This is a genomic window from Bartonella krasnovii, assembly GCF_003606345.3.
In the GTDB taxonomy this organism is placed as follows: domain Bacteria; phylum Pseudomonadota; class Alphaproteobacteria; order Rhizobiales; family Rhizobiaceae; genus Bartonella; species Bartonella krasnovii.
On sequence record NZ_CP031844.2, the window covers coordinates 1435001 to 1550343 of the forward strand.

General features: G+C 37.8%; 78 protein-coding genes, 2 tRNA genes, 2 pseudogenes and 2 riboswitches. Of the genes and pseudogenes, 38 read left to right on the forward strand and 44 right to left on the reverse strand.

All coding sequences use genetic code 11. The features are described from left to right. The first annotated feature begins 457 nt into the window (after positions 1-457). The 3 genes from D1092_RS06175 (at position 458) to D1092_RS06185 (ending at position 3698) form a co-directional block, all read left to right on the forward strand. Positions 458-850 carry a Fur family transcriptional regulator gene (locus tag D1092_RS06175; protein WP_120122629.1) on the forward strand — a complete coding sequence of 131 codons (393 nt, stop codon included), beginning with the start codon at positions 458-460 and terminating at the stop codon, positions 848-850. A 157-nt stretch (positions 851-1007) separates the two neighbouring features. Then, on the forward strand, positions 1008-2084 hold the full coding sequence (locus tag D1092_RS06180) for an HlyD family secretion protein (protein WP_120122630.1): 1077 nt from the start codon (positions 1008-1010) through the stop codon (positions 2082-2084). A 42-nt stretch (positions 2085-2126) separates the two neighbouring features. Next, entirely contained in the window at positions 2127-3698 is a 1572-nt protein-coding gene (locus D1092_RS06185; protein WP_120122631.1) for a DHA2 family efflux MFS transporter permease subunit, read from the forward strand. A 1222-nt stretch (positions 3699-4920) separates the two neighbouring features. Here D1092_RS06185 and D1092_RS06190 read toward each other — a convergent pair. The 3 genes from D1092_RS06190 to trhO form a co-directional block, all read right to left on the reverse strand. Continuing rightward, positions 4921-5505 (reverse strand): GNAT family N-acetyltransferase, encoded by a 585-nt coding sequence (locus tag D1092_RS06190; RefSeq protein WP_120122634.1) that lies wholly within the window; start codon positions 5503-5505, stop codon positions 4921-4923. Between the two features lie 77 nt (positions 5506-5582). Further along, on the reverse strand, positions 5583-6716 hold the full coding sequence (locus D1092_RS06195) for a type III PLP-dependent enzyme (protein WP_120122635.1): 1134 nt from the start codon (positions 6714-6716) through the stop codon (positions 5583-5585). Between the two features lie 992 nt (positions 6717-7708). Further along, positions 7709-8626, reverse strand: a complete 918-nt coding sequence (gene trhO, locus D1092_RS06200) for an oxygen-dependent tRNA uridine(34) hydroxylase TrhO (RefSeq protein ID WP_120122806.1) — start codon at positions 8624-8626, stop codon at positions 7709-7711. 117 nt (positions 8627-8743) lie between these two features. On the opposite strand from trhO, the gene eda reads away from it, so the two are divergent. Further along, entirely contained in the window at positions 8744-9409 is a 666-nt protein-coding gene (gene eda, locus D1092_RS06205; protein WP_120122636.1) for a bifunctional 4-hydroxy-2-oxoglutarate aldolase/2-dehydro-3-deoxy-phosphogluconate aldolase, read from the forward strand. Between the two features lie 107 nt (positions 9410-9516). Here the strand turns inward: eda and D1092_RS09630 are convergent, their stop codons facing one another. After that, complete coding sequence (locus D1092_RS09630; protein ID WP_174767366.1) at positions 9517-9735, reverse strand: ferredoxin reductase domain-containing protein; 219 nt, start codon at positions 9733-9735, stop codon at positions 9517-9519. A gap of 13 nt (positions 9736-9748) precedes the next feature. Then, the gene (locus D1092_RS06215; RefSeq protein WP_120122637.1) at positions 9749-10579 is read right to left on the reverse strand and encodes a ferredoxin--NADP reductase; all 831 of its coding nucleotides are present in this window, start codon (positions 10577-10579) and stop codon (positions 9749-9751) included. A 1076-nt stretch (positions 10580-11655) separates the two neighbouring features. Here D1092_RS06215 and alr point away from each other — a divergent pair. Further along, a complete protein-coding gene (alr, locus tag D1092_RS06220; protein ID WP_120122639.1) occupies positions 11656-12771 on the forward strand; it encodes an alanine racemase in 1116 nt (371 codons plus the stop codon). Positions 12772-14425: 1654 nt separating this feature from the next. On the opposite strand, the gene gcvP is transcribed toward alr, so the two are convergent. The 3 genes from gcvP to gcvT are packed head-to-tail and all read right to left on the reverse strand — an operon-like array spanning position 14426 to position 18715. Beyond that, positions 14426-17221: an aminomethyl-transferring glycine dehydrogenase gene (gene gcvP, locus D1092_RS06225; protein WP_120122807.1), complete on the reverse strand. Its 2796-nt coding sequence runs from the start codon at positions 17219-17221 to the stop codon at positions 14426-14428. 5 nt (positions 17222-17226) lie between these two features. Next, positions 17227-17595, reverse strand: coding sequence for a glycine cleavage system protein GcvH (gene gcvH / locus D1092_RS06230; RefSeq protein WP_120122641.1), 369 nt, complete (start codon positions 17593-17595; stop codon positions 17227-17229). Positions 17596-17602: 7 nt separating this feature from the next. Further along, positions 17603-18715 carry a glycine cleavage system aminomethyltransferase GcvT gene (gcvT, locus tag D1092_RS06235; protein ID WP_120122642.1) on the reverse strand — a complete coding sequence of 371 codons (1113 nt, stop codon included), beginning with the start codon at positions 18713-18715 and terminating at the stop codon, positions 17603-17605. Between the two features lie 44 nt (positions 18716-18759). Then, positions 18760-18850: riboswitch (glycine riboswitch) on the reverse strand. A gap of 1 nt (position 18851) precedes the next feature. After that, a riboswitch (glycine riboswitch) is annotated at positions 18852-18949 on the reverse strand. Positions 18950-19414: 465 nt separating this feature from the next. On the opposite strand from gcvT, the gene D1092_RS06240 reads away from it, so the two are divergent. The 4 genes from D1092_RS06240 (at position 19415) to D1092_RS06255 (ending at position 23005) form a co-directional block, all read left to right on the forward strand. Beyond that, a complete protein-coding gene (locus tag D1092_RS06240; protein WP_120122643.1) occupies positions 19415-20077 on the forward strand; it encodes an LON peptidase substrate-binding domain-containing protein in 663 nt (220 codons plus the stop codon). Between the two features lie 13 nt (positions 20078-20090). Beyond that, positions 20091-20297 (forward strand): Trm112 family protein, encoded by a 207-nt coding sequence (locus tag D1092_RS06245; protein ID WP_120122644.1) that lies wholly within the window; start codon positions 20091-20093, stop codon positions 20295-20297. Between the two features lie 797 nt (positions 20298-21094). Further along, positions 21095-21475, forward strand: coding sequence for a helix-turn-helix domain-containing protein (locus D1092_RS06250; protein WP_120122646.1), 381 nt, complete (start codon positions 21095-21097; stop codon positions 21473-21475). 498 nt (positions 21476-21973) lie between these two features. Then, positions 21974-23005 (forward strand): aspartate-semialdehyde dehydrogenase, encoded by a 1032-nt coding sequence (locus D1092_RS06255; RefSeq protein WP_120122647.1) that lies wholly within the window; start codon positions 21974-21976, stop codon positions 23003-23005. Positions 23006-23544: 539 nt separating this feature from the next. Here the strand turns inward: D1092_RS06255 and D1092_RS06260 are convergent. Continuing rightward, positions 23545-24192 (reverse strand): SH3 domain-containing protein, encoded by a 648-nt coding sequence (locus tag D1092_RS06260; protein WP_120122648.1) that lies wholly within the window; start codon positions 24190-24192, stop codon positions 23545-23547. Between the two features lie 460 nt (positions 24193-24652). On the opposite strand from D1092_RS06260, the gene D1092_RS06265 reads away from it, so the two are divergent. From D1092_RS06265 to D1092_RS06275, 3 genes are read left to right on the forward strand one after another with little or no spacing between them, the layout of a single operon-like run. Then, entirely contained in the window at positions 24653-25477 is an 825-nt protein-coding gene (locus D1092_RS06265; RefSeq protein ID WP_120122649.1) for a MetQ/NlpA family ABC transporter substrate-binding protein, read from the forward strand. Positions 25478-25525: 48 nt separating this feature from the next. Beyond that, positions 25526-26560 (forward strand): methionine ABC transporter ATP-binding protein, encoded by a 1035-nt coding sequence (locus D1092_RS06270; RefSeq protein ID WP_120122650.1) that lies wholly within the window; start codon positions 25526-25528, stop codon positions 26558-26560. Then, entirely contained in the window at positions 26553-27212 is a 660-nt protein-coding gene (locus D1092_RS06275; protein ID WP_120122651.1) for a methionine ABC transporter permease, read from the forward strand. The genes D1092_RS06270 and D1092_RS06275 overlap by 8 nt, the downstream gene beginning before the upstream one ends. A gap of 553 nt (positions 27213-27765) precedes the next feature. On the opposite strand, the gene D1092_RS09485 is transcribed toward D1092_RS06275, so the two are convergent. Continuing rightward, complete coding sequence (locus tag D1092_RS09485) at positions 27766-27930, reverse strand: hypothetical protein (protein ID WP_167309302.1); 165 nt, start codon at positions 27928-27930, stop codon at positions 27766-27768. Between the two features lie 524 nt (positions 27931-28454). After that, positions 28455-28934, reverse strand: a complete 480-nt coding sequence (locus D1092_RS06285; protein WP_120122653.1) for a MaoC family dehydratase — start codon at positions 28932-28934, stop codon at positions 28455-28457. 162 nt (positions 28935-29096) lie between these two features. Here D1092_RS06285 and D1092_RS06290 point away from each other — a divergent pair, with 162 nt between their 5' ends. Then, positions 29097-30428 (forward strand): NAD(P)H-dependent oxidoreductase, encoded by a 1332-nt coding sequence (locus tag D1092_RS06290; RefSeq protein WP_120122654.1) that lies wholly within the window; start codon positions 29097-29099, stop codon positions 30426-30428. Positions 30429-30661: 233 nt separating this feature from the next. On the opposite strand, the gene D1092_RS09635 is transcribed toward D1092_RS06290, so the two are convergent. Further along, positions 30662-31147, reverse strand: a complete 486-nt coding sequence (locus D1092_RS09635) for a hypothetical protein (protein WP_174767367.1) — start codon at positions 31145-31147, stop codon at positions 30662-30664. Positions 31148-31718: 571 nt separating this feature from the next. Beyond that, complete coding sequence (locus tag D1092_RS06300) at positions 31719-32063, reverse strand: hypothetical protein (protein ID WP_120122655.1); 345 nt, start codon at positions 32061-32063, stop codon at positions 31719-31721. Between the two features lie 3780 nt (positions 32064-35843). Here D1092_RS06300 and D1092_RS06315 point away from each other — a divergent pair. From D1092_RS06315 to D1092_RS06325, 3 genes are read left to right on the forward strand one after another with little or no spacing between them, the layout of a single operon-like run. Continuing rightward, complete coding sequence (locus D1092_RS06315; RefSeq protein WP_120122657.1) at positions 35844-36587, forward strand: creatininase family protein; 744 nt, start codon at positions 35844-35846, stop codon at positions 36585-36587. Between the two features lie 21 nt (positions 36588-36608). Beyond that, complete coding sequence (locus tag D1092_RS06320; protein ID WP_120122658.1) at positions 36609-37640, forward strand: CobW family GTP-binding protein; 1032 nt, start codon at positions 36609-36611, stop codon at positions 37638-37640. Positions 37641-37651: 11 nt separating this feature from the next. Beyond that, complete coding sequence (locus tag D1092_RS06325) at positions 37652-38623, forward strand: WD40 repeat domain-containing protein (RefSeq protein ID WP_120122808.1); 972 nt, start codon at positions 37652-37654, stop codon at positions 38621-38623. Positions 38624-39969: 1346 nt separating this feature from the next. On the opposite strand, the gene D1092_RS06330 is transcribed toward D1092_RS06325, so the two are convergent. The 8 genes from D1092_RS06330 to D1092_RS06355 form a co-directional block, all read right to left on the reverse strand. Beyond that, positions 39970-43293, reverse strand: a complete 3324-nt coding sequence (locus tag D1092_RS06330; RefSeq protein ID WP_120122660.1) for an autotransporter outer membrane beta-barrel domain-containing protein — start codon at positions 43291-43293, stop codon at positions 39970-39972. A 342-nt stretch (positions 43294-43635) separates the two neighbouring features. Continuing rightward, positions 43636-43965 (reverse strand): autotransporter outer membrane beta-barrel domain-containing protein, encoded by a 330-nt coding sequence (locus D1092_RS09845; RefSeq protein WP_241440138.1) that lies wholly within the window; start codon positions 43963-43965, stop codon positions 43636-43638. A gap of 124 nt (positions 43966-44089) precedes the next feature. After that, the gene (locus D1092_RS09850; protein ID WP_241435944.1) at positions 44090-44272 is read right to left on the reverse strand and encodes a hypothetical protein; all 183 of its coding nucleotides are present in this window, start codon (positions 44270-44272) and stop codon (positions 44090-44092) included. 310 nt (positions 44273-44582) lie between these two features. After that, positions 44583-44786 carry a hypothetical protein gene (locus D1092_RS09855; RefSeq protein WP_241436566.1) on the reverse strand — a complete coding sequence of 68 codons (204 nt, stop codon included), beginning with the start codon at positions 44784-44786 and terminating at the stop codon, positions 44583-44585. A gap of 204 nt (positions 44787-44990) precedes the next feature. Then, positions 44991-48407, reverse strand: coding sequence for an autotransporter outer membrane beta-barrel domain-containing protein (locus D1092_RS06340; protein ID WP_120122661.1), 3417 nt, complete (start codon positions 48405-48407; stop codon positions 44991-44993). A 930-nt stretch (positions 48408-49337) separates the two neighbouring features. Further along, the gene (locus D1092_RS06345) at positions 49338-52214 is read right to left on the reverse strand and encodes an autotransporter outer membrane beta-barrel domain-containing protein (protein ID WP_120122662.1); all 2877 of its coding nucleotides are present in this window, start codon (positions 52212-52214) and stop codon (positions 49338-49340) included. Positions 52215-53390: 1176 nt separating this feature from the next. Continuing rightward, on the reverse strand, positions 53391-56669 hold the full coding sequence (locus D1092_RS06350) for an autotransporter outer membrane beta-barrel domain-containing protein (RefSeq protein ID WP_120122663.1): 3279 nt from the start codon (positions 56667-56669) through the stop codon (positions 53391-53393). Positions 56670-57347: 678 nt separating this feature from the next. After that, complete coding sequence (locus D1092_RS06355) at positions 57348-63947, reverse strand: autotransporter family protein (protein ID WP_241864375.1); 6600 nt, start codon at positions 63945-63947, stop codon at positions 57348-57350. 198 nt (positions 63948-64145) lie between these two features. On the opposite strand from D1092_RS06355, the gene D1092_RS06365 reads away from it, so the two are divergent. The 5 genes from D1092_RS06365 (at position 64146) to D1092_RS06385 (ending at position 67986) form a co-directional block, all read left to right on the forward strand. Beyond that, a complete protein-coding gene (locus D1092_RS06365; RefSeq protein ID WP_120122666.1) occupies positions 64146-65096 on the forward strand; it encodes a siderophore ABC transporter substrate-binding protein in 951 nt (316 codons plus the stop codon). Between the two features lie 94 nt (positions 65097-65190). Continuing rightward, positions 65191-66147 carry an ABC transporter permease gene (locus tag D1092_RS06370; protein ID WP_120122667.1) on the forward strand — a complete coding sequence of 319 codons (957 nt, stop codon included), beginning with the start codon at positions 65191-65193 and terminating at the stop codon, positions 66145-66147. Then, positions 66140-67090 carry an iron chelate uptake ABC transporter family permease subunit gene (locus tag D1092_RS06375; RefSeq protein WP_120122668.1) on the forward strand — a complete coding sequence of 317 codons (951 nt, stop codon included), beginning with the start codon at positions 66140-66142 and terminating at the stop codon, positions 67088-67090. The genes D1092_RS06370 and D1092_RS06375 overlap by 8 nt, the downstream gene beginning before the upstream one ends. Further along, a complete protein-coding gene (locus tag D1092_RS06380; RefSeq protein WP_120122669.1) occupies positions 67087-67845 on the forward strand; it encodes an iron ABC transporter ATP-binding protein in 759 nt (252 codons plus the stop codon). The genes D1092_RS06375 and D1092_RS06380 overlap by 4 nt, the downstream gene beginning before the upstream one ends. Positions 67846-67912: 67 nt before the next feature. Beyond that, positions 67913-67986: transfer RNA gene (locus D1092_RS06385), tRNA-Gln, on the forward strand. A 497-nt stretch (positions 67987-68483) separates the two neighbouring features. Here D1092_RS06385 and D1092_RS06390 read toward each other — a convergent pair. The 3 genes and pseudogenes from D1092_RS06390 to D1092_RS06400 all read right to left on the reverse strand — a co-directional run bounded on the left by D1092_RS06390 (position 68484) and on the right by D1092_RS06400 (position 70174). Then, positions 68484-69463, reverse strand: a pseudogene (locus D1092_RS06390) (phage late control D family protein). Then, positions 69463-69717: a tail protein X gene (locus D1092_RS06395; protein ID WP_120122580.1), complete on the reverse strand. Its 255-nt coding sequence runs from the start codon at positions 69715-69717 to the stop codon at positions 69463-69465. The pseudogene D1092_RS06390 and the gene D1092_RS06395 overlap by 1 nt, the downstream one beginning before the upstream one ends. After that, positions 69714-70174 (reverse strand): annotated as a pseudogene (locus D1092_RS06400) (phage tail protein). The gene D1092_RS06395 and the pseudogene D1092_RS06400 overlap by 4 nt, the downstream one beginning before the upstream one ends. Positions 70175-70539: 365 nt before the next feature. On the opposite strand from D1092_RS06400, the gene D1092_RS06405 reads away from it, so the two are divergent. Further along, positions 70540-74166, forward strand: a complete 3627-nt coding sequence (locus D1092_RS06405; RefSeq protein WP_120122670.1) for an autotransporter outer membrane beta-barrel domain-containing protein — start codon at positions 70540-70542, stop codon at positions 74164-74166. Positions 74167-74758: 592 nt separating this feature from the next. Here the strand turns inward: D1092_RS06405 and D1092_RS06410 are convergent. The 12 genes from D1092_RS06410 to D1092_RS06465 form a co-directional block, all read right to left on the reverse strand. Further along, positions 74759-75541, reverse strand: a complete 783-nt coding sequence (locus D1092_RS06410) for an ABC transporter ATP-binding protein (RefSeq protein ID WP_120122671.1) — start codon at positions 75539-75541, stop codon at positions 74759-74761. Continuing rightward, complete coding sequence (locus D1092_RS06415) at positions 75528-76412, reverse strand: ABC transporter ATP-binding protein (RefSeq protein ID WP_120122672.1); 885 nt, start codon at positions 76410-76412, stop codon at positions 75528-75530. The genes D1092_RS06410 and D1092_RS06415 overlap by 14 nt, the downstream gene beginning before the upstream one ends. Beyond that, positions 76405-77334 carry an ABC transporter permease gene (locus D1092_RS06420; protein WP_120122673.1) on the reverse strand — a complete coding sequence of 310 codons (930 nt, stop codon included), beginning with the start codon at positions 77332-77334 and terminating at the stop codon, positions 76405-76407. Before D1092_RS06420 ends, D1092_RS06415 begins: the two co-directional genes overlap by 8 nt. Before the next feature lie 2 nt (positions 77335-77336). After that, positions 77337-78410: an ABC transporter permease gene (locus tag D1092_RS06425; protein WP_120122674.1), complete on the reverse strand. Its 1074-nt coding sequence runs from the start codon at positions 78408-78410 to the stop codon at positions 77337-77339. A 112-nt stretch (positions 78411-78522) separates the two neighbouring features. Beyond that, a complete protein-coding gene (locus D1092_RS06430; RefSeq protein ID WP_120122675.1) occupies positions 78523-80091 on the reverse strand; it encodes an ABC transporter substrate-binding protein in 1569 nt (522 codons plus the stop codon). Between the two features lie 401 nt (positions 80092-80492). Then, positions 80493-82118 (reverse strand): ABC transporter substrate-binding protein, encoded by a 1626-nt coding sequence (locus D1092_RS06435; protein WP_120122676.1) that lies wholly within the window; start codon positions 82116-82118, stop codon positions 80493-80495. Positions 82119-83365: 1247 nt separating this feature from the next. After that, positions 83366-83992 carry a DNA-3-methyladenine glycosylase I gene (locus D1092_RS06440; protein WP_120122677.1) on the reverse strand — a complete coding sequence of 209 codons (627 nt, stop codon included), beginning with the start codon at positions 83990-83992 and terminating at the stop codon, positions 83366-83368. After that, positions 83970-85400, reverse strand: a complete 1431-nt coding sequence (xseA, locus tag D1092_RS06445; protein ID WP_120122678.1) for an exodeoxyribonuclease VII large subunit — start codon at positions 85398-85400, stop codon at positions 83970-83972. Before xseA ends, D1092_RS06440 begins: the two co-directional genes overlap by 23 nt. Before the next feature lie 399 nt (positions 85401-85799). After that, positions 85800-87431: an ABC transporter substrate-binding protein gene (locus D1092_RS06450; RefSeq protein ID WP_120122679.1), complete on the reverse strand. Its 1632-nt coding sequence runs from the start codon at positions 87429-87431 to the stop codon at positions 85800-85802. A 912-nt stretch (positions 87432-88343) separates the two neighbouring features. Further along, a complete protein-coding gene (locus D1092_RS06455) occupies positions 88344-89975 on the reverse strand; it encodes an ABC transporter substrate-binding protein (protein WP_120122680.1) in 1632 nt (543 codons plus the stop codon). Beyond that, the gene (locus D1092_RS06460) at positions 89972-90190 is read right to left on the reverse strand and encodes a hypothetical protein (RefSeq protein WP_120122681.1); all 219 of its coding nucleotides are present in this window, start codon (positions 90188-90190) and stop codon (positions 89972-89974) included. Before D1092_RS06460 ends, D1092_RS06455 begins: the two co-directional genes overlap by 4 nt. A gap of 670 nt (positions 90191-90860) precedes the next feature. Continuing rightward, entirely contained in the window at positions 90861-92486 is a 1626-nt protein-coding gene (locus D1092_RS06465; RefSeq protein WP_120122682.1) for an ABC transporter substrate-binding protein, read from the reverse strand. 1072 nt (positions 92487-93558) lie between these two features. Between D1092_RS06465 and D1092_RS09860 the strand changes: the two genes are divergently transcribed. Continuing rightward, positions 93559-93840: a DUF6460 domain-containing protein gene (locus D1092_RS09860; protein WP_120122683.1), complete on the forward strand. Its 282-nt coding sequence runs from the start codon at positions 93559-93561 to the stop codon at positions 93838-93840. Positions 93841-93863: 23 nt separating this feature from the next. Here the strand turns inward: D1092_RS09860 and D1092_RS06475 are convergent, their stop codons facing one another. The 3 genes from D1092_RS06475 to D1092_RS06485 form a co-directional block, all read right to left on the reverse strand. After that, positions 93864-94676: a TIGR02186 family protein gene (locus D1092_RS06475; RefSeq protein WP_120122684.1), complete on the reverse strand. Its 813-nt coding sequence runs from the start codon at positions 94674-94676 to the stop codon at positions 93864-93866. A 2-nt stretch (positions 94677-94678) separates the two neighbouring features. Further along, positions 94679-95605, reverse strand: coding sequence for a sulfite exporter TauE/SafE family protein (locus D1092_RS06480; protein WP_120122685.1), 927 nt, complete (start codon positions 95603-95605; stop codon positions 94679-94681). A gap of 179 nt (positions 95606-95784) precedes the next feature. Next, positions 95785-96639, reverse strand: a complete 855-nt coding sequence (locus D1092_RS06485; protein WP_120122686.1) for a hypothetical protein — start codon at positions 96637-96639, stop codon at positions 95785-95787. A gap of 536 nt (positions 96640-97175) precedes the next feature. Between D1092_RS06485 and D1092_RS06490 the strand changes: the two genes are divergently transcribed. From D1092_RS06490 to D1092_RS06520, 7 genes are all read left to right on the forward strand, one after another. Then, positions 97176-97922 carry an electron transfer flavoprotein subunit beta/FixA family protein gene (locus D1092_RS06490; protein ID WP_120122687.1) on the forward strand — a complete coding sequence of 249 codons (747 nt, stop codon included), beginning with the start codon at positions 97176-97178 and terminating at the stop codon, positions 97920-97922. A gap of 45 nt (positions 97923-97967) precedes the next feature. Then, positions 97968-98888 carry an electron transfer flavoprotein subunit alpha/FixB family protein gene (locus D1092_RS06495; protein ID WP_120122688.1) on the forward strand — a complete coding sequence of 307 codons (921 nt, stop codon included), beginning with the start codon at positions 97968-97970 and terminating at the stop codon, positions 98886-98888. A gap of 169 nt (positions 98889-99057) precedes the next feature. Further along, on the forward strand, positions 99058-100719 hold the full coding sequence (locus D1092_RS06500) for an electron transfer flavoprotein-ubiquinone oxidoreductase (RefSeq protein ID WP_120122689.1): 1662 nt from the start codon (positions 99058-99060) through the stop codon (positions 100717-100719). A 295-nt stretch (positions 100720-101014) separates the two neighbouring features. Beyond that, complete coding sequence (gene rsmI / locus D1092_RS06505) at positions 101015-101905, forward strand: 16S rRNA (cytidine(1402)-2'-O)-methyltransferase (protein WP_120122690.1); 891 nt, start codon at positions 101015-101017, stop codon at positions 101903-101905. A gap of 16 nt (positions 101906-101921) precedes the next feature. After that, the gene (locus D1092_RS06510) at positions 101922-102287 is read left to right on the forward strand and encodes a YraN family protein (RefSeq protein WP_174767386.1); all 366 of its coding nucleotides are present in this window, start codon (positions 101922-101924) and stop codon (positions 102285-102287) included. A gap of 108 nt (positions 102288-102395) precedes the next feature. Then, positions 102396-102641: a hypothetical protein gene (locus tag D1092_RS06515; RefSeq protein WP_120122692.1), complete on the forward strand. Its 246-nt coding sequence runs from the start codon at positions 102396-102398 to the stop codon at positions 102639-102641. 55 nt (positions 102642-102696) lie between these two features. Then, entirely contained in the window at positions 102697-103488 is a 792-nt protein-coding gene (locus D1092_RS06520) for a pyrroline-5-carboxylate reductase (RefSeq protein WP_120122693.1), read from the forward strand. Between the two features lie 687 nt (positions 103489-104175). On the opposite strand, the gene D1092_RS06525 is transcribed toward D1092_RS06520, so the two are convergent. Next, the gene (locus tag D1092_RS06525) at positions 104176-105237 is read right to left on the reverse strand and encodes an Mrp/NBP35 family ATP-binding protein (RefSeq protein ID WP_120122694.1); all 1062 of its coding nucleotides are present in this window, start codon (positions 105235-105237) and stop codon (positions 104176-104178) included. Positions 105238-105712: 475 nt separating this feature from the next. Here D1092_RS06525 and rpmH point away from each other — a divergent pair, with 475 nt between their 5' ends. The 5 genes from rpmH (at position 105713) to D1092_RS06550 (ending at position 109667) form a co-directional block, all read left to right on the forward strand. Next, the gene (gene rpmH, locus D1092_RS06530) at positions 105713-105847 is read left to right on the forward strand and encodes a 50S ribosomal protein L34 (protein ID WP_005864709.1); all 135 of its coding nucleotides are present in this window, start codon (positions 105713-105715) and stop codon (positions 105845-105847) included. A gap of 119 nt (positions 105848-105966) precedes the next feature. Continuing rightward, the gene (gene rnpA / locus D1092_RS06535; protein ID WP_120122809.1) at positions 105967-106359 is read left to right on the forward strand and encodes a ribonuclease P protein component; all 393 of its coding nucleotides are present in this window, start codon (positions 105967-105969) and stop codon (positions 106357-106359) included. Beyond that, positions 106349-108193, forward strand: coding sequence for a membrane protein insertase YidC (gene yidC / locus D1092_RS06540; RefSeq protein WP_120122695.1), 1845 nt, complete (start codon positions 106349-106351; stop codon positions 108191-108193). The genes rnpA and yidC overlap by 11 nt, the downstream gene beginning before the upstream one ends. Further along, on the forward strand, positions 108190-108834 hold the full coding sequence (gene yihA / locus D1092_RS06545) for a ribosome biogenesis GTP-binding protein YihA/YsxC (protein WP_120122696.1): 645 nt from the start codon (positions 108190-108192) through the stop codon (positions 108832-108834). Before yidC ends, yihA begins: the two co-directional genes overlap by 4 nt. Before the next feature lie 140 nt (positions 108835-108974). Beyond that, positions 108975-109667: a glutathione S-transferase family protein gene (locus D1092_RS06550; RefSeq protein WP_120122697.1), complete on the forward strand. Its 693-nt coding sequence runs from the start codon at positions 108975-108977 to the stop codon at positions 109665-109667. A gap of 304 nt (positions 109668-109971) precedes the next feature. Here the strand turns inward: D1092_RS06550 and D1092_RS06555 are convergent, their stop codons facing one another. Further along, positions 109972-110154 (reverse strand): hypothetical protein, encoded by a 183-nt coding sequence (locus D1092_RS06555; RefSeq protein WP_120122698.1) that lies wholly within the window; start codon positions 110152-110154, stop codon positions 109972-109974. A 639-nt stretch (positions 110155-110793) separates the two neighbouring features. On the opposite strand from D1092_RS06555, the gene dapB reads away from it, so the two are divergent. From dapB to D1092_RS06570, 3 genes are all read left to right on the forward strand, one after another. Continuing rightward, positions 110794-111606: a 4-hydroxy-tetrahydrodipicolinate reductase gene (gene dapB / locus D1092_RS06560; protein WP_120122699.1), complete on the forward strand. Its 813-nt coding sequence runs from the start codon at positions 110794-110796 to the stop codon at positions 111604-111606. Positions 111607-111634: 28 nt separating this feature from the next. Continuing rightward, positions 111635-112255 carry a 2,3-bisphosphoglycerate-dependent phosphoglycerate mutase gene (locus D1092_RS06565; protein WP_120122700.1) on the forward strand — a complete coding sequence of 207 codons (621 nt, stop codon included), beginning with the start codon at positions 111635-111637 and terminating at the stop codon, positions 112253-112255. A 114-nt stretch (positions 112256-112369) separates the two neighbouring features. Further along, positions 112370-112454: transfer RNA gene (locus D1092_RS06570), tRNA-Leu, on the forward strand. 703 nt (positions 112455-113157) lie between these two features. Here D1092_RS06570 and D1092_RS06575 read toward each other — a convergent pair. From D1092_RS06575 to D1092_RS06585, 3 genes are all read right to left on the reverse strand, one after another. Beyond that, positions 113158-113349: a hypothetical protein gene (locus tag D1092_RS06575; RefSeq protein WP_148255621.1), complete on the reverse strand. Its 192-nt coding sequence runs from the start codon at positions 113347-113349 to the stop codon at positions 113158-113160. A 30-nt stretch (positions 113350-113379) separates the two neighbouring features. Then, entirely contained in the window at positions 113380-113730 is a 351-nt protein-coding gene (locus D1092_RS06580) for a hypothetical protein (RefSeq protein ID WP_148255622.1), read from the reverse strand. Positions 113731-114014: 284 nt separating this feature from the next. Beyond that, positions 114015-114512, reverse strand: a complete 498-nt coding sequence (locus tag D1092_RS06585) for a hypothetical protein (protein WP_241435956.1) — start codon at positions 114510-114512, stop codon at positions 114015-114017. Between the last annotated feature and the right edge of the window lie 831 nt (positions 114513-115343).

Consider the following 115343-nt stretch of genomic DNA (forward strand, 5'->3'; position numbering starts at 1 on the left):
CAAGAGCAAAACCAACCATCGCAAGCAGAAACTGCCCTCGTTAACGAACGCTATATAGAACCCTTTCCCCAAAAGAGTCAATATCATTTTTTACTTTTTTGCAAAAATATAACATTATAGCAACAACCATCTATTTCAAGGCATCTTATACAAAAACTAAAAATTATAAAAATCAATAACTAAAATAATAAATTAATCATGCACGCTTCTAAAAAAACATAAACAACCAGGACTAATCAATTATAAAGGCGAATTGCATGAAAATTTCTTGCGGGATAATGACTTCTTTTAGGTCATAATACCCTTATCTCCTCTCACAACGGTTATAACTCTCCTTAAATATCATGACGCGCACATCATGTAAAAGAAAGATAGGCGACATATTCTATAATCACCATTGCATAAACACCTTACACGTTTTATGATTTTCCATGAAAGCAAAAGGAAGAAGATATCAATGTCCTCTAAACTAACGCGTAACCAAACATTGGTTTTGAACACTTTAAAGAATGCAAAAGGACCTTTAAGTGCTTATGCGATTCTTGACCAATTACGCGAAGAAGGTTTTCGCGCCCCTCTCCAAGTTTATCGCGCGTTAGAAAAACTCGTACAATTAAAATGTATTCATCGTCTCGAAAGTGTAAACGCTTTTATGGTCTGTTTACATCCCGAAAAATGTCAACACGAACTTACAACTTTCATCATTTGCGAAAACTGTGGCACAGTTAATGAAATACAAAATCAAACGATTGTATCAAGTTTAAAACAAATGGTTCAAGCTGTTAACTTCCAAGCCCACAAAAGTACTCTAGAAGTACGAGGGCTTTGTAAAAAATGCGTAATAAAATAAGTTCTTGAACTTGTAAGTTCATATATTTATCATTATGCTTCAAACATTACCTTATTGTTTGAAAAGCTCTTATTTGTCCTTGTATGTACAATAGCCCACGCCTATAGTATCAGGCTTATTATACTCATTGGGATGTAAATATTGAAAGTATAAAATCATGTCTATAGCTGAGACAATTTTTTCAACCAAAAAATTTGATAAAACAAAACAAAAGAAGGTAATTAAGGCTTTTCTTATCATCTTTGCACTTTTTATGCTTTGGTTTGGCTATAAGTGGATAACACATTGGCGTTATATGCTCTCTACTGAAGATGCCTATGTGCAAGGAGATATAGCTGCAATTGCGCCTAAATTAAATGGATATATTGAAAAAATTGCGATTAAAGCCAACCAAGTTGTAAAAAAGAACGATGTTTTATTTTACTTAGACAACGGTGATTATCAAATAGCCTTGGATCAAACAAAAGCGCATCTTAACACACAACAAAAAACGCTTCAACGTATTGATGCACAAATTACCGCTGCTCACAGTGCACTAGATGATGCACAAGCACAAAAAGCAGCCGCTTCAGCCATAGCAACCAATGCACAACTCACCTTAAAACGCATTACAGAACTGAAAGCCAATCGTTATGCCCCTCAATCAGATGTTGATGATGCAAAATCAGCCTATGAACAAGCCATTGCCAATGTTAACCGTGCGGATGCACAAATCGCTGCTGCACGTGCCAATATCCAAGTGCTAGAGGCACAACGAAGTGAAACAGAAAGTCAAACAAAGAGCTTAGAACTTTCACGTGAAAAAGCACAACGTGATCTTGCTTCAACCATTATACGCGCGCCATTTGACGGAATTATAGGAAACTTAACAGCAAAAACGGGAGATTTTGTCGTAAATGGCCAACGTCTTGCAGCGTTAGTCCCTATCCATGCGCTTTATATTGAAGCAAACTATAAAGAAACACAGTTGCAAAATATTCATGCGGGACAAAAAGCTTATATTGCTGTTGATGCCTTCAAAAAGGAAGTCTTTACAGGAACAGTGCTTTCTATTTCACCTGCAACAGGTGCTGTTTTTTCTCTTCTTCCTCCACAAAATGCTACCGGGAACTTTACAAAAATCGTTCAACGTATTCCCGTACGGATCTCTATTCCAGAAGAAGTCTTAAAGACCGGTCATATCCGAGCAGGAATGAGCGTTTCAGTAGAAGTTGATACACGCACACAACCATAAGATAAAAGTCTCTTATAACAACAAGTAAATGACCTTATTAGTATGACACCTTCCATACCAAAGCCTATACAGTCTCAAGAGCGCATAGAAATCCGTAACATTGTAATTTTCATCGTTATGGCCTTTGGCATGTTTATGGCTATTTTGGATATCCAAATCGTTGCCTCTTCTTTAGCTGAAGTTCAAGCGGGTCTTGCTGCAAGCTCTGAAGAAATTTCATGGGTTCAAACCTCCTATCTCATCGCTGAAGTCATCATGTTACCTCTTTCTGGCTTCTTAGGAAGATTGCTTTCAACACGCGTTTTCTTTACGATCTCGGCGATTGGATTTACGGTTACCTCTATTCTTTGTGCAACAGCAGCATCCATTGGAGAGATGATTATCTACCGTGCATTGCAAGGTTTTATTGGTGGCGGAATTATCCCAAGCGTTTTTGTCGCCTCTTATGTTCTTTTTCCTCCTTCCAAACGTCCAGTTGTCGTCCCTATTGTTGGACTCGTCGCAACACTCGCCCCCACGATTGGTCCAACGGTCGGCGGTTACCTCTGTCATCTCTTATCATGGCACTGGCTTTTTCTCATCAATGTGCCTTTTGGAATTATTATTTCAATTCTCGCGTGGAAATTGATTAATTTTGATAAAGCAAACCCAACTCTCATGGCTAAATTTGATTGGTTGGGACTCATTTCTATGGCTGTTTTTCTAGGAACTTTAGAGTATGTACTAGAAGAAGGGGCACGACATGATTGGTTAAATGATAGGCTGATTCGGAACTTATTCATTATCATGATCTTGTCTGCCATCCTCTTCTTCTGGCGCGCTTTTACGGCAAAAGAGCCTATTGTTGATCTTACGGCTTTTTCTAATTTTAATTTTTCTGCTGCATCCATTTTTTCCTTTTCTTTGGGAATAGGTCTTTATGGACTCACATATCTTTATCCTGTCTATTTGAGCCAAATCCGCCAGTATGATGCTCTCATGATTGGAGAAACATTGTTTCTTTCAGGATTCGTCATGCTATTAACCGCTCCCCTTGCAGGATATCTTTCTGCACGAATAGATGCACGTTTGATGATGGCGATAGGACTTTTTGGCTTTGCAATAGGAACTTGGATGGCTAGTTCTATCACAGACAACTGGGATTTTTGGCAACTCTTTTGGCCACAAGTTTTCCGTGGTGCTTCTGTAATGTTATGTATGGTTCCTGTTAATAACATTGCCTTGGGAACACTTCCGCCAGAACGCATGCAAAATGCTTCTGGACTTTTTAATCTCACACGGAATCTGGGGGGAGCTGTAGGGCTTGCCATTATCAGCACTCTCATGACAAAACGTACAGACTTCCATTACGGACGAATAGCCGAAACACTCAATTACGCAAATAGACAAGCAACTGAAATGCTTTCAAAACTTTCTTTATTCTTCAAAACAGAAACCTTTGATTCGTATACACTCGCTCTTTCTCAACTATCTGGTATAGCGCGCATCCAAGCAATGATTATGGCTTTGAGTGATATTTTCTTTATCATAACCATCATCTTTGGTTTTTTGACATTGATGACCATTTTTCTCAAAAAAATACCACCCCTCACTGATTCTCCACCAAGCCACTAAACTTAACCTAAATTGAGAAATATTTTATTGCTTTCCTTTATTCTCTATAACTTTAGAGCCTTTTAAGAGATGAGATAAATCCACATATGATTCTAAACGATTTTTTTGATAAATTTTTTTCAATACATAGTTCTTTAGGTATTAAAAAATAACTTCTCATATAAAAAATTGTTTTAGAAGAAAGAAGTATAAACAAAAACCTTATCTAAAGTTCTATATACCATAAAAATAAAGCAGCTCTTTCTATAAGATTCTTGATTTCTCATCTTTCGCCCAATCCTATTTTACGCTACTGGCCTCATAAAAAATGATCCTATAAAATTCTGTCGCTTCACTTTTTTAGGATTACGAGAATAGAACAGCATTCTCTTTTCCTGCTCTCCATGATGCCCTCTTCTTGAACTGTTCCATAAAAGATTTATGATCTTTTTAATTTTTATTAACAAGCGCATTTTCTTTACAATATGTAGAGCAATGATTTTTTGATTTTGCATGCGAAACTTAAAATGAGAGTTCTGTATTCGACACCCTCATACCAATTGAAAACATTATCTTTAGAATAAAAAAAGTAAGAGCATGTTTTTTAAAAAGTTTTCAAAATGGCTCTTTTTTGAAAGAACATTGATATTGAATCCACTCAGTAATAATTTAGCAATGCTTCCAATATCCTTTTCCTGATAGGAAAATCATTATCTCTGATATAAAAAAATCAAGAATATAAACGAGAAGTTCTCATTATAAGAATATATTGATTTATAAATATAATTTATCATTTTACATATTATAATGAGCAATCTAAATATCGTAAATATCTTCCTATTTGAAAACTATTCATGATGAAGCAATTAAAACCATTCCCTCCCCCCCACAAGCAGGGAAATAAAAACCATTAAAAAGAGAATAAAAACTGTCTCGATATAAGATCGACAAATTAATATTAAGCGCTAAAAAATTTTATGCTGATACCAGACAAAGCATCCAAAATCACCTAAAAGTTTAGTTTCTTTCAAGGTTATGAAAAAAACACTCCCTGAAAAAATGAGCTTTAAATATACTTTTACGACCCTCATTAAAACAATCAAAAATAAGAAACCAGCTCCATAAAAAAGCCATAGAAACCAATCGCAAAACAACACCCAAAAACTTTTTACCCCCCCTTTACCCCCGCCAACACGCTCTCTTCCACTGCTCGCAGTATTGAAAAATGAAATAAATACAACCTTCAAGCCACTTTATGATGCTGAAAACGCCTAGAAACGGTACATTCTCCGCTAGCAACCAAAGTGCCATAACAACCAGAAAGATAGCGCGGTATCAGTTCCAAGGCTTGAAAACGGTGCTTTTCGTAAGGACCAGGCATTGCCAAATTTTCTGTTAAGCAATTTGAAAAACCAAAACGTTGATAAAATTCAAAATCTCCCACCAATAAAATAGCGCCATATCCTAATTTTTTGGCTGTTTCAATTGCATGGCGAACTAAAATTGATCCTATTCCCATACCAGCACATTCAGCAGCAACAGCCAAAGGTCCCAAAAGTAAAGCATGTTGTGTTTCATTTTTTTCTTTTAAAAAAGATACATGCCAAAGGCGGACACTCCCCACAAGCTCACCGAGTGCGTTTTTAACCACAAAAGAAAGCCCCTGAGCGGCTAACCGGCCACGACGTAAAGCCTCTGATGACTTACGTTTACGTCCACGCCCCATCGTCGCATCAAGCAAAATTTCTCGATAAGGCTTATCTGCTTCTTGCTCCAATAAAAGTTTAAAACATGCCCCATTTTTTGTTTGAAAATTAATCATATTCATCTCGATGATCTACCCTCTTATAGCGCAATAACGAGCACAGCCAAAAATCCAAAAATACCTATCGTTAAAAGGAAATTTTAGATCACATACGATCGTAAAGGCTCAAACCCATTAAAGGCAACAGACGCGTAAGTTGCTGTGTAAGCACCCGTTCCATGAATCAATATCTTATCTCCTATTGTTAGAGATAAAGGAAGCGGATAGGGTGTTTTTTCATAGAGAACATCTACTGAATCACATGTTGGTCCAGCCAAAATACAAGGCTCCATAACCTTATCATCATGAGGGGTTTCAATAGGATAGCGAATTGCTTCATCCATAGTTTCAGTAAGACCGTTAAATTTTCCAACATCAAGATAAACCCATCGGACATTATCATTGTCAGCTTTTTTGGATATCAAAACAACTTCTGTGCGAATAACACCAGCATTACCAACCATAGCACGCCCTGGTTCAATGATCGTTTCAGGAATACGATTGCCAAAATATTTTTTTAACGAATCAAAAACAGCCATACCATAAGTTTGCTCGCTAGGAACATCTTTTAAATAACGTGTTGGAAAACCACCACCCATATTCACCAATTTCAACGAAATTCCTTCTTGCTCCAAATGCTTAAAAACTGTAGCCGCATCCGATAAAGCACGATCCCACGCATCAAGATCTGTTTGTTGAGATCCCACATGAAAAGAAACACCATATGCCTTTAAACCCAATTGATGTGCTCGACGTAATACATCAACAGCCATAGCAGGAGCACAACCAAACTTACGTGACAAAGGCCAATCTGCACCTTTTCCATCGGTAAGAACACGGCAAAACACGCAAACTCCTGGAGCAGCGCGCGCAACTTTTTCAACTTCTTCAACACAATCAACAGCATAAAGTGAAATGCCAAGCGCATATGCACGGGCAATATCGCACTCTTTTTTTATCGTGTTCCCAAAAGAAATACGATCAGGAGTTGCTCCTGCTTCTAAAGCCATTTCAATTTCTGCAACAGAAGCCGCATCAAAAGATGATCCTAAGGAGGTAAGCAAATGCAAAATCTCAGGAGCTGGATTTGCCTTTATTGCATAAAAAATACGAGACTGTGGAAGAGCTTTTTCAAAATTTAAATAGTTTTCGCGAACAACATCCAAGTCAACAATTAAGCATGGACCTTCAGAACGATGTGTTGCAAGAAAATCACGAATACGTTGCGTTACCATCACCAATTCTCCTAAGGGAATAAAATCCCTCCTCTATGCTTGGGCAGCACAGAGCTGCCAATAGCCAAAGGACAAAATACGCGTAGCTTCTATCAGCACTCTGATTATTTTCATAATCAGGAAGAAACCAATATTGCATACAATGAAAGACAGCGCAGAAACTGCGTTATCCTACTTTATCTGCCTTTTTGATTGGAGTTGAAAAAACCACTTCCGCACTGAAGGCAATGAGGTGTGCCTCTATAGTTATCCCAGCATTTGTACAGCTGGAAGACACCAGAAAGGCCCGCACCGTCGTTGCTTCAAGATGTCCTCATTCTTGCAATTGGCTGTAAGAATGACTGGAGCGGTTAGTTCCAGGTACCGTACCGGTTGACCTCACCATTTGAGAACCAGCGGACACCCACAGGCACGTGCGACTTTGGGCAAGGAGTTCTATAAAACGAATCCTTTCTCATTTCAATCATTTTTTTAATTTTAAACATTTTTTAATTCTTAAAGAGAACATGATGCTAAAAAGCAACACTCTCTGTCACCCAATAAAGCCATCCCCCCACTTTTATGAGATCACTCCTCTACGCAATCCCTACAACAAAAATCATAATCTTTCTTTAAAAGCACCTCTTATTTAGCTTCCCCATTCCATTTTTCCAACATCATTCATAGAAATAGATTGGGAATGAGAAAACCCTCACGACACTCAAATTTCTTATTCAAGATAAAAACAATAAATTATTATAAATCAATGTACTAAACTATTTGTCAACGGATTCTTGCTTTTTAAATGATAAAGTATTTGAACACTCAACCCTATAAAATCCGAGAAAACAAACGATCTATAATGATTATTTATAAATCAATAGATTAATGTAAAGAAAAAGACCGAACAAGATCCGGTCTTATGAAATATCTTTCTACTAAGATTAAAGACGCTTTTCTCTTAAACTGTAAGAAAAAAACACTAAATTTTAAATCCCTACACGATGATATCCTTATATCCCTTGATGAGCATCAATTGCACGCAACTTCAACAATTGGAATTGCCTATGGCGTTCACGAAAACGCTCTCTATCCGCTTCACTACGCGTATTATAACAAGCCTCACAAGAAACACCTTCCTCATAATGAGGCGATAATTTGCTTTCAGCATTCAAAGGAGAACGACACGCGCGACAGAGTTCGCGTCCGCATTCTTCAAGACCATGTTGAACAGAAACCCGCTCATCAAAAACAAAGCATTCTCCCCACCATAAACTTTCCTCTTTGGGGACTTTTTCCAAATATTTCAGAATTCCTCCCTTTAAATGGTACACTTGCTCATAACCAAGTTCACGAACATACGCTGTTGATTTTTCACAACGAATACCGCCTGTACAAAACATAGCAATTTTCTTTTTTTTCTTCAAATCAGCTTCATGTTGACGCACCCATTCAGGAAATTCGCGAAATGTTTTAATCTGTGGATCAATCGCTCCTTGAAAACTCCCAATTGCATATTCATAATCATTACGGGTATCGATCAAAATTGTCTCTTCATCTTGAATAAGAGCATTCCAATCTTCAGGCTCCACATAAGTCCCAACAACTTTTAGCGGGTCAACCCCTTCAACCCCCATTGTCACAATTTCTTTTTTCAACCGCACTTTCATGCGATGAAAAGGCATTTTCGATGCCCATGAATATTTAATCTCCGGCGTTTGAAACGCTGGCTCAGCCGTAATAAAACCGACCAATGCCTCAATCGCTTCACAAGAACCTGCAACAGTGCCATTAATTCCCTCTTGTGCTAAAAGGAGAGTTCCTTTGATATCCTTTGCTTGACATAAATCCTGCAAAGGCTTTTGTAATTGACGATAATGCTTCAAATCTGCAAAGCAATAAAGTGCAGCAACTTTAAAATTCTTTTCCATGTGTTTTGCCATAACGTGCGTTTCATTCAATTTCAAGATCTATTCATATATTCTTTAACATATTGGTACTTAATCAAACGATATAAACAATACCATATCCAAAAAGAAAAAAATATCATGTGTCAAAAAAGAGAAACCCTTTTATTATATCTTCAAGGACAAATCGTTATACCTGTTTTGACCATCGACAATTTACAAAGTGCTGTACCTTTAGCACGTGCTCTTGTCAAAGGCGGATTAAAAACAATTGAGATCACTTTGCGAACACTAGACGCTCTCCAAGCAATTAAGACAATTACACAAGAAGTTCCTGAAGCAATTGTTGGAGCCGGAACAGTCCTTAACACAACGCACTACGAACAAGCCGAACGAGCTGGAGCAAAATTTATCGTAAGCCCTGGATTATCCAACGAATTAATCAATTGTGCAAAAAATAGTGAAATTCCCCTTCTTCCTGGTGCAATGACCCCAAGTGAACTCATGCAAGCATTAGACAAAGGCTATTCATATCTTAAATTTTTTCCTGCCAAAGCTGCTGGAGGTCTTACCTTCATCCAAGCGTTAGCCTCTCCTTTCGCTGAAATCTTCTTTTGTCCTACAGGCGGTATAACACAAACAAGTGCAACACAATGGCTTCAACTTCCTAACGTCTTCTGCGTTGGCGGTTCTTGGATAGCGCCTCAAAAACTCATCGCTATAAAAGATTGGGATTCGATCAGTGCATTAGCGCATACTGCATCACAACTTTCCTCTCACCCTACAAAAGCGCGCTCTACAACATGAAGATGCGGGAGCATTATTTGCCCCTTCAACAAGACCAAAATCTTCACACATCCTTGCGCAATCTTTTAACACCTGCCATAGAGCCACAAATCATCACAGGGTCTTCATCAGGAGAAATTTTCGGTAAACCAGTCGTTTTTTAAAAAAGCACCGCTCTCCATAACAGTCGTAATACGTCCCATATGCTCAGAAGGTTCACGCGTAGTCATAGGATAAAATTTCAACTGTTGTGCATATGCCCCAATTAGCGGATCTTGTTGCAAAGAGCAAACAAGTTCTTTTGCATAAGTCAACGCGTTCCTTTCACGTGTTGTTTGAAGGAGCATCAGACTCCAACCATTACCCTACAAAAGCGCGCTCTACAACATAAGTCGCGGGAGCATTATTTGCCCCTTCAACAAGACCAAAACCTTCACACATCCTTGCGCAATCTTTTAACATTGCCATAGAGCCACAAATCATCACCCGATCTTCATCAGGAGAAATTTTCGGTAAACCAGTCGTTTCAAAAAAAGCACCGCTCTCCATAACAGTCGTAATACGTCCCATATGCTCAGAAGGTTCACGCGTAGTCATAGGATAAAATTTCAACTGTTGCGCATATGCCCCAATTAGCGGATCTTGTTGCAAAGAGCAAACAAGCTCTTTTGCATAAGTTAACTCATTCTTTTCACGTGTTGTTTGAATAAGAATAACTTCTGAAAATTTTTCATAAGTATCAGGATCACGAATAAGGCTTGCAAAAGGAGCAACCCCCGTACCAGTTGAAAAAAGATAAAGACGTTTTCCAGGAATAAGAGCATCAAGAACCAACGTTCCTGTAGGTTTTTTACGCATAAGCACTGTATCACCAATTTTAATTTTTTGCAGATGCTCGGTTAATGGCCCTCCTGGAACTTTTATCGAAAAAAACTCAAGCTGTTCATCCCAAAAGGGACTTGCAATCGAATAAGCGCGATAAATCGGCTTTTTTGCATTTGGCAAACCAATCATAACAAATTCACCCGAACGAAAACGAAAACTCTCCGGACGATTTAAGCGGAATTTAAACAAACGATCCGTATAATGATAAACTTCTTGAACAGTCAGAGCGAATACATTCTCAGGAATCGGAAAATCTGAAGCAACGCTGCCGCTGTTTGATGGAACACTGGTAGCAGACGTATTCATACTCTTCCCCATATCTTTATTGAACGTTAAATTTCGAATCCTTGACGTGATATAGTACTTGCATACCCATCTGCCAACAATTTTCTTAAAACAAAAGGCTTAGGATTAACACTTTTTTGTCAAAATTAATCGAATGAAAAAATACAATATAAATCACATTTAAAAAAATTGAAGCTTAAACAATCACAGCGCCCTTTAACACATCATGCTATTTGTGCATTATAACGCTATAATATTCTTTCACTTTACAAAATTTATGACCCAACACCTTAAAGTAAAAGAATGAAAACTTTTGTTAATTGAATGATAAACGCACGACTCCCTCAAAAAATCAAACATTACATCCATTGTTTTTGACCTTTTTTACACTTCTTTTTCCATAAATAAGTGAAACTAATGTGCTCTATAACCACTAAAATGATTTAACTCAAAACCAGCACAAAAAAAGCAATACGGATCCATCTTGCAAACCTTGCAAACAAAGAATATCCAAATCAACGGCTTTTAATGTATCAGCGATATGTTTACACGCTCTTCACCATTTGACAAAAGTAATTTTAAGTGCATAAAATAACCCCTAAAGCTGCCTAGATGAATAACCGTCCCCCCCTCATCGTGGTACAAAACTTACAGGTCATTGCTTGTAAATTACTGCTTGAGAGTGAATAATTTATCATTTTACATTCTCTGAATAAGCAAACCATGCTTGTTTTAAGAGAAACAACTTCACCTGCAATAATAGCATAACATTGCACTCTTCAAAATGATACAATACAATAAGTTATGCTTTATTTTTTTAATATGCTTCAACAAGAGAAAATAAGTAAAAAAACAAAAACTTATGTTTTGCAAATTATCAGAAAGCACCGTGTTGCTCATAACACAACTAAAACTAAAATATCTCTTATATTCAGAGTACCATTTTACATAAAAAAACAACTTTCATGGTGCATAATTCAGTATGGAAGACTTATGATTTTAACTGTCACAGACAATATCTTTTCCTTTTATCTAAGGAGCTTCTGTAAAATAACCAAAGAAAAAGCCGTACGTACAAACAAAGATAAGATTTTAAAATGAACAAATCCGTTAATGATGAAATAAACACACACCTCTATGCAGCTGTCGCAACCATTGATGTCAGTGCCATTGTGGCCAATTATATCGCTTTAGCCAAACGTGTGGCGCCAACACAATGTTCAGCCGTTGTGAAAGCAAATGCCTATGGGCTCGGTGCTCACAAAATTGCTCCGGCTCTTTATCAAGCGGGTTGTCGTACTTTTTTTGTCGCTCAAATCAGAGAAGCATTGCTCTTAAAAAGCATTTTACCATCAGATGTCACGCTTGCTCTTCTGAATGGACTACCACATTTAGCAGAAGAGTTTGTTGCACAATCTGGTATTGTTCCGGTTCTAAACTCTTGGAATGCCATTGAAGTTTGGCAAAATATTTGTAAAAAAAAGGATAAAAAATTTCCAGCAATTGTTCAAATCGATACCCATATGAACCGATTAGGACTTGATCAAAAAGAATTACAAAAACTCATCAAACATCCTACAATTTTTGAAAATGCAGACATAAAATATATTCTCAGTCACCTTGCTAATGGAGAAGATGATACTCACCCATCAAATTATACCCAATTAACTTCTTTCAAAACTGCTCTCGCACAACTGCCCCCTTGTAAAGTTTCTTTTGCAAATTCTGGAGGGATTTTTTTAGGCTCAGATTTTTATTTTGACCTCGTTCGCCCCGGTATTGCACTTTATGGAATCGACCCTTCAGGAAAACACCCATCTCTTCTAAAACCTGTTTTAAAACTTGAAGCCCAAGTTATTCAAAACCGTGTTGTTGGTGCAAAAGCACCTGTTGGTTATGGAGAAAGCTTTATAACCAACAGACCAAGCACTCTTGCAACCATTTCTATTGGCTATGCAGACGGCTGGCTCCGTACTCTTTCGAATAAAGGAGCTGTTTATTTCAATGGACACAAACTGCCCATGGTTGGGCGCGTTTCTATGGATTCCATTATTGTAGATACAACCGATCTTGATCAAAAACCTCAAACAGGTGACTGGGTAGAACTGATTGGTCCTCATCAAACACTTGAAAAAGTATCTCTCGATGCCAACACCCTTCCCAATGAAATTCTAACATCTCTTGGATCACGCTATAAGTACATTTACACCTAAAGACTCTTTAAATAAATAAACCGATACAAATCATCATTTAAAAAAATGAGAAGGCTTCTAAGAAAGATTTTACAACCATCAATCGCATAGCATGGTCATGAGACACCGTTTATTCACAGAAGTCTTAAAATAGACAAGTTGATGAGCTGTTTTATAAAAGTAAACGTCACCCCAAAACACAAAAATTGAACTTTTTTCTCACATAAATGAACGAGAGAGAATCTATCGCTAACTTTTTAAAATTAATGTCAAATTAGTCATTCTCTCCATATCGAACAAGACAAGCAGTCTCGTAAGTTTCTTTTATTTCTATCTTTATTCATCGTAAAGCAATCAAATTTATTCCTTTGCATACCACAAGCAAGGCTAGGGTATAGATAAAAATAATTTAAAATTAAGAAATAAGACCTTATGACCTCTCTAAAGTCCAAGGGCTGTATAAGGTGCAAGCAAAGTATGTGATAATAAAGTGTATGATAGTGCCAACTTACTCCTTAATGAAAGGTAAAAATAGGAGTGCTCAATAGATTTATCATTACCCCATCTACAGGCACCGTCGTGAAATAGGATTGGGAGAGAAATGTCTCTTTAAAACAAACAGGTGAATTAACACCCCAAGTATATTCTGTTTAGGTTAGAGCATTTTGTTTTACATAAAGGTCATCCCCCTATTAAGAACACAATAAACCCAAAATATGGGGAAATGTCTAATCTCCATTCTTAAAAATATGACTTTAGATGCTTTTGAAAGCCATACAGTTGAAGGGATGACAAACTGAGGATTGACTTTTACCTTTACAGCTTTCGCAAATGAGATTGTTTTTCAATTTTAAAGATTACCCTAACACAGATACACAACTCCCTTACGCCCTCATATGACATACAGGCATGAAAAAGCTGAAACTACCTACAAAGCTCTTTTTCGTTTTAATCTCTAGCTCAAATATGCTACTGTGTTAGGTCTGGATTTGATTGATAGGCAACAGCTAAAGCACATGCGCTCTTAAAAAAAATAATGCCATAAAGTCGAAAACTGATCTGCAATAAATTGGAAAAATGTACCGGCTTTTTATAAAAGACTCTGAAACAAGCAACCATAATAGCATTTGATTTTTCGTTTACACACTCAGACTGGTATTTATCTATATTTTTTGCATCATCTTCATAAAGAGCCGATAGAAGAGAAATATTGAGACAATTCTTGGCTCGAAAATCTGAAAAGTTGACGAGATACGGCAACAAAGTTTCGCGTACCTTTTATGATTAGAAGCATTAAAAGTAAATTTATTCCTTCTACAACTGCTCATAGTCACCTTAGTGAGAGTAACTGTCATACCCCATGTAACAGACTGTAAACCCTATCCCATAGATTTTACTCTCGTTTATGTAGATTTTCTGACTTAAAAATAACCAATACGCCTAATCAACTTAAACCAAGCCATACGATAGAGAAAAAAGGGGAGCATGCCTATCACCGACAAACTATAGTTTTTTGTCGACTTTTCGATTTTACTCATGTTGTAAAAATATGGGAAAAATTCTAAAAAATAGACAAATGACACCATAGGAACATGATCAATAAGCAAAAAGCCCACACAAAATGTGTGGGCTTTTTATTTATGCAAATAAACAAATTAAATACATGTTTTTTTATTTAGTAAGTATTTCTCAAGGGTGGACACGAACAAATAAGCATTCTATCTCCTGCAACATTATCAATCCGCGATACAGGAGCCCAATATTTGCTGGCTGGATCGAGTGAACTATTGGGAAAAGCAGCTTCTTGTCGCGAATAGGGTCTCGCCCAAGCATCATCTAGAGTATCTGCAACTGTATGAGGGGCATTCACCAATGGATTATTGTCTTTTGGCCAGACCCCATCCCCAACTTTCTTCGCTTCTTCAGCAATCGAGAGTAATGCATCACAAAAACGATCAATTTCTGCTTTTGGTTCTGACTCCGTTGGCTCAATCATCAAAGTTCCTGGAACAGGAAACGACATTGTGGGCGCGTGGAATCCATAATCAATGAGACGCTTTGCAATATCATCAACACTCACCCCATACTGATCTTTCAACAGGCGTGTATCCACAATACATTCATGAGCAACACGTCCGTGTTTTCCTCGATAAAGAATAGAATAAACGGATGAAAGACGTGCAGCAATATAATTAGCATTTAAAATAGCGATTTGTGTTGCATATTTTAAGCCATCAGCACCCATCATTCGAATATACATCCACGTAATGGCAAGAATAGATGCGCTTCCATAAGGCGCTGCTGAAACCGCATGGGTTGTACCATCTTGTTCATGTCCTGGTAAAAATGGTTTGAGATGCGCTGCAACCCCAATTGGCCCCATCCCAGGCCCCCCCCCCCCATGAGGAATGGCAAATGTTTTATGCAGATTCATATGACACACATCAGCACCGATATCTGCAGGGCGCGCAAGCCCCACAAGTGCATTGAGATTAGCACCATCAAAATAAACTTGTCCGCCATTTTTATGAATAATAGAACAAATTTCCTTAATGTTTTCCTCATAAACCCCATGGGTTGAAGGATAAGTAATCATGAGAGCGGCCAATTTATCCTTATGCAATTGCGCTTTCATTTTGAGATCATCCACATCAACATCGCCATCGCTTAAACATTTTACGACAACAACTTCCATGCCCGCCATATGCGCCGAAGCTGGATTGGTCCCGTGTGCAGAGGCCGGAATAAGACAAACTGTCCGTTGATATTCTCCCCGTGAGTGGTAATAGCGGCGGATTGCTAAAAGCCCCGCATATTCACCTTGAGCACCAGAATTTGGCTGAAAAGAAACTTGCGCAAATCCTGTAATTTCACACAACCACGCATTTAACTGATTGATCATCTCCAAATAACCCACCGCATCCTCTTGTGAAACAAAAGGGTGTATATTGGCCATGCTCGCCCAACTCACCGGCATTAATTCAGCTGCCGCATTCAGCTTCATTGTACAAGACCCAAGAGAGATCATCGCCCGATCCAACGCCAAATCCTTATCCGCTAAACGACGCAATAAGCGCATCATATCTGTCTCTGAATGAACCGCATGAAAAAAGGGTTGAGAAAGAAAAGTAGCATCCCGCCTTTGACCAAAGAGTCTTGGAGAAACTTGATCAACGAGTTGCGCACCCCAAAGCTGTGCTAGAGCAGCGGCATCTTCTTCTGTCGACAATTCATCAAAATTGATTGCAATGGTATCATCATCGAGAACACGAACAAGACGTCCACCCATCTTAGCTTGATGCGCAATTTCTCTCGCTTTTCCCGTTACAACAATGCTGACACAATCAAAAAAAGACTCACCTTCACAAGAAACACCAACAGCCTCTAAACCAGCAACAAAACGACATGTTAAATGATGAATCCGCTGCGCAATTTCTTGTAAACCTTTTGGCCCATGCCAAACAGCATAAGCGGTTGCCATATTAGCCAACAAAGCCTGAGCCGTACAAATATTTGACGTCGCTTTATCACGCCGAATATGTTGTTCACGTGTTTGCAAAGCTAAACGGAAACCAACGCGCCCTTCTGTATCCACGGATTGCCCCACTATACGCCCTGGAATAAGGCGTGTGAGTGCATCACTCACCGCAAGGTAGCCTGCATGGGGACCACCAAACCCCATTGGAACCCCATAACGCTGCATCGAACCGACAACAATATCAGCGCCCCATTTTGCTGGTGCTTCCATAAGTGTAAGCGCTAAAGGATCAGCCACAACGATAACCAGCGCTCCTTTTTCCTTTGCCTCTTTTATGACCTCACTATAATCATGAAAAGAACCTTTTGTATCAGGCCAAGAGAGAACAATTGCCGCTGTATCAGAACAAATTTCTTTCTCAGAGCTGATCCGAATGCCTTGTGTTTCAGCACGCGTTTGCACAACACTCAAAGTCTGAGGATGCAAAAGACTCTGAAGAGAAATTTTTGTTTTTTTCTCCCGCGCAAAACGAAAAGCAAGAGCATTGGCTTCCGCTAAAGCGGTTGCTTCATCAAGAAGAGAAGCAGCAGCAACAGGCAAACCTGTCAGTTCACTAATCAATGTCTGAAAATAAAACAGAAGTTCTAAACGACCTTGGCTAATTTCTGCTTGATACGGCGTATAAGCGGTATACCAAGCGGGATTTTCAAACAGATTTCGTAAAATAACCGGAGGCACAAATGTTCCATGATATCCTTGCCCAATAAAGCTTTTGTGCACACAATTACGCCCCATCATTTTGGAGAGTTCTTCCAAGGCTTGGCTCTCACTCGCTGCCTTGGGAAGGTTCAGTGAACGTCCCAAATGAATAGAATTAGGAACCGCTTGAGAAATGAGTGCATCAACACTATCGAGCTCTAAAACATCAAGCATTTTTTGTGTTTCATCAGGACGCAGCCCAATATGTCGAGAAGAAAAAGAACGCTCGATCATGACACTCATCCAATCAGAACCTTATAAGCATCTTCATCCAACAACCCTTCCAGTTGTGTTTCATCCTGCAATGTCATTTTCCATAACCAGCCTTCTGTTTCAGCTTTCTGATTGACCAGTTCAGGATTATCAGCCAGTGCTTCATTGACTTCGACCACTTCACCATCAAGAGGAGAATAAACATCTGAAGCTGCTTTAACGGATTCCACAACAGCCGCCGCTTCTCCTTTGGAAAGTTTTGTTCCACTTTGTGGTAAATCAACAAAAACCAAGTCGCCTAATTGTTCTTGCGCATAATGTGTAACCCCAACAGTCACCGTTTTTCCTTCAACACTAAGCCATTCGTGGTCTTGTGTAAAATAAGTTTTAGACATAAAAAAATTATCCTTTTAAATAACGTTGTTCAACAAAGGGAAGAGAATGCACTGAGAGTACAATCTTTTTGCCTCGCAGTTCTGTGAAGACTTCTGTTCCTTCAACTTTACACGCGACAGGAACGTACCCCATCGCGACAGGACCATCAAACGAAGGACCAAAACCGCCTGATGTTACCACGCCAATCTCGTTGCCCTGCTCATCGAGAAGTACTGCACCGGCACGAATAGGTTGGCGCGTTTGCGGTTTTAATCCAACACGACAGCGATCAGGTCCTTTTTGCAACGCTTCAAGAAAAGCCTTTGCGCCGTAAAATTGTGCTTTTTCTCGAACACTTTTAGGAACAGCCCATGTTAGAGCCGCATCAATAGGTGTCGTCTCAGGGGTAATATCATTTCCATGCAAACATAACCCTGCTTCCAAGCGCAAGCTATCGCGTGCGGCAAGCCCAATCCACTCAACACGCGAATCACTCAGCAATTTTTCAGCCAACATATGCGCATGCCCTATGGGCAAAGCAATTTCAAAACCATCCTCTCCCGTATAGCCAGAACGGGCTATAAACCAATCTTGTTGTGGTTCGAATCCCTGCATAAAAAACAATTCATTCCCTGGTAAATCGGCATCAGCCAGAACAGCTGCAGCTTCAGGGCCTTGAAGAGCAAGCAACACCCTTTCAAGGGCAATCACTTGACATTCAAAATCAACAACACGCCTTTTCAGTTCTTCAAAATCAGCCTCTGCATTCCCAGCATTGGCAACTAACATAAAACGATGCTCTTCCAAACGAGTAATAATCAGATCATCAAGAATACCAGCCTGCTCATTGAGCAAATAATTATATCGTGAGTGCCCAATTTTTAAAGCTGCTGCATCAATGGGAAAAGCATAGGATAAAAATTCTACGGCTTGTGCCCCTTCAACGGCAATCAATTTCATATGAGAAATATCAAAAAGTCCTGCATGTGCACGGGTATGAAGATGCTCTTTCAAAACGCCAAGAGGGTAAGTCAAAGGCATATTCCACCCCGCAAAAGCACCAAATTTTGCTCCTGCTTTTTCATGCAGATCATATAAAGGAAGTGTTTTTAAAAAAGATGTTTCTTGTTGTGTGCCCATAATAACTCCAAAGCTGCGCTAACGCCCACACAATATGGTCGTCTCTGCACCCCTCTGTCATCAACCTGAGAGACTCGCGAAAAGACTTTCGCTTACACCTTCGGCGCGGGCTCTCCCGACTTTCCAGATCTGCCTTCCTCCTTTTACGGTCCTTAAAGCCTGAGAGATTATGGGCTATTTCCCCTTCGGCGGCACTGCGAAAACTTGCAATTTGCACTCTCCCGCAAAAGAATGAAAGAAACGATAACGCTCTTTCCAGCATGTTTTAATCTATAACCTATCTTTATCGTACTGTCATTAGTAAAGTGAACCACAAGCTTTCATTTTAAAACTTGCATAAGCTCCTTTAAAAGATTTATAATAGCCTCCTTTTGAAGCTTACAAAAATTGTAAGCAACACATTTTAGGAAATTTAAGACAAAAATCAAAAGTTATAGACAAAAATACCCCTTGAAAATTATGCAAAAGGTCACACACTAAAAAGATCACAAAGCAATATTCTTTTAAGCAATATTCTTTCTTGTGCAATTAGCCTTAAGGGTAAGGTTTCATACTCTTTTAAGAATCAAGAATAAGGATTTTAAGTTTTTATAAGGTTGATTTTAATGCACAAGGAGTAGATTTTATGCTTTCTTAGTAGTGTCATAAAATGCAACGATTGACAGGCTAAAATTACCGAATAAAGGTCACAACATACTCATGAAAGCTGGTAATATCTTCTACAATTGCGAAAATGATCTTCCAAAGCAAATTGCTCTTTTTCCTTTAGAAGGTGCACTCTTACTGCCTGGTGGTTTTTTATCGCTCAACATTTTTGAACCAGAATCGCTTGAAATGATTGAAAATGTTATGGTATCCGATCGTCTCTTGGGCATTATTCAACCCCTTTCATCCGGTACGGACCGCTTTTCTACACAACTTTATAAAACAGGTTGTATAGGACGCATTACAAACTATAGTGAAACAGGCAACGGACAACTATTTATTATCTTACAAGGTATCTGCCGCTTTACCTTAAAACAAGAATTGACAAATACAAAGTCCTATCGAACAGCTCTTATCCAATCAAATATAAAAGATTTACAAGAACTCGATATTGAAGAAAGCATTCATCGAGAAAGCTTACTTGACGTTGTTGAAAAATATCTGACCATCCATGAAATGGAATACAACTGGAGCAGCATCATAGAAGCCCCTACACCGATATTGGTGAATGCTTTTTCAGCGCTTATTCCCTTTACACCAGCAGAAAAACAAGCTCTGCTTGAAGCGCCAGATATCAAAAGCCGTGCCCAAACGCTTCTCGCATTAACAGAACGCTCACTCATGAAACAAACAGGAACAGATTACCGTTTGAACTAATGAACGTAAAAACATGACAAAAATGACCACAGATCCCAAAATGCTTGAATTACTTGTCTGTCCGATGACAAAAGGCACACTTTCTTTCAACCGAAAAACACAAGAGCTTATTTCTCTCAAAGCCAAACTTGCCTATCCTATTCGTGATGGCGTTCCCATTATGCTGACTTCAGAAGCCCGTCCTTTGCAAAACGATGAAAAAACAACCCATAAAAAATAAACACTCTTCAGACAATTTTCTTCTCAAAAGCCCACTGTTATCAAGCTTCTATCAAGATGATATCTTAGTGTCTTGAGAAAAAGAGTTTTACAATTCAACTTTACAACTTTTCAAAATATCTCAAAAAATATTTTTATCTATCGTGGATGCCTTGATGACATCAAAACTTGAAAAAACCAACAAGGAAAATGGGCTGTAATTTCAATTGACGATTGAAAGCTATTGCCTTACGGTTTGATCGGTATACACGGCGGTCAGGGGACTTTCAAACTCAAACATTAAATCCTGCTTTGTAAATATACTTCCGGGACTCTTGTCATGTCCAAGTGCTCTTAGTACTAAAAGCAAGAGGCTGTTTTGAGTCAGCACTTCCAGATCCCGGAAGTCCCCAAATCTTAGAAGTCCAATACCGATGATGCTCGCACCTGAAAGGCATAAGTAATAAACCAAATATCCAGATTTTAATGACATTTCTATAGGCTAAAAAATGCTCTATAGGCTAAAAAATGCGCTTTATTTGCTTGAAATAAGCAATTAGAATTTCAATTGACGACTGAAAGCTATTGCCTTATGAATAAAGCTTGTGTTTTTGGTCGTATACGCGACGATCAAATAGGGTCTGGAAGCCCGAAAACCGAGTATAAAATTAACCCGCTTGGCGGGTGTCCCGGAATTTCCGGGGGCTCTTGTTATGTCCAAGTGCTCTTAAGCACTAAAAGCAAGAGGCTGACTCGGTTTCAGCACTTCCAGACCCCGGATACCAATGCGAGGGCGCTCGCAACCGGAGGGGAAACAAAGTGCGAGCTAAAAATTCACATTCTTACGACATTTCTTTAGGCCAAAAAATTCGCTTCAGAAGAAATATGATGGGATTTTCTCAAAAACAATTAGGAAGTCATTTGGGCGTAACGTTTCAACAAATCCAAAAATATGAAAAAGGTTTAAATCGTGTGAGCGCAGCACGTTTACAGGAAATTGCTGATGTACTCAAGGTTCCCGTTTCCTTCTTTTACGCTGAGAGCACAAAAAAAGAAGAGATTTCCTCACATTTTAATGATAGAATATCGAGTAAAGCAGAATATTTACTTTTGAAAAATTTCAGAGAGCTTACCCGCAAAAAACAAAGAGCAATTTTGCTGTTGATTTCTGATGAAAAAAACACCCCCTTATTTTCATGAATTTACTGAGATGCCCTCAACTGTTTTCAATAACATGAAAAAACATTTTAACCGTCTTCACCCCAAAAGACGAAGATTTTTATTCGGTCGGGAAACAGCCTGAATAAAAATTTTAGTCTTTAAAGAGAGGGAAAAAATCAAATAATTGGACACTTAACAGATAAAAGACAAAAAAACTCCCAAGACGATACGTCATACCATCTTTTAAAAATTCAAAAGTATGAAGAGAAACAATTGACAGAAGAGAAAAAATTCACTTAAGTGCTCTCGCAAAGAGATGAAAACTCCGCGTAAAATATTCAATTTTTTCAATTCTGAAAAAATCAAAAAAGACAATATTATTTGCAATACAATACTTTATTTTGCTGACGATTATGATGTGCTGTGCACAACATCGGATTTATTGAAGATATAATTTATGATTTTCCTTGACCAACTCACTCTCTCCTGAGTATAGCGCGGGGAATAAACGTGGAGAGACACGAAGGAGTATAGAAAATGAGTTTTAAAGTTGCAATTGTCGGCGCAACAGGAAATGTCGGTCGTGAAATGCTTACAATTTTAGAAGAGCGTGGTTTTCCTGCACACGAAATTGTGCCTTTAGCATCACGACGCTCATTAGGACAAGAAGTTTCTTATGGGGATAAAACTTTAAAAGTAAAAGCTCTGGATAGTTACGATTTTTCTGACACAGATTTGTGTCTTATGTCTGCGGGGGGAAGCATTTCCAAAGAATATGCCCCTAAAATCGCGTCCGCGGGCTGTGTCGTCATCGACAATTCCTCTACATGGCGCTATGATGCCAATGTTCCGTTAATTGTCCCTGAAGTCAATGCTGAAGCGATAAGTGCCTTTTCTAAGCGGAATATTATCGCCAATCCTAATTGTTCAACAATTCAACTGGTCTTAGCTTTAAAACCTCTCCATGATGCTGCCACCATTAAACGGGTTGTTGTCTCTACATATCAATCCGTCTCTGGAGCTGGTAAAGAGGGAATGGACGAACTTTTCGAACAATCACGCGCAGTATTTGTTGCAGATCCTATTACATCAAAAAAATTCACCAAACGCATTGCCTTTAATGTCATTCCTCATATCGATGTTTTCATGGAAGATGGTTATACAAAAGAAGAATGGAAAATGACGGCTGAAACGAAGAAAATTCTTGATCCGAAAATTAAACTCACAGCCACAGCCGTTCGTGTTCCGGTCTTTATCGGTCATGCGGAAGCTGTCCATGTTGAATTTGAAAAACCACTCAGCGTATCTGAAGCGCAAGCGCTCCTCCGTGATGCCCCTGGTTGTCAGCTTATCGATAAACACGAAGATGGTGGCTATACCACACCTTACGAAGGTACAGGAGAAGATGACACCTTTATTAGCCGTGTTCGTGAAGATATCACCGTTGAAAATGGTTTAGCTTTTTGGGTTGTTGCCGATAATTTAAGAAAAGGCGCTGCATTAAATGCCGTTCAAATTGCTGAATTGCTCATTTCTCGTAATTTGATAAAATCTAAGTCCGTCAATTAAAAGCCCTATCCAAAAGGACGAAGAATCCTAGCCGGTCTGTCAAAGGTCCGGCTTTTCTTCAAAAAATCTTCCCCTACTGAAGATTCATATCATCCCCTAAAGAACAGTCCTACGGGGGAGTGACAAATTCTACCCTAAACATCCTTGAATGCCTAAGTAGCCTTAAAATTATCCCGCACCGTTTAAAAAACGAAGATCTCTATCTGCACTGTTCTTATACACAATCGCACTTTTTAACCAGTTTGTACCGATCACCATCCTCATGTCGCCTTACGACACAATAGTATAAGGATAAGAAGCCCCTAGCCATTCTCTTTAAAAATCCAGCTTTAATAAATTCCACCAAACATTATCTTATAAGGACAATATCTCGAGACATTGATAAATTTCACCCTGAGTATTCTTAACTCTTATCACCCTAAATTATCTCTCACCACCTTGATACCATTTTATGGGACAATAAGATCAGCAGCATGAAGCATTTTTTGCTTCATGCTGCTGATCTTTTAGCCATTCCTGTTGTGAGATTGATTTTATTCTTATGGAGCAGGATAGGTCACAACACGGTAACGCGTTTCATTGCGTTCAAAATTTTTGTCATTAACCTTATCAGGAAAGAAGGGATTATAAGCATTGACGTGCTTTACAGAAACTTTTTGTGCCTTTGGTGAAGGATTTAAAATTGTCCGTTCATCTCTTTTTTTAACACCTGTGGAATCAATAATCACATCGGTTCTGTACAGTTTTTGCATGTTTTTCCGTGTTTTTTGCATCATTGGAAGAGCTTTAAAATCAGAAACAATCTGTTTTACTTTTTCTTTTTTTACTTTTGGTAATTTTATCATGGAATTTGATTTTACCGGCACCTTTTTAAAAGCAATGGTAGGAACATTAGCGACATTGACATAACGAGCAGATGCCCAACCAACTTTTCCATCATAACCAAGAGAACACCAAGTTTTATTGGATAAGCAGCCATAAATTTGTACTTTTGCGCCCATTGGAACCATTGCGATCAATTTGTAAGCTGTCGCAGGACCTGTGCGTAAAGATACCTGACCTGATGCAACACGAGCAACGGTTCCAGCAATGGTCCCAGCTTGCGCGTGAGAAGCAGTCACGGCCTCCCCTGATGCTCCCAAAGCCCATAAAATCATTGCCGTTGATAAAAAATTCTTTCTTAACATTATTTTTTTTCCTCTCTAACATGTAAAGGGCAAAATATTTGCCTTTGCAAAAATTTGCCGCATTTAAATCCAGTAATTATCAATCTTTATTTTTCCCCATCCCCACAGCCCTATGACCACAAAATCTCTCTTTGTCCCCTCCACCCCTCTCTACAAACACAGGACTTTTGATTTTGATTGTGCAGTATATCCCTCATGAATTGACTGCTAAAACATCATCTGATAACTTGGCTCTTTAGCCAATCGTCTCTTAAAGAAGTTTTTAAAGTGTCATTGGTTCCCTTAACCAATGATGATATTTCCCCCAAACTGCGAAAAATAGAAAAAAAGAATATTCTTTTTAAAATAAAAATGATTGAATATTCTCTCAAGCTTGTATAACTTTAGGTCTTCATAAAAAAATATAGAGTATATTGAAGCTTTCCTCAAAAAATCTCTTATAAAAGAAAGTTAAAAGAACATGACATTAAAGTTTTTTTCTCGTGGTCGTATTATAATTATAGGATTATTCCTCTCTCTCTTTACACTTTTTTTATCTACTGCTTGTTCCATGGCCGCAGAAAAATCAAAAATCAAACTTGGTGTCATGGAAGGACACGAAGCCACTGTTTGGCAAGTCGCTGCGGAGCAAGCTAAAAACGCTGGTTTAGAAATTGAGCTTGTTTATTTTTCTGATTACACTTTGCCCAACGATGCTGTTAATGCAGGAGAGATTGATGCAAATGCTTTTCAACACACGCCTTATCTTAAAAACCAAATGGAACAGCGGGGGTATAAACTTTCAATTGTAGGATACACGTTTATTACCCCAATTGGTGTCTATTCCCACAAAATTAAAGATTTAAAAGATCTGAAAGATGGTGCACATGTTGGCATTCCTAATGATCCCTCCAATGGTGGAAGAGCCCTCCTCCTTCTCAATTCTTTAGGTCTTATTCAATTAAAAGACCCTCATGATATTCTTTCCTCTCCACTGGATATTATTGAAAATCCTAAAAACTTGCAAATTCGGGAACTCGATGCCGGCATGTTAGGGCGAGCTATCGATGATTTTGATATTGCCGTTATCAATACAAATTGGGCTTTGGTTTCTGGACTAGATTTGCAAAAAGATGTTGTTGCATGGGAAAAAGCAGAAAATAATCCCTATAACAATATCATTGTTGTGCGAACCAGCGACAAAGATGAACCATGGGTCAAAAAATTAGTTGCTGCCTACAATAGCGAGCCTGTTCGTGCAAAAATCAAAGAGATCTTTGGTCCAGCAGCACAAACATCTTGGTAATTGTACCTCATATTTTCGTCGTTTTGCTAAACATTCTGGTAATTTTAAATGGAAAAAAACGCCCTCATTTCCTTAAAAAATGTCAGCCGATGTTTTAACAAAACGGCGGGGAATCCAGCGATTGATAACTTATCTCTTGATATTCATGCCGGTGAAATCCTTGGTATTATTGGTCGTAGTGGAGCAGGAAAATCAACACTTATTCGCTGTTTAAATGGATTAGAAAAAATTGATACAGGCTCTCTTTTTTTTGAAGGCATCAATATTTCAAATCTATCAGAGACAGAATGGGCGCCTTATCGTCAACAAATTGGAATGATTTTTCAACATTTCAATCTTCTTTCATCGCAAAAGGTGATTGATAACATTGCATTACCGCTCAAATTAACAGGAACAAACAAAAAACAGCGCAACAAACGTGCTCTTGAGCTTATTGAATTGGTAGGATTATGTGGTAAAGAATATTGTTATCCAGCAGAATTATCTGGAGGGCAAAAACAACGCGTTGGCATTGCCCGTGCGCTCGCTGCTAATCCTAAAATATTGTTATCAGATGAAGCAACCTCTGCTCTTGATCCTGAAACAACACAGTCTATTCTTGAACTTCTTGCCGATATTAACAACCGCCTCAATCTCACAATTGTGCTTATTACCCACGAAATGGAAGTGGTACGCACAATTGCGCATCGCGTTGTTGTTCTCAATCAAGGGCGTATTGTGGAAGAAGGACGTGTAAAGGATATTTTTACATCCCCACAAGAAGAAACAACCATTGCCATGCTTAAACTTGTTACGCCACAACTTCCTGAAAAATATGCACAAAATCTTAAACCGATCGGTCAAGAAGCTGTTATCGAAATGAATATTGCCGGTGCCATTGCCCAACAACCTTTTCTCCATCTTCTGGAAGATGAAAGCGGTTTAAGAGCACGTATTCTCCACGGAGGTATCGATACAGTTCAAGGAGAAACCATCGGGCGTCTCTTCTTATGCCTTCCTGCTCAAGATCAAGAAGCTTTTAAAAAAGCCGTTCAATGGTTAACCGAAAAGGGACGATATTGCGAGGTGTTAGGTTATGTTTAATGTTCTATCTCATGAACTTCCCAATGCCCTTTTTGATACAATCTTGATGACGATGAGTGCTTCTTTGATGGCGCTTATTATAGGGCTTCCCCTAGGTCTTCTTCTTCATACAACAGCACGTGGCGGAATTTTTACTTCATCTCTTATCAATCGCCCTTTAAGCATCATCATTGACAGTATTCGTGCCATTCCCTTTATTATTCTTGCATTTTATCTTCTTCCCGTTACCCGTATCGTTGTAGGAAGAGGTGTAGGAATGTCTTCTGTTATTTTTGTTCTCACCATTTCAGCTATTCCTTTTTATGCACGCATGGCCGAACTCTCTTTTAAAACCGTTGAAAACGGTCTCATTGAAGCGATCCGCTCTATGGGAGCAAGCCGTCTTCAAATCATCAGACATGTTCTTATTCCTGAAGCTCTCCCTAGCCTGATTACAGGTTTTACAGTCATGGTCATTTCTCTTATAGGAGCCACCTCACTTGCCGGATATCTTGGTGGAGGCGGTTTAGGAGACATGGCAATCCGCTACGGCTATCAACGCTATAATACCTTCATCATGACCATCGTCATCCTTCTTTTGATCATGCTCAATATTATAACCCAATGGACTTCTGATAAAATCGTACAAAAACTTGATAAAACGAAGCATTAAAAGACTGAGAATTTCACAGGCCAGCATTATCCATCCTCCTTGCCACTTCTAGAAATGCAACACCTCGCCAATGAAACATCCCTTGGCGATCGAAAACGCTCATTTTTTTAAAAAACACTTTTTCTTTTTTCTTAAACGACCTTATCGACATAAGCCCCCATTTTGTAACCAAGTAAATAGTTTGGATGGCTTCAATATAAAAGGAGATTAAATGAGAAGAGCCCTTACAACATTCAAAACTCTCTCTCACTATAAAATGATAAATGTCCATGTTAAATGACTCTATTGATCATGATCCAACCATAACACCCCATCAAAACAGTCAAGCAGACAGAACGATCCGCTATGACGAGTAGCGGCTAATAAAACCTTAGCCATAATTATAGCTAATCACTCTCAATGTATGATTGTTGTCTTCCAAAGTGCTTGATAAAAAACAAAAACATCTCGCCACTCTATTGCTAGTCTATCCATGATTTTATGACGTTATTTTATTTTCTTAAATAAGGTTTACCTCTCAATCAACATCTAGATCAAATGCAGCAGCATATTTTTAACACAGATTGAGTGGGATAAAAGCTCTAAACATTGTTCCTACTTTTATATGCCAAAGTGCAAGCAAACGCATTGCGGATCTATCAAGCGTAATTGCTAAAACGGGAAGACCCGTTAATTTTGGAAAAATATTAAAAGCGTAAAGATGCAAAACAATTTTCATCCTTACCATTATTCTTTAGTTTAGCATTAAAGCTTTCAAAAGCGTTTAAAACAATAAATAATGGAGATTACACATTGCCCCACACTTTTCGTTTATCACGTCCTTTAATGGATCACAGCCTATTCGTAAAACACAAAGACCCTAAATGGAATAATAGCCAATCCACTGAACTTCCATCTTTACGCTTTATAAAAAGTAAGCCAGTACCATCAGACACTTTGCAAACATCCAATATAGAGCCCCTCATCCCTTGATACTTGAGACGGTTCAAAGGCATACCTTTCTTGCACAGTTTCACTCCATACAGGCTACCCCACTTTTAAACGTGCAAATGAGCGGTTTTGATTGTTTCAACATGGAAATAAGTTTAAGATGAGAAAATCTCACGATACTCTAGAGTCGCGTATCAGGATAAATGATACGAGATTATCCTTATAAATCGATATATTCTTAATTTTATTATCGAAGATAAGTTTTAACAAAATTATATAAAAATTTTTATCAAACAAAGCACTCAAATAATCTTAAGGATTGGAAAGTTTTTCCCCCATCACAGCAACAATAAGCCATTGAGCCGTAAGGGCTGGTTTTTTTAGCTGTTCCACTTCCACTGTAACCCCATAATGGAAGACTACGCGACCAGAAGGACGAATTTCTGCATCATCGAGCACAAAACGCGCCCGTACCCGTGTTCCTGTCTTCACAGGACTCATAAAACGTATTTTATCAAAACCATAATTAATCCCCATTGTAGCCCCTTCTAACTCTGGAAGAGCCTCATAAGCAAGCGTAGACAAAAGCGATAATGTTAAAAATCCATGAGCAATCGTTCCCCCAAAAGGTGTCTTCTTAGCCCTTTCCTCATCAACGTGTATCCATTGATGATCATCTGTAGCGCATGCAAATTGATTAATCATATCCTGTGTAACAAGGCGCCACTGCGATAATCCCATTTCTTTTCCAATAAAAGTAGTGACATCTTGCACTGTGATTTTTTTCTGCATAACGCTATTCCTATTTTATTTATAAAAGCAACCATCCCCCTTGCTTTTATAAAACCCGTTGATTAGAGCATCAAGAATAAAAGATTAATTGTCTTAAAAACAAATACACCTTATGAATAAGGAGACTCTTTTCGTAGCATAGTTTTCAAATAGGAAAAAAGAATGACAAGCAATGTGAACCTAACAGGTTTAGCGCATGATTTGAAGCAACGTGCAGAAAACCATCCTCCTATCCGTATTGGACTGATTGGTTGTGGGGAGATGGGCACAGACTTATTATCAAGTATTGCGCAAATGGAGGGAATAACAGTTGCTGCTGTCGCCACGAGGACACCGTCACGTATTTTTGATGCTGCGACAATTGCCTATGGCGAAGAGGGACATGTCTGTGAAGTTGAAAATGCTCATGCCCTCACGCAAAGCATTGAAAAAGGTTTGATTGCAGCAACAGACGATATTGACCTTGTTTTGCGCCATGAACAAATTGATATTATCGTTGATGCAACAGGCTATCCTGAAGCGGGAGCAGAAATTGGCTTTAAAGCACTTGAAAACAACAAACATCTTGTCATGATGAATGTTGAAGCCGATGTTACGATTGGCGCGTATCTGAAACATGAAGCAGAAAAACGAGGGCTTATTTATACCCTTGGTGCGGGAGATGAACCAACTTCATGTATGGAACTCATCGAGTTTGTTTCAGCTCTTGGGCATAAGATTGTTGCAGCGGGAAAGGGAAAAAATAATCCTCTATTCTTTGATGCCACACCTGATGTTTATGAAGAAGAAGCACGACGGCGTAATATGAATGTGCGCATGTTGGTTGAATTTATTGATGGTTCCAAAACGATGGTTGAAATGGCAGCCATTGCCAATGCCACTGGACTTCTCCCCGATTGCCCAGGAATGCATGGCCCTCAAGCGGCACTACAAGATTTAAACAAAGTCCTTATTCCAAAACAAGATGGCGGTATTTTGCAGCAATATGGTGTTGTGGATTATTCAATAGGTCAAGGGGTTTCTCCAGGTGTCTTTGTCATTGCAGAAATAACACACCCACGTTTACGCGAACGCATGGAAGATTTAAAAATTGGTCAGGGACCTTACTTCACCTTTCAACGCCCCTATCATCTCACAGCTATGGAAGTTCCCCTCACCTGTGCACGCGTGATGCTTTATGGCAAAAAAGATATGGTTCCTCTTAACCATCCCGTAGTAGAAGTCTGTGCTGTTGCTAAAAAAGATTTACACCCAGGCGATCAGTTAGATTTTATCGGTCTTTATACGTATCGTGCTTGGATCATGAATATTGCAGAAGCGCAGGCTCGCCAAGCCGTTCCTTGTGGTCTTTTAGAAAACGCAACCGTAACAGCTGAAATTAAAAAGAACGAACTCATTACAGTGCATAATACGGCTATTCGTGAAGATCAATGGATTGCTCGTCTTCGTGCCAAACAAGACCTTTTACTTCAAAAACTTCCCACTTATGTATAACCCCCCCGCTATTGCTTTAAATTCATCTTATTGATTTACATATAATTTATTATTTTCTTACTGCATGAGAACTCTGAATACAGGGATATTTTTTATTTTATCCCTTGTTATGTAATATTTCTGAATAAGCTTCATATCAGAGCACGCAGATAATCTTAAAAGACTAATAAAGAGAAGTAAAAGTGCTAGTCTTATAACGATGAAATAACCGTAAACTATAAAAAATCAGTTCCCTACTCTTCATCATCTGTATAGATTGCCAAGGAGGTTGCCATTCCTAGCAAAGATGCAGCAACACCCATTAAATCCCCAATACAGAAAGAAGCAACAAGTCCTATAACACATGTCCCACCCAACATGGTAGCGAAGCCTTTCTCTAAGTTAAAGTTAAAGTTAAATTCAGACCCAAAAAAGCGACTACCTTTGTTTTTTCCAGGATCTTTTCCAGGGTTTTTTCCAGGATCTTTCCCATGATCTTTCCCTTTACCTATACCTAGTATACCTTTCACAAAAGAAAATCCATTTTGTCCTTCAATATCATAAATAACAGCCTTATCTACCGCTTGAGTAACGACTCTTTTTTCCAGTGTTGCAACAATTCCCTCTTCTCGAAACTGATTTTGTACAAAACTTGCATTCCCCTCCACAGTTTGTACAAAAAAAAGAATAAATAGTGTAAAAATAAATGAGCACACACGACTTTCAAATATTTTAAACATAGCTTTCTTTGCTCCTATTTATATTTACTAAAAATAGTAAGGTAATAAAAGTAATATAATATTTTCAAACATGTAAAAAATAAACATTATATAATATTTATTAATATAAATACTAAGAAAATATTATATTAAAGCATATATCATATTATATATTGTTTGTAAATAAATAAAAATAGTATAATTTAAGTATAAATTATAACTCAATAGAAATTTTATAAATAGTTTTAAATAAAAAAATCAAAAAATATAATATTTAAATGATAAATATAAAAACAACATGTTTTCATTATTATAATACAATAAACATAGAATGCTTCTTAATTAGTATTTTATTATATTAATTATTAATAATATCAATATTTTTTTGACAAAACCATTATAAATTGCAAAAAAGCCTTCAAAGCTCTTTATCCTTATTTTCAAATAAAAAAACATTAACGAAATGATTTCTAATTTTTACTGATATATAAAAAACATTTCGCAGCCCTTTTAAAGGAGAAAAACACCCATTAAAAGGCTTTTCACTTTAATAATGCGGACAAAAAAATACATTTATTATTAGCACATATTATTAGAAAAATAGTCTAAAAATAGCTAGAAAAGCACCAATGAAATCCCCAACGGATAAAGAAGAAAAAACTGCCTTAACACATATCTTCCTCCAAAAAGCTGCATCTGAAATTGCAGAAACTTTTTCAGCTTTCCCAAAAGCAAATCCATCCTGTCCTTCAACATCATGGATAACAGCCTTATCTACCGCTTCAACAACAACATTTTTTTCTAGTATAGCAACAGTTCCCACTTCTTGAAATTGATTTTGTACAAAACCTGCATTCCCCTCCACAGTTTGTATAAAAAAAAGAATAAATAGTGTAAAAATAATTGAATACACACGATTTTCAAATATTTTAAACATAATTTTCTTTGCTCCTCTTTTTATTTACTAAAAATAGTAAAATAATATTTTCATACATAAAAAATAAACTTATATATAATTTTATTAATATAAGTAATAAGAAAATATTACGTTGAAGCGTATATCATATTATATAATATGCGTAAATAAAGTTTACATATTATAAGTATAAATTATTGTATAATATAGATTATGTAAATAGCTTTAATTACAAAAATTTTAAAAATTATAATATTTAAATAATTAATATAAAAATTCCATGTTTATATTATTATAACAATATAAATAAATTTCATCATAATTAAAAACATCCATATAAAATAAATATATAATTATGAAGTAAGAATTTAAATAAGAAATTTTTTTGACAAAACCACTATAAATTACAAAAAGAAGCTACAAAGATCCTTATCTTTATTTTCAAATAAAAAAACATTTCGCAGTCCTTTTAAAGGAAAAAAACATCGACTAAAAGGTTTTTAACTTTAATAATGCAGACAAAAGATACATTTATTATTAACAAAACAATCCCAAAATAGCTAGAGCAGCACCAATAAGATCCCCAACGGATAAAGAATTCAGAACTAATACAATACCTATCTTTCTTCAAAAGGCTGCATCTGAAAATACAGCAACTTTTTTAACTTCTCCAAAAGAAAATCCATTTTGTCCCTCAACATCATGGATAACAGCCGTATCCCCCACTTCAATAATAAATTTTTTCTAGTGTAGTAACAATTCCAACTTCTTGAAATTGATTTTTTACAAAACTCGCATTTCCTTCTATAATTTGCACAAAAAAGAGAATAAATAATGTAAAAGTAAACGAACATACACGATTTTTAAATATTTTAAACATAACTTTCTTTGCTCCTCTTTTTCTTCACTGAAAAAGTAAAAGAATACTTATATATAAAAATAAATGATACATTATATGTAGTTCATAATATAAATATAATACATTACGTATTACATGTAAAGAGATAAAATAATATAATTTTAAGTTTTAAAATAATAACAACAATACTAGAAAGTTTCTGAACGGTCTATTTAAGAAAAACTTATTTAAAAATCAAATGACTATAAAATATAACAAACACAATTGAGAATTGCCTCATATTACGAAAAAATTTACCAAAATAAAATGTATTGCTAATCTCTATGCTATTATTATTACATAAAATTTTAAAAAGATTTATAAATATCAAAAATAATTTATTTTTCTTATAATAGAATCATTGATAATATTAAAATATTTTATTATTTCTATCACTCTAATTTAAAATAATGAAAATTTATCAACGTTCATAGAAAAATAAATTTAAAACAGTATAAAATAAAAACTATCAACATAATAATACTTGTCTATTATTGAAATAAGAGAAATATGAAATACTTCTTCAAAGATCTTTTATGATATCCATCATTGATATAGAACAGGTTTGCTCTTTCTAATGCCAAGAAATAAAATCGCGAGCAAATAAAAAAATAGTGAGCTAAAATAAATATTTCTCTAGACGTAAACTTTAAAAGTCTGTCCTATTTTTGACAAAACAGTTATAAAGTGTAAAAGAGCATCAAGAGCTCTCTGTTTAAACAAAAAAACATTAACAAAGTGCTTTTTAACTTTTATTAATATATAAAACATCCCATAGCATCTTCAAAGAAGTTGTTCAGCCCCCTATCTCATACAGCATAATACATTGAAATTTTTGATTTTTTTAATTAACAAAACACACTTATAAAACAAATCAACTTATCAGCTTTATAAAAACATTATAAGCAACACAAAAATTCTAGGAAACTACCTAAAACCAAATACTAAAATAGTCATGAAAAATGAGAGCACCTCCCAAAACACTAAAAAACAACTCTCTTGCCTAACTTTCATAAAAGTTAGCTGATTTTTTTCTTCAATAGGGTAGATCACAGCCATATCTATATTTCGAGCTATTATATTTTTCTCTTGATTAGTAAAAAATAATTCCCTTTGAAATAAATCTTTAGAAATATTCATATGATTTTCTGCATCTTGTGCAAAAAAAAGAATAAACACTATAAAAATAGAACAATAAAATCTATTTTTTAATATTTTAAACATAACTTAATATTATCATATTTTTCTTTAATTAGAAAGTAATTTCTATAATAAAAACTGTAAAAATAAAATATATTTCCTAACAATTTATTTTTATACATACAATAATACATATACTATATTTAATATAAGCGTCATTAAAATATAAATAAAAAAATTACATTTTTAAAGGACCAGCTTCAAGATAAACAAATTAAAAAAATACCCCTTCGAAAACCAATATTGGTTAATCAATTTATCAACGGCTCATATTAAAAGTAAAAGACTGATTTATAATCATAATCCATTGTTTTGCATATTAAATGTAAGGTCATCTAGCGATTATGAATTTCCCTTACTTAATTTTAACACTATTTATATTGAACCAATCAAATTTATTTGCTTGCAAATCACAAACAAAAGGATGTGTAAGGTGAAGTGGTGTATAGGGAGAAAAACTTAAAGAAAAAAATATCACTTATAAGGTATTTTAAGTAAAAAGTGCCGTTGCAAAAATCAGAAGATGGCAAAATATATACGGGTGCCCCCTTTTTACTTCAAAAGTGTAAAGATGATCATATACAATCGTTTTGCTATTATAGGCGTTTTGCTATTATAGGCGTTTTGCTATTATAGGCGTTTTGCTATTATAGGCGTTTTGCTATTATAGGGATTTACCGTTATACCCTTCGATGTGCAGCGTTATAAAATAGGCTTGAATACTTGCTTTTTCTTTAAAACAAACAGCATACAATGTAATGAGATTCTGTTTATCCTAATTTCAACGATGTTTCTTCTTTATCATCTGATTACTCATCACATTATAAACTCATCAAGCTCTTTATAATTTCGCGATACTACGCGTCGAAGAGTATAACAATAAATTCATTGAGCCCCACCATTTTGACGCTTCATAAAGGAGCAAGCCCGCACTAGCACACACTTTACCAGCCGCCTAATGTTGCAAGACCAAACCTTTAGCACTTGAGATATTTCATAAGAAGTATACCTGTACAGTTTCACATCTCACAACTAATCTACTCGTGATGTACAAGAGACATGGTTTTTATTCACTCAAAATGGAACAGATTTGGAATAAAAAAAGTCTTATAATTTTTTGAGACTCTCATTCAACATGAAAAAATAAATACTCTTTATAAATCAATATAGTGTCATTATGTGATTTCATCTCATGTAAATTCTTCTTATTACATTCATTTTTTCTTTATAAACACTAAAATCTATTAAAACATTGTCCACAGTAAGATGAATGTACATTTCTATTCTTTTGTAAGACATCTCTATAAACTTGAATTCAGAATGCAAGAATCCTGATTAAAACCAAAAGCTATGCCATCCTGCCTTCACACCAACATAAATGCTTTGGTTATCCTTTCTTCATAGCAAAAAGAAAAATATTCAACTTCATCTAAAAACTTTCTTTTTAAAAATACAATGAAAAAACTTAATCAAAAATTCTTACAAAAGTTATTGATCTTTAGAAGGAGTAGTGCATATTCCATCAAAATTGTGTTAGCTTCTCTCAATAAAATCTTCACTATTTTTAATAAAGCTCTCATTTTTAGAGTATCCCTATGGAATGTAAAAATACACCTATTTGCGTTTTTCTTATAGATAGATTAAATAGTGACAGAACCTTTGATCACTTTATCTGTATAAACTCCTCTGTTGGGTAATAATTTATGGCATCTAACACGCCTTTTCTCGCTCTTTTACCTTTAGGCGCACACGAATATCACGGAGAGCACCTTCCCTTTGAAACCGACTGGATTATTGCTGAAGCTTTTGCAAAGGCCCTCACGTTAGAAACAAAAGAACAATTTCATATCACCCTTTTACCGGTTGAAAAAATTGGCTATTCTATAGAGCACATGGATATTAAAGGAACACAAACCCTGACCTTTTCTGATGCGATTAAACGCTGGATAAAGATTGGTGAAGACTGCTATAACAAAGGGATCAACCGTCTTCTCCTTCTCAATGCTCACGGAGGCAATTCACCTTTAATGAGCATTGTTATCACCGAATTGAGAAGGCGCTTTTCAATGCTTGCTGTAGCGACAAGCTGGAGCCGTTTTGGTTTGCCACAAGGTCTGATAGAGCCTTCTCAACAGCCTCTTGATATCCATGGTGGTTTTATCGAAACCTCTCTCATGCTCTATTTAGCTCCAGAAAAAGTTCATATGGAAAAGGCAAAAAATTTTCATAATAAACAAGCGGATATGATTGCCAATTATCGCTATTTACGCGCTTATGGTCCTCATGCCTTTGGCTGGACAATGCGTGATCTCAACACGCAAGGTGCAGCAGGAAACGCAAGCAAAGCAACACCTCAAGCCGGTAAAGCTATTTTTTCTCATGTTCTATCTCAGCTTCATGATTTACTTGATGATATCAAGCGGTTTAACATAAATACATGGCAGTAAAGAACAATAAAAGGTCTCTCCATGGAAACAATATCCCCCAAAAAACTTCCTGTTACAGTTCTCACAGGCTACCTTGGTTCAGGAAAAACCACCCTTCTCAACCGCATCCTTAGTGAAAATCATGGCAAACGTTATGCTGTCATTGTCAATGAATTTGGTGAAATTGGGATTGATAATGACTTGATCATTGAATCAGATGAAGAAATTTATGAAATGAATAACGGCTGTGTTTGCTGCACTGTACGTGGCGATCTCATTCGTATTCTGGAAAGTCTGATGCAACGTTCTCATCGATTTGATGCAATTATTATAGAAACAACAGGACTTGCCGATCCCGTTCCTGTTGCACAAACCTTTTTCATGGATGATACAGTTCATGAAAAAACAACGCTTGACAGTGTCATAGCGGTCGTTGATGCAAAGCATTTTCCCATTCAACTGAAAAAAAGTCGTGAAGTTGAAGAGCAAATTGCTTTCGCAGACATCGTTCTTTTAAATAAGATTGATCTCGTCACAGCACAAGAACGTGCCCATGCAGAATCGCTTATTCTTGCTATTAATCCTCGCGCTATACTTTATACAACACAGCGCACCAATATTCCTCTTGATAAACTTCTCAATCGTGGTTTCTTTGATCTCCAACGGACTCTAGACCATGAGCCTCATTTTCTTGATCACAAGCATAAAGACCAACCTGAAGATCATGTGTGTGGTCCCGATTGCCATCATGAGCATCATCATCACACATCTACCATTCATGATATTACCGTCACTTCTATAAGTTTAAAAACAGGTGCCCTGCAACCAGAAAAGTTTTTTCCTTGGATCCAACAAGTTACACAGCAACAAGGACCTGATATTTTGCGTCTTAAAGGCATTATTGCCTTTCAAGGAGATGATGATCGTTATGTCATTCAAGGCATTCATATGCTTCTTGAGGGACAACATCAGCGCCCATGGCGTCAAGATGAAAAACGAGAAAGCCGCCTTGTTTTTATCGGACGCTCTCTTGATGGCAAAAAATTAAAAACTGATTTTGAAAATTGCGCATAAAATGAATGGCAATACCTAACATGACCCATTATGATCTCCAAAGTTACTGCCTTTCTTGTGGTTTTATAGGCAATAAACCAGCCTTTGTTTCCGTGGAAGGTTTGATTGTTTTTTTAACCCCAACCCCACAAATCTTTGAAGTTCATAAAGGAATAATTTCAAGTCATTTTTCCCATGACAATACTGCAATCATCACAGGGGGAGAAGATGGAAAAGTCTGTCAAACAACAGCTAATGGTCACACAGAACTGCTCAGTCAAAAAGAACGCAAATGGATCAATAACGTTGCTTTTGGCCCCCAAAAAGCTTTTGCCTTTTCCACCGCCCGTCTTGCATTTGTGCATGTAGGAAAAGAACAACAAGAGCTCCCACATGAGCGCAGTATAGAGGGTCTGGCTTTTGCCCCAAAAGGTTTACGGCTTGCCGTTGCCCATTACAATGGTGTTACGCTTCATTGGTTCTCAACACAAACATCTCCCACAACATTGGTATGGAAAGGCGCTCATTGTGGTGTGACCTTTTCACCAGATAACCGCTATGTCATTTCTACGATGCAAGAAAACGCCTTACACGGCTGGCGTCTTACCGATCATCAACATTTACGGATGAGTGGCTACCCAAGTAAAGTCAAAAGCTGGTCTTGGAGTGCAAAAGGAAAATGGCTTGCAACATCAGGTGCTTGTGCCGCAATTGTTTGGCCCTTTCATACAAAAGACGGCCCCATGGGAAAAACACCCTTAGAACTTGGAACACGAGCTAATGCACTTGTTAGCACCGTTTCATGCCATCCAAGCAAAGAAATTGTCGCCATAGGTTTCAATGATGGAATGATTTTAGCGGCACATTTTCGTGATGGAAAAGAAGTCCTTCTAAGAGGGGATGGGAAAAGCGCTATCTCAGCACTCAATTGGGATCAAACAGGACACAATCTCACCTTCGGTAGTGAAAATGGTGAATGTGGTATGATCAATATCACTGATTAAGCTAAGCAGCCACAAGTACAACTATCACTGATTAAAATACCCACGCAATCCTCTAGAAGTCTGAGCCCCCGCCCATCTCTAAAACTCACAGAAACTCCAAGCGCCCTCTCTAAATCCCCAAGGTCTTTATAATCATAAAGCCTTCCATCTTCCTTTCCCTTCCCTTTTAAACAAGACAAGACCTTAAACAAATTTTTGACCTTTTAAACATTGTTTTCTCCATACAAGAATATCACCTATAAAACCGCCCCCATTCCCTATAAAGCCACCTTTTTTATAATAATCTATGGCCATGAACTGCACACTCCCATCAAGACACTATTCCTGAAACTTCAGCAAAATAGAGCTTATAGCATCATCGAAAAGTCCTCTTTTTTCCTACAGTCAAAGGAAAGACCTCAACACTATTTTTTTCAATAAAATTTTTTGACCGCTACTTCACACCTCAAAAAATAAAATTCCTTACCAATTCTGATCAACAGTTTAGCTTCTTATCTAGACATATCAAATTGGTTTAAAGAGGTGTTTATTGTTTTACAGATCGAATGAAAACCCTTAAAATCACAAAATTCTTTCGTTTCAAATCTTTTTATACTTTTTATAATTCAATTAATTAAAATCTTTTGCTTGCACATTACAAACAGAGAAGAGCCTATATTGATACAAAACATTTAAGAACAGACTAAAAATACTTCTTAAGAACATTTTCGAGTGTTAAAGTCACCACAATATTGAAAGCCTGGAAAACAGAATGATGGTGCCCCCTTATTACAGTAATAAAAATAATCTATATCTTATCAAAGTTGTTCTTGGCGTCTATCATTTACCAAAAAACACTCCTAAGAACACCATTAAGCATCCTTTACTTTTTATGATTATTTAACATAAAATTCTCTCAGTATTTATCTAAAGTAATCAAGTAAACATCTTAAAAAAATGTGCATATTGACGAATATAAACGTGAATACATTTTATATTTTTTATTTTCTAAAGTATAAATAATAAGATAAAATAACCATAAAAGAATTTTTTAAAAAAAATATTGAAAAACAAACCATAATATTACTATATATTAATACAAATAATCATCAATACTGCCTATTTTGAATATATTACACAACAAAGAATTCAATATAAAATATTTTTATCACATTTATAATTAAATCTTTCCTCATATCACAACATTAAAACTTGTAGAAAAATTTCTCATTACATAGAAGAAATCATTTACAGTAACTTTTTATACTTTTAAAAATAACCATATTGATGAAGGAGTACAAATTATAAGAGGTAAAAAGGCAGAAAAATTTTCTGCCTTTCATGTAAAAATGCACAATGGGGCTCTTTTAAAAACGATGACGTAACCCAGCAGAAAAACTCGCACCAGAAAAACCAACTTTTTTAAGCCGATGCTGATAAGTGACATCCCCATAAAGAGAGAGTTTTGAAGAAAGACGTGCATTAAACCCAAGCCCTGCTTCCAAAGAAGAACCAAAAGAACCTAACTGGAAATCATCTTTAAAAGAAACAAATTTCTTATCTTCAAAATTATGCAAATAAGAAAACTTACTATAAAAAGAAACCTCTCGTCCCTCTTCCACAACACCAAGCGTCTTGCTTAAACGCCCACCAACACGCCCCATCCATTGATGAAATTTTCCCAAATCAACATCAATATGATCAACATCATATGCCTGATTAAACTGAAGGTGCTGATAAATAACCTGAACCTGTGGGTCAAAAACAATACCTTTACACCCTATTACAAACCTTTTGCCACTCGTTAAAGATCCACTAAACTGTTTCCCCTTTAACGCCATAACCTTGCCTCGTGCAAGGGTCAAAATATCTCCCTTAAAAAGACCATAGGATAACGCCCCATCGATATACAAACCTGTATCATGCTGTAGACTTCCATAGGCCCCAATAGACCATTTATCCAATGTGTTTTTTTTACTTTGTTCAACATTCTGTGGTTCTAGAGAAAGTTTTCCATAGTTTCCCAAAGCCCCAAAGAATGTACGGGTATATAAACTCTCCATCTCGTTTAACAAAATACCTGCTTGAAACGCATTATAATCAAGCTCAGCACTATAGCCATATTCAAAATCAGATAAATTGGAAGCATAATGATGACTTGCCCCATAAGCATGCAGAAAAAAGGCAGTGTTTTTATCATCTCTCCCCAAAGAATAAAAAGCACCCCGCATTGTCTCTAACATCTTATTTTGCGGTGTCATCTCCATCAACCCTGCTTGGAATAAAGCATTTGGCAAAAGGAGATACGTTGGCAATTGAGGAACAACAGCTCTAATTCCTTGTTCAGTCTGCCCATTAAACGGGACAGAAAGATGAGACGAAGGCTCAACAGGAGCAGAAGGTTTAGAAGGCTTTGATTCAACAGGTAGAGAAGGAGAATCCGTAGATGAAGGAACGACCGGAACAGATGGCTTAAATGGCATAACCTCATCAGTAGAAGTTTCAACGGGAACAGAAGGCATAGGCACAGTAGAAGAATCCTCTGGGAGAGTTGGTACAGAAGGAGTCTCAGGCGAAACAGGTTCAAAAGGAGTCAGTGTAGAATCCGTAGGAGAAAATGTTTCAGACGGTTCAGATCCTTCAGGCAAAGAAGGTGTCGATGGTAGAAGTGGAGGCTCAACAGTAGGCGGTTGTTCAGGCGAAATAGTCTCTGTTGGTCGCTCAGAAGGGATCTTTTCTTCTTCAGATTGAGGAGGAATAACCGTAGGCGTTGGCTTAGAAGCAGATTCAGAAGAATCTAACTCAGAACCAATATAAACACTTTCAAGACGAAAGTCCCAAAAATCTCCTTTCCCTGCAACCAATCTATTTTGGGGATCTGCATTTCCAGCAGAAGAACTTGGACCATAGCCACGAAGTTTATATTGATAAGGAAAACCATTTACCGTCGTATAACTATTGAGTAACTTAAAAGAATTTTCCTCTGCCATCCCGGCAACTTGAATAAGTGAAACACTTTGAATCCCTTCACTGCCTGCTTCTTTATCCGAAGTTTTTTGAAATTTTTCCATCCCAATGAGGGTGGTTCCCACAACATCCCCATAGATCAAAATGCGATCCGTTTGTTGAGAATTAAATGAACCATCACTATACATAAATGTGCTCATCTTAATCTGAGTATTTCCCTCCGCACTGTATACTTTATTGGACACGTCATTCATACCAGCTGTTTTATTGCTATTGTCTAATGTATGAATATCGTCTCCATTGTTTATTTTGTTTCCAATATACAATGTGTGATAATCTTGAGAGACATATTTCTCAAAAATAACGGTACTATCCAAAAGACTCAAAGTAGAAAGCGATGAAACCGTAAAGTCTTGTGAGCCTTGATATTTACTCTTAGTAAGATACCATGTTGAACTATTTCTTAACTGCAAATCAATACGAGACCTGCCATCAATGCGTGCTCCCCCTCTAAGAGTCGAAGAATAAGCTTGAACACGAAGAGAAGAATTATTTTCAGCTTTTAACAATAAATCACCAGAAATCTTTGTATTTTCTGATAATTCAAGGGTAGCTTCAGCCCCATAACCAGCACCCCCCATACCATAAATGGCAATCCCCTCTGGAACTAAAAAATTTGTCTTTGATAACTGAACAGAGGCTTTTTCCAGAGCAACACCTTGCGCTCCTAGAGCACTCATATTACCCCATATATCATTAGAATCTGATCCATAAAAATACAGACCATAGGCGCCCTTCCCCTGAACAGAAATATTGGATTTTTCAATCTTAATATTCGTTTTCTTAAACGCATCAGCTAAATTAAATGCTCGCAACAACCTAGCTTTATTATTCACATTCCCTGAAGAAATTTTAACCAAAAAACCATGCATATCACTCAGTTCCATAGAACTATTATTCAATTGAACAAAACCACCTTGAGCAATATCAAAAGCTTCTGGTAATTTATTGACACTTTCCTCACCAATGATAACCGTTTTTTGTTCTCCTTTACCCTTAATGACAGAACTATCAAAACTATACTCTCCCCCAAAAAGTGATGAAAACGCACCCTTCCCATTAAAAATAACGCTACTTCCTGACAACCTAATCTTTGAACCCAAACTGCTAATCAGAGCAATCTCTCCTACACCATTTAGTTCTTTTGATGTCGTTTCTCTTGGTGTCGTTTCAATCTTGACACGCACTAAAGCAATATCTGTTCCTTTACCCAATGCAGAAATAGCGTGAGAAACCCCCGTAATAGTGCCATCTATCATGCGAATAACCGCACTTTCCGCATGAAGGGCAGGTATATTCTTAAAATTTGAATCTTTTAGATTAAGACGAGCTCCCTCTTTTGCTAATGCACCATAGCCGTATAATTCATCTGCGCTATCACCCGTAACAGTTATCTGAGATGCATCAACAACTGTACCTGCTTTTTCTACATATAGAGCTGAAATAGGAGTAGTGTTAGAAATATATTCTTGAGAATATTTTAAATGATAAGTTTTATTTTCAATCGTATGTTTTTTACCATCATTGCATTTATAAAACTGAGCATTTGGATCACAGAGATTTCCTAAATGAGGAGAATTTGCATGAACACTCACGATTGGCAAAAAAGAAACAATAGCCGTTGTGATAAATAAAAACCTATAATCCCTTAATACATTAACCATAATTCTATTCCCAATTTTTCTTTTTCCCCCCCTTTCCTGACTTAAAAATAAAAAATACGCGCAATAACACTCACTTAAACAAACGAATAGAGAGAAGTATAAAACTTAGATATTCATTTTATACTTAAAACAACACTATGTAGTTTATGTAAAATTCATATTATATTTCATGGGTCCTTAAAAACGATAGCGTAACCCTCCTGAAAAAATCATCCCTGAAAAAGCTACTTTTCTAAAATGACGCAGATAAGTGACATCTCCATACAATACAAAGTTTGAAGACAACTCACGTTCAACTCCACTCCAGTTTCTAAAAAAGAACCCAAAGCTCCTCATTAGAATTCATCTCCAACTGAACACATTGTTTTTTTCTAAAACTATTGGCAAAATGAAACTTTTCATTGAAAGAAAAAACTTCTCCCTCTTCAAAAAGCCATAAGTATCTTGCTTAAACGCCCACACACCAAGCATCAGCCACAGATCAAGTTTTCCTATTTCAATATTAAAACCATCGATATAGGATGTCTTATCAAAGTGCACATTTTGATAAACGATCTGAAACTGCGGATAAAAAATACGCCCCTTATGTCCGCTCATAAATGACTTTCCCGCAGTGAATGAAGCACCCAAAGCTGTTTGCTTCAATGTTGTTGTCTTGCCTCTTGCTTGCATGAGAGCATCCCCTTCAAATCTCCCATAGGGAAAAAGGCTACCGATATAAATAGCTGTGCCATTAGGAACACTAAAGTTAACCTTCTTGAACTGAATCTCTCCAATCCAGCCAATGCCTCTGATTTTATATATTCCTTTGTGGGGGACGTTCTTTTAAAGTCCCCTCTCGAATTTTACACCCATGAAAAGAAATATTTGAATTCTCAAAAACAACATCAGAATAACGCCACCCCCATAAACCAGATAAAAGTTTATCACCCGATACGCTATATTTCATCACACTGCTAGGAATGAAAACGACCTCCATGCTCTCCATCACGAGACCATCAATACTTGAAACATTAATCTTACCATCCTTAACAAAAAGAAAGTCGCCTTGGCTTTAGTCTTAAAATAGCCTGAATAAAACCATGATCATAGAGGCGCTTATATTTTTATCATTAACCGTGTTCTCACCCCTTCCAGTAACGGAAGCCTTATCCGAAGTAATCTTCATTCTTTCTCATGCAAACACTTCTGATGAAATTATAACGGTATTTTTTTAACGCTAAAACCCCATCAATCTCCAAACTTCTCTTTTCTCCACCTTAATACTTACCTAACCAAACTTTTTTATCTTAAAAAACACCAGAAAAACTGCTATCAGCAGCACCTGAGCGAGTATCACTCATACCACGCCCTACACCTTCAAAAGTATCACATGAATAGAACCCTAAAAGAAAACGACACGAAGTTTCTTCCTGCTTCTTTACATTATAAACAAAGAATAAAATAGACGCCCTAAGAGCACATAAAAACACATGAAATTTTAATACTTTCATCGCGATTAGCTCTAAACTTCTCTTACTTCATCTTCATTAAAAATCAAAAAGACAGACCTAGCTCCTCGATATATTATTCCTATTATGTGTTGTTAATATAATTCTTTTTGGGTTATACGTAAAGTTAAAAATCAGAAAAAAACACAATAAAGTCACTTTTTGTGTTCATAGTCTTTACAAAAGATGCAGTAAAGAAAAATAAAATTAAAAATGATAGCTTAGTCCACCAGAAAAACGCGTTCCAGAAAAGCCAGATTTTGTGAATTTATGCTTATAAATCAGATCACTATGAAAAGTAATTTTTGTGGATAATTGCGAATAAACACCAAACCCAGCTTCTAAAGAAGAACCAAAAGAACCAAGTTGGAAAGCATCTTTAAAATACACAAATTGTTTATCATCAAAATTACGAACAAGATGAAGTGTACCATAAAATGAGAGAACTTGTGCATCTTTCATCAATGTCAGTGTTTTTGTTAAATGCCCACCAATACGCATTCCCCAATGATCTGGTCTTCGCATATCAATATTAAGATTATCAATATCATGCGTGTTATGAAACTGAAGATTTTGATAAACAAATTGAATCTGTGGTTCAAAAATAAAACATCGACAACCTATCATAAATGTTTTACCAGCCGTTAAGGAAAAACTTAAGGGCTTACCTCTCAATGCAGCCGTTTTACCTCGCTCACGTGTAAAAATATTGCCTTTAAACAAACCATAAGAGAAGAGACCATCTATATAAAGTCCCGTATTATGCTGCATACTCCCATATGCTGTGATTGTCCATTTATCAAATATACTTTCTTGATGTTGTTTCATCTCTCGAGGACGCAAAGAAAGTTTGCCATAATTTCCCATAATTCCAAAAGATGTCGTACTATATGCATTTTCGATTTTTTTGAGTAAAACACCTGTCTCTAGTGCATTATAATCAAAGTTACCTCCATATCCATATTCCAGTGTAGACAAATTGGAAGTATAACGATGATGTCCCCCGTAACCACGCAAAAATAAAGCTGGATTTTCATTAGTTTTCAACAATCGACGAGAAAAAGTTCGCAGTGTTTGCAACTGCTTATTTTGATAACTAATATCCACCAATCCAGCGTGAAATAAGGTATTTGGCACAAGAACATAAGTCAAAACCTGTGGAACAATAGTCCTCATATTTGGCCAAAGGTGAGAAGAAAGCTCAAAAATAGGGGGAGTAACAGAAGGTGGGACAGAGGAACCAGACGCAGGGGGAGAAACAACTGAAGGAGTGCGAGCGACAGAAGGCGGAACAGAGGAACCAGACGCAGGGGGAGAAACAACTGAAGGAGTGCGAGCGACAGAAGGCGGGACAGAGGAACCAGACGCAGGGGGAGAAACAACTGAAGGAGTGCGAGCGACAGAAGGCGGAACAGAGGAACCAGACGCAGGAGGAGAAACAACTGAAGGAGTGCGAGCGACAGAAGGGGGTATAGGAGAACCAGACGCAGGGGGAGAAACAACTGAAGGAGTAGGAGTAACAGAAGGCGGGACAGAGGAACCAGACGCAGGGGGAGAAACAGCAGAAGGAGTGCGAGCGACAGAGGGCGGGATAGGTGAACCAGATGTTGGCACAACTGGATGAGATGGAGTCATAACTGGAATAACAGGTGCAAGAGAGGGAGGAGGAGAAACAGGAGGAGGATTTGGAACATTCAGCACAAAAACATCAGAGGCATCAGATATAGTTTTAAGATGGGAATCACTATCAGGAGAATCTACTGGAGAAGAGAGACCTGGCTCCTGAGACTTTTGCTGAGAATTAGGATCGATAGCCTCCTCTTCACCTCCAGTCATATTAGGATGAGTTTTAGGGAAAGAAGGAACCTCATCAGAAACAGGAGAAACTTCAGTGGGATCAAAAGAGGAAGAATCAACCATTTTACTTTCAAGGCGAAAATCCCAAAATGTTCCAGTGTTTTTAAGCACTCTTTGATTGGAATCTGCCGTCCCTAAAGCAGAGCTTGGACCATAACTCTTAAGATGATACTGATAGGGAGAGTCTTTAAGTGTTACATACCCCCCCTTTAACTGAAAAGAATCTTCAGCGGCTTGTCCATAAACCTGAATAATGGAAATTCCCTGATCATTACCCCCCTCTCCTGTCAATGCTCCTGGGCTTCCAGGAACCTTATAAACATCAACTGTTGTTTTTCCTTCAAGATCACCATTGATTAAAAGGCGATCTGTTTTCTGATCTTCAAGCCTTCCTCCTTTATCCAAATAGGTATTAAGATAAAGATATGCGTCACCGTACGCTTTATAAACCGTCCCTGACCCTTTTCCGATGAGAAGTGTCTGATAACCATCTGTTGTTTCGGATTTAAGTTCCTCAAAAATAAGAAAACTATCCGTAAGTTCAACCGATGAAATAGAAGAATAATCTCCTAACCTAGAACCAGGCACATCAGAACTTTGTAATCGTCCATATTTTGGTCGCGATAAAATCCACTTTGAACCATTTTTTAACACTACCTTAGCTGTAGAACTTTCATCAACATATGCGCTTCCTTGTAAGATAGAAGCATCAGCTTCAATCTTGATATTAGAATGTTCAACCGCTTTCAGAAGTGAATCGCCAGAAACTTTTGAGTTTTGTAGGAGTTTAACAGAACTTTCAAATTCGCGGCTATAAAGAGCCGTACTTTCTGGAGCCATAAAAGTTGTCTTAGTCAACTGGACTGCCCCTTTTCCAGGAATGATTGTTTTTTTATCATTCAAGACAGCTTGCCAAAAAAAGTGCATACCATGAAATGCTTGTCCTCTTACAAAAACATTGGAATGTTTGATATGAGCAGCATTATGATTATTCCCTTGCAAGACAAGGCCATGAGCATTGTTAACATGAACATTTCCCTTCTGAAAATGAATCATACCTTTTCCCTGAAGCATACTAAAAGCAGAACTTTCATGGTGATTGTCTGTATTTGTCGTCTGTTTTCCCTTTCCTGTTATAGAAACACCCTCTAAATTAAATTCTCCCCCTCCTCCTGTTTGAACGGCAATACCATCCGCAAAGTCAATTTTTCCTCCTTTCATATAGATTTTTGCCCCATTATGACTCAAAAGAGCTATCGCACCAGCAGATGTCTTAATCTCTGTCTTGGTCAAAGAAACAAGCGACTGCTCACTCGAAGCACTGATCCCTATTCTGGTTGCTTTGATCACCCCATTTTGCATATCAAAAGCGCCATCCTCTTCAATATCAGCTCCTATCGACACATTATTTAACATGGAATTAAATAGAGCAACGCCTCCCCCTTTTGAAGCTTTTACACCTGTTGTCCAAGTGTCTTTTTCAGAGTGTCCATCAGCATTCAAAACACTGTTAATGATTATAGCTTCTCCCTCAATGAGTGTATTTTCTCCTGATGCCTCTAAAGCTGCTTCAGGACTTTCACCCGTAAGTTGATAAGTTTTCCTAGAAATTTCATGTGTTTGACCATCATTACAATGATAAAATGAGGCACTTTCATTACATAAATATTGCTTTTTCTGAGAGGAAACTTCACCAGCATCAGCATTGTGCACAAAGAAAAAAATAACCGTTGTAAAACGACATAAAGAGAGATGATTTTTGAGCATAATTTTTTACAAACTTTCTTCCCCTTCTCTAAAAATAAAAAAAACACGCGTTCCATTTAATAACTTTAGTTACGCGTGATAATTTAAAAATACGTTTTGTGTTTTATATATCCACTATGCACTTTATGTAAAGCTATAATTTAGAAATATCACAATTTTAAATTGCATTATTCACAAAAAAAGCGCGTAAAAATAGAATAAAATCCCCCGCATTCCAAAACAGTGATCTCAAAAAAATTTGTAAATTGACAAAAAAGGAGATGCCGTATTGCCTCACAACTTTATGTTTATCGCGCTCTCTAAGAAAATCACAATCATCATGTCAAATAGCCCCCTCCAAACAGAATACAGATATGTTGCCAATCACATGCTTGTTTTAAAAACACATCTCTCAACACATCGAAGCTCATTTTGCGATAGCGCCCGTGAAGAGTATAATGTTAAATTCGTTGGCATCCCGTTTTTACACTTATGAATAAGTAAACCGACACCATCCTACTTTATCAATCCTAAAATGTTATAACAGCTCTTGGACTCTTAAGACAGTTCAGAAGAGATATTTTGACTTCTCTCTTATCCAGTTTTATTCACACGACTTTCCCCACTTGTAATGTGTAAACGAATGGTTTTGATCGATTCAATATAGAACAGATTTGAAATAAGAGAATCCCACGATATTTTGTGTTTCTCATCTAAGATAAAAAACAATCAATTATTATTATAAGTCAGTATCTTGCATAGAAGAAAACAGCATAAAAAACAAAAATTGAGCCCCATAAAGCCTTATCTCGTTTCTAAAAAGAAACAAATTTTCTTACACAAAAAACATTCTTTTAAAAAGCTTATCTTCAAAGTTGCAAACAAAATGATAATAAAAAAACCACAAGCAATACTTGTGGTTTTTTTTAATTAACCCCAAAGGCGATCATCCTAAAAACGATAGCGTAATCCACCAGAAAAACTAATTCCAGAAAAACCACCTTTGCTCAACTTATGCTGATAAACCAAATCACCATGAAGCACGAATTTTTGAGACAAGTGAGCATTAAGCCCCAACCCCGCCTCTAGAGAAGAACCAAAAGCACCCAACTGGAAAGAATCTTTAAAACGCACAGATCTTTCTTTGCCAAAATCATGAGCAAAATGAATCTTACCATAGAAAGAAACGTCACGATCCTTTTCAGGCGCAGAAAGTGTCTTCATCAAACGTCCACCAACACGCACTACCCACTGATCAAGCTTATCCATCTCAATATTAAAATGATCAATATCACGCGCTTCATTAAACTGAAGATATTGATAGACAACCTGCACTTGTGGAACAAAAACAACACCTTCATATCCTGTGGCAATTTTCTGACCACTCATCAAGGAAACACTTAAAGGATTCCCCTTCAATGTTGCTGTCTTACCCCGTACAGTTGTCACAACATCACCCTGAAACAAACCATAAGATACAAGACCATCGACATAAAATCCTGTATCATGCTGCAAACTACCATAGACTGTAGCAGTCCATTTATCAAATGTACTTTTTTGACTTTGTTCAACATCCAAAGGTTGCAGAGAAAGCTTTCCGTATGATCCCATAACCCCAAAGGATACGACACTCTCAACATTTTCAATTTTTTGTAGCAAAACACCCGCCTCTAGGGCATAGTACCCTAGATCACCTCCATAACCATATTCAAGTGCAGACAAATCTGAAGTATAACGATAACTCCCCCCATAACCTCGCAAAAATGAAGCAGGATTTTCGCGATTTTCTAACGTTTCATGAGGATGAGCACGCTGTACCTCCAACTGCTTATTTTGGTTGCTGATATCTATCAAACCAGCATGGAACAAACTATTGGGCAAAATGAGATAAGTTGGTACCTGCGGAACAACCGATCTTACACCGCTCCCAGATAGAGAAACAGTTTCAACCTTAGAAAAACTATCTGCTGAAGACACCGGAACAACACCCCCAGAAGACGCCGAAACAACACCCTCAGAAGATACCGGAACAACACCCCCAGAAGACGCCGGAACAACACCCCCAGAAGACGCCGGAACAACATCCCCTGAAGACGCTGGAACAACATCCTCAAAAGAAGCACGTGTAGGAGGTGTCCGTTTAGAAACTCTAGGAGTATCTCTATAATCAGTAGATGTTTGAACATATTCGTTTTCTAAACGAAAATTCCAAAACGCTCCTCCATTTTGAGCAAATCGCTGTTTAACATGTTCTTCCCCTCCAGTCGCCTTTGGGCTATAAGAACGAAGGACATATTTATAAGGCGCGCCATCCAATGCAACATACTGTCCATTCAGTTGAAAAGAGTCAGACCACGCGTTGCCATAAACTTGAATAATTGAAACGCTATGCGCTTTTCCGTTTTTTTCTTCTAAACCTCCAGCAACCCCTTGTATGTTTACTATAGTTTTTCCGCTAACATCACCATGAATGAGGAGCCGATCCGTTACTTGATTGTTACTTGTATCATGAGGATTTAAACGTGCATTCAAATGAATCCAAGCATCACCTGATGCCTGATAAACAACACCGCTTCCTTTTCCAATATAAAGCGTTTGATAGGTATGAGCAGTGCTGGATTTTGGCTTTTCAAAAACAATAGAACTGTTAACAAGATTAACCGATGAAATAAATGAAACATCTCTATAGTCAGGGTCTTGTAAATTTTTATGTCTTGGTCGCAACAAAGCCCACTGTGAATTATTTTTCAAGATAAGATCAGCTATAGAGCTGTTATCAATCTGAGTTTGACCAACAAGTGCAGAAGCATTAGTGGTAACCTTTATAGAAGAGCCTCCTTCAGCCTTCAGCAACAAATCCCCAAAAAGCTTTGTATCCTTTAAAGATATTTCAGACTTCCCAGATTTACTGCTGTAAAGAGCTATACTCTCTGGAACGACAAAACGCGTCTTTTTCAAATCAACGCGTGCTTTTGCTCCCTGCCCTTCTGATGCTCCCTGCCCTTCAAAGTGCATACCGTGAAATGCATTCCCTTTCACTGTGATATTGGAATCTCCAATATCAATCTGAGGACCTTTATTTCCCAGCAATAAAAGCCCATGGGCATCACTCACATTAACAGAACCTTTTACAAACTGAACATAACCATTTCCAGATATATGAAAAGCAGCGTTATCACCCTGATGATCCGCATTTTTCCCTTGTCCCCCTTTGCTAGCCCCCCCCTTACCGCTCATAGAGACACCCTCTAAAATAAGGACTCCTTTTTCTCCTGCTTTAACCCCCAAATCACCGAAATTCACTTGAGTATTTGTTAAATAAACTGAACTTTGAAATTTTCCTCCTGCCAAAGCCCCTACATTAATTGCATCAATCGATCCACCAGATATTGCAATTAAGCCACCTTGAGATTCAACGCCCACTAAAACCCCACTCAACGTGGAATCGGACAGAGAAACTCCCGCCTTTTCTGATACCTTTACGCCATATTTCCAAAGTTTCTTTTCCGAATTGTTCTTTTCATCTCCAATACCCTTAACAGTTATATTCTTTCCACGAAGAGATGTATTTGCCTTAGACGCCTCTATAGCTCCATGAACACCATGAGCATTTTGATCTGTGAGCGAATAAACTTTATTATTAATTTCATGCGCTTCACCATCATCACACTGATAAAACGCTGCATTTTGATCACATGAAAACTTCTTTTTCCCAGAGAGAACTTGAGATTCAGCATTATGCGCAAAACCATCAATATGATGTGTCAAAAAAAGAAGTGCTGTCGTGAAAGTACATAAGGAGAAACGATTTTTTAATAGACCAGCCATAATTCCACCATAATTTTTCCCCCCTTACTTATAGAGAATACATAACGTATTAAAAAGTTTAACCAAAAGAAAATTTAATACGTTTTGATTTGATGTGTGTAGTTTATTAATATTTTTTGTGTTTTATGTAAATATGGAATTAGAAAAGGACTAAAAAATACAATCTAGCTCTGTCATTTTTACAAAAAAATTATAAAATAGAGCTGAAAAACAAAACAAACATCATCTCTAAAGCTGCTCTCTGCAAAAACGATTTTAATCGGTTTGCATGCATTAGATGCTTCCCTTTAAATGTTACCTAATCAATACCAAAGCAAATATAGCCAACATCTTTATGATCAATATTCTATTAAGAGGATAAGCATTCTGTAAGTAGAAAAGAACATATGTCCAAATTAGGAAATAAAAGGAACACACATCTGTTGCTAAATAATCTTCATGGCAAGAAAGCCTAATTTAGAATAGGAATGTATAAAAATCAAAATCAATTCCTATTCTTACCGTTTCTTTCAACACAACTTTACAAGATTCAAAAGCATCCAAACTCCTAGTCTTTAAAAAATGAAGATTCCACATAACTTCATCCTGTTATTTATCGTATTCCTTTTAAGACAACACATTTCCTAAAAAACAATATTATGTTTCTCATTCACCAGTTTTCTTAAATATCTCTCTCATTTCTTTTACCCCCATTTTACAACAGCAGCAAAAATATAAAGTTGATTGAATACAGCCCTCTTTACCCTTGAGCTGTATCCTTTACCAACTTTAATGGTATCACTTCTTTCCTCTTAATAGAATTCACAAAGCGATATTGACGTCTTTTCTTCAATGACTTTTTATCCACTTGCCAATCCTCCCCATGCAAACGACAGCTTTTTTATGGATTCAAGAGCATTGAAAATATTTCTAGCATTCTCAATTAAAAAATATCTTTATCAGTCAGCATATTATAAATAATATGAAAAAAATCCTGTAATACGCGTTTTAAAACGATAACGTGCAATTTTTTTCAATTTTTCAAGAAAATAAAAGAAATCCAGCCACAAAGCATATTAAAGAGATGCAAAGCTCATACTCTATAAAAGACTATAACAACAAAATGAATAGAGAATAAAAAAGCCACAAGCGTAACTTGTGGCTTTTCAAAGATTAAACAAAAGTTAAGTAACAATACTAGAAATGATAACGCAGTCCACCAGAAAAACTCGTTCCAGAAAAACCAGCTTTCGTGAGCTTATGCTGATAAACCAAATCACCATGAATCGCAAAATTGGGTGATAATTGGGCATTAAAACCTAATCCAGTTTCTAATGAAGAACCAAAAGCACCTAGCTGAAAAGCATCTTTAAAGTGCACAAACTGTTTTCCTTCAAAACCATGAGAAAGATGAATCTTGCCATAGAAAGAAACAACTTGAGACTCATCAGTGGCAACCAGCATTTTTGTTAAACGCCCTCCAACACGCCCTACCCACTGATGAAGCTTTCCTAAATCAATATCAAAGTCGTCCACATCACGCACTTTATTAAATTGAAGATATTGATAAACAACCTGAACTTGTGGATCAAAAACAAAACCGTCCTCTCCCACCATAAATGTTTTACCAGCTGTCAATGAAGCACTTAAAGGATTTCCCTTTAATGTTGCCGTTTTGCCTCGTGCTGTTGTTAGAACATCCCCCTTAAACAAACCATAAGACACAAGGCCATCAACGTAAAAACCTGCCTCATGCTGCATACCGCCATATGCTGCAACTGACCATTTATTAAATGTGCTTTTTTGACTCTGTTCAACATTCAAAGGTTGCAAAGAAAATCTCTCATAAGACCCGATAATTCCAAAAGAAGTGGTCCCATACATATTTTCAATTGCTTTTAGTAAAACACCTGCCTCTACAGCATTATAATCAAGCTCACCGCCATAACCATATTCAAGCGCAGAAAGATTTGAAGTATAACGATGATTGCCGCCATAGCCGCGCACAAAAAAGAGAGGTTTTTCGCGATTTTCTAACAAACCACCAGAAGCAATTCGCAAAGCTTCTAATCGTTGATTTTGATTGCTAACATTCATCAAACCAAGATGACGTAAAGCATTAGGCAAAAGGAGATAAGTCGGAACCTGCGGAACAACAGCCTTAACGCCAGGCTTAGGACGAGGCTCCGGAGCCGGTCCTGGAGGAGGCGTTGGACGAGGATCTGGTTGAGGTTTTACATCAGGATCTACCGATTGACTTTCAAGACGGAAGTCCCAAAACTCTCCGCTCCCTTCAACTAATCTTTGATTGGCACTTGCTTTTCCTAAACGAGATCCGGGACCATAACCATAAAGCTTATACTGATAAGGTAATTCGCCTAACGCGACATACCCCCCTTCTAACTGAAAAGAATCTTGCTTTGCTTCTCCAGAAACTTGAATGACTGAAATACCTTCCTCATTTCCCCCCCTTCCCGTATATCCTCCTGGACTTCCTGCAACAGCATGCACACGGAGCATTGTTTTTCCCGAAACATCACCATGAATTAAAACACGATCCGTCTTTTGCTGACCAAGAGCCCCCCCTTTATCCAGATAGCTATGAAGAAAAATAGAGGCCCCGTCCCGTGCTTTATAAACTTCACCCTTTCCCTTTCCAATACGGAGGGTTTGATAATCATCACCAGAAGAAGATTCTTGTCTTTTAAAATGAATAGAGCTCTTGCCCATAAGACTAACGAGAGAAATAGAAGAGTTACTTGCATCCTCCTGTTGATCCCTCTGCGGCTTTTGTTGTAAAATCCACGTAGAACCGCCTCCCAAATAAAGTTCACCATTAGAATCTTTATCAACGTATGTGCGACCTTCAAGAGTAGAACCATCAGCTAAAACCGTTATAGAAGCCCCTCTCTTAGCTTTTAATAAAAAATCTCCTGAACGAAGCGTGCTTTTCATCAAACTCACTGCACCAGAAATAACATTTTCACCATAAAGAGCCGTATCGTCTAAAACAGAAAACTCTGTTGTATCAAAATTAACAACTTCTAATCGTGGTGGTACCTTTTCATCCTCTAATGAAATCTCTTCCTTTTTATCCCCACCTTCGCTCCATGGTTTTTCTCCCTGAAAATAGATACCATAAGATCCTGCACCCTTTACGGTAACAGAGGAAGACTTAAAATTAGCCTCAGTTACATAAAAGTTATTCGATAAATCCCCAACGTCATCTTCGGTATCAGATTTTTCTTCAGATCGCTCTTGTGCAGAGTATAAAGGCTTGAGCGAATTTCTTAACAATATACCATGCATGCCCTCAGCTTTAATATTCCCCCCTTTAAACTTAACCTCTCCCCCTTCATCCATTAAAAAGACCGCATGATTTTCGCCTTTTTTTCCCTTTCCAGTAACAGTAACACCATCAAGAAAGACTTTCCCCCCTAATATTGCAGAAATACCATGACTGTCCGCAAAGTTAATCTTGCCACCTTCCACCCCGATCTCTGCCCCACTATAACTTAAGAGGCTTGTTGGTCCACCGCTCGTGTTAATGTTTGTATTCTCTAAAATAACCAATGAATGTCCTATTGCTTCAACAGCCCTATCACTCTCCTCTATACGCCCTTGTTTGATCTCAATAATGCCGTCGTTCGCAAAAAGAGCTAACTTTGTATTTTGAAGCGTAGGGTTTATCAAAACAATCTTTCCATTATCTGATACAGCGACCCCACGCAAAAAAGATCGACCAAGAACGTCACTGCTAACCGTTACATTTTTTCCCTCAACTCTAGTCCCTCTCTGCTTTACCGTTATGGCCGTCGGCTCAGCAGGATAGTTGGAAGCATTTTCATTCGTAATCTTATAAGATTTATTATCAATTCTAGCTTCCCCACAATTATCACATATATAATACAATCCACTATAGTAATAAAATCCAGGCTTTATACCTCTTTTATCAGAGTCTGCATCTTTAACAGAGTTATCTATATTTTCCTGTCGTCCATTCTCTCCATCCAGTCCACTCAACTTACGATAATCACTCCCGCCACGAATACCCTCATCGTTATTGCCAATATTAATCTTATGATTAGGAGGAGAATATTTATCCCCACTCTCTCCCTTAAGAGGAAGCTTATGCACATTACTTCCGCTAAGATGACCACTATAGACACCCCTCCCCCTGATAACATTATCATTAGGAAGAGCACTGATAGGGGGGGGGGGCTCAACACCACTTATACGAGGAGGAATAATAGGACGCCCCTCAACACCACTGATAAGATAGTTTCTGTTTGAAATGGGCGGAACAAGTGGGAGGACATAAATATCAGCCTCGATACCGCTAACGCTAATACCATAAGAAGACCTATTAAGACGTTCCTCTACACTTGCAGCAATCACTATTTCATTTTGTATAAAAGAAAGGATAGCTGTTGTACAAGCACATAAACATACATGATTTCTAAACACTTTAATCATAGTTCCCTCGAAACTTTCCTTCCCCTCTCATTAAAAATAAAAGCACTCACAAAACATCCCATTGCACCACTTCAACATACAAAAGCTGTACAAAAGACATGTCTCTCATGCTCATTTGAATTGTGTAATGAATTATCCCTATAAACTTGGCAGAAGCTCTAGGTGCAAAACCATCTATAAGAGAATAATTATAAAAACACAATTTATAGGTGTATAATGCATTCTGTATTTCGTGTAAAGAAAAAATGAAATCAGTACGTGTAATTAATTAAAAAAACAATTTATCCTTGTATAGTTTTAGAAAATACTCCACAACAAAACGAATGAAAAAATGATTTAAATCAGTGAAAAAAGCGCTCAAAAACGAGCTTTAAAAAGCATCAAATATTATATTAGATAATATCAAATACAGAACTTAAAAAGATAACATAACACAGACTGGGCTCCTGAATATTTTAAAAGCCCATACAAATGGGGCACTCTATCGCATCATCAGCAGCAAAAGTGTTAAGAAAATTCACTTTAGCGTAGAAAAACGCGCTCGTGTGCGCAATAAGTGTTATCTTTTCTATTCATATTAAAAAGACGAGAATCTTTTAAGAGCAATACAAATTGTTATAAAGAAAAAAGGCAGCACACTGTGCTGCCTTTTTTAAAAAGTACACCTTGTACCTTATATTAGAACTGATAGCGCACGCCTCCGGAGAAACTTGCTCCAGAAAAACCAGCCTTATTAAGCTTATGTTGATAAAGAATATCAGCATGCAGAGAAAACTGTGGCAACAATTTGGCATTAAACCCTACCCCAGCCTCTAGTGAAGAACCAAACGCCCCTAACTTGAAAGAATCGCTGAAGTGCACAGACTGTTTTTCTCCAAAACCATGAGCAAGATAAAGCTTACCATAGAAAGCAACAGCATTTACGCCCTCAGAACCTGTAGGATTCTTGGTTAAGCGTCCACCAACACGTGCCACCCATTGATCAAGGTTACCCATTTCAATATCAAAATTGTCAATATCGCGGGCCTTATTAAATTGGAGGTGTTGATACACAACCTGAACCTGCGGATCAAAGACAAAGCCTTTATACCCTGTCGCAATTGTCTGGCCACCGACCAAAGAAACATTCAAAGGATTACCTTTCAATGTTGCTGTCTTACCTCGTGCAAGAGTGAGAACATCACCTTTGAACAGACCATAAGATAAAAGACCATCGACATAGAAGCCTACATTATGCTGCATACTGCCATATACCGTAGCAGTCCATTTATCAAATGCACTCTTTTGACTTTGCTCAACATCTAAAGGTTTCAGAGAAAGTTTTCCATACGTTCCCATAACCCCAAAGGATAAAGCACTATCAGTGTTTTCAATAGTTTTCAGCAGCACACCCGCCTCTACACCACGATAGTCAAGATCACCGTCATAACCATATTCAAGTGCAGATAAATCTGAAGCATAACGGTAACTTCCACCATAGCCGCGTAAATATAAAGCAGGATTTTCACGAACCTCTACCATTCCCGTAGAAGTCATCCGCAAAGTCTCCAGCTGTTTGTTTTGATTGTTAATATCCATCAAACCAGTATGGAATACGCTATTAGGCAAGACGAGATAAGTTGGTACCTGTGGAACAACAGACCTAACAAATCGCTCCGAAAGGGCAGCAGATCCAGCAGACTTAACATACTGATTTTCTAGACGGAAATTCCAAAACGCTCCACCATCCTTAACAAATTTTTGCTGAACATGCTGCTCTGCTGAAGTTACTTCTGGACTATAAGAACGAAGAGTGTACTTGTAAGGTGAATTCCTCAGCGCAACATAATCGCCATCGAGTTGGAAAGAATCTTTCTCTGCTTGACCATAAACCTGAATAACTGAAACGCTGTGAGCAATCTTGGCATTTTTTTGACCATTTCCTACATTGCCCGCCTCACCTCGTACATGTATTTTTGTTTTTCCAGATACATCACCATGAATGACAAGTTGATCCGTTACTTGCTGACTACTTGAATCATGAGGATTTAAGCGTGCATTGAGATGAATGACAACATCACCCTGCACCTCATAAACTGTGCCTTTTCCATTTCCAATATGGAGAGTTTGATATTTTTCTCCAGATTCCGGAGATGCAAAATCAATAGCACTATTTACAAGCCTTACAGAAGAAACGCATGAATCTACACACCTCGAATCTGGTGTACCCAAATCCTTCTGCGTACTTCTTTTGAGAATCCATTCTGATCCGTTAATCAAGTCTAATTTTGCATAAGAATCTTTATTAACGCGGACACCACCTTTAACAATAGAATTATCGATTGAAACCGATATATTAGAATTATTCTCAGCCTTCAACAACAAGTCACCAGCAAGTGTTGTTTTATTTGCTAATGAGACATGACCACCAGAATTATTACCATAGATTGCTATACCCTTTGCGACTTCAAAGTTAGTTTTTTTCAATGAAATTGCCCCTGTTACATGTATAGGCGTTTTCTCCTGTTGGGATACAGCACTTTGCTTAACCACACTTTCTTGTCTAGAACCTTCTTTTTGTGTTACTCCATCAAAGTATATCCCATAAGCCCCATCGCCTTCCACTTTAATAGTAGAAGACTCAATATTCGCGTGATTCATAGCAGGACGTTTCTCCTGATTCACGGCAGGACGAACCTCAGAAGATCTCCTTATTCTAGAAGAACTCTTTTCAACCACATCCGCATCACCAGAATTCATAACCCACAAAACATGAGCATCCGTAACAACATTTCCATTCTTAAAATCAATAGAAGCATTATCATTTAACAGAAATGCTGCACGTCCAAAATTCTCTTCAGAATCTGACTTTTCTGCTTCTTTTTTCACAGTAATGTCAACTTTGTCTAACTTAACGCTACCGCCAGATTCAGACCTCACAGCCACGCCCTTTGCCTGAGTGATGACCCCAGAGTTCATGGTTATCGTACCGCCTTTACTTGCCAACCCAGCGACAGCCAAAGCCCCAGTCAGGTTAATTTTCGTGTCTTTCAAATCAATAGATGATCCAGAATCTGCCAAAGCCCCTACATAACGAGCACTGACCGTTCCATCAGTCATCTTAACTTTTCCACCGCCTTTAGCTTCAAGCCCAATCACAGAAGATTGAATTATTGACTTCTTATCCAAAACAACCTCTGCTTTTTCTTCCGCAAGCACAGCACTAATAGCCTGTAATGTCGTAAGATCAATATTATTCTTATTATCATCCCCTGCTCCAATAATGGTGGCAGTATCTAGCTTAATAACTGTACTTGGACTCTTTGCATGCATAGAATGCTGGGTGTTATCACTTGCCTTCAGTATCTTACCTGTTATTGTATGAGATTGGCCATCACTACACAAATAAGAAGTCTGCGACCCACTCTCACCATTCTTCTGCATATCAACACACGTAGAAGAAACAGCTGCCTCAGCAGCACTATTAGCCGAAAGAATACGCCCAACAGGTCCATTAGAGGATGTAGAAGATTTAATCTCACTAGAAAGTGCAACAGACTTCTCAGAAGCAGAGGGGTTAACCCTATTAGAAGGTGAAACAGATTTCTCAGAAACCTCAGAAGCAGAAGATCTCACGGAAGCTGCTGATTTTATAGATGGAAGACTATTCGATATAGTACGCCCAGATGATACAGAAATCCCATCTGTCGATATCACCGAAGTCTCACCTGAATCAGATCTCGCAGCTGAACCAGTTCCTGAAGGTATACTTAGCAAATTTCTACTTCTAAATGAAGGATATGTACCCGATAAAGTATATAGGATAGTATCAGACGCCCCAGATCTCGCACGACCAGCAGATGCAGCAGAAGGTACAAGAGGCGTAGTAGCAGAAGTAGTTACTGTTTCAGATGTTTCAGATCCCACAGGCTCACTAGTTGCCCCTTCCTGAGACATATCAGAATCACCAGAAGATGTAGTAGGAGAAGGAACAGAACTCTCAACAGTCTGAGGCGTAGTTAATTCCGTATCCGTAACGGTATCACCACTATCTCCATTTCTATCTGTTGTTACAGACGACTCCCCTTCTAACCCTCCTTCTATTGTATACTCTACTTCATGACCCCTAGGTGGACTCGGGTTAACAAGACGGTAAATATCTACCCCATCGCTTGTTTCTAGCCCATCATAACTCGAATACCCATCACCTAGGCCCTGAATATAAGAAGAATCATCTCTGTCCTGTTCACCAACAAGTATATTACTCTCCCCTTCCCCTATTGAAGTAGATGGAACACCTCCTGTAGGACCAGAATTTATGCCGGAAGCTTCACCAGATACAGGAGTTAAATCCATATCAGACTCACTGTCAGACCTCCCAAGTGATGCAGGATTCCCAGCTGCACCAGAATTAACACCTCGATTAGGTTCTTCAGTTTCAGGATTTCCAGATACTGCAGGAGTATCAGATGAAGCATTTTCGGTTGCAGGAAGATCACCTCTCTCAGCTCCCGTTGCTTGAACTCTTGAAAGATCAGAAGATTGCAAGTCCCCAGAAGCTACGTCAGCACTACCAACTCTTGTTCTAACAGGCAATCTTGTACTTGTTCTAAAAGGCAATCTTGCATCTTCTAAACGAAAGTCCCAAATCTGGCGAGCTCCTTCCATCAAGCTTGTATCAAAAGGTTGTATTTTAACAGAAGAATCTGGGGAATCCGTAGAAGTTATAGAAGCTGGAGGATAATCTGAATGATAAGCACGAAGAACATACTGATAAGGAGTTCCAAGCGTAACATAATTTTTTTTACTAATGAATCTATCATCGTCTAAACTAAAAGAGTTACTTTCCGCCCTTCCAACAACTTGAATAAGTGGAATACTATACTTATTTTGAGGATCCCTATGCCAACCTACTGTGTGAGCCTTCACCTTCACCTTAGTTATTCCAGAAACATCACCATGAATCAACAGCCTATCAGAAATTTGACCACTATTTGTACCAGATACATCGACATTGAATTGAATTACAGAATCCCCCTCAGCGCTGTAAACAGTGCCTTTTCCTTCTCCAATGCGAAGAGTTCGATACTTAGTGACAGTACCGCTACTTTGATTTTCTCTACTACTTACATGTCTTCTTGGAGGAGAAAACATAATACTACTATCTTTAAGAATTACAGATGAAATACATGAATCTATACAATGCGGATCTGTACCTTCTAAACCTTTTACTACCGACCATCGTGATCCATTAGATAAAAAAATCCTCGCATGAGAATCCTCATCAAAACGAGTAGCGCCAGAGATGACAGAGTTGTGGACGAAAAGTGATAGATCAGCAGATTCTTCAGCTTTTAACAAAAGCCTACCCGCAACCGTCGATTTATCTTGTACAAAAACATCAGCACTAAAACCATTGCTATAAACAGCTATACCCTCAGGGACTCGAAGATGAGTATTTTGTAAAAGAACTGCATGTAACTCTTCATTTTCATCACTTGGTTCTCTCTTACTTTGCGGTTTTTCAAGCACATTGCGGTGTTGTATTCCAACTGTATTATCAAAATATATACCATAAGACCTCTTACCAGGCACCACAATAAATGAAGATTTTATAGTAGCATCTAAATTTAAAGAACCAAACAATGCTTTAGAGCCCAAAAATTCCTTTTTCTGATTCATAATATTAAACAGATCGGAAGCAACTCCATTCAAAACTCGGGCAAAGTTATCATCACCTTCTTTACTACTAATTTTGGAAAGAACATCGGGATCTACGAGAGGAAGAGAGGAAGAAAGATCAGATCTCTCAGAAGGTTTAAAGTATATGAAGCCGCCATTTCCAACAATTTGTTTGAAACCACCCTTTCCAATAGTTTTTTCAAATCCATCTTCGACCTTCGCAGCAACCCGTAAAAAACCAGCATCGATATTACCAAAAATACCATTGATATTTTTAAGACGTTCCACAGCTTCAGAATCTTTAGAATCCTGAGAATTTGAGGAGAGGGTCCCGATATACTCTTCAATATTTTGATCAAAATCATTTTGGAGCTTCGCGCCGATCTGCAAAAAAGCAGCATTGGGAATATTAACGTTCCCATTATTAAACGAAATATAACCTCCACGTGACATCAAAACAGTACGCCCAATATCCTGAATCAAATCTTCGTGATCATCAAGCCCATCCACAACTTCAGAACCTTGCCTCTGAGTAGAATCAACTTGCGTAGATCCTATCTGCCTTGGATTCCTTGATTGGGATTTGGAAGCTTCGTTAATTTTAACTCTATCTAATAAAACAATCCCCATCTCTGAAGAGATAACCCCTACTCCATTGTCATGAAATCCAAGATTCCCTCCTTGCATCGATACTAAAGATTTAGAATCACTCCACAAACCAATTGTCTTCACGCTAACAGACGTATCACTCAAAAGAATAGCCCCCCCCTCTGAAGCCACTGCCTCCACATAATCATTTTCGAGAAAACCACCAGACATAGAAATCTTTCCAAGACGAGAAGCTCCAAGCCCAAACACAAATCCCTGAACACTTGAATCTGTCAAATTAATCTGAGCGCCAAGTTCATCCTTACCATCCACAAAAACAGAACCCATCCCTCCCATCTGAACTTGCCTATTTTCAATGTGGTTAACATCACTTCGCCCCCCAGCTCCATCCTCAGCCAAAATAGATACTCCAGACACTTTTAAAACTGTAGACGAAGGGCCACTTACGTAAATAGCAGAATCATATTTTCTCGCTGTTTTAAGCTGAAGCTGACCTTCACCTTCACTTTTTGCAAGTGTGTGTGTCTCACCATCATTACAGACAATAGGAGCGCTAGCTGGAGATTCTTTACTCCAAGTACAACGCGCAGTAACACCACCAGTAACACCACCAGGAGCACCACCAGGAGCACCACCAGGAACACCACCAGGAACACCACCAGGAACACCACCAGGAACACCACCAGGAACACCACCAGGAGCACCACCAGGAACACCACCAGGAACACCACCATATGAACCTGATCCTGCTTGAGGACCAGCAACCAATGGAGAAGGAGAAGGTAGTTGCGCTACTTCATCCCCAGATGTCCCTCCATTAGTTGGCAGAAATGACTGAAAAGAAGAAGCTCCAGGAATACTAGGAAGATATGATGTCAGTCCTCCAAGTGATGAGACTGACGAAAACCAACTACTTGCCCCCACAGAAGCACCCGCCCCCTGTAAAAAAACGAAAGCACTTGTTGTCAGTGCACACAAACGTGCGCGATTTTTAACTACATTGATCATATGTCAAACTTTCTAAATAATGTTGCAAAAACACTAGAATTAAGTGAAAATGAGGTAAGTGAACAGTTTGTAACATATGTTAGTCAACTTTACAACATAGTGTTATTTATTGTTGCATCATTTTGTACATAAAAATGTCTAAGTTAAGTTTTTAAGTGTACAAACCCTTGTAATATCAGATAAAAGGATAAAATCAGGATGATAAAATATATGAAATGCGTGACCACTGTCTTACTCGTTGCAATGAGCTTTGCAACGATTTTGTGGACACAGATGAGTGTCGCAAATGCGAGTACTCAGAAAAATGTAACGATTAATCATGTTTCAGGCACAACTTCTGTTCCCGCTTCTCCGCAAAAAGTTATTGTGTTTGATCTTGCCTCGCTTGATAATATGAAACGCCTTGGCATCAAAGCGGTTGTTGGTATTCCTGAAGGGAAAAAACCATCTTATCTGCAACAGTTTAATGATGAAAAATATGAGAAAATAGGCACTCTTTTTGAACCGGATTATGAAAAAATTGCCACTCTTCGTCCGGATTTGATTATTATTTCTTCTCGAACTCAAGCTAAGTATAACGATTTATCCAAAATTGCTCCAACCATTGATTTAACAGTAGGAAACGAAAATTCTCTTGAAGATATTAAACGAAATGTGTCTATTCTTGGGAAAATTTTTAGCAAAGAACAGGAAGCAGAAAAGGAAATTGCAAAACTCAATGAAACTTTAGCTGAAGTCCGTAAAAATACCCAAGGAAAAGGTACAGGGCTCGTCCTCATGACCTCTGGTGGAAAAATCAGTGCTTTGGGTCCAAAATCACGCTTTGATATTTTTCATTCCGCTTTTGGAATTACCCCTGCAACCGATAAGCTCACCGTACAAAAACATGGGCAACTCATTTCCCCAGAATTTATTCTTGAGACAAATCCTGATTGGTTGTTGGTAATTGATCGGGATGTGGCAATTGGACGCGAAGGACTATCCGCAGCACAACTGCTCAACAATGAGCTTGTGCACCGCACAACAGCCAGTAAACAAAACCAAATTATTTATTTGGATTCTTGGAGTTGGTATCGTGCAAGTGGTGGTTTAACAGGACTCCTTGAAACCGCTAAGCAGATCAATGAAGCATTTACAAAGAGCAAATAAAGCTTGCTTGCGATATGAATAAAATTTAAAAACAGAGGTTGTTTATGAAGCAACCTTTGTTTTTTTATTAAGTTTTGTAAGAAAATGGTTTAACGTGAAGAATTATTGGATAACCATAACGCTTCTAATTTTCTTGTCTATCCTCAGCATTTTTGTTGGTTATTCTGATGTTACACCTTCTGATCTCTTCGCAGCCGATCCCCATGCATGGCTTATTTTTTGGCAAACGCGTCTTCCTCGTACTATTGCAATCCTTTTAGTAGGTGCATCGCTTGCACTTTCAGGCATGATTATGCAACTGTTGACACGTAATCGCTTTGTCGAGCCATCAACCGCTGGAACCGTTGAATCTGCTTCCCTTGGCATTCTTTTTATTATGATTTTTCTGCCCGATATTCCTGTTTTAGGAAAAATGATCGTTGCGGCACTTTTTGCCATGATGGGCACTTTACTTTTTATGTTTTTATTGCGCCGCATTCCTCTAAAATCAGCTCTTATTATACCCCTTACAGGGATTATGCTAAGCTATATTATAGGCTCTTTAACCAATACCATTGCAGATTATGAAATGTTACTTCCTTCTCTTCAAGCTTACTTATTTGGTAGTTTTGCCATGATTCTTGAGGGGAAATATGAACTTTTATGGCTCTCCCTTCCCCTTTGTCTTCTAGCCTATTCTACTGCTGATCGCTTTACAGTTGCAAGCTTAGGAGAAGATTTTACCAATAACCTTGGATTAAATTATCGTGTTGTCATGTTTTTTGGTCTTTTTGTTGTTGCTGCAATCACTGCTGTTGTCGTCTGTACCGTCGGCCGTATTCCTTTTGTTGGATTGATTATTCCAAATATTGTTTCAAGTTTCATGGGAGACAATATGCGCTATACCGCTCCTTGGGTAGCCATCAGCGGTGCAGGATTGGTCTTGATTTGTGATCTTTTAGGACGAATTATTCATCCATCTCTTGAAATTCCCATCAGCACTATAATGGGCGTGATCGGTAGTTTTATTTTTATGATACTGCTTTTACGCTGGAGAAAGCGTCTTGGATAGAAGAAAAAAAACAATATGTGTATTCACAACGCTTATCATCATAGCGTGTAGTGTCATAAGTCTTTACATGACATGGAATATTAATATTTACACGTGGAAATTCCGTCTTACAAAACTTTCTTCTCTGCTTCTTATCGCCTACGCAATAAGCGTTTCTACGGTTTTATTTCAAACAATCGTTAATAACCGTCTTCTCACCCCTTCAATCATGGGATTTGATCAGCTGTATATTTTAATAAAGACTATCCTTATGTATTTTGTAGGCTCTCTTTCTTTACCCTTTTTGAATGAAGAAGGACAGCTCATTCTCGAATCACTCATTCTCATTCTTTTTTCCATAAGTATTTTTCGCTGGCTTTTTTCAGGAAGCTTAAAAGGACTTCACTTAACGCTCTTGATAGGTGTTATTTTAGGCAGCTTTTTTTTCAGTTTACGAATGTTTATGCAATTGCAGCTCAACCCAGACCAAATGATGAATTTAACGGATATTATGTTTGCAAATTTTAATAAATTTAACACGTCTCTCATAAGCTTTGCCACAATAATTATTTTCATTTTGAGTTTAATTGGGTGGCGTTCACGTCATCTTCTTGATATTTTAGCTTTGGGACGTGAAAATGCTCTCAATCTTGGCATTAATTACCACAAAAGTGCGACAGCTATTCTTATTTTTGTTTCCATTCTCGTCTCTATTTCCACGGCCTTAGTAGGCCCCGTCACCTTTTTTGGATTGTTAGTTGCCAACCTTTCCTATGAACTTTCTCCTCAAGCAAAGCACAGTGTTGTTATACCGATTGCAATATTATTAGCAATTATTTGTTTGGTGGGAGGACAATTTATTTTAGAGCAAATTTTTCACATAGCAGGACGTTTAAGTTTTATCATTGAATTTTGTGGAGGAATTGTTTTCTTAACGTTACTTATGAAGGGAAAAGTAAAATGATTGAGATCAATCATCTTTCCAAGGCTTATGGAACACAATTGATTATCGATAATTTATGTCTTCATCTTCCAAAAGGAGGAGTTATTTCTCTTATTGGGCCTAATGGTTCAGGAAAATCAACTCTTTTGATGTTGATAAGGCGTCTTTTACCACACGACAAAGGCACAATTAATATCGACGGTTTTGATATTGATAAAATGCCCTATGATATTTTGGCTCAAAAACTCTCAATTTTACGTCAAGATAATCCTTTATCCTTCCGTTTAACCGTGTACGATTTAGTGAGTTTTGGTCGCTATCCTTATTCAAAAGGCTGGTATACACATGAAGATAAACAATTTATCGACAGTGCATTACGCTATCTCGGCTTACAAGATTTAAAAGACCGTTTTTTAGATGAGCTTTCTGGGGGGCAGCGTCAACGAGCTTTTATCGCCATGGTCATCTGTCAAGATACCGATTATCTTCTCTTAGATGAACCATTAAACAATCTGGATATGAAACATGCCGTTTCTATGATGAAGCAGCTACGCCGCACAGCTGATGAACTCAAAAAAACCATTCTTATTGTAATGCATGATATTAATTTTGCCTCTTCTTATTCAGATATGATTGTAGCATTAAAAAATGGGAAAGCAGCCTATTGTGGGACGCCCAAAAAAATCATGCAACCAGAAATTCTTAAAGATATTTACGATATAGATGTTCAGATCAAAACAATCAATGACATACCTGTTGCCTTTTATTATCAATAGTCGGAAAGTTTCTCTTTTGTCCTTGTTTACACTCTAAAATCTGATAAAAGTAATAATCTTGGCTTATTGGGGAATAGTTTAATGGTAGAACAGCGGACTCTGACTCCGTCAATCTTGGTTCGAATCCAGGTTCCCCAGCCAATGTATGTGTGTATGTAGCTTGCCTGTAGCTTGCCAGCAGGTTTTGTATATTTTGACACCAGGTTTTGTACCAATTTATTTTCTTTAAAATGATTTTTCAGGGGTTCTCAAAGGGTCTTCAAAGACCTTTCAAAGATCATTTAAAGACCCTTTAATGAATCTTTTTTCTCTTCTCCTATAAATCACAATTTTTGATAATCAGTCATAAGTAGGAATCGCATTATTTGAAAAGCAGCATGCATAAAATGGTATCTCTTCTTTTAGCATAAACTGCGTGATAGCTTTTCGGTTTTCTGAGGCATTATTAAAACAAAAGAAGCTTGGAGTAATTGGGTAAACATTACCCTATTACTCCTTTAAGGAATAGGGACAAGTTGTCCCAATTGCTCTCTCCCACCCAAAATGCAAACATTGCACGTTGATCTCAAAAAACATTACAACCGATCAAAGGAGCAGGTTGCACCTTTGATTTTCTGTTTCTAACACGTTTAAGTTTCTCATGCCTCTTTTCCCTTATCTGGTGCCTCTAAGGTTATTTCTGTGGTGTATCCGCTTTGCTTTTCATAGCGATGAGCACGGTTGCAGCATGCCATGGACCATTGATTTCACCGCGGAATCCTTGCAGGAGAAGCGGTTGACCCGCCATGATTTCAGGACGTCCCTCAAGGCTTAAAGACCCACTGCCCATGGCTCGACAAAGCCTGTCTGATTCGGAGGCAGCTGCTGCTTGTGCTTCTTGCTCACAAGGATAGCACGTCCGCAGACGGCGAATGGGCCCCGTATACCCTGTACGATGCGTAATGGCGTGCTGTTGTCCTTTTGCGCGATCAAAATACCGTGCTTCTATCATGCCATACTGGGTACGCGGCTCAAGACTAAATTCCCAATGGGAACATTCCTGTTGATGAATTGTCTGGAGGGGGAGATTGTCCCCACTTAAAAATAAAAACTTATTGTCTTTGATCAAAAAACGCGCCTGCATCCGATCAGCAAGGCGGGTTAAAAAATCAATCGCCGATTGATCGGTGCGCACCACATAAGGCAAGGTTTGTTTGGTGAATTTTTGGCTTACCTTTGCTTGATAACCATGACGTTTGGCAAGGGTCTCAACAATCTCAGCAATGGTTTTGTGGTCAAAATGTTCGCTGTTCTGTTCTTTGATCTCCGCACGCATCGAGGCGCTTTTACCACAAAGGCGCAAAATCTCTCCATCACTGCCCCCACAACTGATCACCGTCTCCACAACAAAACGCCCCATAAAGGCACGGATGCTATCCTGATAACCAAAGGTGACATGGAGTGCACTGTTCCTGGAGGGAATCTCTAAATCATTGCCGCTATCATCAAATTCCGCCTCGAATGTATCGGCTTCATTCCCCGCATTGTCTGTGATGGTTGCCGTTAAAAGACGCTGGTAAAAAACCTCATGAACAAGTTTCTCCCCTACCCTTACCTCAATAAAGGGATGTGTGCGCATTAATCCCATAGCCGTTTGACCACACTGTTCTTTTCTTGAGGGATAAATTCAGGCAGAAAAACTTTTAAACCCCGCGGTAAAAAAGTATCATACCCAGCAATCTCTGGATTAGCCTCCAGGGTGGCTTCTAAATAACCCCTCAATGACCCCGCTTGCCTCCGATCTCCTAAAACAGACAAGGCATGATGATAACAAATCAGGTCTAAACTCATATCCTCTAATTCGATCACGAGCTGCTTTGCGGGGATCTTCATGGGCTATCCTCCTCTTGATATTGACCCACTTGATATTGACCTTGTGGTTTTCCCCCATCAAAAAACGGCAACAGGCTAATGGAATAGCGAATACGTCCCGATTGACCAGAGCGGCTAATATAATCATGATCTTTCGTGACACTGGTAATCACCACACATCCAAGCATTAAGGCACTGGAGCTATCATCGCTCATCCAACGGATCATCTGAACGGGTTGAGCCGCACGTATGGTTCTGGTGATAGCATAATGGCAACCCGGTCACCAAACTATTCTGGAAACAACACACCATGGATGGTTTTGGGATCATTGCCATAGCCGGTAAATTGCAAACCAGGGGCCCCACCAAAACGCTCTAGGCAAACCCATGAGGCAGAGAATTCCTCTTCAAACGATTGGTAATTAAGCCAGTCCACATAAAATTGATGCGGTCCTAGCATCAGCAAAGGATCTTGCATGCTCCCTCCCCTCATTCTGTTTATCGTATTATTCTGTCCCGCCATTCCTATCTTGCTTTAATACACCTATGAATATTGGCTCAAAGCATATTTGGCCATTAATAAAATATCATGAGGAAATTCTTGGTGTCTTATAATATTGCATTAAATACGAAAAAGTATTTTTTAACTATAATAAAAAAATACATTCTAAATTAAACTTATATGTTGCGTATTTAACGATAAATTCAACTTTAATTTTGACAAAAAAAGAAAAATAAATTACCAAAATTATGTGTAATTAACGAAAAGCAATATCTATTTTCTGTTCTTCTTTTGAAGACTGCGGGGAAGTAAATATTGGGGGCTTTAAAAGGAGAGTATTTGTGTATAAAAAATCCCTTCTGTCATCTATGGCGACAGCCGCTATCGTGCTGTTTAATATCCAATTCAATGTCCATGCTGAATCTCTTGAAGTTTCTGGAGAGAAAAAAGAGGTCAAAGATGCCACTTATGAGACTCTCCATGCCTTAAAAGGCGGTCAAATCACCGGTAAACATTTAACGGTAAAAGCACCATATTACTATGATACATACGCTGTAACGGCTGAAGGCGCTAACAGTATGATTGAGTTATTAGATAATACAATCATAGAAAACAAAGATAATGAAATTAACTTAGGTCTTGAAGCCAAAGACGGAGCGACAATCAAAATGATTGGAGGTTCTATTATAACTTTCAACACTGGTGCTTCTTTCACTAACAGTAAGAGCAAGGAAAATACACTAGAAAATGTACTCATAACGAATGCAAAGGATGACCTAGAAACAACTTCAGGAATAGTTACTAAGAACAGCAATCTTACCTTAAAAGACGTAACTGCTCATGCTTTCAAGGCTCTAGAGGCAGATGATCATTCTCAAATAACAATATCAGGAGGGGAATTTAATGCAACGCTTGATGGAATATCTGCTAAGCAAGGCAGCATCATTGATATAAACAACAATGCTAAGATTACCTCATCTCTTTCTAGCGGATTACATGCAAATGGTCCAAAATCTAAAATCACAATGACAGGAGGAACTGTAAAAGGCGGAACTACTCTAGGCACATTGCGTGCAGAAAACGGCGGTCATATTGATGTTACAGATGTTGTTATAACATCAGTAGATTATGGAACTGGTGCTTTCGTAGAAAATGAAGGAAGTGTAATTGAACTGCACGGCACAACAATTAAAGATGTTTCGACTGGAATTGAAGCACATGAAGGTAGCACAGTCAAGATGACTGGAGGCTCCATTACAGCTTCTATCATAGGAGCTCAATACACTGAGAGTAACAGTGATAAAAATAAACTGGAAGATGTGGTGATATCAAGTCTTAAAGATGATGAAACACCATCCTCTGGAGTAGATGTCATCAAAAAAAGCAAACTCTCTTTGAAAAATGTAACCATTACTCAAGTAAACCAAGGCATAAATGCTCTTGATCATTCTCAAGTAACAGTATCAGGAGGATCAGTTTGTGCAAGCACTACGGGAGCATCTGCTACATCTTACAGCACCATTACTTTAAAAGACAATGTAAAAATTACTCAAGCATATCACGGCATAGATTCTTCTGATCATTCTCAAGTAACAGTATCAAGAGGATCAGTTTCTGCAAGCACTACGGGAGCATTTGCTGCATCTTACAGCACCATTACTTTAAAAGACAAAGTAGCCATTACTCAAGTAGATCAAGGCATAAATGCTCTTGATCATTCTCAAGTAACAGTATCAGGAGGATCAATTTCTGCAAGCACCGTAGGGATGTCTGCTGAATCTGGCAGCATCATTGATATAAAAGATGAAGCTCACATTACCTCATCTAATGGTGGTGGATTATATGCAAGCGATCTACAATCTAAAATCACCATGATGGGAGGAACAGTAAACGCAAAAGAAGCTGCTTTGTACACTGCAAACGGAGGGCACGTTGATGTTACAAACGTTTCTGCAACAGGGAAAATCGGTGGTTTGCAACTCGCATCTGTTCTTTCTACTGTTTTAAATGAATCATATGATCCAAAAAATTATCAAAACACTGAAATCAATTTGACCAATACAAAAATCCATGTCGACAATGGCACTGGAATTCTCATTGCAACTTTCAGTGATAATACCATTAAAAATATTACCAATCTGTCAATTGGTACAGCCAATCTCATAAATTCAGAAATCCATGCCGATGTTTTATTAGGAAACGGTACTTGGGGAGATAAAGACTTTTTGGAATCGATAAATGCAAAAACAATACCCATCGGTAGCTTTACCTTAAATGCAGATCATTCCATTTTAGAAGGCAGAGCAAACATTGCAAAAGAGAGAAATGTACACTTTGACCTGAAAAACGGAACACAATGGTTCTTAAAAAATAGCACACAAGAAAAAGATGATAATGGAAAACTCCTTGATATTGCTCAAAGGTCACGTTCTGATGTTTCTGTTCTCGATCTCAATGACAGCTCTCTCATTTTTCAAGAACCAACAGAAGATCATTACCACACATTGCATATAGGCTCTGGAAAACCAGAGACCAAAGCCGTCTATAATGCAACAGGCGATGCACAGATTTCCTTCAATACTTGGTGGAGTGATGGTAAACCAATCGCTGAGCAAAAAACCGATCAGCTTTTGATCAATGGGGATGTTTCAGGAACGACAAATGTTCTTGTTAATTTAAAAGGGAACACCACTCAACAAAAAACTTCTAATGTTGAGAAAAATATACGAGGACTTTCTCTTATCCAAGTTTCTGGAACAGCTGAAGAAAGCTCTTTTAAATTAGCCCATGGCTATACCACAATAAATGGTTCACCAGATAAATATATGCTCCGTGCCTATGGACCAAACTCAAGCCAAGGCAAAGCGGATATAAAACAAAATCTCTTCGATGAAAAAAATGAAAACTTCTGGGATTTTCGTCTACAACCAGAGTTTCTTAATTCTAATCCAGAGTCTGGCTCTAATACCGGTGGCTCTGGTTCTCATCCTGAAGAAAATGTACATGCGCCTGTAGCACAAATGGCAAGCTATTTGGTCATGCCCAATGCTCTCTTCTATAGTGGATTGACTGATATGGCTGAACAAAATGCATTGTTGGCAAATATCAGAACATCGCTCATAGATAAAGGACAAGAAAAACAGAACGGCTTTTTCTTACACACCTATGGAAGCACAGGAACCTTCTCCTCTGAAAGCGCACCACGTCAATATGGTTATAGCGGTGCTGATCTTCACTATGCCGCTCTACAAGGAGGGGTGAACTTCGCAACACTGGAAGGGCATAATACCACAACACGTTTCGGTCTTTTAGGAACCTATGGACAGCTTTCCTTTACGCCAAAAGATATGCAAGATGCTGGAAAAAACACCGTTGATAAATGGTCCCTCACAGCCTATGGAACCATACAATACGACAATGGCTTTTATCTTGATACGTTGTTATCCTATGGCTTCCTAAAAGGAGAGATCACCAATGCCGTCATTGGGACAACCGCAAAGTTGAAGAATGCCAAAATGTTGAACATCTCCACCACTGTTGGCAAACAATTTGCAACAGGAATGCAGGGGGTAACATTTGAACCCCAAGCTCAAGTTGCTTATCAACATTTGGCATTTGATACAATTTTAGATGCTGATAATCTAACCATTGACATGAATAATCCTCATCAATGGATGATCCGTGTTGGCGGACGTTTGACCAAAAGCATTACCGCTGAAAACAACCGTCCTATGTCTTTCTATGGAAAAGTCAACTTGATCAAAACCTTTGGAGATGATCAAGCACTCCATATTGATAAGGATTATAAACTTGATGCTATGGGAGCTGCGATTGAAGGTGGGCTTGGTATCAGTGCACAATTATCCACGAATCTCTCCCTTCATGGTGATGTCAGCTATCAACAAAAGCTGCAAAAAACCGGTATATCGGGAGCAAGCTTTTCAGGCGGAATACGCTATCAGTTTTGAAGCAAAACTGTAAAATAGCCATTCTATTCAATGTAACAAAAAAGGCAGCACGATATGCTGCCTTTTTAATTCTATGACGATTTGTTTTTTAAACGTTTTTTTAAACTGAAAGCAACAAAATATTTGAAGACTGTCATTGATCATTGGAATTTTTTTACAAAAATTCTTCTTTTATAAAAAATAAAGCTTAGCATCTTTCGATGAATAATACCCAAAGCTCTAAAAAAGAGCATAACTAAAAAATAAGATGATATTATAAAATAATAAGAAGCTTTTTCAGAACACGCAGCCATTATTCTCTTCTGTTATTTCTCACACATTTAATGCTTAAAATCTTAAAATAAAAAAAACTAAACATAAAATGATAAGTAAAAAATAAGATAACACTATCAAACAAAGAATTTATGTTAAATCACTTATATATTTCAAAACCTGAGTTCTAATAGGATTTTAAATATTATAGCTTAAACACTATCCAGAAAATTCATAACTAAAAAAAATCCTATTATCCTCCCTTCCCTTTTAACAAAGCCGCCAAACATCTCCAAAAACTTCAAAACAAAAAACGACATTTTTTGTTCAAAAAAATCGATCATGCTCTTTGTTCTCTATGAACGATAGGCTCAATACTGGCTTCAAAAAACTCTTTTGTATAATCGTGTTGCGCATGGAGATTACGCAACTCATCATTGCTAAGTTCTTCAAGAATAATCCCTTTATGCATAATTCCAACCCGTTCACAAATATGGGCAACAACAGAAAGATCATGAGATACCATCAAATAAGTAAGCTTTTTTCTCTCGCGTAACGATTTCAACAAGTTTAAAATTTCAGCCTGCACCGACACATCCAATGCAGATGTTGGCTCATCAAGTAACAAAACCTCTGGTTCGATAATTAAAGCACGAGCAAGAGCAATACGTTGGCGCTGCCCTCCAGATAATTCATGAGGATAACGATAAAGAAATGAAGAATTTAAGCCAACGGAATCTAAAGCATCCTCCACCCTTTCTCTTTGATTATCCATACCGTGGATTTTAAGCGATTCAGAAAGCACCGTATGAACCATTTTTCTTGGATGAAGCGACGCATAAGGATCTTGAAAAACCATCTGAATACGGCGCAGAAAACTCTTGCCCCTTTTTTTTGCGACTTCTTCTCCATCAAAAAGAAACTTTCCACTATATTCTGGAATAAGCCCCACCAATGTATTTAAAATAGTTGATTTTCCACATCCGGATTCACCAATTAAACCATAAGCTTCACCACGCTTAATATGAAAATTAACATTTTTAACAACGGTTACGGCCTTGTGCCTGTGCCCAAACGTTACAGATAAATTAGAAACATCAATAATATTCTCACAATTTGCCATGAGGAACCTCCTCAACACCATTAACAATCGTAGGATTATACAACCAATCAGGGTCGCGCTCAGGAACAGCCAAAACATCAACAGGATTATCAAGCCGTGGCAAACTTGCTAGCAAAGCCTTTGTATAAGGATGACAAGCGCGAGACAAATCAGAAGCAGGCAACTCTTCTAGCACACGTCCCGCATACATCACCAAAATACGATCACAAAAATCAGCAATCATATTCAAATCATGACTAATGAAAATAAGCCCCGTTCCAGACTTTGTCACAAGTTCATCTAATACAGATAAAACTTGTCGTCTGACCGTAATATCAAGTGCAGATGTTGGCTCATCGGCAATAATTAAATCAGGTTTTGGAATGAGCATCATTGCAATCATCACACGCTGCCCCATCCCTCCAGATATTTCATGAGGAAAGAGACGCATCACATGTTCAGGATCACGGATATGAACAGATTCTAACATAGATATGGTCCGCTCCCGTGCTTCAGCTTTTGAAACACGGTAATGAATACGGTAAGCCTCCATAATCTGCTCCCCAATCCGTATTAAGGGATTAAGTGAATATTTGGGATCCTGTAAAATCATTGAAATACGCTTACCACGGATTTTTCGCATCTGAGGTTCACTTGCAGTCAATAAATCAACATCCTCAAAGCGCATTTTTTTAGCTTTAACAATGGCGGATTTTGGACTCAGCTTTAGTATTGCCCGTCCAGTCATCGATTTTCCCGACCCAGATTCACCAACAATACCAATTTTTTCTTTTCCGACAGAAAAGCTAACACCGCGCACAACTTCTGCAATGCCGCGCGTTGTAGGAAAAGAAATACGTAAATCTTCTACTTCTAATAATTTATTACCCATTGCGTGGATCCAATACATCACGAAGACCATCACCCAACAAATTGAAAGCAAGGCTTGCAAATAATATTGCACAGCCTGGTATTGCTGCCAACCACCAATTTGTCATCATAAATTCCCGCCCCGAAGAAAGCATCGCCCCCCATTCAGGACTTGGAAGTTGTGCTCCCAACCCTAAAAATCCAAGGCCAGCAGCTGTTAAAATAATCCCAGACATATCTAAAGTTAATCGTACAATCACTGAAGGAATACACATGGGCACAACATGAAACAAAATAATTCGCCAAGCAGAAGCTCCCTGCAAGCGAACTACAGAAACATAATCAGAAGAACGTATCGTCAAAGTTTCAGCGCGCGCTAAACGCGCAATTGGTGGCCATGCTGCAATCGAAATTGCAATAGAAGCATTTTCTATCCCTGGTCCCAATGCGGCTGAAAAGGCAAGAGCTAAAATCAAACCTGGAAAAGCGAGAAAAATATCAACAATGCGCATGAGCACAGTATCAACCCATCCTCCCATATAACCAGAGACAGTCCCAACAATAAGCCCTATTGGCCCAACAATAATTGTTGTAAGAAAGACAACATAAAGAGTAATACGAGAACCAAAAACAAGGCGACTAAAAATATCACGTCCTAACTCATCTGTCCCAAAATAATGGGCCATAGAGGGAGGCTGCAACCGATGCCCCAGATCATTGCTAAGAAAATCGTGCGTCGCAATCCAAGGAGCAAAAAGTGCACATATGATAATAATACAAATAATAAGCAGACCAAATACAGCCGAAAAGTTATGAAAAAACTTTACCAATGCGTGATAAATTCTTTGTATGTTTGCTTGAATTATGGACTGTGGAACAGGATCGTTTAACCAAAAGCTCAAAGAAGATGATGATGGCGATTTATGATGATTACTGACTGTCATATTCAACGTGTCCTTGGATCAAAAATGCGATAAAGCAAATCAGAAAATAAATTAATAGCGACAAAGATAAACCCTACAAGTAAAGTACATCCTACAACTGCATTCATATCTCCAGCGAGAAGAGCATTTGTCAAGTAATGCCCAAAACCAGGCCAAGCAAAAACTGTCTCCGTCAAAACAGCCCCCTCTAATAAAAAAGCATAAGAAAGTGCAACAACGGTAATAACTTGAACAGCAGCATTCCGAAAGGCATGCCCCCAAACCGTTCGCGCCCATGATAATCCCTTTACACGTGCCGTAATGATATATTCCTGATTGAGTTGCTCAATCATAAACCCACGAGTCATACGACTAATATAAGCCATAGCCCCGAAAGCCAAAATCAAAGCAGGCGTGATAATGTGGCTAAAGACATTCCCAAAAGCCTCCCATTGTCCTTGGCTAGCAGTATCCCAAAGAAAAAATCCTGTTTTGGGTTCAAAAGAATATTCATAAAGAAAATCAAGTCGTCCTGGACCACCAACCCAGCTAAGCTTCGCGTAAAATATTAACAATGCCATGAGCCCAAGCCAAAATGTCGGTGTAGAATAACTCAAAAGTGTAAAAACACGGACAACATAATCAATAAATGAATCGCGATACATTGCCGCAAAAACACCAAAGGGGATTCCAAGAGTTGTGCCAATAACAATAGCAACAGTTGCAAGCTCTAATGTTGCAGGAAATACACGCATAATATCTTCTAAAACAGGACGCCCAGACGTTAAAGCATCTCCAAAGTCAAATAAAAATACATTATGAAGATACTTCCAATATTGAACAATCAACGGCTTATCAAGACCCAGCTTATAATACATGGCATCATAAGCTTCCTGACTGATATTATCACCAAGAATAGAGAGAACAGGATCGAGAGGAAGAAGGTGACCAAGAAAAAAAGTAATCGTCACCAACCCAAGCAATGTGATAAAAACTGAAATAAGAAGTTTTAATCCCTTGGACAAAAAGTCCCATAAAAATAATTTTCTCTGCTTTTCTGATACAGCTCTTTCAGTCTCTGAAAGTGGCAAAACCATTATTAAAATCCCCTCTGTAGCGATAAAATATAAAGCGAACACTTTTTTATAGAATGAAACAATTTATTATTAGCACGTTCTGCAATCCTTCTCGATAACATAATACTTCTTTTTATTTTTCTGCTTCATTGTAGTAAAGCCTAAAACTATTCCAAACCCATTTTTTGACATCTGATCCCATCCCAACAGTATAATATGTCTGAAATAAATAAACCATAGGACCGTGTTCAAACACATAATTTTGTAAAGCACGATATTGCAAAAGCCGCTTATTTTGATCTTGCTCAAACAAAGTATCCATCACCATTTTATTGATATTTTCATCATAATATCCAGCGCGCCAAGCTAAATACATATTATGCTTTTTTGTAAATGTTGGATCAGGATTAAAAACATGATTTAACGAAGCAGGATGCCCATCAGGATCAGCACTTCCCCATCCCATAAGTGCACTATCATAATTTCCACCACGCACACGGCTTAACAATTGATTTTGTGCCATTTTCTCAATGGTAAAATCAACACCAATTTTGTGCGCATTGGCTTGAATAGACTGCGCGACAGAGGACATATAACTAAGACTACCCACTAAAAGATTAGCTTTAAAACCATTGGGATAACCAGCCTCACTAATCAACTGTTTGGCTTTTTCCAAATCTAACTTAAAGGGCACTCCTTCTTTTTCATCCAAAGCGCCAGGAATTCCCAACGCCATATAGCTCGCGCGTGGAATGCCAATACCCTTTAAAACGGTCTTTCCAAGCCCCTCATAATCAACCAAATAACGAAGTGCCAAACGTACCTTTTCGTTAGCAAAAATTGTATTCTTATTATTCAGCGACAGATAAATAATCTGTGGTCGTAAAACACGACTAATTTTGACTGGTCCTCCCTGCTTTTCAATATCTAAAATATCCTCTGAAGAAAGATCACGCGCTATATCTACATCACCCTTTTCCAAAAGAAGTCTTTGACTGGCTGAATCCGCAACATGCTGTACAACAATTTGCTTAATTTTAGGTGCATTTCCCCAGTAATGTTGTGTTGCTTCTAATACAACTTTTTCTCCAGGAGACCAGCGTACCAATTTATAAGGTCCAACACAGGCTGTATGGGTAGCCAAATATTTATTGCCCATGTCACCATTAACACTTTCTGCTTCAACTGTTTTCCGATCAAGCAAAGCAGAAGCATAGGATTGTGCAATAGCTGTCAATATAAGCTGAATAGGATAGGGTTTATCTACCTTTAACTGTAAAGTTTTATCATCAAGGGCTTGAATATGCGTTTCCATATTGTCTTTAGTAAAGCCATAATCCTTCAAAAACTGAGAGTACCCTAATCCCAGTTTAATAATCCGGCGCATCGACCATACGAGATCTTGCGCCGTTGCTTTTCTTCCATCATCAAACTTTAAATCATCACGAAGATGAAAAACTATTCTTTTCCCACCATCTAACACATCCCAAGATTGTGCCATAGCAGGACGAATTTTTGTAGGATCATGCTCATCATATTGCACAAGCGCACTGCAAATATTCGTCAATAATTCACTTGTCACAACCTCAACGGTTTGCGCTGGATCAAAACTACTAATTGAATCAATATTCCATGCCATCACCAATATATCTTTAGACGAAGCACTGAATGCTGGTACTACAGCCCCATTTAAAAATCCCATTGTGCTTAATAAAATACAAATTCTTTTCAACACTCTTTTTCCCCCATTTTATCTTTTCTTTTTGTGTTCCCATACCTTTTTATAGAAAGTACTTGTAACTTCATCTTCTAAACAGCATGGTATCAAATATCAACTTCATTTAATCAAACTGAGCATCTATAAAGTAATTTTTCTCATAGAGAGATTTATTATTCAAATGAGGAAAATCTGTAATCATAAACAAAAAACCTCCCCAATATAACTTCCCCTCTTCGCTCCGCCTTATAAATGACCTCAATCATATACGCCCCCCACAATTTTATTCTCCTAAAAAAACTAAAGAACTCTTCTTTAGGAGAATATTTTTACCATGTAATGATGCCTCAAGCCTTTTTTATCTTGGACGGCACGAAAAAGCACGCTTATTTTTCAATTGCACTATAAAAAATACGCGGCGCACTATTCCAAACCCATTTTTTGACATCAGATGTCATCGCGATAACACTATATTGTTGATAGATAAACGCATAAGGGCCTTTTTGCATCAATTCACGTTGTAAATCAGCATATATTTTTGCCCGTTTTTGTGGATCTTTTTGAAATAAAGCCTCTTCAACTTTTTGATTCATCTCTGCATCAAAATACCCATGCTTCCAACTAGGATAGGCTGTATTTTTTGCCTCAAACCGATTATCCGGATTATAAACAAGACGTGAAGCCATTGTATGAGGATCCGCAGAATCATTATTCCATCCGATAAAAGCCGTATCAAAAGCCCGTGCATTTACTTTTGAAAACAACTGTGTCCCTGCCACACGTTCAATTTTAAGATGCACACCTGCCTGTGCTGCACTATCTTGGAGTGACTGGGCAAAGAGCACAGTATAAGGAGCATTTGAAACAAGAAAATTTGCTTCAAAGCCATTCGGATAACCAGCTTCTGCTAAAAGTTTCTTGGCTTTTTGAATATCAAGCTTAAAGGGTTGCCCTTCTTTTTCATCCAAAGCCCCAAAGTTACCAAGAGGAATAAAACTTGCCCGCGGAATACCAATCCCTTTGAGAAGCTTCTTACCAAGACCTTCATAGTCTATGAGATAGCGCATCGCCAAACGTACTTTTTCTTTAGCAAAAATGGGATTTGTCGTATTAAATCCCCAGTACATCATGGTTGGCACTAACACCTTTTCAACTTTAATATCCTTTGCTTTTTGCAGATCTGCAAGATCTTCAGGGGTCAAATTACGAGCAACGTCGATATCATGTTTTTGCAACAATAAACGTTGTGTTCCAGGTTCTGCAACATGACGAATAAGGATCTGCTTCAATTTTGGTGCATCTCCCCAATAATGAGAGCTTGCTCGCAACAAAAGAGCTTCTCCAGGGCGCCAACTTTTTAACTCATAAGGACCAACACAAGCCGCATGTGTTTTCAAATACCGATTTCCCAGATCGCCATCTTTTTCATGCTTCATAATGGTCTCACGATCAAGCAAAGCCGTCGCACGACTCGCAACAACATTATTAAGAATAAGCTCTGCTGGATAAGGCTTATCAAATTTCATCACCACTGTTTTTTCATCAGGCGCTTGCAAAGCATCATCAATATTTTTCTCTGTAATGCCATATTCATTAAAAATTGCTGCATTCCCCATCTTCAATTTGACAATCCGCTTCATCCCCCAAACAAGATCATTAGCGTTGGCTGCTCTACCATCATTAAACTTCAAACCATCACGCAAATGAAAGGTAATTACCGTACTGTGATCATCCCCTGAAACATCCCAGTGTGTTGCTAAAGATGGAACTATTTTCGTTGGATCATCTGTCGCAGTACTGACCAAATTATCACAAACATTGTAAATAATTTCACTTCCATAAACATCTGTGAATTGCGCGGGGTCAAATGTACTGATTGCATCCAGATTCCAAGCCATCACAAGGGTATCGGTCGGTGTTTTTGCTGAAGCTTGTTGTACTAACATCCCCATTGACATAAAAACAGAAACAAGGAAACCACCTCTTTTCAATATTTTTCTTTTCAAGTTCATAAATTCTCCCCTTTATTTTTTTATCAATGAATAACAATGAAATGATATGTAAGTTTATAATTATAAAGATTGAACAAATATATTTTCATCCCTTACACAAAATCATCGACTTTTAAATTTCATCAACTTTATAAATTTATTGATTGACAATTTCAATCAAACCATAGTGAACATAGAATATATGTTTTACCAACCAATATCGCACTCTTTGTCGTAATATCTCTTTGCACGCGATAATAAGCTCTATCACCTTCTAATTAATCATCAAAACAAAATTTCATGATACAATTTTCCCCAAAGACATAACGAATATAAAACCTTCTAAACTTTAATTTGCATTATTGCTTTGCCGCTATAAAAATAGAATGGCAAACAACATGCTGTAATAAAATGCTTGGTTTCAACATTAACATACAAAGATTCAATGAAAAATGTCTTGAATACCAGCCTGTCTGAGCTTAAACATCCTCCCCAAAATGGAGCACATACGCAGTAAAACTCCTCTCTAATAGGGAAAAGTTATCAGATAATAACCCCTAACACAAGCAGCTTGAGTTATTTAATGTCAATTTTTCATCGCAGTACTTTATTGTGTATGACCTAGGAAGGTCTTGAACAATAGAGCCTCACACAAATAAACCAACGATCAACCCAAGCAAAATATAACAATACAACAACAGCCCCCACCTAAAAACCATTTTGCATTATCAATAAACATGAATAAAATATTCACTACTTATGTAACGTCCATGTCATTAACGGAAATAAAATACCTTTTCTAAACCATTTCAAATGCCAAACGCTGTCACAATATTTTAGAGTGGGCAAAGTGTGTGTGATGGTGCCGGCTTATTTCTTCATAAGTATAAGATGGTGATGCTTAATAGCTTTACTGTTACACCATTCACCAGCACCATCGCAAAATAAGCTTTGGAGCGAAGTATTTTTTAAGAACGCACATGAATTAGAAACCCAATGGTATCCTGCTTTATATATAAAACATCCTCCTTATCTAACTTCAGATACAGAATAGTTAAGATATTACTCTTTTTTGCATTTGTTTTTGCATTCTCAAAAGTATACTTTTATCCTTTTGATGACCAACAATAATTAAAAAAATCACCACTATTGTATCATTTGTATGCTTCAATTATCTTATATAATGGAGTTTGTGTAATCACACATTTATGAAACAATTCGATGCTTATCCTATCAATCACTGCTCTTATGACAGAAGTTTTACCAATTTATCGACAAAAACACCCTTCAAGGTGATCATTGACAATCCCTACAGACTGCATAAAAGCATAACAAATCGTGGGACCAACAAACGTCCAGCCGCGCTTCTTTAAATCTTGAGAAAGGCGAAGAGAAGCTGGAGTGATGGGGTTTTCCAACAATGTTTGAAAATCTATCTTTTCATAACGCTCCGATTGTGGGGGCTGAAAAGACCAGAAATAGTGGGATAAACTCCCCCACTCGGTTATAATTTCCTGTGCTCTCAAGGCATTATTAAGCACTGATCGAATTTTTCCTTGATGACGAACAATGCCTTTATTCTGCATCAATGTTTGCACCTTTAGCGCATTATAATGACTGATTTTTTCAAAATTAAAGTGATCAAATGCCTCTCGAAAAGAAGAACGTTTTTTTAAAATCGTAAACCAAGAAAGCCCCGCTTGGAAACCTTCAAGACAAATTTTTTCAAACAAAGGGATATCCTCAAAAACAGGTTTTCCCCATTCGTTATCATGATAAGCACAATAAAGTGGATCCGTTCCTGCCCATGCGCAACGAACTTTTCCATCCCTCCCCTTAAGAAGTCCTTTATCAAGCACCACATTTACCATATTAAAAGAGCGTTCCTTGGTCATCACTTGGCGATTTTATCTTCTTGTGTTTTGAACGTGTCGAGGAAGCAGGCTCTTGTGTTGCAACACAGATATCTCCATCAAAAAAGCGTAAATTTATTTGTCCATTTTCAGGAAATTGTGCCAACCGTTTAATAGGCTTATGATCTTGCCCCAAAGCCAAAACAAAACCACGCTCTAAAATATTCTGATAAGAAGTACTTTTTAAAAGTCTACATGCCAACTCTAACGCCGCGTATTGTTTTTCTATACTACGCATAAAAGCACGATGAAGGCGTGCCGTATATTCCTTTGTATAGCGATGTGCTTTTTCACTCTTTAACAAACGAGGCGAAAGACGGAGATGAAGGGCATGAAAAGAAAAACGTTTTTTATCATAACTCACACAAAGAGCACGCTGTAACCGACTTGAAATTTCATCAAAACCACGCCGCGGTAGAGCGAACAGTTGGTCGACACTAGGAAGACCTCGTCTAGCTGCACGCAGCTTTTGTTGATGAAAATCAAAAGAACGTGCAAGTCCTTTACGCAAACGTGCCCCAAGTGACGCAACACTCACTTCAAGATCAAGCTTAACAGGGACAGCCTTTTCTGCGGCTCCTGTAGGGGTTGGCGCACGCCAATCAGCGACATAATCAATCAAAGTCCAGTCTGTTTCATGCCCAACAGCAGAAATAACGGGAAGCTCAGAAGCATAAACAGCACGAACAACAGCTTCGTCATTAAACCCCCACAAATCTTCTAAACTTCCTCCTCCCCGTGCAACAATAAGCAGATCAGGTTTTGGAACTGGTCCTCCTGAAGAAAGTGCATTAAAACCTTCAACAGCAGCAGCCACTTCACTCCCACTTGTTTCCCCTTGAACACGGACAGGCCAAACCAAAATATGCAACGGAAAACGATCAGATATACGATGAATAATATCACGAATAACAGCCCCCGTTGGTGATGTTACAACACCTATAACTCGAGGCATATAAGGCAAAGGCTTTTTCTTTGCTTCATCAAATAAGCCTTCTTCTGCAAATTTTTTCTTACGATTTTCAAGAAGAGTCATCAAAGCACCAACCCCTGTTGGTTCAAGAGCTTCAATGACAATTTGATATTTCGATGACCCTGGATAAGTCGTAAGCTTGCCGACAGCAACAACTTCCATCCCTTCTTCAGGAGGGAATTTGAGCTTTTCCATAAACCCGCGCCAAATAACAGCTTCCAACCGCGCTTTATCATCTTTTAAGGAAAAATAAGCATGTCCCGAAGCATGAGCACCGCGGTAACCCGAGATCTCCCCACGTACCCGTACGTACCCAAACTTTTCTTCCACAACACGCTTTAAAGCACCTGCTATTTCGGAAACAGTAAATTCTGCAACATTCGTTGCAGTTGTCTTTTCACCAAATAAACTTACCATTCTTCAATTCTTTACGCCTATTTTGTGGTTCTTTTCAAAACAATGCATCTTTAATTTTTTAACTTATCGCTTCACCCCATATCCGCGGTAGCAGTGAGAAAACAGCCTCTATCCTTAGTCTCAAACTGATGACTAAAATCATCAAGGTTTAAAATATGCTGATTATTTCATCCAGAATTTTATCAACGACAGTGAAAATATTCAATCTCAACATCCATAAAAATTTAATGAGAAAAAAAATATCTTTCTAAAAGAGCTATATCTTGAGAAAGCCTTCCCTATACAACAGATCGATTTGTTAGCGATAAACTTCAACGTTTTGCAAAAATTTTAAATCCTATGCAAAACGTCGAAGATATCGTGATCGTATTTTTATAAGTTATAACATTGAAAATAGGTTTATTTTTCAACGGAAGCATAAAAAATACGTGGTGCACCATTCCACACCCATTTTTTCACATCAGGTGTCATAGCAACAATGTTATATGTCTGATAGATAAAAGCATAGGGACCTTTTTGCATGAAGTCACGCTGCAAATCAGCATACATTTGCGCCCGCTTCTGTGGATCTTTTTGAAAGAGGGCATCTTTCACCTTCTTATTCATATCTTCATTCAAATAGCCATGGCACCAACTAGGATAGCCTGTGTTTTTAGCCTCAAACCGATTATCAGGGTTTAAAATAAAACGTGCAGCCATTGTATGAGGATCAGAAGAAGAATTATTCCATCCTATAAAAATTGTATCAAAGCTGCGGGCATAAAGTTTTGAAAACAACTGCGTACCGATAAAATGTTCAATCTTAAAGCGCACACCTACCTTTTTTGCATTGTCTTGAATAGACTGAGCAATAGGCAAAGCAAAAGGATAAGGAGATTTTCCAGCAAAAATATTAGCCTCAAAACCATTCGGATACCCTGCTTCTATTAAAAGCTGCTTAGCTTTTTTAAGATCAAGTTTAAAGGGTTGCCCTTCTTTTTCATCCAAAGCTCCAAAATTACCAAGAGGAATAAAGCTTGCCCGTGGGATACCAACATCTTTAAGAAGAGTCTTTCCCAAAGTGTCATAATCGATAAGATAGCGCATCGCCAAACGTACCTTTTCATTGGCAAAAATAGGATTTGTCACATTGAAACCCCAGACAATCAGAGATGGAGCCAATATTTTTTCAACCTTAATATCTGTTGTTGATTGAAGATCAGCTATATCTTCTGGTGTCAAATTACGAGCCACATCAATATCGTGTTTTTCCAACAACAAACGTTGTGTTCCAGGCTCTGCAATATGACGAATTAAGATTTTCTTTAATTTGGGTGCCTCTCCCCAATAATGGGAACTTGCCCGCAATAAAATTCCTTCTCCAGGACGCCAACTTTCTAACTGATAAGGACCAACACAAGCAGCATGATTAGCCAAATAGCGATTACCCATATCACCATCTTGTTCGTGTTTCATCAGTGTCTCACGATCAAGCAAAGCAACAGTACGATTAGTGGAAATATTGCTCAGAATAAGCTCTGCTGGATAAGGTTTATCAAATTTCATCACCACCGTTTTCTCATCGGGTGCTTGAAAAGCCTCATCAACATTTTGTTCTGTGATACCATATTCATTAAAAGTTGCTGCATTAGACAGCTTCAATTTGACAACTCGCCTCATCCCCCAAACAAGATCACGAGCACCAGCAGGCCGACCATCATTAAACTTCAAATCATCGCGTAGATGAAAAGTAATCACCGTACTCTGGTCATCGCTTGCAACATCCCAACTCTTTGCCAAAGAAGGAACAATTTTACTTCCATCATTTTTAGCAGAATCGACTAAATTATCACAAACATTGACAACAATTTCAGCACCATACCGATCATTGAGCTGCGCAGGATCAAAATTACTAATTGCATCAAGATCCCAAGCCATCACCAGGGTATCGGCCGGTGTTTTTGCTGAAACTGGTTGCACCAACATCCCAAAAGCAATAATTACAGAAGCAAAAGGACTGCTCCCTTTTAATATTTTTCTCTTTAAGCTCATAGGTTTTTCCCTTTAAAGTTTATTATATAAATTCCTCACGCAATAAAAACGTGCAAAAATAAAAAGACCAGGCTTTTAAAACACAGCTCCTCAAGACAAAATATCAAACCCTTTAAACAGCAAGAACCACCGCTTGAGAGCGATATTGGTAGGCTAAAACAAAAGAGACAACGGAAAATGATCTGATAAACGATGAGTGATACCACAAATGACAGCATCTATGGGCGATGTCACAACACCTGTAACTTTGAAGATACAAGCCAAAGATCTTCTTTATCGCATCAAACAAAACTTCTGCTTTAAAAATCTTTTTGTGATTTTCCCAAAAGAACCTTCGGAGCACTGACTTCAGTTGCTTTCAAACCTCAATCACCCTTTGATACCTTGATAATCCCCACAAGCATAGTTTACCCCAACAATGGCCACTCCTCTCCTTCCCCACAAGGAAATTTGAGCTTCCATGCCCCCATACACAAAGGAGAATCTCTGGGCGATCTTCAGCATTTCATCATTTTTAAGGAAAGATGGTAAATTTGAAGCATTCGCTCCACAATAACCTCATATTCCCCCAATGCACCTGCACATAACCCAATTTCTTCTCAACAGCACATTTTAAGGTCCCCGCTTTTTCTAAAAAATACTAAATTCTGCTTATATTCGGTATGCCCGCTTCTTGAACAAATAAATTTATTATTTTTTACTTCACTTAAGATTGAAATCTCCAATCCTAATACCTATATATAGGATTTTTCATAAAATGCATAGCCCTTCTTTTAAAAAGAGTATGTTAAAATATTCTGTAATGCATTTTACCGATAAACTTCGATATTTTGTAAAGCTTTTAAGCCCTGCACAAAACATCGAAGATATCGTCTTTACATTCATTGTTATGTTACAACATTGAAAACATGCTTATTTTTCAATGGCATTATAAAAAATACGTGGTGCACTATTCCACACCCATTTTTTGACATCAGGTGTCATAGCGATAATGCTATATGTCTGATAGACAAAGGCAAAAGGTCCTTTTTGCATAAATTCACGCTGCAAATCAGCATACATTTGCGCCCGCTTCTGTGAATCTTTTTCAAACAAGGCTTCCATTACCTTTTTGTTCATATCTTCATCAAAATACCCAAGGCACCAACTAAGGTAACCCGTATTTTTAGCTTCAAACCGATTATCGGGATTAAAAATAAGACGTGAAGCCATTGTATGAGGATCCGCAGAATCGTTATTCCATCCAACAAAAATTGTATCAAAACTGCGTGCATAAAGTTTTGAAAACAACTGTGTCCCCACAAAATGTTCAATCTTAAAGTTCACACCTATCTTTTTTGCATTATCTTGAATAGACTGTGCAATAGGCAAAGCAAAAGGATAGGGAGAAGTCCCTGCATAAATATTAGCCTCAAAACCATTCGGATAACCTGCTTCCGTTAAAAGCTGCTTAGCTTTTTGAAGATCAAGTTTAAAGGGTTGTCCTTCTTTTTCATCCAATGCCCCAAGATTCCCAATGGGAATAAAGCTTGCCCGTGGAATACCAACACCTTTAAGAAGAGTCTTTCCTAAAGTGTCATAATCGATAAGATAGCGCATCGCTAAACGTACTTTTTCATTGGCAAAAATGGGGTTTGTTGCATTGAAGCCCCATATTATCATGGACGGTGCCAACACTTTTTCGACTTTAATATCTGTTGTTGCTTGAAGATCGGCTATATCCTCTGGCGTTACATTACGAGCCACATCAATATCGTGTTTTTCCAACAACAAACGTTGTGTACCCGGCTCTGCAATATGACGAATGAGAATTTGCTTCAACTTGGGTTCCTCTCCCCAATAATGAGAGCTTGCCCGCAACAAAATCGCATCTCCAGAACGCCAGTTCACTAACTGATAAGGACCAACACAAGCCGCATGACTTGCCAAATAGCGATTGCCCATATCACCATCTTGTTCGTGTTTCATAATTGTCTCACGATCAAGCAAAGCAGCAAGACGAAGTGTAACCATATGGCTAAGGATGAGCTGTGCTGGATAAAGCTTATCAAATTTCATCACCACGGTCTTATCATCTGGGGCTTGGAGAGTAGAATCAACATTTTGTTCCGTAATTCCATACTCGTTGAACATTGCCGCTGCAGACAATTTTAACTTAACAATCCGCTTCATACTCCAAACAAGATCATGGGCACCAGCAGGACGACCATCATTAAATTTCAGACCATCACGCAGATGAAAAGTAAGCACTGTCCCTTTGCCATCATCCGAAACATCCCAACTTTTTGCCAAAGAAGGAACAACTTTAGCAGCATCGTCTGTTGCAGAATCGATCAAATTATCACAAATATTGCTAATAATTTCATTGCCATAACGTTCATTGATCTGCGCAGGATCAAAAGTCTCAATTGAATCAAGATTCAAAGCCATTACAAGGGTATCGGTCGGTGTTTTTGCTGAAACTGGTTGTACAACCATCCCCAAAGCTATAAGAGCAGAAACAAAAGGACTACTCCCTTTTAATATTTTTCTTTTTAAATTCATAGATTTCTTCCTTTAAAGTTTATTATATAAATTTCCCACATCGCAAAAACACGCAAAGTAATAAAATGGAACGAACCATAAGCACCGAAAGATAAAGCTTTAAAACCTTTCCCCAAAACCTTCTTGTTCATCATTCCTCTTGTCCATACTTGTAAACCAAACCATACAAAAGAAAACACACTGATATACGATGCCCCCACCAATAACAGAGCCATTCATGATCTCTTAATGTCTACGATTGAAATCTATAAGATTAAGATTCCTTTTCTCTCTTACTGAGAAAGGTTGTCTCTTCTAACATTTTTGAATGTCATCAAAGTATCCCCTGTTAGCTCAAGTCCCTTAATAAAAAGAGCCTTCATAAGAATTTGAAACTCTGGTAAAACAGAAAATTTCGTTAATTTGCTAAGCACAACGACTTTTATTCCTTCTTCAAGTTTTTGCCTCACTCACTGTAAAACAATACCTTCCAATTGTCATCTCATCATCTTTCAAAGCAAAGAAAAGATGGACAACATAAAGAACTAATATTCCACCCCCTCCCAATATACTTTCATAAAGAATTTTTTCTTCAACATGTAAATCCTCTTATCCTTTAGTAATATTAAACCATACAACATTGGCTGCACTGACTTTTTCAGGAAATAATCAGCAAATAAATTGCCCCTTTTCAATCCAGAGAAGTTAAAATCTTCAGTCTTAATATCCCCACAAACACACCCTCAATGAGAAAAAACTCTTCATAGAAGGCCTTGAAAAGAGATTCAACAATATACTCACCCCTCATCCATAAATTCGACGTATTGTAAAACTCGAAAACTTATACAAAACGCCGAATATATTATGATAATACTCTTTATTTATTTGAGAGCATTGAAGACACACCTATTTTTCAATTGCACTATAAAAAATACGCGGCGCACTATTCCAAACCCATTTTTTGACATCAGATGTCATCGCGATAACACTATATTTCTGATAGATAAACGCATAAGGGCCTTTTTGCATCAATTCACGTTGTAAATCAGCATAGAGTTGTGCCCGTTTTTGTGGATCTTTTTGAAATAAAGCCTCTTCAACTTTTTGATTCATTTCTGCGTCAAAATACCCATGCGTCCAACTAGGATAGGCTGTATTTTTTGCCTCAAACCGATTATCCGGATTATAAACAAGACGTAAAGCCATTGTATGCGGATCCGTAGAATCATTATTCCATCCGATAAAAGTCGTATCAAAAGCTCGGGCATCTACCTTTGAAAACAACTGTGTCCCTGCCACACGTTCAATTTTAAGATGCACACCCGCCTGTGCTGCACTATCTTGGAGTGACTGAGCAAGAGCTAAAGTATAAGGAGTATTTGAGACGAGAAAATTTGCTTCAAAGCCATTCGGATAACCAGCTTCTGCTAAAAGTTTCTTGGCTTTTTGAATATCAAGTTTAAAGGGTTGCCCTTCTTTTTCATCCAAAGCCCCAAAGTTACCAAGAGGAATAAAACTTGCCCGTGGAATACCAACACCTTTGAGAAGCTTCTTACCAAAACCTTCATAGTCTATGAGATAGCGCATCGCCAAACGTACTTTTTCTTTAGCAAAAATGGGATTTGTCATGTTGAATCCCCAGTACATCATGGTTGGCACTAACACCTTTTCCACTTTAACATCTGTTGTTTTTTGTAGATCTGCAAGATCTTCAGGGGTCAAATTACGAGCAACGTCGATATCATGTTTTTGCAACAATAAACGTTGTGTTCCAGGTTCTGCAACATGACGAATGAGTATCTGCTTCAATTTTGGTGCATCTCCCCAATAATGAGAGCTTGCTCGCAACAAAAGAGCTTCTCCAGGGCGCCAACTTTTTAACTCATAAGGACCAACACAAGCCGCATGTGTTTTCAAATATTGATTGCCCAGATCGCCATCTTTTTCATGCTTCATAATGGTCTCACGATCAAGCAAAGCCGTTACATGGTTTGCAACAACATTATTAAGAATAAGCTCTGCTGGATAAGGCTTATCAAATTTCATCACCACTGTTTTTTCATCAGGCGCTTGCAAAGCATCATCAATATTTTTCTCTGTAATGCCATATTCATTAAAAGTTGCCGCATCAGCCATTTTTAATTTGACAATCCGCTTCATCCCCCAAACAAGATCATTAGCGTTGGCTGCTCTACCATCATTAAACTTCAAACCATCACGCAAATGAAAAGTAATTACCGTACTGTGATCACCCCCTGAAATATCCCAGTGTGTTGCTAAAGCTGGAACTATTTTCGTTGGATCATCTGTCGCAGTACTGACCAAATTATCACAAACATTTCCAATAATTTCACTCCCATAAACATCATTAATTTGAGCCGGATCAAACGTACTAACCGCATCGAGATTCCAAGCCATCACAAGGGTATCGGTCGGTGTTTTTGCTGCAACTTGCTGTACAACCATCCCCAGTGCTATAAGAACAGAAACAAGAGAACCGCTATTTTTCAATATTTTTCTTTTCAAGTTCATAGACTTTTCCTTTTAATGTTTATTATATAATTCCCACGCAATAAGAACGTGTAAAATAAGGTGAACTATAGGTTCTGAGAAACAAAGGTTTAAAAAATTCAAATAGCACTCCTTGACTAACTGCTCTTCCTGCCACACTCATAAGCCACCCCTCGCACCGATATGCGCCGAAAAACAATTTAATATAAATAAATGGCATAACCGATAACAAAATCTACTGATGATATAACAACGTCTACCATTTAAAATATTAAGACAGAAACTCTTTCTCTCTTGTCAAGTAAGCTCATCTCTTCTTTTTTCTTCTAGCGTTTTTTCCGTCATCAAAGCACTCCTCCTGTTAGCTCAAGCACCTTAATAATAAAGAGCCTTAATAACAGCTTGCTCTTTCAACAAAACAGAAAAATTCACCCATTTTTAATATTGAGCACCTCTCCGCCTTCTACAAAATGAACTTTTAATTCTCCACTCAATAACAAGCTCCTCATTATATCTTATTTCAAAGTAAAAAGAGCACGCGCACCATAAAACCCTGATATTTACTCACGTTCTCGTACAGAAAAAACTTTTTTCAACATCCTGTTTTAATCCCACTGCTCCTTTAACAACACCCAATTCATTGCTTGTATTTTTCAGCAAAAAATATCTTTTCAATTCACTAAGGTTGAAATATCTAAATATAATACCTATATAAGCACAGCATTACTAGAATAGATAGTCTTTTTTTAAGTAAATTTCCTTGAAATATTATTTTTATACAGGGGATAATAATAAACCCGTTATAAAATCTTCAACGGACGAAAACTTTCACTCTAATGCAAAATACCAGAATGTTCTAAAAATTCCCTTACAACTTATTAGAAGAAAAGGATTTTTTCATTTAATAAAAAAAAGTGCCATGAAAATACCGCCAAAAATACAATAGAACACGTGTGTATTTCAACGATAAGCATCGACATTACACCAGTACAAAAGTGGTGAAAAAAGTGAGAAAATGTTTTTTCTTTATGCTAACAATATTACTGTCCAATGATAATACAAAAAAACTCTAAAGATTCGAAAGTATATTTAAATGAGCCGAAAGAAAAAAATGTCAAATTCTTTTCATGTATTTCTTAAAGAAACATTCAGCCGTGTTAGTCTCAAGTTACTTATTCTTTCATTCTCCATGGGTGTTATAATGAAATTTTTTGGATGGACACCTCACAACCTCATACAGAAAATAATAGATTTTCTTCAGTCTTTATGGAAAACAGGATTTATAACGCTTACAAATTTCTTCCACATAACCATGATGGGAGCTATTATTGTTGTGCCTATTTTTCTTGTCTTACGCATTTTTCATAAAAAATAAACGCCTTAAATATTCTTCTTGCACTAGTCTTTGCGAAAAATAAAACGACATAAAAATCCTGTGCTTACAGCGATAATCACCGCAACAATACCATAGAGAAAACGATAGTTGTGCGCCGCATAGAAAATTGTATAAGCAATATGCGCCTTAACAATTTCAAGAGTCGTTGTTGCACTATCAATAAACTGTCCATCACGAAAAAGATAAGCACGAGCCTTATAATGTCCAACAGGAATATTGGCGGGTAAGCGAAAATGTGCTGTAAAAAGTTTATCAGAACCAAAACGAACACCGCCTACTTCTTCATAATAAAGGCTTTTAGCTTTTTGCAGTTTTGTAAGTTCATCACGAAAGATTTGTACTTTTTTCTGATCTTGTTCATCTGTCTGCAATGGCAAATAGGGTATCCCTAACCCCAAACGTTTATAATCTTCAATGCTGGTAATATCATCAATCTCACGCGTTGTGACCATAGAGTAAAAAAGAGGAACATTCTTAAAAATAAGGGAATCCGTATTAACCCATACGCCAGCATTGCGTTTTTTTTCCCGCATGACCATTGGGCGGTTTTGTCCTTCCAAGCTTACAATAACATCATAACGGTTCTGTTGAGAATATAATGGATCAATATTTTCTAAAACACCAGCAATATAGAGATCACGACCAGCAAAATTTGTATCCACCGTAATTGTATTTGTTGTTACAATAATTTGGACAGTTTCGTGATCAATTTGATCAATAAATGTTTTTTCTGTCGTCCCAACATGTGACCATGTAGAAAAAGAAATAAAACAAAAGCAACTTGCAATGATGCATAAAGAAAACAATTTACCCATTTTTATCTCATAAGAATATCCAGAGAGAAAAGATTATCAGGGCGTACAAATAATTGAAAAGCAAGACGCATACACACAATCAACACCAAACATGCAAGAGCCATACGCAATTGTTCAGCCTTTAACTTCCGTCCAGCCCGAGTTCCATATTGTGCACCAATACTTCCTCCAAGCATTAACAAAAAAGCCAAGACAATATCAACGGATTGATGAGTTATACTTTGCAAAATTGTCGTGAAAGAAGACACAAATGTAATCTGAAAAAGTGAAGTCCCTATCACAACACTGGTTGGAACACGCAGCAAATAAATCAATGCAGGGATCATAAAAAAACCCCCACCAATTCCCATAATAGAAGACAACAACCCTACAATGAGACCAATCCCTAACACTGGAATAATGCTAACATAGATCATAGATGCTCGAAAACGCATTTTTAACGGTAAGCGATGAATCCAGTTATGTCGATGGCGACCTACAAGACGAACACTGGCCTTATCCACCTTACGCTTGCGCATCATATCATACCAACTTTCAACAATCATCAAGCTTCCTATACTTCCAAGAAGAATCACATAAAGAAGCGAAATCATGAGGTCTAATTGACCTAACTTTTTCAAAACAGAAAAAATCGCAATCCCGATTAACGAACCAACCCCTCCTCCAATCGCCAAAAGAATACCAAGCTTGATATCAAGAGTCCGTCGTCTAAAATGTGTAATCGCCCCCGTTACAGATGATGCAATCATCTGGTTAGCTCCTGTTCCAACCGCAATAGCAGGGGGAATATTATAAAAAATCAATAAAGGCGTGATGAGAAACCCCCCACCAATACCAAAAAGACCTGAAAAAAAACCAGCAATGACTCCCATACCAATCAAGATCAGCATATTGAGTGACATTTCAGCAATTGGCAAATAAATACTCACAGACAGAACCTTTAAGATAATCTGAGGCTTTTAACAATTGGAGAATCTTTCTCCAACTTATCCCCTTTGTCCAATAATCTCTATTGCGTGTTTAAAAGGATAATTTCAATCGTTATCGCTTTCGTACAATTACGAATGCGCAATACATTTCACATCTATTAACATCAACAGCGTACAAGCTAAAAAAAACGCGCTCCTTTTAAAAAGCTATAAAAACATAACGTTATCACACCTATAAATGCAACGGTTAAAAAACAAAGGACACTGTTTTTTACAAAATAAGATAAAAAAGAGAGATATCTGCGAGACTGTGCTTTTAAGGTAGGAGAAAAATCATTCTCAAGACAATGATGAGATACTGAGCAATGGTTAGATGTTGGAACCTCCATACCCTTCTCTTCTATCACAATATGCTCCGCTGCTTCTTCAGTCTTTTTAAAAGAAGACTTCAAAGCATCTCTGGGCAAAGGTGCATCACTGGGCAGAGAACTTTTATTTTCTTGCTGTAACACATTTTCAGCATTTGTTTGGAGGGAACTTATACTGTTTTGTCCTGAAAAATTTTGCACCTTTTGCAGGAATAAGCGTTCTTGATTTTCTTCACATTCCATCTGAGCAAGTTTCTGTACAACAGAATCAGATAATTTTGAATGAGGCATCTGTCGTGTTATCGCAGCTTCTTTTAAGCTTTTTTTTTCACTCTGTAAACTTTGAACAAGTGTCTTAATCTGCTCTAAAGACTCAAAAATTCTCTTTTCCCTTTGGCGACGAATATAATATTCAGCCAAAATGGCCCGACTAATATCATCTAAGTAAGATTTAAAATGTTCTTCGACAACTCCCTGCGGATTCAAAGGACGGGATGAATGTTTCATTTGCATTTGTGCATAAACAGTACGTAATTTTTGAGCAATATCCGACATTGTTACTTCCACAGGCGTATCCACTCTCCCCTTCTGCTTAATAAAAGAAGAAGGTTGATCTCTCCGAACCTGATTGGCAACCTGGTCGTTCGTATGCCCCTTCGTATTCACAAATGCCTACCCCTCATTAACCTTTTTGAAAAGAATCACAAGAAATGATGAGAAAGTATGCTCTATTTTAGTAAATAGAGCTTTAAGAATTCCCTCAAAATTTTTGTTAGAAATATTTTTCCCACTCTTTATCTAAAATATTTGTCTAATATTCATCCCAACTATTTGAAAGAAAGATCTTAATTTTTCTGCCCTTAAGGTTTAAAGCGTCAGATCATTCCTCATTTTTATTTTTTTGCTTCATTTTTCATCGTATAAAGTCCCTATTGCACCATCATAAACAAAGCCTATAAAACAAAAAAAAGAATATTCTTCCAAGACAGATTAATTTTTTTACTTTTTATTCAAGCAAATAAGGCAATTATAAAAATGCAAAAGAGATGACGATTGAAAATGACGACAAGAAAGTACACGTAAACATAAAAAGACTTATATGAAAGAGAACACAAGTTATAAATGAAGACTTCATTCTAAACAATTTGGTTTCTTATGAATATTGCTATAAACTTTTGATTAGACCAACAAAGAGGATCATCATGAAGATAATTGTCGCTGTCAAACGTGTTGTTGATTATAACATCAAGATACGCGTCAAACCCGATAATACAGGCGTTGATCTGTCTCACGTGAAAATGTCTATGAATCCCTTTGACGAGATAGCCGTTGAGGAAGCAATTCGCCAAAAAGAATCTGGTAAAATTTCAGAAGTTGTTCTTGTTTCAATTGGACCAGAAGCAGCCCAAGAAACTTTACGAACAGGGCTTGCCATGGGGGCTGATCGGGCACTTCTTGTCACAACAGATGAGACACTTGAACCTTTAAGCATCGCTAAGGTTCTCAAAGCCATTGTTAATGAAGAAAAACCCGATATGGTCTTTTTAGGAAAACAAGCAATTGATGATGATAGCAACCAAACTGGACAAATGCTCGCCGCTCTTCTTGGTTGGGGACAGGCAACCTTTGCCTCACATCTTAACATAGAAAATGGGCATGCTACCGTTACACGTGAGGTTGATAATGGAACACAAACCCTTTGCCTTCCCCTTCCCATAGTTATGACGACCGATCTACGGCTCAATGAACCGCGTTACACCTCTCTCCCCAATATCATGAAAGCAAAAAAGAAAAACATTGAACAAAAAGCTCTTGCTGATCTTGGCATCGACACGAAAGCACGGCTCACAATTTTAAGTGTTGAAGAGCCCAAACCTCGTCAATCTGGAATTAAAGTTGCTAATGTAACAGAACTTGTCAACGCACTAAAACAAAAAAACTGCATTTAATATTCTCTAGAGTAAAAGCAATACGCACATAAAAAGGTAAAAATTATGGCAATTCTTTTATTAGCCGATCACCATACAGAAGAAACCGCAAAAGTACTCACCGCTGCGCACGCACTGGGAGGCGATATCGATATTTTAGTTTGTGGAGAAAACATTCAAACGATAGCAGAAAAGAGTGCTAAACTTAATGGTGTGCGGCAAGTTCTTACTGCTGAAGCTGACTATTTAGCCCATCAACTGGCCGAGCCTATGGCCAATACAATTGTCACACTCGCCAATGATTATGATGTGATCATGGCGCCATCCAGCAGTACTGGAAAAAATGTGATGCCGCGCGTAGCAGCCCTTCTTGATCTTATGCAAATTTCAGATATTACCGCCGTTCTTTCACCCGATACCTTCAAACGGCCCATTTATGCAGGCAATGCAATTGAAACTGTCCGCAGCCATGATCATAAAAAGATTATTACCGTTCGCACAGCCTCTTTTACACCAACGCCTTCCCAAAATAATTCTGCACCCATTAAAACAATAACACCAGCGCCCAATCCCAATCTTTCGTCTTTCGTAAAAGCAGAAACCAACAAAAGTGATCGTCCTGATCTTACCTCTGCACGTATTATTATATCAGGTGGACGAGGTCTTGGTTCACAAGAACAATTTATGGCCCTTCTTCTTCCTCTTGCAAATAAATTAAATGCTGCTTTAGGCGCCAGTCGCGCAGCAGTTGACGCAGGCTATGCTCCCAATGATTGGCAAATTGGACAAACAGGAAAAGTTGTTGCCCCTAAGCTCTATATCGCTGTTGGCATTTCCGGTGCAATCCAGCATTTAGCCGGTATAATGGATGCACAAACTATTGTTGCCATTAATAAAGATGAAGAAGCACCCATTATGCAAATTGCCGATTACGCCCTTGTCGGAGATCTCCACCAAATTATTCCAGAATTGGAGAAAGCTTTATAAGCTATGAATGCCTCTCAGCATCTTCAATAGGAAGAGATGAATTTTCACAAAAGTCATTGTTCAAACAGAGCTAACACCAATAGAACTTTTCGCCATGCAAATCGTTGTTTTACCTCTTGTGGGCAATCCACGCCAAACTATTCCAGAATGGGAGAAAACTTTATAAGCCATGAAAGCACCTCTGCATGACCAACGTGAAAGTATGGAGTTTGACATTGTCATTGTCGGGGCAGGTCCTGCAGGGCTTTCTGCTGCAATTCGTCTGAAACAAATTAATCCTGAGCTTTCTGTCACAATTGTTGAAAAAGGGGCTGAAGTTGGAGCCCATATTCTCTCTGGCGCCGTTGTTGACCCCATCGGTATTGATACACTCTTACCAAAATGGAGAAGTGATCACGACCATCCTTTCACAACCCCTGTTACCCGTGACCAGTTTTTTTTTCTAAAGCCTCAAAAAGCGACACGATTACCCAATATCTTGTACCCAAAAATCTTATCCAATGACGGGTGTTATATCGTTTCACTTGGGAATGTTTGCCGCTGGCTAAGCAAAAAAGCCGAAGCACTGGGTGTCGAAATTTATCCAGGTTTTTCTGCAACAGAGACCATCCAGAATGAGAGCGGAGCCATCATTGGTGTCCTCACCAGTGATATGGGACTTAATAAAGATGAAACCCCGGGAAAAAATTATATGCCTGGTATGGCATTATTGGCAAAATATACACTAATTGCGGAAGGCGCACGCGGCTCCATTACAAAACAACTGATACAAACATTCAACCTTAGCAAAAATCGAGAACCCCAAAAGTTTGGTCTTGGTCTCAAAGAGCTCTGGGAAATTGAACCGCAAAAACACCAGCGCGGTTTAGTTCAACATTTCACCGGTTGGCCCTTAGACAATAATACCGGCGGGGGTGGTTTTCTTTATCACCAAGAAAACAATATCATTTCCATCGGTTTTGTTGTGCACTTAGATTATAAAAATCCTTATCTTTCTCCCTTTGAAGAGTTTCAACGTTTTAAAACCCATCCAAAACTCTATGAAATTTTCAAAGGGGCAAAACGTCTTTCCTATGGGGCGCGTGTAATCAGTGAAGGTGGGTGGCAATCTGTACCAAAACTCACCTTTCCTGGTGGGGTTCTTATTGGCTGCTCTGCTGGCTTTGTCAATGTTCCTCGTATCAAAGGATCACACAATGCCATCTTATCGGGCATATTAGCCGCCGATAAAATTGCGACCGCTCTTGCGCAAGGTCGTGCCCATGATGAAGTCAAAGAAATCGAAGAACAATGGCGAAAAGGGCCCATTGGCAAAGATCTTTATAAAGTGCGAAATGCCAAACCGCTTTGGGCAAAATATGGCACAAAATATGGGATTAAACTTGCCGGTTTTGATATGTGGTGGCAACAATTGTTCGGATTTTCCTTATTTAAAACGCTCTCCCATGGCAAGGAAGATTATGCCTGTCTTGAACCAGCAGAAAAATTTCACCCCATTGCTTACCCAAAACCCGATGGTATTATAACTTTTGACCGCCTTACAAGTGTTGCCCTTTCCAATACGCACCATGAAGAAAATCAACCTTGTCATTTAAAAATAGCCTCATTAGAAAAACAAAAAGACTCCGAATATGCAATCTATGGAGGACCTTCCATACGCTATTGCCCCGCCGCTGTCTACGAATGGCTAGAGTCTCATGATCATCTAACATATAGGATCAATGCTTCAAATTGCATACATTGTAAAACGTGCGACCTCAAAGATCCAAACCAAAATATCACCTGGACCTGTCCGCAAGGGGGCGAAGGTCCCTTCTATCCTAATATGTAACCCCTCCCCCAATATCATCATTGTTCATTTTCCTAAAATTGAAAGAGACAAAACACAATGGATCAAAATATTTTCCTTAAGATCAAAAATCTATCGATGACCTTCATACATTAAGCTCTTTTACAATACAAAAAGTTATTCTATTGTGAAGTGACCAACTATTTAAGTAAGGAGGCACGAGCAAATAAGCCGTTGTAATGATAAAAATGTGCTGGTAAAAAGTGAGCAAAAATAGCCTATGAGTATAGATAAAAATCTTATTGCGGTAAGGGGAATTTGATGAAGAGAAAAGAGCATGTGTGAAAAAGCATATTTTATAGGTGCGCATGCTTATTCAGCTCCCATCATAGAGCCAGGGCTTTATCTTGTAGCAACGCCTATTGGAAATCTTGCAGATATTACGCTTCGTGCTCTGCAAGTTCTAGCAGGCGTTGATATTTTAGCGTGTGAGGATACGCGGGTAACACGTGTTTTGTTGGAACGTTACGGTATTCAAAAAAAAGCTTTTCTCTATCATGAATATAATGCGCAAAAAGCAGGTCCAAAGCTCTTAGCAGCTTTAGCAGAAAACAAAACGATAGCGCTCATTTCAGATGCGGGAACACCGCTTATTTCTGATCCTGGATTTCGATTAGTCGAAGAAGCCCGTAAGGAGGGTCATAAAATTATTCCGATTCCTGGCGCCTCCGCTCTTTTAGCTGCTCTGATACCGACAGGACTTCCAACTGACAGTTTTTTCTTTGCAGGTTTTTTGAGTGCCCGCAAAGCACAGCGCCAAAAACGATTGGAACAATTAAAAGAGATTCCAGCGACTTTGATTTTTTATGAATCACCGCATCGTCTTATTGAAACTTTACAAGATATGGTCTCACTTTTTTCGGCGGATCGACCTGCCGCCATTTGTCGTGAATTAACAAAAAAGTTTGAAACTATAGATGTTTCTAATTTGGGAAGTTTGTTGGAAAATTACAAAAAACAGACACAGATTCGTGGAGAAATTGTCGTGCTTGTTGGAGAGTCATCATTTTCTTCTGTAAATGTAATAAGTGATCAAGAAGTTGATGAAATGTTATTGGAACACGCACAAACACATTCCACGGCTCAAGCCGCAGCTTTGGTTGCAAAAAAGACTGGACTTAAAAAGCAGGAACTTTTTCAGCGGTTAATTTTTCTAAAAAATATGTAAAATAATGCGTAAAACCATACAAAAAAAACAGAGACAAAAATCTTTTTATCGGGGAGTTCGTGCAGAAAAGTTAGCCGCTTGGTGGTTGCGTTTCAAAGGATTTCACATAGCTGCAATGCGTTTTAAAACAAAGTGTGGGGAAATTGATTTAATTGCACGGCGTGGAAATCTTGTGTTAATTGTTGAAGTTAAAGCACGTTCAACGTTGGCAGAAGCAATGGAAGCGGTTTCCCATATGAATGAAAGGCGAATTGAGGCAGCAGCCGATATTTGGCTCGCACGACAAAAAGATTATGCCCTTTTATCTGTACGCTTTGATTTGATAGCAATTTTACCTTGGCGCTTACCACAACATATCCCCGCATTTTTTACCTCTGATTAATAAGAGGCGAGCCACGTTTTAACCATACTCAATAAAAAACATTTCGTTTTCATGTGTATATGCGTTAAAAAAAATCTATAACCGTTTGAGCGCTATAAGGAGTGAAATATGGATGATTATGAAAAGTTTGCAACAGGTTTGCTCATTATTTTTGGAGCGCTGATTATTGGTGGTTTAATGGCAATGCATATTGTCCTGATGAATAAACCAGGTTTTTTATTTGCATTAGCTGCAGCTGTTATGGGTTGGTTTTCTGCTTTTGCCGTTCTGTTTGACAAACCAAAAATCTATTTGGGGTTGATTATTCTTGCAATGCTCTGCGTTGCTTCTTCAATTAGCATTTATGTTAGTTAAAATGTCTCAGCTATTGATTGAGATTCCTTTTAAAAGGTAAAACTGAGGAATAAAAATGAAACTTGGCTTTTTGGGAACAGGTACAATCAGCGCTTGCATAATTAATGGCCTCATGACAAGCGCCTTTAATGTTTCTTCCATTATTGTTTCACCGCGCAATGCACAAATAGCAGAGCGTCTTTCACACACTTATGATAAGGTTATGATTGCTGAAAATAACCAAGCGTTGCTCGATGTGAGTGAGTGTGTTTTTCTCTGTTTACCAAACCAAATTGCAGAAAGCGTTTTGCGTTCTCTTCGTTTTCGTCCAGAGCAACTGGTTATTTCCGTTCTCGCTATGGCAAAAGCAGCAGAAGTGGAAACGTGGATCAACCATAAAGTTTATCGCGCTGTTCCGTTACCTTTTGTCGCAGAGTGCAAAAATTTGACACCCATTTATCCCGATCACCCCTTTTTACGCACCTTATTTGATACATTGGGGGGCACATTGGTACTAGAAGAAGAAGAACAGTTTAATCTTTTTATGACAGCGGGCTCTCTGATGGGCGTATATTTTAATTTTATAGAAACAGCCCATCAATGGTTTATAACACAAGGGTTGAAAAAACAGCAATCAGCAGAGTTTCTCACCATGATGTTTGGAAATCTTACGGATGAAATGCGTAAAATTATAGCAACGGATCGCTCTGCCTCTCTTAATTTTGCACTGCTTGAAAAAGAGTTTTCAACAAAGGGGGGAACAAATGAATTTTTGTCAAATTATTTTTCTCGTCAAGGGGGAGGCAGAGCTTTAACAACAGCTCTTGAGGCAACTTTACAAAAAATGAACGCTTCTAAAAAGACTTGAGCAACATTTTTTTCATCTCAATTAAGAGAGAACTATGGATCAATTGATTTAGCTTTTTGTGAACATGAATTGATAAAATTATCTGCTATAGATCTTTCAAGAGCAGGACACACGGGCTTTTTAAATGTCTACCCCTTCTTTCATTTCCCCCTCCATTTAATTAACATGGATAGAAATAAATCTTTTGTCTCATTTTACTTTTTCTTATCATAAAATAAAAAATGTTTGTTTGTCTATTGTAAAGGAGAAACAACATTGAGAGAGCAAAAAATATAATGGATATTATTTATTGAAGTAAAAATGGTATGAAATCTATACACTTCACAAGAGTTTTTACGTTATAGCATTCACAAGCCTTCTCGTGAGACGGTTGAGCCGCTTTGAGGATATTCTCTTTAAAACAAACCTTGTATAAGAAACATCAATATATTCTTGAGAATTTTGTTGTTACGTAAAAAACATATCCAATAAAAACCAAGAAAAATGAAAAAACGTGAAAAAATGCGTCGTCTTCACTTTTTAAAAGATCTTTCTTTCGATGCTTTTGAACGTAGAAAAAACGAATAAAAAGGTGATGATAGAAAATCATTTTTTCCGGATTAGAATTCATATTTTCCTTACAAAGGAGAAACTATTTTGATGTCTTTCATCGTTGTGTTTTAGCAAATTCTCTTAAACAAACTACATTCAAAAGAGTTTATTTTTTATTTGATCAACAATTGTACGATATAGTTGAGCATGCTCGCCATCAGGCTGAGCAACAAAAATAGGCACCCCCTCATCTGAAGAAAATCGTAAAGCTGCATCAAGCGGTATTTCTGCTAAGAACGGGACCTCTCGACGTTCCGCCTCTCCCCGTGCTCCACCATGACCAAAAATATCGTAGCGTTTTCCTGTATCAGGAGCGATAAAATAACTCATATTTTCAATCAGTCCTAAAATAGGAACATTGACTTTCATGAACATTTCTATCGCTTTACGTGCATCAACTAAAGCAAGATCCTGCGGCGTAGAAACAACCAGTGCCCCCGTTAATTGTACCTGCTGTGCAAGTGTTAATTGTGCATCCCCTGTACCCGGCGGCATATCAACGACTAAAACGTCTAAAGGCCCCCATACAACATCTCGTAACAATTGCGTTACAGCAGCCATAACCATAGGACCACGCCATACCACCGGTTTTTCTTCCTCAACCAAAAATCCCATCGACATTAATTTAAGACCAAATTTTTCAAGAGGTTGAATCTTTTTTTCTCCCATGAGCAGTGGTTTTTGATTAACAAGTCCTGTCAAACGTGGCAAAGATGGACCATAGATATCTGCATCCATAATCCCTATTTTGAAACCTGAATCTTGTAAAGCTAAGGCGATATTGATCGCCATCGTCGATTTTCCTACCCCCCCTTTTCCAGAAGCAATAGCAATGACATGACGTACACCTTCTATAGGCATTTTCACAGGCAAGAGATTCGCTCTGCGTCGAGGTGCTCCCTTTGTTGTTTTTTCTGCTGTAAGCGTAACAACAACAGATTGGACCCCCTCCAAAGCACACACTAACTCTTCTGCAGAACGGCGCAATGATTCCCATTCTTGCACACGTCCATCAGGAACTGTAATGGAAAAGAAAACCTTGCCATCAGCAATTAATATTTCTGAAAGCAGCCCCAACGATACAATATCTCTTTCAAGATCTGGTCCTTTGATTTTACGTAGCACGTTACGGACAACCTCACTTGTGATAAGATCCACGCTCTTTCCTCTCTATAAAACACCAACAAATACAAGCATAAGAACGAAAAATACTGACAGGTTCATCCCTTAACATTTTCGACTTTAGTTAAGAGTTATAAAGTATAAATGACTTATATTTTATCTCTTTAAAAACACAAAAATTGAGAAAAACTCTCATATCAAAGTATTTTTAAATTAAGCATACAACAATCTATCATGCTTTCTTGTAAGCCTTTAACGCCTTCGTCATTTATTTTTTTTAGACTCAATCGCTATTTTCTTACATTTTCAAAGTATCATAAACAAAGTGTTACAAACAGTTATAAGGTGTCTTATATTTTTTCAAGTGAGAGAAAAACAATCTAAGATTGACTTTTTTCATATTTTTTCTTATGGATTAACGGCTGTCTGATAGGATAAAATTGTTCATCACGCGCAAAACTGCTCATAAAACGAAGATTAAGAAGGGCCGCACTCCGCGGTATTTAAATAAATGAAACGTACGTACCAACCATCTAAACTTGTCCGTAAACGCCGCCATGGATTTCGTGCACGCATGGCAACAGCTGGAGGACGTAAAGTTATTGCTGCAAGACGTGCTCGTGGACGTAAGCGGCTCTCTGCTTAACCATTTAAATTTTCACAACCGTTAAGGACTGCTCATTATTTCTTCGTTGTGAAACTTTTGTTATGAACCTCTACTGCTTGGTCAGCCAAGCATTTAGTGAAATTGCGAAATGTTCTTTTATGAAGAAAAAACATCCCTGCCGTATTCGCAAAAGAGCAGATTTTTTGGCTGTCCGTACAGGAGAGAAACGACGTGGTCCTTTATTTTTACTCGAAGTTAAATCTCGTGAACAAACAACAGAAAGAAAATCTTCTCTTGTTGCGCGTGTAGGCTTCACTGTTACCCGTAAAAACGGTAATGCTGTAAAGCGTAATCGTATCAAAAGGCGCTTGCGTGAAGCCGTGAGAGTTGGTGTAACAAATCACATGGAAGCAGGGACTGATTATGTCATTGTAGCGTATCGTGATGCATTATATGCGCCTTTCACATCTTTGATTAGTGAATTAAATCGGCGAATAAAACCAAAAACAAAATATCAGCAACGACAACAAGGGAATACGAATGGAATATAACCGCAATTTCTTTATCGCTATTGGCTTATCTTTCGTAGTGCTCATCGCATGGCAATTTCTTCATGTTGCTCCCAAACAAGCAAAGTTACAAAAACAACAAGTCATCGCACAACAACAGCAATTGTCAAAACAACAGTCAACCCTTTCTACTCCCACGACGAATTCTTCTGACAATCCCTCAACGCATCAAGCAACATCGCTCATCGAGCACCCAATGACTCCTGAAGTCCGGAAAGCTGTATTAGCTAAAACAGAGCGTGTCGAGATCAAAACCAATGAATTGGAAGGCTCTATTAATCTTGTTGGTGCACAGTTTGATGATCTTCTCCTCAAGAGATATCGTGTAACCGTCGATAAAAAATCACCGGAAATCGATTTACTAAATCCTCAAGGGTTCAAAACGACCTACTTGGCCGAATTTGGTTTTACAAGTGCATCTTTGCCAGCAAAAGCCTTACCACAATCCGATACACAGTGGCAAATAGAGGGGAACAATACAACCCTGACCCCTTCAACACCCATCACTTTAATTTATAATAACGGACAGGGACAAATCTTCCGCCGTACCCTTTCTGTTGATGATCATTACATGTTTACCATTGAGGATTCTATCAGCAATGAAAGTGATCAACCGATTTATCTCTCATCCTATGCTCGCGTTGCACGTGCAGCACCACCAGAACATACAAATGCCACTTATTTGCTTCACGAGGGGATGATCGGTATAGCTGGGGATTCGCTCAAAACTGAAAAATATAAAACCTTAGCAGAGCTTGATCCAAATCCTGATAATGGACAAAAGAGCATGACTTTTTCCAAAGTAACAGGAGGCTGGATTGGTATTACCGATAAATATTGGGCTGTAGCGGTTATTCCCCCGCAAGATAAAGAATATACAAGCCGTTTTATTTATTTTGATCGTTTGCAAACGCATTATCAATCTGACTTGCTAGGATCGCCTTTAACGATTGCCCCCAATGAAACAAAAACTGTTACAAATCGCCTTTTTGCTGGTGCAAAACAAGTTGAAATCATTAATCACTATCAAAATGACCTAAAAATCAATAAGTTTGCTCTCTTAATTGATTGGGGTTGGTTTGATTTCATCACAAAACCCATGTTTGCCCTCATTGATATTCTTTATAAGCAAACAGGAAATTTTGGTATTGCCATCCTTCTGGTCACAGTCCTTTTAAAAACACTTCTTTTCCCTCTCGCCAATAAATCTTATAAATCCATGGCGCGTATGAAACTTCTACAACCGCGATTACTAGAAATAAAAGAAAAATATCCCGATGACCGAAACAAACAACAGCAAGCAATCATAGAACTGTATAAAACCGAAAAAATAAATCCCCTTGCCGGTTGTTGGCCGATGTTGGTTCAATTTCCAATATTTTTTGCTCTTTATAAAGTTCTCTATATCACCATTGAAATGCGCCATGCTCCTTTCTTTGGCTGGATTCAAGATTTAGCGGCCCCAGATCCAACGTCTCTTTTCAACTTGTTTGGTCTCCTGCCATATACAACGCCAGCATTTCTTATGATTGGTGCATGGCCTTTGATTATGGGAATAACGATGTTTCTACAAATGCGTATGAATCCCGCTCCTCAAGACCAGACTCAAGCGATAATCTTCACATGGATGCCTGTTGTCTTTACTTTTATGCTCGCCTCTTTCCCTGTTGGTCTTGTCATCTATTGGGCATGGAACAATATATTGTCAATCATTCAGCAAGGTATCATGATGAAGCGCCAAGGAGTTAAAATTGAGCTTTTTGATAACTTGAAAGTCATGTGGAAAAAAACACCCAAAAAAGAAGCGCAAGAATGACAAGAGATTCTTCCCTTTCTGGAATTTTTTCTCGCAATTGGGTTTTTATTCGCGGTGTCCCCGCAATACGCTTTCTTCCCCCTGAAGGACCACCAGAAATCGCATTTGCGGGACGTTCCAATGTTGGAAAATCATCTTTAATCAACGCACTCGTCCAGCAAAAAGGCTTAGCACGAACCTCAAATACACCAGGACGCACTCAAGAGCTTAATTATTTTGTCCCCGATGGCTTCAGTGGACAACAAGGAGACCTTCCCCCTTTCGCATTGGTAGATATGCCAGGTTATGGTTTTGCTGCTGCGCCTAAAAATCTGGTTGATGCTTGGACAAATTTGATTTTTAGCTATTTACGGGGACGCACAACACTAAAGCGTGTGTACCTCTTGATTGATTCACGACACGGAATCAAAAATAATGATGAAGACGTTCTTGCACTCCTTGATAAGGCAGCCGTTTCTTACCAAATTGTTTTAACAAAAAGCGATAAAATCAAATCAAATGCTTTGGAAAAATTAATGGTGACCACACAAACAAAACTTCTCAAACGTCCAGCAGCCTATCCTGAAATCCTTGCGACCTCTTCAGAAAAATCATACGGTTTGGAAGAATTACGTGCTGCTATTTTACAAACCATTGCATAAGAGAAGGCATTCATATTATTAACAATTTATTAAGCATAATTGCCAGCGGCTGCTAATGATCTTGTACTTCTCATCAAGCATCTTTATAAAAAAAGATGACTTGAAAGAATTCTTATCCACTCTACTTAATTGTGTAAATTATGCTGACACTTTTTCACTCTCCTCTCTCCACTGCTTCGCGCTTCATACGCCTCATTCTTGGGGAATATGGTGTAACCACTCAACTGATTGAAGAATATGAATGGGCGAGAAGACACGAATTTCTTGCTCTCAATCCCGCCGGTCATGTTCCTGTTTTTCTCGATGAACACGAAGTTCCATTATCAGGTCCCTTTGTTATCTGTGAATATTTAGATGAAACCCATGGAAGTTTACGACAAGAAAATAAACTCTTTCCAGAAAATCCTTTAGATCGTGCGGAAGTACGCCGTCTTAATGACTGGTTTTTAAATAAATTTGAAAATGAAGCAACGCGCCATATTGTACGAGAAAGAATCCATAAACGTGAAATGCCCCTCTCCATTGGCGGAGGCGCTCCTAATTCGCAGATTTTACGCAATGCACGGGCCAATATTCCACCCCATATGAACTATCTCAATTGGCTGTGTGCCTCTCGCGATAGCTTAGTGGGTTCTTCCTTGTCCTATGCTGATCTAGCAGCAGCCGCTTCTGTTTCTGTCCTTGACTTTTTAGGAGAAATTGACTGGGAACAATCCCCTGCTGCCAAAGATTGGTATATGCGAATTAAATCACGACCCTCTTTTCGTTCTCTTTTAACAGATCGTGTTCGCGGAATTGTTGCAAGTACTCACTATGCTGATCTTGATTTCTAGTCTCCTCTCACAAATACAAGTAAAAATAAATTTTATCTAAAGAAAGCTTCTCGGTTTATAAATTTTATGCCTGCCTATAAAAATATAAGAATAGATTGCTTCATGATCTTATTGAAGAGAAAATAAGAATCCATCATACTCTCTTATTTCAACCCCTCTTATCATACTCTCCCCCAAAATCATTTTTATAAAAAGATCCATATAGAGATAAAATATTTCACAAAGGAGTTTAAAGTCTCTCTTTAAAGACAAGAGCTGCAGCACCATTAGAAAGTGAGGACAATAAAATAACAATAGTTAATGCTTAAGTTTCCCTCCTCTCTTTCCAATCTATGAAAAAACGCCCCCCCATACATAACGACTTACTCTTAATACAAAAAGCGTTATCACGTGTTTTTACAAAATAACAATTTTTGCCAACTCGCTTTCCTAAAAGATAAAGAATCCAACCAACGCCCATGTGTCGACGATTCAACTTCTCAGACATCTTCCTGTTTCTTCCTCTTTTTATGTGTTTTTATTGATAGATAGCATTTTGATTTAAAATGATAATTTTTAAAATTGAATCATAAACTTCAAATATTTTTCTTATGCGTTATAAGCGGGATTGGTGTGTGAAAAAATTATCTTATAAAAAAAATAAAAGTATCTATGAACATTTCCAGGGTCCAAGAGCTAGCAAAGCGTATGATGATGCCAATTTTCGCTTTTATGAAACGTAGCGGTATAGAATAGATTTTATATTATTCATGGAGATTTTTTCGTTATACCCTTCAAGCGCACCATCATAAAACGAGCTTTAAGAGCATTAAGACCAATATTTCTTTAAGACGAGCGCATAAGTTAAGTATATTTTGTTTGAAATATTCTTCTTTACATGAAGAACGTGCCCCACTATTAGGCTTTTCATGCAAGCTTTACTCTATCCATCACATGATCTAACAAAAAATATCTCTCTGTAAATTTGTAAATCTTATACCACTTTCCCTAGACGATAGAATTTTACAGTACAAAAGGATAAATTAAAGCAGAAAAAAATTTTTCCCTATAAAGAAAAAGAACGGTTGGAAAGAAGTCAAGAATTTGCCTATACTACGGGGCATTAAAGTACTATAAGGAGATGAAAATGCGCCTTACAGTTGTTGGTGCAAATGGAAGAATGGGACGTGAACTCATTACAGCAACCGGACTTAGAAAAGATGTAGAGCTTTGTGCTGTTCTTGTGCGCAAAGGCTCACCTTTTGTAGGAAAAGATGCCTCTACCTTAATTGGTTCAGATTCTCTTGGGGTTTGTATCACAGATGATCCCGAAAAAGCTTTTTCAAACACAGAAGGGATTGTAGATTTTTCACAACCCCAAGCGAGTATTCTTTATGCTCATTATGCGGCTCAAAGAAAACTTGTCCATATTATAGGCACCACAGGATTTAGCAAAACAGAAGAAGAAAAAATTGCAGAGTTTGCGAAACATACAACAATTGTCAAATCCGGAAATATGAGCCTTGGAATAAATCTTTTAGCCAACCTTGTAAAGAAAGCAGCCAAAGCATTAGAAGCCAATGATTTTGATATTGAAATTTACGAAATGCATCATGCAAACAAAGTTGATGCCCCTTCTGGAACAGCCCTTCTTCTTGGACAAGCAGCAGCTGAAGGTCGAAATGTTATGCTGCAAGATGTACGTGTCAACGAACGCAATGGCCATACAGGGAAACGCGAAAAAGGCTCCATTGGCTTTTCTTGTTCACGGGGTGGAACAGTTGTTGGCGAACACAATGTCATTTTTGCCGGTTCCCATGAGCGCATTATTCTTTCCCATACAGCACAAGAACGCTCCATCTTTGCCAATGGCGCATTAAAAGCAGCTTTATGGGCAAAAAACCATGGAAATGGTCTTTATTCAATGCTCGATGTCTTGGGATTAAACGATGAATTTTAAACAATCAATAAAATAGAGGCAATTCATAATGGGACGCACACTTGTACTCATCCGTCACGGACAAAGCGAATGGAATCTCAAAAATCTTTTTACGGGTTGGAAAGACCCTGATTTAACAGAAAAAGGTCATGCTGAAGCGATAGCAGCAGGAAAAAAACTGAAAGAATCTGGTTTAAAGTTTGATATCGCATATACATCTGCTTTACAGCGTGCCCAAAAAACAGCTCAGCACATTTTAGAGCAAATGGGACAATCAAATTTAGAAGTGATCAAAAACTCTGCATTAAATGAACGTAATTATGGAGATCTCGCTGGTTTAAATAAAGATGAAGTGCGCCAACAATGGGGGCAAGAGCAAGTGCAAATGTGGCGCCGCTCCTATACGATTGCCCCCCCGAATGGAGAAAGTCTACGCGATACCGGTGCACGCATTTGGCCTTATTATCTTTATCATATCCAGCCTCATATTTTGCGTTCTCAAACTGTTTTGATCGCAGCACATGGAAATTCTCTTCGTGCCCTTATTATGGCGCTTGAAGGTCTTACCAGTGAGCAAATTATATCTCAAGAATTAGCAACCGGTATTCCTATTCTTTACACCTTTAATCCCGATTCAACCATTGCATCAAAGACAATCATCACACCTTAAACTTTCAAAACCATGATGCCCTCCAAAAGTTTAATTCAATCATTTTAAACAAAGAAAATAAATTCTATAATTTTATTGACAGAATTGCTTCATGCGCTTAGATGATTTTTATAAGCCCAGATGGCGGAATTGGTAGACGCGCAGGTTTCAGGTACCTGTGCCGCAAGGCGTGGAGGTTCGAGTCCTCTTCCGGGCACCATTAACTTTATATCAACAGTAACTTTTTTATTTTATATACATTCTTTTATGTGAGAGCCATATAGATAAACATAAGAGCATAGGATTTTTTTAACACGTCCCACAATTATTTAAAATCAAGACTTCTTTTGAAGGTATTTTTTCTATCCTTAAAGCCCAAAGGATCTACGCTGCTAAAAAATCAAAATCTTTAAAGATCTCTCTAGAGCAGCATGTTCTTTTCATTGCGTATAATTTGTTATTTTTAAACGTAAAGGATACCCAAATAAAATTGAAGAAATAATTTTTTTAACATACCTCAAAGTCTGTTCTAGACAGATTCTAGTAATTTTTTTAAGTATTGGAAAGCCCTCTTGCGTCAAACCATTTAAAACTCTCATACACATGATAACAGTTTCATGTTGCAACAGAGTAAAAAGTTTGATTATGAAATTCTTTTGAGAAAAGCAGCCCCCTTTTCTAAAAAGAAATGCCCTTTTCTTGATCTAAGAACTCTATGATTTTGGCTTCCATACCAATGTAGGTACAGACTTTTGCCAATCTGCAACAGAAGATAAAAATTCTAAAGACACATCTGAGTTCTATTTTTGAACCCTCTTTTTTTATTCTATCGAAAACATGAAAAAATCTATTCAATCATCAGTATGAAACATCTTCATGCTTTAAAACGGGTACTATAAAAAAATTGAAACTCTGTGCCGTTTTTATTGTTCTTTCTTGAATAATCCCTCGATTGCTGCATCTCGTTCTTTAATCACTTTTTCTAACTCTGCAGCAACCTTTTTATACAATTTCGAACGCTTAAGAAAAGAATAATAAAGCGTGATAATTGCTATGTTTAAAACACAACTAATAATTATTATCGCGAAAACAAACAGTATCATAAGAACCGTCATTTTTTTCTCCTTTTTTGTACTATAAGAGCTTTATCTCGCTGCTGAAGAGTATCTTCTAATTGTTGAAGTGTTTTTTTCAATTTCTTTGTCAATCGTATGTGTAAAATTAAAATAATCGGAGAAGCTATAGAAAAACATAAAAAAAATGAATGCGATAAAAATACATATAAAAGTCAAAATATCGAACTCTCTATCGGCCTCACCCAACATCCGGACAACAGAACCTAAAGCCATACTGATAACAAATATGCAGAAGATTATTTTATAATCCTTCGATGAAAGCGCTATAGCTTCTTTAAACGCTAAAACTCTAGATTCTGTATCAAATGCTGAAGAAGCTTCCGAAACCTTTTCATCCAGATTTTGAAATGTCTCATTCAATGGTTGTGTTTCTTTGGTCGTGTTTCTTGCCTTTTCATGCTGGTCTCATTTTATTTTTCATTTTCGGAGTGTGTTTCTCGCGCGTTTTTATCTCTTTTCCATCTTTCTTTTTCCGCTCTTTCACAGTTCCTGTTACACAAAAAACAAAGAGTCCCTATAATAACCGTAACGGATATGATGAGTACTATTGCAAATCCCACCGTTTATTCCTTTTTCAATGACATCGTTGTTGGATCATCTCATGCATTCTTCCCCATCGCATCAATGAACAACCTTCTGTTTCTTTATCGCGATATTTTTTTCAGACTTTGAAGTTTATTGTTTAAACGATCAACTTCGTGATCAAGCCTTTCAAGTTCTTTATTGAGTCCATCAATATGCCCATGATGTTTAGAAATCACTTCTAAAGTATGTAATGACTGAGACTGATCCTTAAGCTGATCGACTTTGTTTAAAACGCGAAAGGCTTCTGTTCTTTTCTCAACATGCTCAAATAGCGTAAAAACCTTCTCAAGCCGCTCAAAAATTGCAGCATTTCGTTTTTGCGTTATCTCATATTTATAAGTAAGTTGTTTGTTGTTTGGCATCGTTTTCAGCAATGCCAAATAGAGTTCCTGCTGTTCAAGAGCTATTCTCTTCAAATCCTCTACCGCTACCCCTAATACCTTCATTGTATCATTCCATCCCCGTTGCGCATTTTCCTTTTCAAACTCAACGGAATCCAGCCTCTGAACAGCATCATCCCGCTCCTTAACGACTTGGGAACAAAATAATTTATCCACGCCCGTATAACCATGCGATGCGGAAACAAGGTATGTCAGCAAAAATATGATAAGCAATAAGCCTTTTCTCAACAGAATTTTTTTTGTAAACATTTTTCTATTTTCTCGTATAAAATACCTTAAAATAAATACCTAAATTCTCATCAAAAGATTCGAAATTAAATTTATTCAATCTCTTTAGAATAATCTACGATAAAAATAAAAGGGGTAAATTATACAAAAAATAAACCTATAAAAACGAATTTATTCAACAGAGTAGTTACGAACTTTTTCTGTTGAGTGAGATATCTCTATCAGAACAAGTTAATCATTTTAATATATAAATAATTCAAAAGTGTTATTTTGATTAATAAATACGCTGACAATTATGAAAATACTATATATACAAAAACAGACAAAACGGCTAACTGATAGGATACATCATTTTCTCAAAACTCATCTATAAATACTTTTATAAATACTTTTTGTAAAAATATTCACTTTACATCATAAAACTCATTGACAATAATCACTTTTTTACATCCTTATTCTCTCACTTAAATGATGAATATGAGTTATGAAAGCATAATTTTTAAAGGGAGGAGGATCATGGATCATACAGAATGTAACTAATGACTAGAAAAAATTCTTTTCCCTGGAATTATTTTCTAGAAAGAAGTTGGTTTGATCTACAAGTGGGGAGGAAAAATGAAATAACAGTATCTTTTGGAAAAATACACACGTATTGTTGTTCGTGAAAAGGATGCCATTTTCGGTGCTGGTTCAAAACATTCATTATCAATGATAAGAGATTTGGGATAACTTACTCCTTATTGCAGCACAATGGATCAA

Excerpts from the sequence above, each read along its gene's own strand:
- D1092_RS09860 (WP_120122683.1), top strand. The coding sequence starts at position 93,559 with ATGAGCCGAAAGAAAAAAATGTCAAATTCTTTTCATGTATTTCTTAAA.
- D1092_RS06440 (WP_120122677.1), bottom strand. The coding sequence starts at position 83,992 with ATGACCAAGGAACGCTCTTTTAATATGGTAAATGTGGTGCTTGATAAA.
- D1092_RS06555 (WP_120122698.1), bottom strand. The coding sequence starts at position 110,154 with ATGTCTGAGAAGTTGAATCGTCGACACATGGGCGTTGGTTGGATTCTT.
- D1092_RS09850 (WP_241435944.1), bottom strand. The coding sequence starts at position 44,272 with ATGGAGGTCGTTTTCATTCCTAGCAGTGTGATGAAATATAGCGTATCG.
- D1092_RS06320 (WP_120122658.1), top strand. The coding sequence starts at position 36,609 with ATGGAAACAATATCCCCCAAAAAACTTCCTGTTACAGTTCTCACAGGC.
- yidC (WP_120122695.1), top strand. The coding sequence starts at position 106,349 with ATGGAATATAACCGCAATTTCTTTATCGCTATTGGCTTATCTTTCGTA.
- D1092_RS06450 (WP_120122679.1), bottom strand. The coding sequence starts at position 87,431 with ATGAGCTTAAAGAGAAAAATATTAAAAGGGAGCAGTCCTTTTGCTTCT.
- dapB (WP_120122699.1), top strand. The coding sequence starts at position 110,794 with ATGCGCCTTACAGTTGTTGGTGCAAATGGAAGAATGGGACGTGAACTC.
- D1092_RS06265 (WP_120122649.1), top strand. The coding sequence starts at position 24,653 with ATGACATTAAAGTTTTTTTCTCGTGGTCGTATTATAATTATAGGATTA.
- D1092_RS06435 (WP_120122676.1), bottom strand. The coding sequence starts at position 82,118 with ATGAACTTGAAAAGAAAAATATTGAAAAGAGGTGGTTTCCTTGTTTCT.
- D1092_RS06420 (WP_120122673.1), bottom strand. The coding sequence starts at position 77,334 with ATGACAGTCAGTAATCATCATAAATCGCCATCATCATCTTCTTTGAGC.
- D1092_RS06475 (WP_120122684.1), bottom strand. The coding sequence starts at position 94,676 with ATGGGTAAATTGTTTTCTTTATGCATCATTGCAAGTTGCTTTTGTTTT.
- trhO (WP_120122806.1), bottom strand. The coding sequence starts at position 8,626 with ATGGAAAAGAATTTTAAAGTTGCTGCACTTTATTGCTTTGCAGATTTG.
- D1092_RS06350 (WP_120122663.1), bottom strand. The coding sequence starts at position 56,669 with ATGATTAAAGTGTTTAGAAATCATGTATGTTTATGTGCTTGTACAACA.
- D1092_RS06410 (WP_120122671.1), bottom strand. The coding sequence starts at position 75,541 with ATGGCAAATTGTGAGAATATTATTGATGTTTCTAATTTATCTGTAACG.
- D1092_RS06395 (WP_120122580.1), bottom strand. The coding sequence starts at position 69,717 with ATGAAGATCCCCGCAAAGCAGCTCGTGATCGAATTAGAGGATATGAGT.
- eda (WP_120122636.1), top strand. The coding sequence starts at position 8,744 with ATGTGTCAAAAAAGAGAAACCCTTTTATTATATCTTCAAGGACAAATC.
- xseA (WP_120122678.1), bottom strand. The coding sequence starts at position 85,400 with ATGGTAAGTTTATTTGGTGAAAAGACAACTGCAACGAATGTTGCAGAA.
- D1092_RS06430 (WP_120122675.1), bottom strand. The coding sequence starts at position 80,091 with ATGGGATTTTTAAATGGGGCTGTAGTACCAGCATTCAGTGCTTCGTCT.
- D1092_RS09485 (WP_167309302.1), bottom strand. The coding sequence starts at position 27,930 with ATGAAAATTGTTTTGCATCTTTACGCTTTTAATATTTTTCCAAAATTA.
- yihA (WP_120122696.1), top strand. The coding sequence starts at position 108,190 with ATGACAAGAGATTCTTCCCTTTCTGGAATTTTTTCTCGCAATTGGGTT.
- D1092_RS06340 (WP_120122661.1), bottom strand. The coding sequence starts at position 48,407 with ATGCTCAAAAATCATCTCTCTTTATGTCGTTTTACAACGGTTATTTTT.
- D1092_RS06285 (WP_120122653.1), bottom strand. The coding sequence starts at position 28,934 with ATGCAGAAAAAAATCACAGTGCAAGATGTCACTACTTTTATTGGAAAA.
- D1092_RS06425 (WP_120122674.1), bottom strand. The coding sequence starts at position 78,410 with ATGGTTTTGCCACTTTCAGAGACTGAAAGAGCTGTATCAGAAAAGCAG.
- D1092_RS09635 (WP_174767367.1), bottom strand. The coding sequence starts at position 31,147 with ATGTTTAAAATATTTGAAAGTCGTGTGTGCTCATTTATTTTTACACTA.
- D1092_RS06255 (WP_120122647.1), top strand. The coding sequence starts at position 21,974 with ATGAGTTTTAAAGTTGCAATTGTCGGCGCAACAGGAAATGTCGGTCGT.
- D1092_RS06495 (WP_120122688.1), top strand. The coding sequence starts at position 97,968 with ATGGCAATTCTTTTATTAGCCGATCACCATACAGAAGAAACCGCAAAA.
- D1092_RS06575 (WP_148255621.1), bottom strand. The coding sequence starts at position 113,349 with ATGACGGTTCTTATGATACTGTTTGTTTTCGCGATAATAATTATTAGT.
- D1092_RS06500 (WP_120122689.1), top strand. The coding sequence starts at position 99,058 with ATGAAAGCACCTCTGCATGACCAACGTGAAAGTATGGAGTTTGACATT.
- alr (WP_120122639.1), top strand. The coding sequence starts at position 11,656 with ATGAACAAATCCGTTAATGATGAAATAAACACACACCTCTATGCAGCT.
- D1092_RS06215 (WP_120122637.1), bottom strand. The coding sequence starts at position 10,579 with ATGAATACGTCTGCTACCAGTGTTCCATCAAACAGCGGCAGCGTTGCT.
- gcvP (WP_120122807.1), bottom strand. The coding sequence starts at position 17,221 with ATGATCGAGCGTTCTTTTTCTTCTCGACATATTGGGCTGCGTCCTGAT.
- D1092_RS06380 (WP_120122669.1), top strand. The coding sequence starts at position 67,087 with ATGATTGAGATCAATCATCTTTCCAAGGCTTATGGAACACAATTGATT.
- D1092_RS06460 (WP_120122681.1), bottom strand. The coding sequence starts at position 90,190 with ATGGCTCTGTTATTGGTGGGGGCATCGTATATCAGTGTGTTTTCTTTT.
- D1092_RS06300 (WP_120122655.1), bottom strand. The coding sequence starts at position 32,063 with ATGTTTAAAATATTTGAAAATCGTGTGTATTCAATTATTTTTACACTA.
- D1092_RS06355 (WP_241864375.1), bottom strand. The coding sequence starts at position 63,947 with ATGATCAATGTAGTTAAAAATCGCGCACGTTTGTGTGCACTGACAACA.
- D1092_RS06415 (WP_120122672.1), bottom strand. The coding sequence starts at position 76,412 with ATGGGTAATAAATTATTAGAAGTAGAAGATTTACGTATTTCTTTTCCT.
- D1092_RS06175 (WP_120122629.1), top strand. The coding sequence starts at position 458 with ATGTCCTCTAAACTAACGCGTAACCAAACATTGGTTTTGAACACTTTA.
- gcvH (WP_120122641.1), bottom strand. The coding sequence starts at position 17,595 with ATGTCTAAAACTTATTTTACACAAGACCACGAATGGCTTAGTGTTGAA.
- D1092_RS06180 (WP_120122630.1), top strand. The coding sequence starts at position 1,008 with ATGTCTATAGCTGAGACAATTTTTTCAACCAAAAAATTTGATAAAACA.
- D1092_RS06465 (WP_120122682.1), bottom strand. The coding sequence starts at position 92,486 with ATGAACTTGAAAAGAAAAATATTGAAAAATAGCGGTTCTCTTGTTTCT.
- gcvT (WP_120122642.1), bottom strand. The coding sequence starts at position 18,715 with ATGGGCACACAACAAGAAACATCTTTTTTAAAAACACTTCCTTTATAT.
- D1092_RS09845 (WP_241440138.1), bottom strand. The coding sequence starts at position 43,965 with ATGCAAGCAAGAGGCAAGACAACAACATTGAAGCAAACAGCTTTGGGT.
- D1092_RS06330 (WP_120122660.1), bottom strand. The coding sequence starts at position 43,293 with ATGGTTAATGTATTAAGGGATTATAGGTTTTTATTTATCACAACGGCT.
- D1092_RS06455 (WP_120122680.1), bottom strand. The coding sequence starts at position 89,975 with ATGAATTTAAAAAGAAAAATATTAAAAGGGAGTAGTCCTTTTGTTTCT.
- D1092_RS06245 (WP_120122644.1), top strand. The coding sequence starts at position 20,091 with ATGACAAAAATGACCACAGATCCCAAAATGCTTGAATTACTTGTCTGT.
- D1092_RS06185 (WP_120122631.1), top strand. The coding sequence starts at position 2,127 with ATGACACCTTCCATACCAAAGCCTATACAGTCTCAAGAGCGCATAGAA.
- D1092_RS06270 (WP_120122650.1), top strand. The coding sequence starts at position 25,526 with ATGGAAAAAAACGCCCTCATTTCCTTAAAAAATGTCAGCCGATGTTTT.
- D1092_RS09630 (WP_174767366.1), bottom strand. The coding sequence starts at position 9,735 with ATGCTCCTTCAAACAACACGTGAAAGGAACGCGTTGACTTATGCAAAA.
- D1092_RS06275 (WP_120122651.1), top strand. The coding sequence starts at position 26,553 with ATGTTTAATGTTCTATCTCATGAACTTCCCAATGCCCTTTTTGATACA.
- D1092_RS06190 (WP_120122634.1), bottom strand. The coding sequence starts at position 5,505 with ATGAATATGATTAATTTTCAAACAAAAAATGGGGCATGTTTTAAACTT.
- D1092_RS06550 (WP_120122697.1), top strand. The coding sequence starts at position 108,975 with ATGCTGACACTTTTTCACTCTCCTCTCTCCACTGCTTCGCGCTTCATA.
- rpmH (WP_005864709.1), top strand. The coding sequence starts at position 105,713 with ATGAAACGTACGTACCAACCATCTAAACTTGTCCGTAAACGCCGCCAT.
- D1092_RS06260 (WP_120122648.1), bottom strand. The coding sequence starts at position 24,192 with ATGTTAAGAAAGAATTTTTTATCAACGGCAATGATTTTATGGGCTTTG.
- D1092_RS06490 (WP_120122687.1), top strand. The coding sequence starts at position 97,176 with ATGAAGATAATTGTCGCTGTCAAACGTGTTGTTGATTATAACATCAAG.
- D1092_RS06290 (WP_120122654.1), top strand. The coding sequence starts at position 29,097 with ATGACAAGCAATGTGAACCTAACAGGTTTAGCGCATGATTTGAAGCAA.
- D1092_RS09855 (WP_241436566.1), bottom strand. The coding sequence starts at position 44,786 with ATGAAAGTATTAAAATTTCATGTGTTTTTATGTGCTCTTAGGGCGTCT.
- D1092_RS06515 (WP_120122692.1), top strand. The coding sequence starts at position 102,396 with ATGGATGATTATGAAAAGTTTGCAACAGGTTTGCTCATTATTTTTGGA.
- D1092_RS06195 (WP_120122635.1), bottom strand. The coding sequence starts at position 6,716 with ATGGTAACGCAACGTATTCGTGATTTTCTTGCAACACATCGTTCTGAA.
- D1092_RS06365 (WP_120122666.1), top strand. The coding sequence starts at position 64,146 with ATGATAAAATATATGAAATGCGTGACCACTGTCTTACTCGTTGCAATG.
- rsmI (WP_120122690.1), top strand. The coding sequence starts at position 101,015 with ATGTGTGAAAAAGCATATTTTATAGGTGCGCATGCTTATTCAGCTCCC.
- D1092_RS06345 (WP_120122662.1), bottom strand. The coding sequence starts at position 52,214 with ATGGCTGGTCTATTAAAAAATCGTTTCTCCTTATGTACTTTCACGACA.
- D1092_RS06240 (WP_120122643.1), top strand. The coding sequence starts at position 19,415 with ATGAAAGCTGGTAATATCTTCTACAATTGCGAAAATGATCTTCCAAAG.
- rnpA (WP_120122809.1), top strand. The coding sequence starts at position 105,967 with ATGAAGAAAAAACATCCCTGCCGTATTCGCAAAAGAGCAGATTTTTTG.
- D1092_RS06315 (WP_120122657.1), top strand. The coding sequence starts at position 35,844 with ATGGCATCTAACACGCCTTTTCTCGCTCTTTTACCTTTAGGCGCACAC.
- D1092_RS06520 (WP_120122693.1), top strand. The coding sequence starts at position 102,697 with ATGAAACTTGGCTTTTTGGGAACAGGTACAATCAGCGCTTGCATAATT.
- D1092_RS06565 (WP_120122700.1), top strand. The coding sequence starts at position 111,635 with ATGGGACGCACACTTGTACTCATCCGTCACGGACAAAGCGAATGGAAT.